At 65.0% G+C, this 97,770-nt stretch carries 94 protein-coding genes, 1 tRNA gene and 1 pseudogene; 39 read left to right on the top strand and 57 right to left on the bottom strand.

The window, feature by feature from the left end; all coding sequences use genetic code 11:
* Positions 1–146: 146 nt before the first annotated feature.
* A complete protein-coding gene (locus tag KHO41_RS25980) occupies positions 147–1,577 on the bottom strand; it encodes a DUF1254 domain-containing protein (RefSeq protein ID WP_211956124.1) in 1,431 nt (476 codons plus the stop codon).
* Positions 1,578–1,640: 63 nt separating this feature from the next.
* Positions 1,641–2,117 carry a 2,4'-dihydroxyacetophenone dioxygenase family protein gene (locus tag KHO41_RS25975; protein ID WP_211956123.1) on the bottom strand — a complete coding sequence of 159 codons (477 nt, stop codon included), beginning with the start codon at positions 2,115–2,117 and terminating at the stop codon, positions 1,641–1,643.
* A gap of 165 nt (positions 2,118–2,282) precedes the next feature.
* Here KHO41_RS25975 and KHO41_RS25970 point away from each other — a divergent pair, with 165 nt between their 5' ends.
* Positions 2,283–3,317 (top strand): AraC family transcriptional regulator, encoded by a 1,035-nt coding sequence (locus tag KHO41_RS25970; protein ID WP_211956122.1) that lies wholly within the window; start codon positions 2,283–2,285, stop codon positions 3,315–3,317.
* 36 nt (positions 3,318–3,353) lie between these two features.
* Here KHO41_RS25970 and KHO41_RS25965 read toward each other — a convergent pair whose 3' ends face one another.
* Together KHO41_RS25965 and KHO41_RS25960 are read right to left on the bottom strand one after the other, a co-directional pair.
* A complete protein-coding gene (locus tag KHO41_RS25965) occupies positions 3,354–4,952 on the bottom strand; it encodes a Na+/H+ antiporter (RefSeq protein ID WP_211956121.1) in 1,599 nt (532 codons plus the stop codon).
* A gap of 213 nt (positions 4,953–5,165) precedes the next feature.
* Positions 5,166–5,930, bottom strand: a complete 765-nt coding sequence (locus KHO41_RS25960; protein ID WP_211956120.1) for an SDR family oxidoreductase — start codon at positions 5,928–5,930, stop codon at positions 5,166–5,168.
* Positions 5,931–6,067: 137 nt separating this feature from the next.
* On the opposite strand from KHO41_RS25960, the gene KHO41_RS25955 reads away from it, so the two are divergent.
* Entirely contained in the window at positions 6,068–7,090 is a 1,023-nt protein-coding gene (locus tag KHO41_RS25955; RefSeq protein ID WP_211956119.1) for a LysR family transcriptional regulator, read from the top strand.
* On the opposite strand, the gene KHO41_RS25950 is transcribed toward KHO41_RS25955, so the two are convergent.
* Together KHO41_RS25950 and KHO41_RS25945 are read right to left on the bottom strand one after the other, a co-directional pair.
* Positions 6,996–7,439: a cupin domain-containing protein gene (locus KHO41_RS25950; RefSeq protein WP_211956118.1), complete on the bottom strand. Its 444-nt coding sequence runs from the start codon at positions 7,437–7,439 to the stop codon at positions 6,996–6,998. The two genes, KHO41_RS25955 and KHO41_RS25950, sit on opposite strands and share 95 nt — an antisense overlap.
* A gap of 180 nt (positions 7,440–7,619) precedes the next feature.
* Positions 7,620–8,837 (bottom strand): YadA family autotransporter adhesin, encoded by a 1,218-nt coding sequence (locus KHO41_RS25945; protein ID WP_211956117.1) that lies wholly within the window; start codon positions 8,835–8,837, stop codon positions 7,620–7,622.
* Positions 8,838–9,231: 394 nt separating this feature from the next.
* Between KHO41_RS25945 and KHO41_RS25940 the strand changes: the two genes are divergently transcribed.
* A complete protein-coding gene (locus tag KHO41_RS25940) occupies positions 9,232–10,713 on the top strand; it encodes an insecticidal delta-endotoxin Cry8Ea1 family protein (protein ID WP_211956116.1) in 1,482 nt (493 codons plus the stop codon).
* An 87-nt stretch (positions 10,714–10,800) separates the two neighbouring features.
* Here KHO41_RS25940 and KHO41_RS25935 read toward each other — a convergent pair whose 3' ends face one another.
* From KHO41_RS25935 to KHO41_RS25870, 14 genes are all read right to left on the bottom strand, one after another.
* On the bottom strand, positions 10,801–12,462 hold the full coding sequence (locus KHO41_RS25935; RefSeq protein WP_211956115.1) for a cation acetate symporter: 1,662 nt from the start codon (positions 12,460–12,462) through the stop codon (positions 10,801–10,803).
* Positions 12,459–12,764: a DUF485 domain-containing protein gene (locus KHO41_RS25930; protein ID WP_140949314.1), complete on the bottom strand. Its 306-nt coding sequence runs from the start codon at positions 12,762–12,764 to the stop codon at positions 12,459–12,461. Before KHO41_RS25930 ends, KHO41_RS25935 begins: the two co-directional genes overlap by 4 nt.
* 248 nt (positions 12,765–13,012) lie before the next feature.
* On the bottom strand, positions 13,013–13,996 hold the full coding sequence (locus KHO41_RS25925; RefSeq protein WP_244874026.1) for a Bug family tripartite tricarboxylate transporter substrate binding protein: 984 nt from the start codon (positions 13,994–13,996) through the stop codon (positions 13,013–13,015).
* A gap of 898 nt (positions 13,997–14,894) precedes the next feature.
* Positions 14,895–15,701, bottom strand: a complete 807-nt coding sequence (locus tag KHO41_RS25920; RefSeq protein WP_211956114.1) for a TetR/AcrR family transcriptional regulator — start codon at positions 15,699–15,701, stop codon at positions 14,895–14,897.
* 85 nt (positions 15,702–15,786) lie between these two features.
* On the bottom strand, positions 15,787–17,046 hold the full coding sequence (locus KHO41_RS25915) for an MFS transporter (protein WP_211956113.1): 1,260 nt from the start codon (positions 17,044–17,046) through the stop codon (positions 15,787–15,789).
* A gap of 64 nt (positions 17,047–17,110) precedes the next feature.
* Positions 17,111–17,866 carry a maleate cis-trans isomerase family protein gene (locus KHO41_RS25910; protein WP_211956112.1) on the bottom strand — a complete coding sequence of 252 codons (756 nt, stop codon included), beginning with the start codon at positions 17,864–17,866 and terminating at the stop codon, positions 17,111–17,113.
* 28 nt (positions 17,867–17,894) lie between these two features.
* Positions 17,895–18,341, bottom strand: coding sequence for an acyl-CoA thioesterase (locus tag KHO41_RS25905; RefSeq protein WP_211956111.1), 447 nt, complete (start codon positions 18,339–18,341; stop codon positions 17,895–17,897).
* On the bottom strand, positions 18,338–19,498 hold the full coding sequence (locus KHO41_RS25900; RefSeq protein ID WP_211956110.1) for an FAD-dependent monooxygenase: 1,161 nt from the start codon (positions 19,496–19,498) through the stop codon (positions 18,338–18,340). Before KHO41_RS25900 ends, KHO41_RS25905 begins: the two co-directional genes overlap by 4 nt.
* Complete coding sequence (locus KHO41_RS25895) at positions 19,495–20,364, bottom strand: VOC family protein (protein WP_211956109.1); 870 nt, start codon at positions 20,362–20,364, stop codon at positions 19,495–19,497. The genes KHO41_RS25900 and KHO41_RS25895 overlap by 4 nt, the downstream gene beginning before the upstream one ends.
* Positions 20,365–20,389: 25 nt before the next feature.
* Positions 20,390–22,096: an AMP-binding protein gene (locus KHO41_RS25890; protein WP_211956108.1), complete on the bottom strand. Its 1,707-nt coding sequence runs from the start codon at positions 22,094–22,096 to the stop codon at positions 20,390–20,392.
* A gap of 41 nt (positions 22,097–22,137) precedes the next feature.
* Entirely contained in the window at positions 22,138–23,325 is a 1,188-nt protein-coding gene (locus KHO41_RS25885) for an alpha/beta hydrolase (protein WP_211956130.1), read from the bottom strand.
* A 971-nt stretch (positions 23,326–24,296) separates the two neighbouring features.
* Positions 24,297–25,268: a Bug family tripartite tricarboxylate transporter substrate binding protein gene (locus KHO41_RS25880; RefSeq protein ID WP_211956107.1), complete on the bottom strand. Its 972-nt coding sequence runs from the start codon at positions 25,266–25,268 to the stop codon at positions 24,297–24,299.
* 28 nt (positions 25,269–25,296) lie between these two features.
* Positions 25,297–26,469: a CaiB/BaiF CoA transferase family protein gene (locus KHO41_RS25875; RefSeq protein WP_211956106.1), complete on the bottom strand. Its 1,173-nt coding sequence runs from the start codon at positions 26,467–26,469 to the stop codon at positions 25,297–25,299.
* A 19-nt stretch (positions 26,470–26,488) separates the two neighbouring features.
* Positions 26,489–27,295, bottom strand: coding sequence for a citryl-CoA lyase (locus KHO41_RS25870; RefSeq protein ID WP_211956105.1), 807 nt, complete (start codon positions 27,293–27,295; stop codon positions 26,489–26,491).
* Between the two features lie 151 nt (positions 27,296–27,446).
* Between KHO41_RS25870 and KHO41_RS25865 the strand changes: the two genes are divergently transcribed.
* On the top strand, positions 27,447–28,340 hold the full coding sequence (locus tag KHO41_RS25865) for a LysR substrate-binding domain-containing protein (RefSeq protein WP_211956104.1): 894 nt from the start codon (positions 27,447–27,449) through the stop codon (positions 28,338–28,340).
* Between the two features lie 274 nt (positions 28,341–28,614).
* Positions 28,615–30,198 carry a hypothetical protein gene (locus KHO41_RS25860; protein ID WP_211956103.1) on the top strand — a complete coding sequence of 528 codons (1,584 nt, stop codon included), beginning with the start codon at positions 28,615–28,617 and terminating at the stop codon, positions 30,196–30,198.
* A 100-nt stretch (positions 30,199–30,298) separates the two neighbouring features.
* Here the strand turns inward: KHO41_RS25860 and KHO41_RS25855 are convergent, their stop codons facing one another.
* The 4 genes from KHO41_RS25855 to KHO41_RS25840 form a co-directional block, all read right to left on the bottom strand.
* Complete coding sequence (locus KHO41_RS25855) at positions 30,299–30,796, bottom strand: DUF3368 domain-containing protein (protein ID WP_211956102.1); 498 nt, start codon at positions 30,794–30,796, stop codon at positions 30,299–30,301.
* Positions 30,793–31,125: a UPF0175 family protein gene (locus KHO41_RS25850; RefSeq protein WP_211956101.1), complete on the bottom strand. Its 333-nt coding sequence runs from the start codon at positions 31,123–31,125 to the stop codon at positions 30,793–30,795. Before KHO41_RS25850 ends, KHO41_RS25855 begins: the two co-directional genes overlap by 4 nt.
* 188 nt (positions 31,126–31,313) lie before the next feature.
* Positions 31,314–31,856: a single-stranded DNA-binding protein gene (locus tag KHO41_RS25845; RefSeq protein ID WP_211956100.1), complete on the bottom strand. Its 543-nt coding sequence runs from the start codon at positions 31,854–31,856 to the stop codon at positions 31,314–31,316.
* Between the two features lie 226 nt (positions 31,857–32,082).
* Complete coding sequence (locus KHO41_RS25840; RefSeq protein WP_211956129.1) at positions 32,083–33,333, bottom strand: MFS transporter; 1,251 nt, start codon at positions 33,331–33,333, stop codon at positions 32,083–32,085.
* Between the two features lie 344 nt (positions 33,334–33,677).
* On the opposite strand from KHO41_RS25840, the gene uvrA reads away from it, so the two are divergent.
* Entirely contained in the window at positions 33,678–36,542 is a 2,865-nt protein-coding gene (gene uvrA / locus KHO41_RS25835; protein WP_211956099.1) for an excinuclease ABC subunit UvrA, read from the top strand.
* Between the two features lie 107 nt (positions 36,543–36,649).
* Entirely contained in the window at positions 36,650–37,135 is a 486-nt protein-coding gene (locus KHO41_RS25830) for an adenosine-specific kinase (protein WP_211956098.1), read from the top strand.
* Positions 37,136–37,139: 4 nt separating this feature from the next.
* On the opposite strand, the gene KHO41_RS25825 is transcribed toward KHO41_RS25830, so the two are convergent.
* The 3 genes from KHO41_RS25825 to KHO41_RS25815 all read right to left on the bottom strand — a co-directional run bounded on the left by KHO41_RS25825 (position 37,140) and on the right by KHO41_RS25815 (position 40,198).
* Positions 37,140–38,831 carry a Na/Pi cotransporter family protein gene (locus KHO41_RS25825; protein WP_211956097.1) on the bottom strand — a complete coding sequence of 564 codons (1,692 nt, stop codon included), beginning with the start codon at positions 38,829–38,831 and terminating at the stop codon, positions 37,140–37,142.
* Positions 38,832–38,970: 139 nt separating this feature from the next.
* Positions 38,971–39,582, bottom strand: coding sequence for a LysE family translocator (locus KHO41_RS25820; RefSeq protein WP_211956096.1), 612 nt, complete (start codon positions 39,580–39,582; stop codon positions 38,971–38,973).
* 43 nt (positions 39,583–39,625) lie between these two features.
* Entirely contained in the window at positions 39,626–40,198 is a 573-nt protein-coding gene (locus tag KHO41_RS25815; RefSeq protein WP_041679800.1) for an adenine phosphoribosyltransferase, read from the bottom strand.
* Between the two features lie 164 nt (positions 40,199–40,362).
* Between KHO41_RS25815 and KHO41_RS25810 the strand changes: the two genes are divergently transcribed.
* Positions 40,363–40,941, top strand: a complete 579-nt coding sequence (locus KHO41_RS25810; protein ID WP_211956095.1) for a DJ-1/PfpI family protein — start codon at positions 40,363–40,365, stop codon at positions 40,939–40,941.
* Between the two features lie 57 nt (positions 40,942–40,998).
* The gene (locus KHO41_RS25805; protein WP_211956094.1) at positions 40,999–41,382 is read left to right on the top strand and encodes a ribbon-helix-helix domain-containing protein; all 384 of its coding nucleotides are present in this window, start codon (positions 40,999–41,001) and stop codon (positions 41,380–41,382) included.
* Between the two features lie 21 nt (positions 41,383–41,403).
* Here KHO41_RS25805 and KHO41_RS25800 read toward each other — a convergent pair whose 3' ends face one another.
* Positions 41,404–43,383 carry a monovalent cation:proton antiporter family protein gene (locus KHO41_RS25800; RefSeq protein ID WP_211956128.1) on the bottom strand — a complete coding sequence of 660 codons (1,980 nt, stop codon included), beginning with the start codon at positions 43,381–43,383 and terminating at the stop codon, positions 41,404–41,406.
* A 133-nt stretch (positions 43,384–43,516) separates the two neighbouring features.
* On the opposite strand from KHO41_RS25800, the gene KHO41_RS25795 reads away from it, so the two are divergent.
* The 11 genes from KHO41_RS25795 to KHO41_RS25745 all read left to right on the top strand — a co-directional run bounded on the left by KHO41_RS25795 (position 43,517) and on the right by KHO41_RS25745 (position 52,890).
* Entirely contained in the window at positions 43,517–44,500 is a 984-nt protein-coding gene (locus KHO41_RS25795) for a KpsF/GutQ family sugar-phosphate isomerase (RefSeq protein WP_211956093.1), read from the top strand.
* A gap of 25 nt (positions 44,501–44,525) precedes the next feature.
* Entirely contained in the window at positions 44,526–45,152 is a 627-nt protein-coding gene (gene lptC, locus KHO41_RS25790) for an LPS export ABC transporter periplasmic protein LptC (protein WP_211956092.1), read from the top strand.
* Positions 45,153–45,237: 85 nt separating this feature from the next.
* Positions 45,238–45,879, top strand: a complete 642-nt coding sequence (lptA, locus tag KHO41_RS25785; RefSeq protein WP_211956091.1) for a lipopolysaccharide transport periplasmic protein LptA — start codon at positions 45,238–45,240, stop codon at positions 45,877–45,879.
* 28 nt (positions 45,880–45,907) lie between these two features.
* The gene (lptB, locus tag KHO41_RS25780) at positions 45,908–46,708 is read left to right on the top strand and encodes an LPS export ABC transporter ATP-binding protein (RefSeq protein WP_211956090.1); all 801 of its coding nucleotides are present in this window, start codon (positions 45,908–45,910) and stop codon (positions 46,706–46,708) included.
* Positions 46,709–46,808: 100 nt separating this feature from the next.
* Positions 46,809–48,290, top strand: coding sequence for an RNA polymerase factor sigma-54 (locus KHO41_RS25775; RefSeq protein WP_211956089.1), 1,482 nt, complete (start codon positions 46,809–46,811; stop codon positions 48,288–48,290).
* A 49-nt stretch (positions 48,291–48,339) separates the two neighbouring features.
* A complete protein-coding gene (gene hpf, locus KHO41_RS25770) occupies positions 48,340–48,693 on the top strand; it encodes a ribosome hibernation-promoting factor, HPF/YfiA family (RefSeq protein ID WP_211956088.1) in 354 nt (117 codons plus the stop codon).
* Between the two features lie 379 nt (positions 48,694–49,072).
* Complete coding sequence (gene ptsN / locus KHO41_RS25765) at positions 49,073–49,528, top strand: PTS IIA-like nitrogen regulatory protein PtsN (protein WP_011296543.1); 456 nt, start codon at positions 49,073–49,075, stop codon at positions 49,526–49,528.
* A 75-nt stretch (positions 49,529–49,603) separates the two neighbouring features.
* Complete coding sequence (hprK, locus tag KHO41_RS25760) at positions 49,604–50,575, top strand: HPr(Ser) kinase/phosphatase (protein WP_011296542.1); 972 nt, start codon at positions 49,604–49,606, stop codon at positions 50,573–50,575.
* A 176-nt stretch (positions 50,576–50,751) separates the two neighbouring features.
* Entirely contained in the window at positions 50,752–51,123 is a 372-nt protein-coding gene (locus tag KHO41_RS25755) for a PsiF family protein (protein WP_211956087.1), read from the top strand.
* 106 nt (positions 51,124–51,229) lie between these two features.
* Positions 51,230–52,114 carry an RNase adapter RapZ gene (gene rapZ, locus KHO41_RS25750; RefSeq protein WP_011296540.1) on the top strand — a complete coding sequence of 295 codons (885 nt, stop codon included), beginning with the start codon at positions 51,230–51,232 and terminating at the stop codon, positions 52,112–52,114.
* Positions 52,115–52,227: 113 nt separating this feature from the next.
* The gene (locus KHO41_RS25745; RefSeq protein ID WP_211956086.1) at positions 52,228–52,890 is read left to right on the top strand and encodes an LON peptidase substrate-binding domain-containing protein; all 663 of its coding nucleotides are present in this window, start codon (positions 52,228–52,230) and stop codon (positions 52,888–52,890) included.
* A gap of 22 nt (positions 52,891–52,912) precedes the next feature.
* On the opposite strand, the gene mutY is transcribed toward KHO41_RS25745, so the two are convergent.
* The 3 genes from mutY to mutM form a co-directional block, all read right to left on the bottom strand.
* Positions 52,913–54,094: an A/G-specific adenine glycosylase gene (gene mutY, locus KHO41_RS25740; protein ID WP_211956085.1), complete on the bottom strand. Its 1,182-nt coding sequence runs from the start codon at positions 54,092–54,094 to the stop codon at positions 52,913–52,915.
* Between the two features lie 111 nt (positions 54,095–54,205).
* Complete coding sequence (locus KHO41_RS25735) at positions 54,206–56,161, bottom strand: dynamin family protein (RefSeq protein ID WP_211956084.1); 1,956 nt, start codon at positions 56,159–56,161, stop codon at positions 54,206–54,208.
* Between the two features lie 221 nt (positions 56,162–56,382).
* Positions 56,383–57,237, bottom strand: a complete 855-nt coding sequence (gene mutM, locus KHO41_RS25730; protein WP_211956083.1) for a bifunctional DNA-formamidopyrimidine glycosylase/DNA-(apurinic or apyrimidinic site) lyase — start codon at positions 57,235–57,237, stop codon at positions 56,383–56,385.
* A 139-nt stretch (positions 57,238–57,376) separates the two neighbouring features.
* On the opposite strand from mutM, the gene KHO41_RS25725 reads away from it, so the two are divergent.
* The 7 genes from KHO41_RS25725 (at position 57,377) to pth (ending at position 63,477) form a co-directional block, all read left to right on the top strand.
* A complete protein-coding gene (locus tag KHO41_RS25725; protein WP_211956082.1) occupies positions 57,377–59,227 on the top strand; it encodes a tetratricopeptide repeat protein in 1,851 nt (616 codons plus the stop codon).
* Positions 59,228–59,310: 83 nt separating this feature from the next.
* On the top strand, positions 59,311–59,925 hold the full coding sequence (gene lolB, locus KHO41_RS25720) for a lipoprotein insertase outer membrane protein LolB (protein WP_211956081.1): 615 nt from the start codon (positions 59,311–59,313) through the stop codon (positions 59,923–59,925).
* Positions 59,922–60,812 (top strand): 4-(cytidine 5'-diphospho)-2-C-methyl-D-erythritol kinase, encoded by an 891-nt coding sequence (gene ispE / locus KHO41_RS25715; RefSeq protein WP_376989158.1) that lies wholly within the window; start codon positions 59,922–59,924, stop codon positions 60,810–60,812. Before lolB ends, ispE begins: the two co-directional genes overlap by 4 nt.
* 58 nt (positions 60,813–60,870) lie before the next feature.
* A tRNA-Gln gene (locus KHO41_RS25710) sits at positions 60,871–60,947 on the top strand.
* 94 nt (positions 60,948–61,041) lie between these two features.
* On the top strand, positions 61,042–61,995 hold the full coding sequence (locus KHO41_RS25705; protein WP_211947089.1) for a ribose-phosphate pyrophosphokinase: 954 nt from the start codon (positions 61,042–61,044) through the stop codon (positions 61,993–61,995).
* Between the two features lie 133 nt (positions 61,996–62,128).
* Entirely contained in the window at positions 62,129–62,740 is a 612-nt protein-coding gene (locus KHO41_RS25700) for a 50S ribosomal protein L25/general stress protein Ctc (RefSeq protein WP_211956080.1), read from the top strand.
* Positions 62,741–62,877: 137 nt separating this feature from the next.
* Positions 62,878–63,477, top strand: coding sequence for an aminoacyl-tRNA hydrolase (gene pth, locus KHO41_RS25695; RefSeq protein WP_211956079.1), 600 nt, complete (start codon positions 62,878–62,880; stop codon positions 63,475–63,477).
* A 103-nt stretch (positions 63,478–63,580) separates the two neighbouring features.
* On the opposite strand, the gene KHO41_RS25690 is transcribed toward pth, so the two are convergent.
* The 5 genes from KHO41_RS25690 to KHO41_RS25670 all read right to left on the bottom strand — a co-directional run bounded on the left by KHO41_RS25690 (position 63,581) and on the right by KHO41_RS25670 (position 68,221).
* Positions 63,581–63,841 (bottom strand): YfhL family 4Fe-4S dicluster ferredoxin, encoded by a 261-nt coding sequence (locus KHO41_RS25690; protein ID WP_011296529.1) that lies wholly within the window; start codon positions 63,839–63,841, stop codon positions 63,581–63,583.
* 69 nt (positions 63,842–63,910) lie between these two features.
* Positions 63,911–64,396: a pantetheine-phosphate adenylyltransferase gene (gene coaD / locus KHO41_RS25685; RefSeq protein WP_011296528.1), complete on the bottom strand. Its 486-nt coding sequence runs from the start codon at positions 64,394–64,396 to the stop codon at positions 63,911–63,913.
* A 175-nt stretch (positions 64,397–64,571) separates the two neighbouring features.
* Positions 64,572–65,216, bottom strand: a complete 645-nt coding sequence (rsmD, locus tag KHO41_RS25680) for a 16S rRNA (guanine(966)-N(2))-methyltransferase RsmD (RefSeq protein ID WP_211956078.1) — start codon at positions 65,214–65,216, stop codon at positions 64,572–64,574.
* An 85-nt stretch (positions 65,217–65,301) separates the two neighbouring features.
* Positions 65,302–66,657, bottom strand: a complete 1,356-nt coding sequence (locus KHO41_RS25675; RefSeq protein ID WP_211956126.1) for a M16 family metallopeptidase — start codon at positions 66,655–66,657, stop codon at positions 65,302–65,304.
* 43 nt (positions 66,658–66,700) lie between these two features.
* The gene (locus KHO41_RS25670) at positions 66,701–68,221 is read right to left on the bottom strand and encodes a M16 family metallopeptidase (RefSeq protein ID WP_211956077.1); all 1,521 of its coding nucleotides are present in this window, start codon (positions 68,219–68,221) and stop codon (positions 66,701–66,703) included.
* A 193-nt stretch (positions 68,222–68,414) separates the two neighbouring features.
* Between KHO41_RS25670 and ftsY the strand changes: the two genes are divergently transcribed.
* Positions 68,415–69,590, top strand: a complete 1,176-nt coding sequence (gene ftsY, locus KHO41_RS25665; protein WP_211956076.1) for a signal recognition particle-docking protein FtsY — start codon at positions 68,415–68,417, stop codon at positions 69,588–69,590.
* Positions 69,591–69,655: 65 nt separating this feature from the next.
* On the opposite strand, the gene maiA is transcribed toward ftsY, so the two are convergent.
* Both maiA and KHO41_RS25655 read right to left on the bottom strand, forming a co-directional pair.
* Positions 69,656–70,303: a maleylacetoacetate isomerase gene (gene maiA, locus KHO41_RS25660; RefSeq protein WP_211956075.1), complete on the bottom strand. Its 648-nt coding sequence runs from the start codon at positions 70,301–70,303 to the stop codon at positions 69,656–69,658.
* Positions 70,304–70,307: 4 nt separating this feature from the next.
* Positions 70,308–71,009, bottom strand: a complete 702-nt coding sequence (locus KHO41_RS25655; protein WP_011296522.1) for a fumarylacetoacetate hydrolase family protein — start codon at positions 71,007–71,009, stop codon at positions 70,308–70,310.
* Positions 71,010–71,226: 217 nt separating this feature from the next.
* On the opposite strand from KHO41_RS25655, the gene KHO41_RS25650 reads away from it, so the two are divergent.
* From KHO41_RS25650 to ybiB, 5 genes are all read left to right on the top strand, one after another.
* Positions 71,227–71,877, top strand: a complete 651-nt coding sequence (locus KHO41_RS25650) for an ANTAR domain-containing response regulator (protein WP_211956074.1) — start codon at positions 71,227–71,229, stop codon at positions 71,875–71,877.
* A gap of 321 nt (positions 71,878–72,198) precedes the next feature.
* Positions 72,199–73,512 (top strand): CmpA/NrtA family ABC transporter substrate-binding protein, encoded by a 1,314-nt coding sequence (locus KHO41_RS25645; RefSeq protein WP_211956073.1) that lies wholly within the window; start codon positions 72,199–72,201, stop codon positions 73,510–73,512.
* Between the two features lie 52 nt (positions 73,513–73,564).
* Complete coding sequence (ntrB, locus tag KHO41_RS25640) at positions 73,565–74,467, top strand: nitrate ABC transporter permease (RefSeq protein WP_211956072.1); 903 nt, start codon at positions 73,565–73,567, stop codon at positions 74,465–74,467.
* A gap of 33 nt (positions 74,468–74,500) precedes the next feature.
* Positions 74,501–75,304 (top strand): ABC transporter ATP-binding protein, encoded by an 804-nt coding sequence (locus tag KHO41_RS25635; RefSeq protein WP_211956071.1) that lies wholly within the window; start codon positions 74,501–74,503, stop codon positions 75,302–75,304.
* Positions 75,305–75,389: 85 nt separating this feature from the next.
* Entirely contained in the window at positions 75,390–76,400 is a 1,011-nt protein-coding gene (ybiB, locus tag KHO41_RS25630; RefSeq protein WP_211956070.1) for a DNA-binding protein YbiB, read from the top strand.
* A 22-nt stretch (positions 76,401–76,422) separates the two neighbouring features.
* Here ybiB and KHO41_RS25625 read toward each other — a convergent pair whose 3' ends face one another.
* Positions 76,423–77,298 (bottom strand): pirin family protein, encoded by an 876-nt coding sequence (locus KHO41_RS25625; protein WP_211956069.1) that lies wholly within the window; start codon positions 77,296–77,298, stop codon positions 76,423–76,425.
* 346 nt (positions 77,299–77,644) lie between these two features.
* Between KHO41_RS25625 and rpoH the strand changes: the two genes are divergently transcribed.
* The gene (gene rpoH, locus KHO41_RS25620; protein WP_376989151.1) at positions 77,645–78,574 is read left to right on the top strand and encodes an RNA polymerase sigma factor RpoH; all 930 of its coding nucleotides are present in this window, start codon (positions 77,645–77,647) and stop codon (positions 78,572–78,574) included.
* 75 nt (positions 78,575–78,649) lie between these two features.
* Here the strand turns inward: rpoH and KHO41_RS25615 are convergent, their stop codons facing one another.
* The 5 genes from KHO41_RS25615 to KHO41_RS25595 form a co-directional block, all read right to left on the bottom strand.
* Positions 78,650–79,270 carry an SCO family protein gene (locus tag KHO41_RS25615; protein WP_211956067.1) on the bottom strand — a complete coding sequence of 207 codons (621 nt, stop codon included), beginning with the start codon at positions 79,268–79,270 and terminating at the stop codon, positions 78,650–78,652.
* Between the two features lie 136 nt (positions 79,271–79,406).
* The gene (gene cyoE, locus KHO41_RS25610; RefSeq protein WP_211956066.1) at positions 79,407–80,342 is read right to left on the bottom strand and encodes a heme o synthase; all 936 of its coding nucleotides are present in this window, start codon (positions 80,340–80,342) and stop codon (positions 79,407–79,409) included.
* Positions 80,339–81,442 (bottom strand): COX15/CtaA family protein, encoded by a 1,104-nt coding sequence (locus tag KHO41_RS25605; RefSeq protein ID WP_211956065.1) that lies wholly within the window; start codon positions 81,440–81,442, stop codon positions 80,339–80,341. Before KHO41_RS25605 ends, cyoE begins: the two co-directional genes overlap by 4 nt.
* Positions 81,443–81,454: 12 nt before the next feature.
* Positions 81,455–82,111, bottom strand: a complete 657-nt coding sequence (locus KHO41_RS25600; RefSeq protein WP_211956064.1) for an SCO family protein — start codon at positions 82,109–82,111, stop codon at positions 81,455–81,457.
* A 72-nt stretch (positions 82,112–82,183) separates the two neighbouring features.
* Positions 82,184–82,939, bottom strand: a complete 756-nt coding sequence (locus KHO41_RS25595) for an SURF1 family protein (protein ID WP_211956063.1) — start codon at positions 82,937–82,939, stop codon at positions 82,184–82,186.
* A 120-nt stretch (positions 82,940–83,059) separates the two neighbouring features.
* On the opposite strand from KHO41_RS25595, the gene KHO41_RS25590 reads away from it, so the two are divergent.
* Complete coding sequence (locus KHO41_RS25590; RefSeq protein WP_011296509.1) at positions 83,060–83,269, top strand: twin transmembrane helix small protein; 210 nt, start codon at positions 83,060–83,062, stop codon at positions 83,267–83,269.
* 118 nt (positions 83,270–83,387) lie between these two features.
* Here the strand turns inward: KHO41_RS25590 and KHO41_RS25585 are convergent, their stop codons facing one another.
* From KHO41_RS25585 to KHO41_RS25550, 8 genes are all read right to left on the bottom strand, one after another.
* Positions 83,388–84,248 (bottom strand): cytochrome c oxidase subunit 3, encoded by an 861-nt coding sequence (locus tag KHO41_RS25585; protein ID WP_211956062.1) that lies wholly within the window; start codon positions 84,246–84,248, stop codon positions 83,388–83,390.
* A 112-nt stretch (positions 84,249–84,360) separates the two neighbouring features.
* Positions 84,361–84,585, bottom strand: coding sequence for a DUF2970 domain-containing protein (locus KHO41_RS25580; RefSeq protein WP_011296507.1), 225 nt, complete (start codon positions 84,583–84,585; stop codon positions 84,361–84,363).
* Positions 84,586–84,617: 32 nt separating this feature from the next.
* Positions 84,618–85,232, bottom strand: a complete 615-nt coding sequence (locus KHO41_RS25575) for a cytochrome c oxidase assembly protein (protein WP_211956061.1) — start codon at positions 85,230–85,232, stop codon at positions 84,618–84,620.
* A 17-nt stretch (positions 85,233–85,249) separates the two neighbouring features.
* A complete protein-coding gene (locus KHO41_RS25570) occupies positions 85,250–85,381 on the bottom strand; it encodes a cytochrome oxidase small assembly protein (RefSeq protein WP_211956060.1) in 132 nt (43 codons plus the stop codon).
* A gap of 62 nt (positions 85,382–85,443) precedes the next feature.
* Positions 85,444–87,063, bottom strand: a complete 1,620-nt coding sequence (gene ctaD / locus KHO41_RS25565; protein ID WP_211956059.1) for a cytochrome c oxidase subunit I — start codon at positions 87,061–87,063, stop codon at positions 85,444–85,446.
* A gap of 38 nt (positions 87,064–87,101) precedes the next feature.
* Positions 87,102–88,367, bottom strand: a complete 1,266-nt coding sequence (coxB, locus tag KHO41_RS25560) for a cytochrome c oxidase subunit II (protein WP_211956058.1) — start codon at positions 88,365–88,367, stop codon at positions 87,102–87,104.
* A 58-nt stretch (positions 88,368–88,425) separates the two neighbouring features.
* Entirely contained in the window at positions 88,426–88,935 is a 510-nt protein-coding gene (locus KHO41_RS25555) for a DUF2244 domain-containing protein (protein ID WP_211956125.1), read from the bottom strand.
* Between the two features lie 292 nt (positions 88,936–89,227).
* Positions 89,228–90,235: a methyltransferase domain-containing protein gene (locus tag KHO41_RS25550; protein WP_211956057.1), complete on the bottom strand. Its 1,008-nt coding sequence runs from the start codon at positions 90,233–90,235 to the stop codon at positions 89,228–89,230.
* Positions 90,236–90,316: 81 nt separating this feature from the next.
* On the opposite strand from KHO41_RS25550, the gene KHO41_RS25545 reads away from it, so the two are divergent.
* The gene (locus KHO41_RS25545) at positions 90,317–90,985 is read left to right on the top strand and encodes a ComF family protein (RefSeq protein ID WP_211956056.1); all 669 of its coding nucleotides are present in this window, start codon (positions 90,317–90,319) and stop codon (positions 90,983–90,985) included.
* Positions 90,986–91,089: 104 nt separating this feature from the next.
* The gene (trmL, locus tag KHO41_RS25540; RefSeq protein WP_211956055.1) at positions 91,090–91,560 is read left to right on the top strand and encodes a tRNA (uridine(34)/cytosine(34)/5-carboxymethylaminomethyluridine(34)-2'-O)-methyltransferase TrmL; all 471 of its coding nucleotides are present in this window, start codon (positions 91,090–91,092) and stop codon (positions 91,558–91,560) included.
* Positions 91,561–91,569: 9 nt separating this feature from the next.
* Here trmL and KHO41_RS25535 read toward each other — a convergent pair whose 3' ends face one another.
* From KHO41_RS25535 to KHO41_RS25515, 5 genes are all read right to left on the bottom strand, one after another.
* On the bottom strand, positions 91,570–92,547 hold the full coding sequence (locus KHO41_RS25535; protein ID WP_211956054.1) for a Bug family tripartite tricarboxylate transporter substrate binding protein: 978 nt from the start codon (positions 92,545–92,547) through the stop codon (positions 91,570–91,572).
* A gap of 31 nt (positions 92,548–92,578) precedes the next feature.
* Positions 92,579–93,595 carry an NAD(P)H-dependent glycerol-3-phosphate dehydrogenase gene (locus KHO41_RS25530; protein WP_211956053.1) on the bottom strand — a complete coding sequence of 339 codons (1,017 nt, stop codon included), beginning with the start codon at positions 93,593–93,595 and terminating at the stop codon, positions 92,579–92,581.
* A gap of 110 nt (positions 93,596–93,705) precedes the next feature.
* Complete coding sequence (secB, locus tag KHO41_RS25525; protein ID WP_211956052.1) at positions 93,706–94,224, bottom strand: protein-export chaperone SecB; 519 nt, start codon at positions 94,222–94,224, stop codon at positions 93,706–93,708.
* Between the two features lie 131 nt (positions 94,225–94,355).
* A complete protein-coding gene (gene grxC, locus KHO41_RS25520) occupies positions 94,356–94,613 on the bottom strand; it encodes a glutaredoxin 3 (RefSeq protein WP_211956051.1) in 258 nt (85 codons plus the stop codon).
* Between the two features lie 89 nt (positions 94,614–94,702).
* Positions 94,703–95,116: a rhodanese-like domain-containing protein gene (locus KHO41_RS25515; protein WP_211956050.1), complete on the bottom strand. Its 414-nt coding sequence runs from the start codon at positions 95,114–95,116 to the stop codon at positions 94,703–94,705.
* 176 nt (positions 95,117–95,292) lie between these two features.
* On the opposite strand from KHO41_RS25515, the gene gpmA reads away from it, so the two are divergent.
* On the top strand, positions 95,293–96,039 hold the full coding sequence (gene gpmA, locus KHO41_RS25510; protein ID WP_211956049.1) for a 2,3-diphosphoglycerate-dependent phosphoglycerate mutase: 747 nt from the start codon (positions 95,293–95,295) through the stop codon (positions 96,037–96,039).
* A 172-nt stretch (positions 96,040–96,211) separates the two neighbouring features.
* Positions 96,212–97,770 (top strand): annotated as a pseudogene (locus KHO41_RS25505) (S41 family peptidase); the annotation flags it as partial.

The raw sequence follows: 97,770 nt of genomic DNA, 5'->3' as shown, positions 1-97,770 counted from the left end.
GTGGAATTGATGGCCAGCGGCAACGACGCGCTTTTTGGTTACTTTTTGTCGCTCGGACAAAAAGTGACTCGCCGGCTACGCCGGCGAAACAGCGGCGCCTGCCAAGCACGACACCCTCCCCAATCCGCGCAATCCCCCTCCAAACCTCACATCCCCCCCTCCACCCGCCTGACCACCGGCGGCTTCCACGTACCGTCCAGCGCCTCAGGCTTTGGCAGGTACAACCGCAGATTCATCGTGAAGTTGCCCGCCGCCGGCGCCGGCAACCAGTTGGACCCTCCCCCCTTCGGCGGTTCGCGCTGGATCACCAGATCCAGCGATCCATCGGCGTTGTACTTGAGCGGATCCCGATCGCCAATGGCAAACCGGTTGATCGGATTAGCCGTAAAGAACTGGCGATCGTTGTACATCGTCAGCGACCAGAAGGCACTGGCAGGCGGCAGACGTTCCTTGTCGAAGTGAATCACGTACTTCGCGCCACTGTCGAAGGGCTTGCCGTCGACGTCCGTCATCGCAATGGGATAGATGGCATCCTCGACTGTGTTCGCCCCAAGCCCTACAAAAGCGATCATCGCTCGCCGGAGGTAGTCGGTACCATAGGTGCCGATTGGATTGCCGATCGTCCGCCAGCCGTTGCTCACGACACCGGCACGCGGCAGCGCTTCGGCAATCTCCTTGCGCGCGGTGGCCGGAGCGCCCCGCAGCGCGGCCTGCACGTCCGGGGCCTGTCGGTTCAGGTTGAAGGCTTGACCCGGCACCAGCCCCACATGGGCGATGCGATCAAGCATGGGATAGTCGTTTGCGTGCGGCGGATTGTTCTTCATCAGCTCGGCGAACATCGCGAAGTAGCTCGCGGCATCCATCTTTGCCACCTGCTCCACCGGCGCGCTCATGTCCTGCTGTGGATTCTTCCTGCCCGCGGGTGGCACGTATCCCGGCTTTCCCCAGGCGCTGAGCGGCGTGGCCCTGAGGCCGGCCTGGAATTTGTGCACGGCTGCATAGTCGGCAACGCCGTTGGTCTGCGTGCGGCCGATCATCCAGCCCACGGCTGTCGGCGAGACATAGGGCGTCACACCAGCCGGGAGCTTGCCGTGCCAGCGCGGGCCGACAATGGCGATCTGCTGCGGACCATTGCCCGTGGTGCGCGTACCGGGAGAGGTAAAGACGTCCGTCCACATGTCGAGCGCCGGCAGCAGATAGTAGCGGCCACCGGAATCCGGCACGGTGATGATCAGAGGTTCGCGGGTGACGTCGAACCAGAGCGCTGAATACAGAGTGTCCGCGTTCGGGCGAACCACCGTGTCGAACTTCTCGTCGGGAAACTCCGCCACATGCGCGAACTGGTTCATCGGCGCGCGGATTCCGCCCTTCGGATCCGACGCATCAACGTTGGTGGACACGCGACGCGTCACCTCCATCAGCACCATCGGATAGGCATAGATATAAGCCTCCGTGGCGATCTTCTGTACGTCGGCGGCGCTGGGCGATGCGGCGCCTGCGCTTGCCTGAACAACAGCCGTGCCCATCAGCGCAGCCAGAATGCGCCGAAGCCCTTGCGTGCGAGCCCATGCAATCATGTCTCCTCCTTTTTCTTTTGTGGCGTTACGAATCATTTCGCTGCAAGGATCGTCTCCCGCAGATCAGCCTTCAAACGTAGACAAGTCCTTGGGCCTGATACCGTTGGCCTTGCAGTAGTCGAGGTAGCGATCCATCGACGTCTTCCAGTTCTCGACCGCGATGATGTTGTCCTTGTCGTCGAGGTACAGCAGTTCACCCGCCACGATGTTGAACGTGATGATGTCGGGGCCTTCGGCATACGCCGCCTGCGGCGTGTGCCGCGTGGAAGCCGTCTCGTAGACGACGCTGCCCGCATGCGCGACCCAATCGTGCTCCTTGTAGCGCCAGCTTCCCTGAACGGTGTAGACGATCACCGTGCCGGTGTGATGATGCCGCGGCATTTCCATGCCGGCGGGCGCCTTCAGCAGCGTAATGGTTTCGCCGCGTACCGGATCGATCTTGAAGTACTTGACCATCACGTCGTTGCTGTACGGCGCAAAAGGCATCCACGGGGTGTCGTTGCCATCGAGGCAACCGGTGTTGATGGATTCGAACAACATGGACTGTCTCCTGTTTATGTCACCGGGTCCGGGACGAATTCGGCCTTGGCTTTGGCAGGTACCCATTCTGGCGAGGCAGCCCACCTCCGGACTTGTCATTTCCAGACAGCGATCTATCATTTTCAGACAATGACTGGTGCCTCGTTCTGGCCGCCTCCCTCGAACATGAAAGCCGCCATCCGCCCCCTGATACCGGCCCGCTATTTCCTGCTGATGGCCGACTACCTGAAGTCCGCCGGCACTTCGCTGCAAGAACTGGCGAGTGCGGCAGGCATTGATCCCGACCGGTTCAGGGAAACGGATTTCGCCCTCACCACACAGCAGATCGATGGCTTGCTGGCAGAAGCGCTGCGCCTGACCGGAAGGACCGACATCGGCTTCGAGTGGGGTCGCCGCCTCAAGCTCAATTCGCACGACATCCTGGGGTATGCCATGCTTTCCTGCCCCACCCTGGACCAGTTGCTGCGGCTGTGTTCGCGCTACTACAAGCTGCTCACGCCGATGTTCAGGATGAGTTATCAGCGCACCGGCGACCACGCTGAAATCATCTACCGGCCGGCGCTGCCGATGGCCAGTGAAACGCTGAACCTGCTTCAGGAGGCGATTGCCGTTTCGACGCATCTGCAATGCAAGTCCCTGTTGCAGAACCCCTCATCGGTCTACGACATCTACCTGTCGATGGAGCCGCCACCGCATGCGGCACGCTATCGCGAACTGGCCCCCGTGCGCGTGCATTTCGCCGCATCGCCGCTGCCGGAAATCCGCATGGTGGCTGACACGTGGAGCCTGGACGCGGCCCTGCCGATGGCCGACGTGCATGCGGTCCGCATGGCCGAGGAGCGATGCCGCGCACTGCTGCAGCGGCACAGCGAGCAGGGAAACTGGGCCCAGTGGGTGGTCATGATGCTGAACGAAGCGGAGGACAGCCAGCCTACGCTGGAGGAACTTGCCGGCCTGCTCGGCATTTCGGCGCGTACGCTGGACCGTTACCTGAAGAAGGAGGACAGCAGCTTCCGCGACCTCGCCATTGCGGTGCGAAACCGGCGCGCGCGGAGCCTTCTGCTGGAAGGAGAGCTGCCGGTTTCGCAGATCGCATATCGCCTCGGCTTCACCGATGTCGCGAATTTCAGCCGGGCCTTCCGCCGGGCCAATGGCGTCAGTCCTTCCGATTTCCGCGGTAGTGGCGAAGCGGGCCGGTAACGGGAGCGGGTGTGGGGCAGCTGTGGGCCGGGCGCGTCAATCCGCCCCCACGCCCGCACTCCCATGCAACGCCGCGATCTCCTGCAGATCCAGATCGTATTCAAGATGACGCAGCAGTTCGTCATGAAGCTGCCCCGCACGATGCATCCGCAGCAACTCCACCCGCGCCGCAGCAAGGCCCGCCAGGATCACGCCATAGTGGGAAGTGCGCTCTTCGTCGGGAATGATGTTGTCCTTGAACCGCTCGGTAATCTGCGCGCGGTAATTGACCTGTTCCCATAGCCGCGGATGCCGCAGCGCCCCGTCGGCGTCGAACACGAGCGGGCGGATCGCATCGCGCTGCACTGCTTCGAGACTGGCCCATGCCTGTGCCTCGGTCAGCTTGTGGCCCGAGGCATCTTCGATGCGGCGGATATCGAGCAGCCGGATCAGCGGACCAATGGTCGTGCCCTGCAACAGCACGGTCACGAGGATGACCGCGAACGATGCGACGAGGATCAGGTCGCGGCCCGGCATCTGCTCCGGAAGCGCCAGCGCAATGGCGAGCGTCACGACGCCGCGCATCCCGGCCCAGCTGACGATGGTTGCCGAGCGCCAGTCCGCCCTTGCCTGCTGCGGCCGCACCACGCGCTGCCACGCCGACTTCAGCGCTTCCGACCCGAACACCCATGCAAAGCGCGAGAGCACGACCGCGATGATCACCATGCCGACCGGCAGGGCCAGCGACGCCATGACATCCGCGGTTCCACTGTGCCGCGCAATCACGCCGCGCAGCGATAGCCCGATCAGGATGAACACCAGCGCCTCGAGCAGGAACACCATGACCTGCCAGAATGCCGTGCCACGGATTCGTGTCGACGCCGAGAACACCTGGTGCTGGTGCCAGCCAAGGATCATGCCGGTCGTCACCGTGGCGATAACGCCGGAGACTTCCAGCCATTCGCCGACGATGTAGCTGACCCAGGACGATAGTATGGCTGCGGTGATCAGCAGATATTCGTCGGACAGCCGCCGCAGCACGCGCACCAGCGCAAAGCCGATGGCGATCCCCACGGCAACCCCGCCCAGTGCGAGCACGAAGAAATCCACGGTCGCATGTTCGAGGCTGAACGCACCGGTCAGCGCGGCCGCGACGGCGAAGCGGTAGAGCACCAGCCCGGTCGCGTCATTGAGCAGGCTTTCGCCCTCCAGCAAGGCCATGAGCCGCCGCGGCAACGCGACCCGCTCGAGCACGGCCTTGGCCGCAACGGCGTCGGGCGGCGACACGATTGCGCCGAGCGCAAAACACGCGGCCCACGGCAGCCCCGGAACCACCATGTGGACGGCCACGCCGACCACCAGCGTCGTGAACAGCACGGCTCCGATCGCCAGCATCAGGATGCCGCTGAGATTGCGCCGGAACTCGTCCCACACCGAAAAGTACGCGCCGTCCGTCAGCAACGGCGGCAGGAAGACCAGCAACACCAGGTCCGGACTGAGCTCGACCGCCGGCAGGCCAGGCACGAATGCCATGGCAATGCCACCGACCAGAAAGGCTGCCGCCGGCGGCAGCCGCAGCTTTGCCGCCAGCAACTCCAGCGCGATGATGGCGATCAGCGACAGCAGTACCAGCTTGAATGCCAGGACAGGCGACATGCACCACCCCTGAAGTTCGGCGTTGCAGCGATTATTACCAGGGGCGATGGGATTCGTCGAGACGGCATCCCGCAGGGCTGTCCTGCGGGCCAGCGTGGGCTATCGGCCTGACGGCTTCAGGCCGTCGTAGATCAGCGCCGAGTTCCACGCCACCTGGCGCTTGCCAGGGCCGCCATGGCAAGCAAGCTGACGAGGGCCCCGGCGTCGGCGTTTTCAGGTGCGCGTGATGGAAGCGCCGCCGTCCACCAGCGACGCGGTGCCGGTCACAAAGGCCGAGTCATCCGACGCCAGATACAGTACCGACCTGGCCAGCTCTTCCGGCGCGGCCACGCGCTTGAGCGCGTGCAGGTTAGTGATGAAGGCCTGCGATTCCGCGGTGTCGTTCATGCTGCGGTACATATCGGTATCCACCGCTCCCGGCAGGATGGCATTGACCCGCACGCCCTGCGGACCGAACTCCGCGGCCAGCGCCTGCGTCAGGCCGACCAGCCCCGACTTGCTCGCCGCATAGGCCGCCACGCCGGGGAAAGCGAACGTGTAGCCGACGAACGTGGAGGTAAAGATCACCGATCCGCCGCCGTTCTTCTGCATCTGCGCGATCTGGTGCTTGGCGCCGAGAAAGGCGCCGGTCAGGTTGATGGCAAGCGTGTCGCTCCAGCCATCAGCCGAGACGCCCGTGCTGGGACCGCCCTCGCCCAGCGTTCCGGCATTGTTGAACGCGATGTCCAGGCGCCCGTAACGCTCTACTGCCAGCTCGACCAGTGCGCGGGCGTAGCGTTCGTCCCGGACATCGCCGGCCAGCGCGACCGCATCGCCACCCGCTTGACGGATCTGCGCCACCAGTTCCTCGAGTTCGGCATTGCGCCTGGCCCCCACCACCACCTTCGCGCCCTCCTGGGCGAACAGCAATGCGGTGGCGCGGCCAATGCCGGCACTGGCACCGGTAACGATGGCAACTTTGTCGGACAGGCGTCCCATGGGCAATCTCCTTGAGGCAAGCAAAACATGGATCGGCGACCTGGATGACCCGGCCGTCGCTTCAAATCAGTATCGGCGGCGCCCGCGGTTCGCACTAGACTGCAAGTCGCGGAACTGCTTTCCGGAGATCCCGAACAATGATCAAGCTAGAAGGAGTCGCCAGCTTCGTTGCGGTGGTGGAAGCCGGCTCGATCAGCGAAGCAGCACGACGGCTGAACCTGTCGAAGTCCGTCGTGAGCGAGCGGCTGGCCGAACTGGAGAAAGCCCTGGGCGCGAACCTGCTGCGGCGTACGACGCGCCGGCTCACGCTGACCGAAGATGGCGCGTCGTTCCTGGAGCGCGCCACCCGTATCCTGGGCGAGGTGAAGGCAGCCAGCACCGACCTGGCCGAGCGGCGGGGGAGCCTGGCCGGGCCCTTGCACGTCTCGGCGCCGGTGACCTTTGGCCGTCTGCACCTCGGCCCGGCGCTCTACCCGTTTCTCGCGCAACATCCGGAACTGGAACTGACGCTGGATCTGGACGATCGCCGCGTTGACGCTGCGGCGGACAGCTATGACGCCGTCGTGCGGCACGGCCCGCTGGAGAATTCGCGGCTGGTGGCATGGCAACTGGCGCCGAGCCGGCGCGTGCTGGTGGCGTCGCCGGGGTATGTGGCGCAGATGGGCATGCCGGCGAACCTTGAAGATCTGCGGCAACACCGGGGCATCTTCTATGTGAACCGCGGCGTGGCGGACTGGCGTCTGCAAGGCAGCCAGGGCAGCGAGATCGTGCGCACGGCGGTTGCGCTGCGCGTCAACAACGGTGACATGATGCGCGACGCCGCCGAAGCGGGGCTAGGCGTCGCGCTGCTGCCGACATTCATCGCGGGGGATTCCATACGGCGCGGCACGCTCACCGCCATCGACATCGGCCTGCATGCGGCGCCCGAGTCCATCTACATTGCGCACCCCGAAGGCCAGCGTGTGTCGGCGCGGCTGCGCGCGTTTGCCGATTGCGTGCGTGCCGCGATCGGCAGTCCGCCGTACTGGGATAGCTGGATTGGCAGTGCCGGTTCAGCGGCGGACCCTATCCGGCAACCGTCACCCCACACTCCTGCGCCACCGCAAGCAGTTTCTCGATATCGGGGGGACCCGGCGGAATCTCCTCATCGATCCGGGTGAAGAGGCGCGATGCCAGCCCACCCTGGCTGGTGACGGAAATCATCTCGCCACCGCCCGCACCGAAGCGGAAGTGATGCACAGTGCCCGCCGGCACATGCACGAACGTGCCGGCCGTGGCCGTGATGACCTGGTCGTCGTAGCTGATATCGATCGTGCCGCGCGTGATGTAGAACGACTCGTCCCAGTCGTGGCTGTGCGGCGGCGGTCCGCTGCCCTCTTCGCCCTGCTGCAGGAACACCTCATACCCCTGTGTGGCGGTATTCGGCGCCAGCACCGTGATCTTTTCGCCCACCACGTTGAGCGCGCGCGCCTGCGCGTCGGGAGTCACTGCGAACGGTTGCGGCTTCATGGTCGGCTCCATCCGGCAACAAAGGCCCCGCAGGGCCTGTGCTGTGTACTGCAGTGACCGCCGGCGCCGTCGGTGCGCCGGGGCCAGTCCGCATTCGTGTGGCATGCCGACGGCGGGACGTTGCTGATCCTCGATCCAAGATAGCAGACGCCCCGCGCGTTGCGCAGACGGCCGGATGGCTTACCAGTGGAATCCTGCAGCCACGCTCGCGCCGTACGTACTGCGCGCGGTGCTGCCGGTCAGCTTGTACACCCAGCGACCACCAGCCGACATCAGCGATGCACCGATCGCCAGACCGCTCTGGCCGCGGTAGGTCGCGCCGCCAAGGGCGATCATGCTCTTCCCCGGGACGGTCGACTGGGGCAGTCCGGCCATGGCCATGGCGGCTGCCGTGCCCGCGTGCGCTTCCCGGCTCAGGGCATCCACGCGCTGGTCGGTGTAGCTGTTGGCCTGGCTGACGGCCCGCCGGCCGGCCTCGCTGGCGTAGTCGCGCAGTTGGCCAAGGTTGACCGCGTCGGTGTCCTGCGTCGCTGCAGCCACGTTAGTGATCTGGCGCTCGGCTCCGGCCGCGCCGACCGACACCGAATTGGCGCGGTCCGCTACCGAGTTGGTGCCGAGCGCCACGCTGCCCTGCGCCGTTGCCTGCGCATTGGCGCCGAGCGCCGCGGAGTCGCTGGCCTTGGCCTGCGCGTTCGCACCGATCGCGACGCTGTTGCTGGCCTGCGCCTGCGCGCCTGCACCCGCCGCCACGCCAAGAGTGCCGGCTGCTACTACCGCGGCATCGCTGCCGTCCTGCTTGCCGTCGGCATGGAAATAGGCGTTCTCCGCAGCGCCGCCACCACCCTGTTGCCCCATGCTGGTAATGCGGCCGTCAAGATTGCTCAGGGCCGAACCGACGTCGTTGAACGTGCCGCCGCCGAGCGTGTACGTTGGCGCGATGACAGAGCCATCGGCGGCAACGCCTGCTCCGCCACCGAGTGCAGCCAGGCCGCCCTTGAACTGACCGACGTTGACGGCGTCCTGGTCGGCGATGCCTGCACCAAGCATGCTCACTCTCGTGCCCTGCATGTTCACGCCTTCAAAGAACGTTGCAGTCTTCCAGACATCGAGGTAACCACCAATCGATAGGGAATCCACGCCGACATTGCTTTGCTTGTTCAGGTACATGACGATGTTCGCGCCTGGGTTGCCTGCACCAGACGGACCGGGGCCTGCCTCAGGAACAATGCAGTCGTTGCCCCCTGCGGCATCGATCGACGTAAGCCCCGGCTCAAGGGTTGAGCAGACCGTGCCGCCCTTAGAATACTGATCATTGCTGATCACCACGACGGCGTTCGCTTCCCCCATGCCGAATGCGAGCGTCGATACGGCAACCAGTCCTTTCGAAACCTGGGACAAGCCACTGGTCAAAATGCTTCCAACACGACAGCTCCCGCTCTTATGGTTTGCCATAAAGATATCTCCCTCAAGAAATTCCCATTAGTCCTGTGATTCGTTGCTTGTCGCTCTGCACAGTGGCAAGAAGGATCAGCGCGCTGTGGAAAGCGATGGGAATTATTCGTTTTCATCTAAGGGCATAGATGCATCATTCCCTGAATACACTCGAGGAATCTTCCAAATATCAATAGGCAACTTCTGTATGACACCGGACTCTCCACGCAAAACAGCATTCATTGCGCCAGATCACTAGTTGGCACCATCGGCTTTAGTAGCGTCCGAAATTCGTATAACCGCGAGCCCGTTTCACTGAGAACGATGTCTTGTACTCGCGGACATGAATGGAGATTTCCGAATGCTGACCCGACGCGATTTACTCAGATCCATCCCTTCCGCCGCCCTGATGGCAATGGGCCCCACCTTCCCGGCGCACGCAGATGGCACGCTCGGGAAACTGCCCATTACCGATCCGATGGAAGACCTGAAGACCATCCTCGAAGTCGTGCTTGCGGAGATCCCTGTTGTCGGCGGCGCCATGTCCGCGCTGGTCGGATTGCTCTGGCCGGTGGAACCCGCGGATGTCTGGGAGGACATCCGGAAGAAGGTGGAAGCCCTGATCGACCAGAAGATCAATGACGCGGTCTACAGCTTGCTGAAGAGCAAGCTCGATGGCGTCGGCAATACGCTGAAGCTGTACCTGAACGCCGTCGCCACCGGCGACGTCTCGAACATGCGCATGCAGTTCATCGCGACCAACACGCAGATGACGCAAGCGGCATCGGAATTCCGCAACCCGGACTTCCAATGGGTACTGGCTCCGTTGTTCGCGATCTTTTCCCAGCTGCACGCCGTGCTGCTTCGCGATTGCGTGCTGCATGGCAGGGACTGGGGATGGAACACGGCCACCTACGAGAGCTATGTCAGGCTCGCCGGCGATACGATCAACGAGTACCACGCCTATCTGGACGCCGTCGTCAGGAAGGAGCAGGAGCGCCTCACACCCGCCGCGCCCACGAGCCCCGGCAAGCACTACACCGCCATCTACAACTACTGGCAATCCTTCGCGCAGAAGAAGCAGGTCCTGTTCGGCGACTACATGCTGCTGCTGATCGCCCTGGACCCGATCAGGAGCCCCGGCCCGGTGAAGACTATCCCGTTTCCCGACGTGTTCAGCGCTGCATACGGCACGGCTGACAACTGGGATGCCACGTGTCGCGGCTGGGCCGGCGCCGTATCGACACCATTCAGCCTGCCCGCCGCGAACATCTCGGAAATTTATGTCGAGCTGTTCAACTTCACGCCCCGAATCGTTGACGTCACCTATCCGGCCGGCACCGGGCCAAAGGTCTGGGGCGGCAACAGGCAAGACCGCACCGGCATCATCGCGGACCGCGTGGGCGGCGTGGAGCAATACACGGTCAGCATTCCGCAACCGACCGACGGCAAGACCTTCAACATCGCGGGCGCATCGATCCGCGCGGGCAGCATTCCGACTGCGGTTTCGCTGATCATGGACGACGGCAAGTCGATTGCGCTCTGGGACCGCCGCGATCTCGGCGGCCAGCAGTTCCAAGTGTCGGTGCCCGGCAGAAAGCTCACGACGCTCAACATGTGGTCCCGCAGCCGGTTCTATGACAACGATCTGGGCTGCATCATCTTCGGCTTCAGCCGCGACCCGAGCGATATTCCGCCTGCCGTCAGGGAGGCGCTCTACGTCACCGCGATCCAGCCGCCCAGTGTCGGTCCGCGGTTCCTGCCATCCGCCGTGTCACGCGATGTGCAGTACAAGCGCGATCGCTTCTGGCAGCAAGTGCGGAGCGCCAAGCCAGCACAATAACGACACGGCCGGCGTACCAGCGACCGCTCCAACAAAAACGCCCGGCTCGCTGAGCCGGGCGTTTTCGTTGGCATCGTGATTCCGCTGTTAGTGGCTTGCCCCCTGCACGGCGCCAATGCCGGTCTCCGACCGTAGCTCCTGTGCCTCGAAACCAGCCATGTCGATACGTGCGCGTGCGGACTTGTCGGTCAGCGAGAAGATCCAGATACCGACGAAACCGATCGTCATCGAGAACAGCGCCGGCGAGGTGTACGGGAACGGCGCATCCTTGAAGTGGAACACGTCGACCCACACCGCTTGCGACAGCACCGTGAGCACCACCGCCGACAGCAGGCCAAGGAAGCCGCCGATGGTTGCGCCGCGCGTGGTGCAGCCCTTCCACAGCACCGACATGAACAGCACCGGGAAGTTGGCCGACGCTGCCACAGCAAACGCCAGCGACACCATGAACGCGATGTTCTGCTTCTCGAACACGATGCCGAGCACCACCGCAACGATGCCGAGGATGATGGTCGTGATGCGCGACACACGCAGTTCAAGCGAGCTGCTCGCCTTGCCATGCTTGAACACCGTGGCATAGAGGTCATGCGAGACCGCCGATGCGCCGGCAAGCGTCAGGCCAGCCACGACAGCCAGGATCGTCGCGAACGCCACGGCCGAGATAAAGCCGAGGAACACGTTGCCGCCCACCGCGCTGGCCAGGTGCACCGCCGCCATGTTGACGCCGCCGAGCAGCTTGCCGCTGCCGTCCTGGAAGCTCGGGTTGGTGCCGACGAGCACGATGGCGCCAAAGCCGATGATGAAGGTCAGGATGTAGAAGTAGCCGATCCACGTGGTCGCCCAGAACACCGACTTGCGCGCTTCCTTGGCGTTGGGCACGGTGAAGAAACGCATCAGGATGTGCGGCAGGCCCGCCGTGCCGAACATCAGCGCGATACCGAACGAGATTGCCGAGATCGGGTCCTTGATGAAGTTGCCCGGGCTCATGATCGATTCCTTCTTGGCGTGGACCTCGACCGCCTTGGCGAACAGCGCCTCGGGGCTGAAGTGGTATTGCGCCAGCACCATGAAGGCCATGAACGTCGCGCCGCCGAGCAGCAGGCAGGCCTTGATGATCTGCACCCACGTGGTGGCCGTCATGCCGCCGAACAGCACGTACACCATCATCAGCGCGCCGACGATCACCACGGCGACCCAGTACTCCAGGCCGAACAGCAGCTTGATGAGCTGGCCCGCGCCGACCATCTGCGCGATCAGGTAGAACGCCACCACCACGAGCGTGCCCGATGCGGCGAATGCGCGGATCGGTCCCTGCTTGAAGCGGTACGCCGCGACGTCGGCGAACGTGAAGCGGCCCAGGTTGCGCAGGCGCTCGGCCATCAGGAACGTGATGACGGGCCAGCCGACCAGGAAGCCGATCGAGTAGATCAGGCCGTCATAGCCGTTGGCATAGACGGCCGCCGAGATGCCGAGAAACGAAGCCGCAGACATGAAGTCGCCAGCAATCGCCAGACCGTTCTGGAAGCCGGTAATGCCGCCACCGCCTGTATAGAAGGTCGCTGCGGACGTGGTCCGCTTTGCGGCCCACTTGGTGATGAACAGCGTGCCGATCACGAACACCACGAACATGCCGATGGCGGTCCAGTTGGTCGGCTGCCGGACGGCCTGCCCGAGGTCTCCGCCCGCGGCCAGCGCGGCGGTGGAAAGCAGCAGCGCGCTGCCGGCAATGAAGGCGTGGTTCGCTTTCATGCGACCTCCCGCTTGATCTGTTCGGTGAGTTCGTCATACGCGCGATTGGCGTGACGCACATAAAAGCCGGTGATGGCCACGGTAAAGAGAATCACGAACAGGCCGATCGGCATGCCCCACGTCATGACGCCCGCGCCGACCTTGGCGGCAAGGACTTCCTTGTCGAAGGCGATCAGCAGGACGTATCCGTAATAGATCACGAGCATCACCGCGGTCAGCGTCCATCCAAGGCGCGAGCGCTTGTGCACGAGCTCGCGGTACCGCGGGTTCGCTTTCAGTCTTGCGACCAGTTCTTCATTCATTTGTGTCTCCTGCCAATCGTGCTACGGGATTGCCGATCGCTGGTGGTCTCAGCTCCGGACCTTGCACATAAGGTAAAGCCCGCCCCTTACCTGCTTCTTACACGGGGCCCCGGAAGACACCGGGGAAAACACGTAGATGGTCGACGCGGAGGACGAAAGCGCCACCGGCCGCTGCATGGAAGCAGCGGCGGCGGCACTCGGCATTGGCGTCAGAAACGCTGTTCAGGATGGTGCGATGTGACGCGCGCTCATTCAGGCTTGACGCCTGCGTCGGCGATAACTTTTTCCCAGCGTGCCTTCTCCGCTTCGACGAACCGCGCGCCATCCACGCGCGACATCGGCATCGGATACGTACCCAGGTCCTTCAGGCGATCGACGAAGGGCTGCTGCGTAAGGCTCTGGTTGACTGCCGCGTTGATGCGATCCAGCACGGGCACTGGCGTGCCCTTCGGGGCGAAGATCGTGAACCAGCCTTTGGCGACGAGACCCGGCGCGATGTCTTTGGCGAGCGGTATGCCTTCGAGACCAGGCAATGGCACATCCGACGTCACGGCGAGCGCCCGCAGCCTGCCGCTGCGCACGAGCGGCACCAGCGGCGCGATGCCATCGACGTAGACGGGGACGTCGCCCTTCACCACGGCCTGGATAGCCTGCGTCGTGCCGCTGAAGCTGACCTGTCGGAATTTGATCTGCTGCGACTGGCCCATCATCTCGGCCGTCAGGTGCGGGACCGAACCGCGCGTGGGGCTGCCGATCACGACATCGTCGGGGCGTGCCTTGCCGTCCTTCAGCACATCGGACAGGTCCTTGTAGGAGGTCGCCGGGCCGGCGACGAACATCATTGGCGTGTAGGCCACGGTGGCGGCCACGGCGGCATCGCGCTGGATGTCGAACTTTGCTTCCTTGTACATCACCGGCGTCGTCACGGCCGCCGCCGCGTGGAACAGCACCAGCGTGTAGCCGTCAGCCGGCGCCTGCTTCAGCGCGCTCATGGCCACGATGCCGTTGCCGCCCGGCTTGTTCTCGACGATCACCTGCTGCTTCCATGCGCTTGTCAGGCGTTCCGCCATCTGGCGGGCAATGATGTCGGGCGCGCTGCCCGCGATGGAAGGGACAAGGATGCGGACCATCTTGTCCGGGTAGACCTGTGCGCTCGCTGGCTGCGCTAAGAGCATGCCGGTGAACGCGGCAATGGAGGTAATGGTGGCAATGGCGGTAAGGGGGCGCTTCATGTTGTCTCCGACGTCTTGTGCACCGGCAATATGAGGGTTGCTGGCGCTTTATTTGATATACGCTCAAATAAACATTTTAGGTTTATTGATTTAGTATCAAATAAGTGGATACCACTAGCGTCGGGGGCGTGCTTGTCGTGCTTGGCATGCGCTGCTGTTTCGCCGGCGTAGCCGGCGAGTCACTTTTGTCCGAGCGACAAAAGTAACCAAAAACGCGTTTTGGTTGCCCCAAAGGGGCGAATTTTTATCGTAGTGTGCTGAGGGTGTTGTACGGGTATGGGCTTCAGAGTCCGTCACGCTGCCTGCCGCGTGGGGCACCACCGTGGTCAGAATTCCAGCGCTGATTGAACGAACTCTGCAAGCGTCTGTGGCCCCTGCTGCGAGCGATATCGTGTGATCGCCTTCGGCTGCGCTACGCGCAGAGCCCTAGTCTGAGCACACAGGCCCAGGGCATACCACGCCTCGGGGACGATGCCCGCGCATGGTGTGCCGAAGTAGAGAAAGGACCTTGGACGAACCTGGGCGCCAGCGACGTTGATGATCTCGCATCCAGTCCATGACGTGCGCGCAGCGCAGCCGAAGGCGTCCCACCACTGACCGTGTTGGAACGCTGTACCCGAGTCCGTCTTGGGGATCGTCCAAAAGCCGTGCCGCGCCAGGCACAGGTTCTGACTCACATGGCGTAGCAGGTTGGAACGGCCGACCACCATCGCAGGCGTCCAAAGCCGTTCGAACCACTGCCGCCGTGGAATTGATGGCCAGCGGCAACGACGCGCTTTTCTGCCTACTCTTTTGTCGCTCGGACAAAAGAGTAGGTCGCCGGCTACGCCGGCGAAACAGCGGCGCCAGCCAAGAGCGATAACCCGGCAATTCTGCGGAAAACCCAAAAAATACCGGACTATGCCACGCGCGCACTCTTCTTTTTGACAGGCTTGGCATTGCGCGGCCACGCGTCAATGCCATCGAGCGTAATACGCAGCCCCTCTTCAAACGCCGTATCAGACGACAGCTTGGAAAACGCCTTGCTGACAAAGCGTGCCCCGGGATACTGCTCGGCCGACACGCCGTCGAGCTTGTTCTGAATAAAGGCCTGGTGATAAGCCGGCAACTGCCGTGACGCTTCGGCCATGCTGGCCGAAACCAGGTACTGCGCAAGGAAGTGGTACGCCAGCGCAACCTGCTCCGCGGAAAAACCGCCCTGCATGATCGCCGACGTCATGCGGTTGAAGAACTCCAGGCCGTAGTCGGTTTCGCCGGGCTGCACATCCTGGAACAGCCGGTACCGGTTGTGCGACGCCACGTAGTTGCTGACGCCGGGATTCTCGATCGCCACCTGGAAGCTGAGCCGCGCAATGCGCTCGACATCGGCACGCCAGTCTCCGGTCAGCGGCGGGATGCGCAGCGTGCGCTGGCGATAGTAGTCATTGAGCACGCCGGTGACGAGCTGGTCGCGGCCGCCAAGGTAATAGTGGATCAACCCCGGCGCCACGCCGAAATCCTTGGCGAGCTGCACCATGGAAATCTGGTCCAGAGGCATGGTCTTGGTCAGCTCGATCGCATGCTGCAGGATGGTCGTGCGGCTGAGCATCGGCTCGGCGCCGATCGGCGATTCCGTCTTGGGCGGGCGTCCGCGCCGGCGCGGCGTGGGACTCGGCGATGGCTGTGCGGCGGCCTTGGCTGCGGGCGATTTTCGTGCGGCAGGCATGATCAGGAGGCGAAGCGGACCGGCTCGGAATTGGTGGTGTGCCAATTCTATCCGGCTTCGCCTGTTCTGCCACGTTCAGGCGCTCCTACGCGGATGCGGCCGCCGCGACGGAGGGATGCCGGTGACCCATCCGGTATCGGCCGAGGGACAGCACCAGTCCCGCGGCAACCAGCAACATGCACGGCAAGACCAGCAGCGGCACGTCATAGCTGCCGTGACGGTCGAACCATGCGCCCAGCCCGATCGGTCCGATCACCGCGCCCAGGCCATAGCCCGAAAATGCAATGCCGAACAACGAGCCGAACGACGCGAGCCCGAAGTACGAGCGCACGAGATAGGAAATCAGATCGCCCTCCGCGCCGATCGTCAGCCCGATCAGCGTCGTCGCCACCAGCAGCGTCGCGTAGTCGTGCGAGCCACGCAGCAGGTACACGCCGATGGCGCCGCCGACAAAGAACACGCCCGCCACCAGCGGTGCATGGATACGGTCGATCAGCACGCCGGTCAGCAAGCGCCCGATCAGCAGCCCGACACCCACCATCGACGCGCTGCGCGCTGCCATCGCCGCGTCGAAGCCGCGATCCGCGAACAGCGACGGCAGGTGCGGTCCAAGCGACAACGTTGCCGCCGAGCTCAGCACGAAGACCAGCCAGATCGTCCACAACCGGTAGCTGCGCAACGCAGCCGCCAGTGGCAACCCCTCCGGCGTGGCCAATGCCGCATGCCCTGCCCGGCTGCTGCGCGAATAGCGCTCATGCAGCAGGCTGCACGCCAACAGCGACAGCACCACCGAGCCCGCGCCAAGGCCAACATAGGCGCTGCGCCAGCCAAACGTGGTCACGAGGTATTGCGCCGTGATCGGCAGGATCACCGTGCCCGCGCCAAGGCCGCACATGGCGATCCCGAGTGCGAGCCCGAGGCGCCGGTCGAACCATTGCGGCAACACGGCAAGATAGCCGAGCACCGATGTGGCCGCTCCCGAAACCCCGACCACGACGGACAACGCCACCCACGCCAGCATGCTGCCGTCCTGCAGCGCCATGGCGGCCGTCGCGAGGCCGAACACGACAGCCGAACACACAATCACGCGCCGGATGCCGAAGCGGTCCATCATCGCGCCCACAATCGGACTGACGATCGCCAGGCCAAACATCGACGCCGCATAGGACAGCGAAGCCTGCGACCGCCCCCAGCCGAACTCGGCGGCAAGCGGCCGGACGAAGACGCCTGCCGTGGCGTTGAACAGCGGCGCATAGCCGGCGAGCATGCCGAGTGCTGCACCAAGAATCACACCGATATAGATGCGGACGGACACGCGCGGCTGCGCGTCGGGGGCGGTTTGCATGGGATGGTCTCCTGATTGTCGGCACCGCCTTCTGTGGGCGGTTGCCGGATGGGAACTGCGGCAGTCAGCGCAGCCCGGCCTGGCTGCCGAGGTAAGCGCCCGCGCCAGGTGCGGTGGCGGCAAGGCCAAGCCTGCGCAGCATCTGCCGCGCCGTGCACACGGCCGTGGAAGTCACGGGAATGCCCAGTGCCAGCTGCGCGGTTTCGATGGCGGCCAGCGACGGCATCTGCACGCAGGCCGACAGCACCACGGTATCGACGCCTTTGACGTCGAGACGCTTCACGTCTTCCAGCAGTTGCAGCGGATCGCGCTCGCCAACTTCCAGGTTGTCCAGAATCGAGAAGTTGATCACGTCCCTGACCTCGATGCCTTCATGTTCGATGTACTCGACTACCGTCTTCGTCAACGCATCGCTGTACGGCGCCATCAGCGAAATGCGGCGCGCGCCGAAGTCCTTCAGTTCTTCGACGAGCGCGCCTGCCGACGTCATGATCTGCGGGCGATACGGCGCGTCGGCAATCGCGCTGCCGAGTTCGTCGATCACTTGCCGGTGGTAGCCCTTGCCCATGCACATGGTGGCGACCAGGCATGCCGTGCTCATGACATCGACGCGTGCGTCGGCCAGTTCCAGCGCACAACGGCCCATGTCACGGTTCATTCGCTCCAGCTCTTCGGCCACCACGCGATGCATGCGCACACGGCTGGCGTGAAAGCTGAACTGTTCGGGCAGCGCCTGCATGCGCGCGGCGAAGATGGCGGGAACCTCACGCTCCATCGTGATGTTGGAGCTCGGGACAATTTGTCCGATTCGATACTTCATGTTTGGCAATTCCGGGAACGTTCAGAGACTAGAGGGCAGGCGCGAGAAAGCGCCTCAGCACATCGCGCAGTGAATCAGGGATCGGCGCGCCTTCACGGCGGTCCAGATGCACGCAGATCGGCGAGAACATCGCGTCGAACACCGGCGAGCCGTCGGGGCGGCGCGCCACGCAGCGGATGTCGAACGAGCGCGTGCGGATGGCCTCGACGGTGCAGGTGATGTCGATCACGTCATCAGGCCAGAGCGTGCCGATGAACTCGAAGCGCATCGCCTTGCACGGTGTGTCGACACCGTGCATCGCACCAAGCCTGCCCCCGCCCGCCATATGCGCGGTGAAGAGGCCCACCGCGCCCAGAAGGTAATCGGTGAAGCGGCCCGTGTAGACCACGCCAGCAGGATCGCAGTCGCCCCAGCGCACGCACCGCCTGACGACGAACGGGCTTTCGCTGAGCATGTACTCGGTGGCGTGGATCATGGCAGGCCCACGGCAGCGCCGCCGTTCACGCCACCCGCGGCAAGCTCGGCCATCAGCGCCGGAAACTGCGCGCGCAGGCGGTCGGCATCGACACGGCCCGTTCGCGTCATGAAGCGGTACACGAACTCGTGCGGCGTCGGCAGCTCCATCCATTCGCGGATGTTCTCGTACCATGTGTACGACGCCTCCGACGCACTGATCAGCTTCGCCTTTTCTGGCTTGCGCACGGCGTCGTACTGCCGCAGCGCGGCGGGTACGTCTGCCGGATGCGCGACGATCGCGTCGGCCAGTGCCATCGCGTCCTCCATGGCAATGCGCGTGCCCGAGCCGATCGAGAAGTGCGCACTCGTCAGTGCATCGCCGATCAGCACCTGCCGTCCGACATGCCAGTTGGCATTGAGGATGACCGGGAATTGCCGCCACACCGAGTTGTTCGACACCAGCCCGTAGCCATCAAGCTCCGGCGCGAACACGCGCTCGAACAGCGCCTGCCGCGCTTCCGCGCTCATGTCCTCCATGCCGAAGTCCAGCCATGTCTGGTGGTCGCATTCGGCGACAAACGTGCTCATCGAATCGGAGTACGGGTAATAGTGGGCGACAAAGTAGCCGCCCTCGTACTTGCGGAACACCAGCGCAGGACTCGGGAATGGCTTCTCCACGCCGAACCACGCGAAATGATTGCTCAGCAGGCGACGGGTGGTGCCGAAGCCCGCTTCGTTCGCCGCGCGCAACTGGGAGTTGATGCCGTCGGCGCCGACGATCAGGTCGGCATCGATCGTGTCGAAGTCGGCGATGCGCTTGTTGTACGTCACGCGCACGCCGAACTCCAGCGCACGCTGCTGCAGCACGGACAGCAAGCTGATGCGCGGGATGGCGCCACCGCCGGCTCCCGGCTTCTTCATGATGATCGGATGCTCGTGGCACACGATCGAATGCTGGTCGTTGAAGCGCATGACCTGCGCGAGCCGATCCACGACCGTTGGCGACGCCGAGCGCAGGTTCGCCATGCCGGTGTCGGCCAGCACCACGCCGAAGCCGAACGTGGCGTCCTCGGGGTTTTGCTCGAAGACGTCGATATCGACATCCACCATGCGCTCTTTCAGCAGGATCGACAGGAACAGCCCGGACGGCCCGCCGCCGATGATGGTCACCTTCATTGCGCGGCTCCCGGAGCGATCACCAGCGCGTCCATGTCGAACTGGCGGATCTGGCCTGCGAGGCCGCCGGTCAGTGCGCCGTACCACACCGCGGGCTTGAAGCCGAGTTCCTTGCGGCGGAACGTCAGCGTCGGGTTGCCATCGATGCGCACATAGCCGTTGCCAAGCGCGGTAGTCCGGTATCCGTCGGTCTTGCGCGCCACATCGATCAGCGGCGCGAACTCGGGAACGTCGAGCACGTAGACCGATGCCTTGTCGCTGTCGCCCGTAGTGCCCTCGATGTGCCCTGCCTTGCGCTGCCACACCGGCTCGATCGACGCGAATGCCGCGCCATCGTCGCGTGCGCGCTCGAGTTCGATCGCCGAGTCGATGGTGAGCGCGGCATCGCGCTTGTCCGCATCGCTGAATGGTCGCACCTGCCAGGTGATCTCGATCGGGTAGCCGTTCGGGTCGTTGAAGTAGATCGACTCGATCACTTCGTGGCGGATCTGGTAGCGCAGCGGAATGCCCACGGCTTCCACGCGCTGGCGCCATTGCAGCAGTTCCGCCTCGTCGCGCACGCGCCATGCCGTGTGCGTCGCGCGGTCCTGGTAGTGCTCGCGCACGGTCAGCCAGTCGGGGCGCTCGGTGCCGATGTAGTAGAAGAACGCGATGGTGCTGCCGCTGCCGCTGTCGAAGAAGAAGTGCAGGAAATCGGCGTGATTGTCGGGACCCCAGCCCTTGGCCGAGATCGCGTGGACCAGCGGCAGGCCAAGCAGGTCGCGGTAGAAGTGCACGGTCTCGGCCAGCTTCCAGGTGGGCCGCGCGGTGTGATGGACGCCGTGCAGGGCTACTGCGGGAATGGCGGCTTGCGTGGATTCGGTCATGTCTCTTCCTTTCTTGCTTGCTGTGTCACTGGCTTTGCTGCGCGGCTTCCTTCGCCGTCTCTGCCTGCAGCAGTTGCACGATGCGGTCGCGCAGCAGCACCTTACTGAGCTTTCCTGATGCGGTCAGCGGGAATTCGGGAATGATCTCCAGTCGCTCCGGCCACTTGAACTTGGCCAGACCGGCTTCCTGGAGGAACTGCGTCAGAGCCGGCAGCGTCAGTCCGGCGGCCGCCGCGATAGGTTTCAGCAGGACGAAGGCGCAGACACGCTCGCCATAGACCTTGTCCGGCATGCCGACCACTGCCGAGGCGAGAACGGCAGGATGCTCGTTGATGACGTTCTCGAGTTCCTCGGCATTGATCTTTTCGCCGCCGCGGTCGACCACGTCCTTGATGCGGCCGCGGAAGAAGAAGTAGCGCTTGCCATCGACGACGCTCCACGACATCAGATCGCCCGAGCGGTAGAAGCCGTCGGCCGTAAAGCGCGTCGCGTCTTCCTTCTCGGACTTGTAGTAGCCGCGAATCGTGTACGGACCACGGAACAGCGCCTCGCCGACCTCGCCTTCCGGCACCTCCTCCTCGGTGCCTGGATAGACGATGCGGACTTCATCCGCGGCCGAGACGGGGCGCCCGATCGACTGATCGCGGATGTCTTGTGGATCATCGGGCCGCGTGAACATGATCACGCCTTCGGTCATCCCGAAAATATGCTGCGTGGGCGACCCCGTCAGGCGCGTGAGGTTGGTGGCGTTCTTCGGCGCAATGAAGTTGCGGCGCGCCTTGTCGGCGGGTGTCGACTGCAGCAGCACGGGGGCGATGCGGTTCAGGATCGGCCCCGCTACGCCGAACCATGTGGGCTCGTAGTCGCGGACGAGCGCCTGCAGCGTGTCTTCGGAGATATCCGGCGCGACAGTCACGGCGGCGCCGCTCAGCATCAGCGGCCCGAAGAAACAACCCATGTTGAGGTTGTGCATGTACGGCGTGGGGAAGAACAGCACGTCGTCCTCGGTGTAGCCATTCCAGTCGGCCACCGCACGCATGTTGTACAGGTACTCGTTCTGGAAGCGCGGGATGATCTTGGGCACGCCCGTCGTGCCGCCGGACAACTGGAACACCGCAGCCTGGAACGGCTCATGCGTGACGTCAGAGAGGATCTTCTGCGCGCGCCCGAGCGGCATGTCGCGGATCAGGTCGGCGAGCAGCACGGCGCTGCCGCGGCGCGTACCACGCGCCTGCAGGATGAATGCAAGGCTCGGCACCTCGTCCTGCATTTCTTCGGCAAACGCGACGTCATCGAACTTCGGGTCATCGCCCTGCACAAGATGCAGCCGCGCTTCGCACAACTTGCCCAGATAGCTGATTTCGAGCTTGCGGAACGCCTGCAGCGAACACAGCGGAATGATGCCGGCCTTCAGGCAGCCGAAGAACGCCAGCAGCAGCTCGTTGCAGTTGCCGCACTGGAACACCGCGCGGTCGAGCGGCTTGAGGCCAAGCTCGAGCAGCGCCGCGCCGAGCCGGTCGGTCTGCTCATCGAGCATCTGGTAGGTAAAGTCGCCTTCCGGCCCGACCAGCGCGAGCCGGTCCTTGTTCTCGCGGAACGACTGCCGGAACGCACCTGCCAGCGTTTCGCCGGTCAGGTAGCCGTCCGCAACGTACTGTCGCAGGCGGTCTTCATCGGGATAGCGGACGCCGTCCAGCAGCACTGACGGGCGCACGTGGGTGGGTTGCAGCATTGTCTACCTCTGTCGTTATGTTTTTTCCGGGGATTGCCCGCTCAGGCCATCGTCTCGCGCAGCCACGCGACGATATGGCGGCCGGCAACTTGCTGTCCCGGTTCTTCCTCACGGCTGAGGGCCATGCCGTGGTGATTGCCGCGCACGCGGATGTGGCGCTTATTGGACGCGGGGATCTGCTCGTAGATCTCTCTGATGTCGGCCGGAAACGTGCACTGGTCGCCTGTGTATTCGATCAGCAGCGTCGGCTGGTGCAAGGCGTGGAGCGTCTTGTCCAGTGCCGCGTTGGAAGACAGCCCGGACCACGTCGACAGCCACGACTCCGGCGTCACCGTGCGGCCGAAGCCGACGCTGCCCCAGTTCGACGTGAACGGGTCCTTGCCCCACAGCGATCCGGTCTTGCGGTCCGAAGGGTCCAGCGTGATGTCCCACGAACGCAGGTCGGCGTCGGTGCGCCAGACCTGGAAGATCGGCGCATGCGCGGCGGTGCGGCGGTCGGCATCGCTGACGGTACCCGCCTTGCACCTTGCCCTAGCCTCATGCTTCGCACGCAGCATCGCTTTGGCAGTTGTATCGATCCGGGCCACACGCGCGGCCTGCGCTTCGCGGTAGCGGGCGATGAAGTCGGGGGCGTAGCGGCCCTTGCCGGTTTCTGCATCGAAGCCATTGGCGCTGGAGAACGGATCGAGCGATGGGTCGGTCTGCATCGGATCATCTTCGTCGATGACCGAGGGGTCGATCCCGCTCATCAGCAGCTTGCCTTGTCCCGGATGCGGCGACACGAGGATGAAGCCGTCGACCTCTGGCATATGCAGCTCACCAAGATTCGTCGGCCGGCCGCCGGGCGTGCGGGCAATGCGCATCTCGCGCGGCGTCAATGCTTGCTGGTTGTAGAACGTGTAGAGGCCGGCGCCACCGGAGTTGCCGAGCATCACGATCTTCTCGTAGCCGAGATCGCGCAGATGCGACATGCCGGCGGCGACGTCGAACAGCGCAATCTCATGCTCGAGGCGCAGGTCATTGCCGATCGAACGCGGGCCCTGTACCCAGCAGGCACAGCCTGCATCGAGCACGAACGGCACGAGGTAATGCGTGATCGCCATCTCGCGCGGATGCATGAGGGAGACGACCGTCTTCTCCTTGCCGGTCATCGTGAACAGAAAGCCAAGCGTGCGTTGGCCGTCGGCGGTGCCCAGCGCGTAGGGGACCATCTGGTAGGGGCGATCCATCAGGCGGGCGTCCCATGAGGCGCCTCGCATGCCTGCGGTGATGGGGGGCTTTTCTTGATCGGTCACGGTGTCTCCTGGGGTTCGTTTTAAATGGGACCGTGTCAATAATTTAGGGGGTATTTGAGATACTGTCAAATAAATGTGGGATAGGGCTTGGGGTGGGTTGTCGGGCTTGGCATGCGCCGCTGTTTCGCCGGCGTAGCCGACGGGGGTTTTGTGGTTGGGATTGGGGGTGTCGCTCTTCGCTGGCGCGGCTGTTTCGCCGGCGTAGCCGGCGAGTCACTTTTTGTCCGAGCGACAAAAAGTAACCAAAAAGCGCGTCGTTGCCGCTGGCCATCAATTCCACGGCGGCAGTGGTTCGAACGGCTTTGGACGCCTGCGATGGTGGTCGGCCGTTCGACCCTGCTACGCCATGTGAGTCAGAACCTGTGCCTGGCGCGGTACGGCGTTTGGACGATCCCCAAGACGGACTCGGGTACAGCGTTCCAATCAGATCAGTGGTGGGACGCCTTCGGCTGCGCTGCGCGCGCGTCGTCGTCTGGAGGCAAGCGCATCAACGTCGCTGACGTCCGAGGTTCGTTTTTTTGCTCTACGCGCATGCATGCGCGGGCGTCTTCACCGAGGCGTGGTTTGCCCTGGGCCTGTGTGCTCAGACTAGGGCCCTGCGCGCAGCGCAGCCGAAGGCGATCACACGATATCGCTCGCAGCAGGGTCCACAGACGCTTGCAGGGCTCGTTCAATCAGCGCTGTAATTCTGACCACGGTCGTGCCCCACGCGGCAGGCAGCGGAAATCCACTCTGAAGCCCATACCCGTACAACACCCCTGGCACACTACGATAAAAATTCGCCCCTTTGGGGCAACCAAAACGCGTTTTTGGTTACTTTTGTCGCTCGGACAAAAGTGACTCGCCGGCTACGCCGGCGAAACAGCAGCGCCTGCCAAGAGCGATAACCCTCCCCCACCCCTACATCAATCCACCTGCGCATTCGACTGCTTCACCACCGCAGTCCACTTCTGCATCTCGCCATTCACGAACGCCGGCAACTGCGACGTCTCCACGGCAGCGGCCTCAAGCCCCTGCGCGGCAAGCTGCTTCTGTACGGCCGGATCCTGCAATACCGCCTGCATGGTCTGCACCAGCCGGGTCCGGGCGGGCGCATCAAGACCGGCAGGGCCTGCAAGCATGAACCATGCGGTCAAATCAAACCCCGGATAGCCCGACTCTGCGACGGTCGGCACGTCCGGCGCCGCCACTGAACGGCGCTGGCTGCTGGCCGCGAGTGCGCGCAGCTTGTGACCCTTCAGATAGGGCAGCACCGCAACCGGGTGATAGAACATGAAGTCGACCTGCCCACCCAGCACCGCAGTCAACGCCTGGCCGCCCTCCTTGAACGGCACGTGCGTCATGCTGACGCCGGCCATCGACTTGAGCAGTTCGCCGGCCAGGTGGCCCGACGTGCCATTGCCGGCCGAGCCGAACGACAGCTTGTCCGGATGCGCCTTGGCGTACGCGATCAGCTCGGCCAGCGTCTTGTATGGCGCATCGTTTCGCACCACGAGCAACGTCGGCGTGTAGCCCGGGATGCCGAGATACGAAAAGTCCTTGGCCGGGTCATAAGACAGCTTGCGGTAGAGCGCCTTGTTGATGGCGAGCGTGCCGACGGTGCCCATCGTCAGCGTGTAGCCGTCCGCCTTCGACTTGGCGACGTAGTCGGTGCCGATCGCGCCGCCGGCGCCTGCGCGGTTCTCGACGACGATCGGCTGGCCAAGCCTCTTGCTCATGGCTTCGCCGATGATGCGCGCGGTAAGGTCCGTGGACGTGCCCCCGCCGAACGGCACGACGAGCCGCACCGGCCTGGACGGATAATCGTCGGCACGAACGGTGCCTGCCGTGATGGAAAGGACTGCCAGGGCGGTCACGGCCGCCAGCATTGATTTCATGTCTCCTCCTTTGCGGATGATCAGATGATCAAGCTCCGGTCTGAGCCGGGCTTTCCGTTTGCGCCAGCCTGGCGCGGACTTCATTGCGTACCTGCGCGTCATGCTCGCCCAGCAGCGGCGGCGCGACGACATCGAGCGCGCGCTCGCCGTCGAACGACACCGGACTGCGCACGGTCTTGAACTCGCCGAGCGTAGGGTGCTGCGCAGTGACCAGCAGTTGCAGGTGCTGCGCCTGCGGATCTTCCAGCGCCTCGCTCGTGTCGTACATCGGCGCATGCGGCACGTCTTCCGCTTCGAGCCGCTCGCACCATTGCGCGCGCGGCCGCTGGCGGAACAACTCGCCGAGCAGGTCGATCAGCGTTTCCTGGTTGTCGATGCGCGTCTCGCGCGTGGCAAAGCGTGCATCCTTGAACAGGTCCGGCCGTTCGATGGCGTTGGCCAGCCCCTGCCAGAATTTCTCTGGCGACGACATATGCAGGGCAATCCATTTGCCATCGGCGCATTCCAGTACGTACGACTGCGAAACGCTCGGGCGGCTGTATGGGCCCATGACTTCGCCGGCCGAATAGTAATGCGTGAAGGCGTCGAGATTGAAGTGGCTCATCGCCTCGAGCATCGACACCTCGACCTTGCGGCCCACGCCGGTGCGGTTGCGCTCATGCAGCGCACCGAGGATGCCGTATGCTGCGTAGAAGCCTGTCATGGAATCGGCAATCGCGGGGCCCACCACACGCGGATTGGCCGGATTGACGAGCAGGTTCAGGAAACCACTGGCCGCCTGCGCCACGGTGTCGTAGCTCGGGCGTGAAGCCGCCGGTCCGGTGGCACCGAAGCCGCTGATGGCACAGTAGATCAGGCGCGGATTGATCTCGCGCAGCCGCGCTTCGCCAGCGCCCATGCGTTCCGCGGCACCGGGGCGGAAGTTCTGGATATAGACGTCGGCCTCGCGCACGAGCTCATCGAACACGGCCAGGTCGTCGGCATGCTTCGTATTGAGCGTGATGCTGCGCTTGTTGCGGTTGTAGGTCTGGAAGTGCGGACTATACAGGCCGCCCTTGAACGCGCGAAACGGGTCACCGGTCCCCGGTTGCTCGATCTTGATGACGTCGGCGCCGAGGTCGCCCAGCAGCATGCCCGCTGCCGGCCCCGTGATGAAGGTGCCTTGTTCGAGCACCTTTACGCCTTGCAGGACTTTGATCATGGCAGGCTCCTGCGGCGCATCAGGCCTTGGGGTCGAAGCCCGCGGGGACTTCGCCGGTGTAGGTGACCTCGCGCGTCGCCTGGTACGACAGCGCGAAGCCGATCGACTGGCGCAGTTCCTCGCTCAGGTGCGCGATCAGACCGCCGGTACGCGCCAGGATCGGCACGCCCTTGAGCGCATTGAGCGGGAAGCCGACGCCAAGCAGCACGGCGGGGATCGCCGCCGAGACATTGAGGCTCAGGTTCTTGCCGACGATGCCGGGAATCACGGCTTCCACCGCATCGGCAATCTCGATATAGGTCGTATCGGCGCCCGCTTCGCGCGCCACGCTGAACAGCGCCGCCACGCGCGGATCGCGCGCCTTGTGCAGCGGATGGCCATAGCCGGGAATCGGGCGGCGCGCCTCGCGCCAGGCGGTGACCACAGCTCTGGCTGCCTGCTCGATGGTCTCGTCACCCACCATGCGTTCGCGTACCTCGCTCAGCATCACGCCCGCAGTCTCCGATGCCCCGAGGATCACCGACCCGCAACCAAGGATGCCCGCCGCGACCGCGCCCTGCAGCGCGTCCGGTGCAGCGGCCAGCGTCATGCGGCTGGCCTGCACGCTGGGCACGAGCCCGTGCTCCGCAATGGCCACGAGCGTAGCGTCCACCACCTTCGTCGCGGCGGCGTCGGGGCGCTTGCCCGTGACGAGGAAATAGAAATACTCGGTAAAGCTGAGCTTGCCGATCAGGTCCTGGCACAGGTCCGCGCCGCGGACCACGATGGTTTCGGTGTTGGACGTGCTGATGCCCGTGTGGGGAATGGTTTCCTTGCCGATCTTCATGGCGATGCCTGTCTCCTTGGTTTATGGAACAAGTCTAGGGTCGCCGGACTACAGATGGTGATGATGAATTTCGCTTCAAACGATCGATGGCATCTATGTATGATGCGGACATCCCCCGATCTCCCCGGCGACTGCGCGGGGTCTGCGCCCCATGGAACTCCGACACCTCCGCTACTTCGAAGCGCTGGCCGAGACACTGAACTTCACGCGCGCGGCCGAGCGCGTGCATGTTACGCAATCGACGCTTTCCCACCAGATCCGCCAGCTCGAGGAAGAACTCGGCCACCCGCTGTTCGATCGCATCGGCAAACGCGTTTCGATGACGGAGGCTGGCGAAACGCTGCTGCTCCACATTGCGCCAGCGCTGAGGCAGGTGGACCGCGCCATCCACGCCGTGCGCGATGAGCAGGATCTGCTGGTCGGCGAAGTGCGCGTCGGTGCGACGCAGAGCTTCAACATCCAGCTCATCCCCCAGTGCGTGGCGTCGTTCCTTGGCCGTTACCCTTCGGTCCGCGTCATCGTCGAAGAGCTCGGCGCAGCCGACATCACGGCGCGCGTCGCCGATGGCACGCTGGATCTCGGCGTGTCATACCGGCCCACGCAGACCGACGCGCTGTTCTTCGAGCCGCTCTACAACGAAGAACTGAAGCTGGTGGTCAACGACCGCCACCCGATGGCGGGCCGCCGCCGCGCACGCATGATCGAGCTGCACGGACTGCGCATGGTGCTGCTGCCGCCGTACCTGGCCACGCGCCAGTTGCTGGATGAATGCTTCCGCGCTGCGGGCGCGGAGCCGCAAGTCATCGCCGAACTCAATTCGATTGCCCCGATGCTGGAGCTCGTGCGGCGTACCGATATTGCCGCAGTGATCGGTGAAAGCGCCGAGACTTGCGACGCGGGCCTGCGTTTCATCCCGCTGGAAAGTCCCACGCCACAACGCACGCCCGGCCTGCTCTGGAAGCGCGGCGCGCCGCGCGCGGTACCCGTGCGGTTCTTTGCAACGACGGTGCGGCGGATGGTGGAAGGGCTGGGGCAGAAGGGCTGAAGCGAGCCCCTCCCGGCCTCCGTCGTTGCGGTGAGCAAAGGTTTACGCCTCCCCTGCTTAAGAAGGGTTTCGCCCGCGCTTGTTCTGCGCGCTGCGCGAATAGCAGCATTACACCGTTGTATCGGCGCAAATGTATCGGATGTCTATCACCAAAATTGGTGACGACCTGCATTTCGAAAATTTGTAGTATCGCCCCCGCTTCCATCACGGATTGATATGTTCCGGCCGAAGCATCAGTACACAGCGTTCCTACAACGGGGGGAAGAAAATAATCATGAAGACCAAACTGCTTGTGTCCGCGCTTGCCGCGGCTGCACTGAGCGCCTGCGGCGGCGGCTCCGACTCTCAGTCATCCACGCCTGCGCCCGCGACTCCCACCACCAAGATCGCAGGCACGGCAGCAGTGGGCGCAGCGCTCGCCAACGCCACCGTCCAGGCCAAGTGCGCCTCGGGCAGCGGCACCGCCACCACGGCTGCCGACGGTACGTTCGCGATCGACATCCCGAACGCGAAGCGCCCGTGCGTACTGAGCGTCTCCACGCCTGACGGCACCACCCTCCATTCGGTAGTCGAAGCCGGCTCCGGCAACACCGCAACGGCCAACATCACGCCGCTGACCGAGCTGATCACCGCCTCGATCGCCGGCAAGAGCACCGAAGAATTCTTTGCCAGCTTCGACGAGCAGGCCCAGGCGAAGCTGACCACCGACGGCGTCTCCACGGCACTCGACAACGTCAAGCTGATCCTGACCGGCACGATCGACCTGGGCGGCATCGACCCGCTCAAGGACACCCTGGTTGCCGCGCACGGCAATACGCCGGGCAACGCGCTTGACCAGAAGCTCGACACCCTTGGCGAAACGCTGAAGGCATCGCAAACCTCCATCGCCGATCTGTCGAGCGCGGTGGCGTCCAACACTGGCTCGGCCAGCGGCGTGCAGACCATCCTGCAACCCGCTTCGGCAACGTGTGCGTCGTTCCGTAGCGGCAAGGTCCAGAAGGTCGATCTCACCGGCAATACCGTCCAGCGTTTCACGGTCGATGCGGTCAAGCTGACGCGCACAAATTATTCCACGAGCGCAGTCGAGCAATTCCAGGCGAACGACAGCCAGGCCTGCCGCTTCGGCAATGACAACGCGCGGATGCTGGTCTCGAAGTCGGGCATTGCACTCGAGCGCCGTGCCGGTGCGTCGAGCCTCGTGATCCCCGACCAGACCATCCCCCTGAGCGAACTCGCAGGCGACTGGAACGCACTCGCTTTCGAACGCGACGACACTAGCTCGCCCTACGGCACGGGCCTGGTCAAGTTCAGCATGGACAGCACGGGCAAGTTCACCAGCGGCGCGGATTGCAGCCTGAGCAGCTGCGACCAGTGGCCGGCTGCCGAACTGCCTTCGGCAGCGACGAATGCCGACGGTGGCTTCAATATCACCGACCCGTCGGGAACGGCCCGCGCATTCGCCTTCAAGGGCGTCGATGGCCAACTGGCGATCGTCATCGTGCACGGCGCCGGCTTCATGCTCGCGACGCGGCCGAAGGCCTTCGCGCTTCCGGCTGTCGGGTCCGTCAGCAGCTATTGGGATGCCACGCTGAACGCGAGCGGCGTGACCGATATCGTGGACGGCTCGCACACCGTGACGGCAGTCGATACGGCGGCGAACACCTATACGCGCCAGAACGCCGCAGGCCGCATCGATACGTGGCAGAACAGCGTGCCTTCTGTAGGCCTGCGTTATCGCGCACCGTCAACGGGCATCAACGAAGCGGTGTCGATGAACCTGGCCAACTCCGGCATCAGCGTGGCCATCAGCGTCAACCCGAGCAATGTGTTCTACAACATTTCGGTGGGTCGGCCGTAAGCTGGAAGTTCGGTAGTTTTGCAAGCCCCCTGCGAGATCGCGGGGGGCTTTTGTCTTTTTTGCCTTTTGCGCGGAGGGGATAGCTGAACAAAATGGCTCGTCAGCCTCCCTCCCTCGCGAGCCTCAAGGTTTCGTCGATCAGCGCCTCTGAAATGCGGTAGCCGTTCAACTGCATCTGATCAAGCGCCGGAGCGATGCGAACGATCTTGCCGATGCGCTTGGCTTGCAGCAGTACGCCCAACACGCCGAACAACGGCAACCCCTGGCGCATTGCGGCCTGGCGACCACGGCGTTCGTCCATCAGCACGCCGCACCCCAACGCATGAGCCAGGCTCAGCGCCTGCGCTTCACCGTCATCGAGATAGCTCGCGGCAGCGGTGTAGATGGCATCGTCGCGGCTGGGATGTACTTTCGCATGGGCGTGCACAAACGCAACGATCTCGGCAGCGCCCCGACGTGAGCGATCGGCCGTCGTTTCGTCTAGTACCACCTGCGGAACATGAACCACGTCAAATACCGCGGCCAGCAACGCCAAATGGCCACAACCGGCTAAAGCGATCAACGGCCCGGAATCTGAGACAACGACGGGCCGGCTCATTGGGCTCCATCGAAGGCGGCGAGCTCCTGCGCCAACTCAGAGCGATCGTAATCCACGACTGGGATTCCCTGCTCGCTCAGGTGGGCCAGGAATTGCGGCAGGCTCATCCGCGCCAGCTTGGCCGCGCGCGCGGAGGTGAGTTCTCCGCTCTTGTACAGGCTGACGGCCAGGGCCGTGTGGACGCCCATATGAAGCAGGTCATCGGTAAAGGGGACGCTGACGAACAGCGGTTGGCCGTGCCGCGTAACGAGCGAAAGCCGCCCTTCTTCAGCCTCTCGACTGAGGTCGCCGGAGCGTTCGCGAAGTTCGCGGATGGTGAAGGTGTGCATGGCAGCCACTCCAATTGATCCCCAATATTGGGGCACAACTGGCGTTAGCGTCAAGGGAGCCGGTGCGCGGCGCCGATTCATACGACCCGCCGGCAAATTGTCGGGAAGAGTGCGCCCCTGCGAGGCGCACAAAAAGAAAAACCCCGCACCAGGCGGGGTCCTTCCCTGCAGATATCCGTCCGACAACTTCAGAACGGAATATCGTCATCCATATCCTCAAACCCGTTCGACGGCGCCTGCTGTTGACGGCGTGCACCACCTTGCTGGCCGCCACCACCGCCACCACCTTGGCCACGGCCACCGCCATAACCGCCACCCGACGATTCGCGGTTGTAGCCACCACCACCGCCGCCGCCACCGCCGTAGCCGCCTTCATCACCGCCACCGCCGGCGCCTTGGCGTGCACCCAGCATCTGCATCTGGTCCGCGACGATTTCGGTGCTGTACTTGTCCTGGCCGCTCTGATCCTGCCACTTGCGGGTGCGGATCTTACCTTCGATATAGACCGACGAGCCCTTGCGCAGGTACTGGGCGGCAATTTCGGCCAGCTTGCCAAACATGGCGACGCGATGCCACTCGGTGGCTTCCTTCATCTCGCCGGACTGCTTGTCCTTGTAGCGGTCGGTGGTCGCCAGGCGCAGGTTGGTCACGGCGTCGCCGCTGGGCATGTAGCGGGTTTCCGGGTCCGCGCCCAGATTGCCGACGAGAATGACTTTGTTGATGGATGCCATGTGAATGTTCTCCAAAAGCCACGCGCTGCACTGAAAAGCGTGGCATTGCTCAGTAAGTAGGTAGTTTGAACCAGATTGCTGCAGGTGCGGCTACCGCATGGGGCGACGACTGCAAAAGCGACAACGTAAACGAATAACGCGCCCCCGGCAGACAAGTCGGGAAGCGCGGTCATGCTAGGGCATATTCGGCCGGGAACTGTTGCGAAGTGATGCGGGTGGCACCGCGTCAGGCCGTGGCCTGTGCACTGGATTGCCCCCTGGCCGGCGGCGGTTTCATGCTCCAGGCGATTATAAGCCAGACCAGAAGTACCACCGCGCATCCGACAAATACGGCGCTCCTGCCTTCGTGCTTGAGCAGCCAGCCGCCCACCACGCCACCAAGGAACAGGCCCATCGCCTGCGTGGTGTTGTACACGCCGAGCGCCGCGCCGCGCGAAGCGGCAGCGTAGCGCGAGACCAGCGAAGGCTGCATGGCCTCCAGCACGTTGAAGGCCACGAAGAAAAGCAGAAGCACGCCAACGATGGGCCACAGCCCGTGCACGGCGGCAAACAGCAGCTGCACAGCCGTCATCAGGCCCACGGCACCGAGCAGCACGGGGCGCACACGGCCATAGCGTTCCGCGGCCATCATCGGCCCGAGCATCAGTACGAACGACACCAGCACCACCGGCAGGTAGACCTTCCAGTGCTGGTCCAGCGGCATGCCAGCGTCGGACAGCATGGCCGGCACCACCATGAACATGGCGACCTGCGAGGCGTGCAGCGCGAGCACGCCGACATTCAGGCGGATCAGGTCGGGATTGAGCAGCACCTGGCGGAATGGCAGCCGCACCGGATGCGGCGGCGGCGGGCTAGGCACCACGAACAGCGTCACGCCGATTGCCACCAGGCCCAGTACCGACATCAGCGCGAAGATGCCCGGCATGCCGATCGCATGCAGCAGCGGCGAGGCAATCACCAGCGACAGCGCGAAAGTCAGGCCGATGCTGCCGCCGACCATGGCCATGGCCTTGGTGCGATGGCGCTCGCGCGTGAGATCTGCGATGCACGCGGTGATGGCAGCGGAGATCGCGCCGGTGCCCTGCAACGCGCGGCCCACGGTGATGCCCACCAGCGTATCGGAGAACGCGGCCACCAGGCCGCCGGCTACGAACAGCAGCAGGCCGGCCACCATGACCGGCTTGCGGCCAATGCGGTCCGACAGCCACCCGAGCGGGATGTGCAGGAAAGCCTGCATCAGGCCGTAGATGCCCATGGCCAGGCCGACGCGCTGGGCGTCATGGCCGTCTGGCAGCGCGCGCGCGTACTCGGCGAAGACTGGCAGGATCAGGAACAAGCCCAGCATGCGCAGCGCAAAAATGCTGGCCAGCGAGAGGCTCGCTCGCAACTCGGTGCGCGTCATGCGCTCGCGTTGCGGCACGGTCTTGGATTCGCCGGCAACGGCTGCATCTGGGGAAGAAGACGGGATCGGCGACATGGCGATCGTGGAATGGGTCAGGCGGGCTGCCGGCGCAGACGGCAATGGCTGTTTCGATCGGCATCCGGGGCGGAAGTTGCCATCCCGGGCGACCAGGCAAGCGCGGCAATCGGCCCTTTGGCCCGGTTTGCTTCAGTGCGCGCCTAGCGCAGGCAACCCGGGAAACCGAAGTTCGGTATATTAACAGGTTTGCTTCTTCGCGCTTTCCGGGTCACCTGGCCCGGCCTTGCGGTTTCAGGGATGGCGCATGAAGCACTGCATTTCAGTTTGGGATTTCCGTTAGACCGACCTGTCCATGCGCCTCGCGCCGACCGGCGGCCTGTCCGGCGACGACTTTTCGGCATATGGAAGAAATCAAGATCCGTGGGGCGCGCACCCACAACCTGAAGAACATCAATCTCGACCTGCCGCGCAACCGGCTGATCGTGATCACGGGCCTGTCGGGCTCGGGCAAGTCGTCGCTGGCGTTCGATACCCTCTATGCGGAAGGCCAGCGCCGGTACGTTGAGTCGCTGTCGGCCTACGCGCGCCAGTTCCTGCAACTGATGGAAAAGCCGGACGTGGACCTGATCGAGGGCCTCTCGCCGGCCATCTCGATCGAGCAGAAGGCCACCAGCCACAACCCGCGCTCGACCGTCGGCACGGTGACCGAGATCCACGACTACCTGCGCCTGCTGTACGCGCGCGCCGGCACGCCCTACTGCCCCGACCACAACCTGCCGCTGCAGGCGCAGAGCGTCTCGCAAATGGTGGACGCCGCGCTGGCACTGCCCGAAGACACCAAGCTGATGATCCTGGCGCCGGTGGTGGCCGACCGCAAGGGCGAGCACTCCGACCTGTTCGACACCATGCAGGCGCAGGGCTTCGTGCGATTCCGCATCCGCTCGGGTGGCGGCACCGCGCATGAAGCCGAGGCGAAAGTCTATGAAGTCGATGCGCTGCCCAAGCTGAAGAAGACGGAAAAGCACACCATCGAAGTCGTGGTCGACCGCGTCAAGGTACGCGCGGACATCAAGCAGCGCCTGGCCGAATCGTTCGAGACCGCGCTGCGCCTGGCCGACGGCCGCGCCGTCGCGCTGGAACTCGACAGCGGCAAGGAGCACATGTTCAGCTCGCGCTTCGCGTGCCCGATCTGCTCGTACTCGCTGCAGGAACTCGAGCCGCGCCTGTTCTCGTTCAACAACCCGATGGGCGCCTGCCCGAGCTGCGACGGCCTGGGCCAGATCACGTTCTTCGACCCGAAACGCGTAGTGGCCTTCCCGAACCTGTCGCTGGCCTCCGGCGCGATCAAGGGCTGGGACCGGCGCAACCAGTTCTACTTCCAGATGCTGCAGAGCCTGGCAGCCTTCTACGATTTCGACACCGACACCGCGTTCGAAGACCTGCCGGCCAACGTGCAGCAAGTGGTGCTGCACGGCTCGGGCGAAGTCGAGATTCCGTTCACCTATATGAACGAACGCGGCCGCACCACGGTGCGCGAGCACGTGTTCGAAGGGATCATCCCGAACCTCGAACGCCGCTACCGCGAGACCGATTCCGTGGCCGTGCGCGAGGAACTCGCCAAGTACCAGAACAACCAGCCCTGCCCCGCCTGCCAGGGCACGCGCCTGCGCACCGAGGCACGCCACGTCAAGATCGGCGAAGACGACCAGGCTCGTGCGATCTTCGAGATCAACGGCTGGCCACTGCGCGACACGCTGACGTATTTTCTGACGCTCGACATGCACGGCGCCAAGCGCGAGATCGGCGACAAGATCATCAAGGAAATCACCGCGCGGCTGAACTTCCTGAACAATGTCGGGCTCGATTACCTGTCGCTCGAACGCAGCGCCGATACGCTGTCGGGCGGCGAGGCGCAGCGCATCCGGCTGGCCTCGCAGATCGGTTCGGGCCTGACGGGCGTGATGTACGTGCTCGACGAGCCGTCGATCGGCCTGCACCAGCGCGACAACGATCGCCTGATCGGCACGCTCAAGCACCTGCGCGACATCGGCAACTCGGTGCTGGTCGTCGAGCATGACGAAGACATGATCCGCGCGAGCGACTACGTGGTCGACATCGGCCCGGGCGCCGGTGTGCACGGCGGCATGATCGTGGCGGAAGGCACGCCGCGCCAGATCGAAGACTCGCCGGCGTCGCTGACGGGGCAGTACCTCTCCGGCCAGCGTCGCATCGAAGTGCCGGGCAAGCGCGCCGCGCCGGACGATGAGCGCTTGCTGCGCATCGTCAATGCAAGCGGCAACAACCTGCGCAACGTCACGGCGGAGGTCCCGGTCGGGCTGCTGACCTGCATCACCGGCGTATCGGGCTCGGGCAAGTCCACGCTGATCAACGACACGCTCTACCACGCGGTGGCGCGTCACTTGTACGGCTCCACGCCGGAGCCGGCCGCGCACGACCGCATCGAGGGGCTCGAGCATTTCGACAAGGTCATCAACGTCGACCAGAGCCCGATCGGCCGCACGCCGCGCTCGAACCCCGCCACGTACACGGGCCTGTTCACGCCGATCCGCGAGCTGTTCGCGGGCGTGCCGTCGGCCAAGGAACGCGGCTACGATCCGGGCCGCTTCTCGTTCAACGTCAAGGGCGGGCGCTGCGAGTCCTGCCAGGGCGACGGCGTGCTCAAGGTCGAGATGCACTTCCTGCCCGACGTCTACGTGCCTTGCGACGTCTGCCACGGCAAGCGCTACAACCGCGAGACGCTCGAAGTCCTGTACAAGGGCAAGAACATCTCCGAAGTGCTGGACCTGACCGTCGAGCAGTCGCATGAGTTCTTCAGCGCGGTGCCGGTGGTGCGCCGCAAGCTGCAGACGCTGCTCGATGTGGGCCTCGGTTATATCCGCCTTGGCCAGTCGGCGACCACGCTGTCGGGCGGCGAGGCACAGCGCGTGAAGCTGTCGCTCGAACTGTCGAAGCGCGACACCGGCCGCACGCTCTACATCCTCGACGAACCGACTACGGGCCTGCACTTCCACGACATCGAGCTGCTGCTCAAGGTCATCCACAAGCTGCGCGACCAGGGCAATACGGTGGTAATCATCGAGCACAACCTTGATGTGATCAAGACAGCGGACTGGCTGATCGACATGGGGCCGGAGGGCGGTGCTGGCGGCGGTCAGGTGATTGCCCGCGGGACGCCCGAGGACGTGGCGAAGAGTAAGGCAAGCTTTACGGGCAAGTATCTCGCGCCGCTGCTCAAGCGCGGCTGAGCGCCAGCAGCCCGAACGGCGCCGGCTTGCATTCGGTGCCGCACGGCCTACCATGAACGGCGAGGACGGCCACCGCGGCCGTCGCCGCCCACACATGGAGGCCCGCCATGGAACTCCTGTCGGTACCGGTCACCAAGCCGGAAGCGACCAACTTCATCTTCGGCCAGTCGCACTTCATCAAGACCGTGGAGGACCTGCATGAGGCGCTGGTGGGCACCGTGCCCGGCATCCGCTTCGGGCTGGCGTTCTGCGAAGCGTCGGGCAAGCGATTGGTCCGCTGGTCAGGCACCGACGAAGCACTGATCGACCTGGCCTGCGAGAATGCCCGCGCGGTCGGCGCGGGGCACTCCTTCTTCATTTTCCTTGGTGACGGATTCTTTCCCGTCAATGTGCTTGGCGCAGTGCGTGCCGTGCCCGAGGTCTGCCGGATCTACTGCGCCACGGCCAACCCGACCGAGGTCATCGTCGCGCAGACCGATGGCGGCCGCGGCGTGATGGGTGTCGTGGATGGCGCGTCGCCGCTCGGCATCGAGACCGATGCGGATGTCAGCGAACGACGCGAGTTGCTGAGGAAGTTCGGCTACAAAATGTAGTCGCTCACTGCCGTGCGGCGGTACTGAGCTGCCGCACCGGCGGCGTGCCGGAGGCATCGTCTTCCTTCATGCGGCTGCGGTTCAGCACGCCCGCCTGTTCGAGCACCGGGTAAGCCGTCGCGCAAAACAGCGAGTTCAGACGCTTCAGTTCGCTGATCACGTCGAGGTGCAGCGAACTGGTTTCGATGCTTTCGGCAGTCTGCACGGCGACGCGCTGCAGGTGCGTGCGCGCGTATTTCTGCTCGAGCTCGCGGAAGTTCGCCTTCTCGGCCATCAGCGTCTGTGCGCTCTTCAGGTCGCCGTTGAGGAACACCGACAGGCCGAGCCGCAGGTTCGACACAAGCCGTGCGTGCATCTCGGCAATCTCCTGCATGCCCGCTTCCGAGAACATCAGGTTGTGGGCGATCTTCTTTTCCTTGGCATCGACCAGCACGCGTTCGATGATGTCGCCCGCATGTTCGAGATTGATGGTCAGCGAGATGATTTCGGTCCAGCGCTGGCCGTCACGTTCGTCGAGCGCTTCCAGGCTGATTCGGGTCAGGTAGAGCTTGATCGCGGTATAGAGATCGTCGACCTCGTTGTCGATGCGGCAGGTGGCGGCTGCGAGCTTGGCATCGTTGGTGCGCAGCACGCGCAGCAGGTTGTCGAGCATCTGTTCGACGCGATCGCCGATGCGCAGCACTTCGCGCGCGGCGTTAGCCAATGCGAGCGTGGGCGTGGGCAGCGCTGCCGGATCCAGGTGGCGCGGCGTGACCTGGCTTTCGCCGGTGTTGCGCCCGGGCAGCACCGCCTCGCAAAGACGCGCGAGCGGCGCGGTGGCGCCGAGCAGCAGCACCGCCAGCGCGACATTGAACAGCAGGTGGAAATTGACGATCAGGCGCTGTGGATCGTGGTCGATCAGCGCGAGCAGGTTCTCCGCCTCGCCCAGGAACGGCAACGCCACCACGCAGCCCAGCAGCCGCGACAGCAGGTTGCCGAGCGTCACGCGCTTGCCAGGCTGGTTGTTGCCCGAGGTGGTCAGCAGCGCCGAAATGCCCGAACCGAGGTTGGCGCCGAGCACGAGCGCCAGCGCTACATGGATCGACACCACGCCGGCCGAGGCCAGCGCGCCGCAGAACAGCACCACGGCCAGGCTCGAATAGCAGAGGATGGTCAGGAACGCGCCGATCAGCATGTCCAGCGCCGCGTCGCCGGTCAGCGTGCTGAACAGCACCTTGACGCCTGCGGCCTGCACCACGGGACGCGTGGCGATCGAAATCAGCTCGAGCGCCAGCGTGATCAGGCCGAGCCCGATCAGCACACGGCCGACGTGGCCGGGCTTGCTGCCTTTCCAGCTCAGGTGGAGGATCACGCCGACAAAGATCAGCAGCGGCGACAGCCACGACAGGTCCAGCGAAAAGACCTGCACCATGACCGCGGTGCCCACGTTGGCGCCGAGCATGATGGCCAGCGCCGGCGCTACGGCGATCAGGCCCTGGCCGACGAAGGAGCTGACGATGACTGCGGTGGCGTTGCTGCTCTGGACGAGCCCTGTGACGCCGAGCCCGGCGAGGAAGGCGGTGAACCGGTTGGCGACGCTGGTCGAGAGTACGTGCCGGAGATTGGCACCGTAGACGCGCAGGATGCCGACCTTGACGATGTTCGTGCCCCAGACAAGCAGGGCCACGCCGGAAAGAAGATGCAGAAGTACGCCCATTGCGCGTCCCTGTGTGACCGGTGACGGACACAGCTCGGAGGCTCCGCCCGGTCATCATGTTGTTGTCAATGGGTCATTATGCGCCCGACATGTAACCGGGGCAACGCTACGGGGCGCGGGCAGCACGCCCGCGATGCGCTCAGGGAAGCGCCACCTTGATGCCGAGGCCGACAAAGATCGCGCCGGCCGCACGGTCAAGCCAGCGCCCCGTGGCGGGCCGCTGGCGCAGCCATGCGCCGAGCCAGCCCGCGCACAGGCCGAACAGCGAGAACACCACTGCCGTTTGCAGCATGAACACCAGCCCCAGCAGCACGAACTGCAAGGCCGGGTGCGTGGCATCGGCATGCACGAACTGCGGCAGGAACACGAGGAAGAACAGCGTGACCTTCGGGTTCATCATGTTGCCGAGCACGCTCTGCCGGAACACCTTGCCGAGTGGCACCGCGGCCACGTCGGCACCCTGCGCGAGCCCGCCCTTCGCCCGCAGCGCCTGGATGCCGATCCAGATCAGGTAAGCCGCACCGGCGTACTTGATCAGCTGGAACGCCAGCGGCGACGAGCGCAGCACTGCCGCGAGACCGACCGCGGCGATCATCGTATGGAACAGGCAGCCGACCGCAAACCCGAGCGCTGCGACCACGCCTGCACGGCGCCCCTGTGCCATGCCGCGCGCCAGCACCTGCAGGTTGTCCGGTCCGGGGGCCAGGGTGATGGCGATCGACGTTACAAGGAACAGCAGCAGGTCGGGCATGAAGATCTCCGTCGGAAAGGATCAGGCAGCGCGCGCGGAACGCTCAATGGCCGTCGAACCGGCACACCGTGAACAGCGGCAGACCCGCATTCTGCAGCAGCTTCGAGCCGCCGAGTTCGGGCAGGTCGACGATCGCCGCGCCTTCCACCACGGTGGCGCCCAGGCGCTCGAGCAGCTTGCGACCGGCCATCATGGTGCCGCCGGTGGCGATCAGGTCGTCGATCAGCAGCACTCGATCGCCGGGCTTGCATGCGTCGGCGTGGATCTCGACCGTGGCGCTGCCGTATTCGAGCTCGTATTCCTCGGCAACGGTCTGGAACGGCAGCTTGCCCTTCTTGCGGATCGGCACGAAGCCCAGGTTCAGTTCGTACGCGACGATCGCGCCGAGGATGAAGCCGCGCGCGTCGATGCCCGCGACCAGGTCGAGCTGCGCGTCCATGTAGCGGTGCACGAAGACGTCGATCAGCACGCGCAGGGTCTTGGGGTTCTGCAGCAGCGGCGTGATGTCGCGGAACTGCACGCCGGGCATGGGCCAGTCCGGCACGGTTCGGATGCGGTCGCGCAGGTAGCCGGTGACGTCGCCGAGATCGGGGGACTGGATGAGGGAATCTGCCATGGAAATCGTGAAATGAAGGTTGCGCCACGCGCGCCGGCACATCGCATTGGCTGCGGTAACGGGCTACCACCCGGGCCGCGCGGGCCGCACGCAAAATGGCCCTGCCGGTGCCGCGCCTGGCCCGACGGGCCGGCCGGGCACCCGTAACCATACAGGAGACCGCGATGGCAAAGAAGATTCTGATGCTGGTAGGCGACTTCGCCGAAGACTACGAAACCATGGTTCCGTTCCAGGCGCTGCAGATGGTGGGCCACACCGTGCATGCGGTATGCCCGGAAAAGAAGGCGGGCGAAAGCTGCGCCACTGCCATCCACGACTTCGAAGGCGATCAGACCTATACCGAAAAGCGCGGCCACAATTTCACGCTCAATGCCACGTTCGCCGAGGTTGATCCGGCCGCCTACGACGCCTTGGTCATCCCTGGCGGTCGCGCCCCGGAATATCTGCGCCTGAATGCCCGCGTGCTGGAGATCGTGCAGCACTTTGCCAGCACCAACAAACCGATCGCAGCGGTCTGCCACGGTGCCCAGCTGCTGGCCGCGGCGGGCGTGCTCGAAGGGCGGACCTGTTCGGCCTACCCCGCCTGCGCACCGGAAGTGAAGCTGGCCGGCGGCAAATACGCCGATATCCCGGTCGACCAGGCCCACACCGACGGCAATCTCGTGACGGCGCCGGCGTGGCCCGCTCATCCTGCATGGCTTGCCCAGTTCCTTGCCGTGCTGGGGACGCGGATCGTACATTAGAGGCTTCCGAACGCGGCGCGGCCGGTCCTGGCAGGCGCCGCCAGCACGGGGGTTCCCATGTGTGAGATCTTCATCCGCGCCAATCCGCAGTCCTACGAATGCCAGGCGCGGTCGCTGCGGCTGCATGGCGTTGCCACCAGCATCCGCCTTGAAAACCTGTTTTGGGAAGTACTCGAAGAACTGGCCCAGCGCGACGGCATGACCGTCAACCAGCTCATCACACGACTCCATGACGAGCTCACTGCACATCGCGGCGACGAGGCGGTAGCCGGCAATTTCTCGTCATTCCTGCGTGTGTGCTGCCTGCGCTACCTGATGCTGCAAGGCAAGGGCCGAATTCCTGCGGACACCGGCGTACCGATCCGCTCGCTCGACGCCCATGCGGTGCTGGACAATCTGCCCGCGTCCTGGGCGGAAGCGCCGGCCGGAGCGGCGCACTAGTCGCCCATAGCGCCTTCGTCTTCAGTCAGTCAGGATCCGCGTCTCCGCCGCTTCCAATGCCTCCGGCGTGCCACGCAGCACGATGATGTCGCCAACTTCGAGGATGGTGTCGGGCTCCGGATCGAAGGCACGGATGCCGCGGCGGCGTACGGCCGTGACCTCGGCGCCGATCCGCTCGAGCCCTAGCGCGCCCAAGCGCCGCCCGACCGCCGTCGCGGCCGGCGCAAGCGATACCGAATGCAGCCGCACGGTATCGCGCTCGACCATGTCCTCCTCGTCGTCGCGGCCGTGGAAGTAGCCGCGCAGCAGGCTGTAGCGCGCATCGCGCGCTTCCTGGACGCCCCGCAGCACGTGACGCATCGGCACGCCCAGCAGCACCAGCGCGTGCGAAGCCAGCATCAGGCTGCCCTCGATGATCTCCGGTACGACTTCGGTGGCACCGGCCTTCTGCAGCGTGTCCAGCTCCGAATCGTCGACGGTGCGCACGATCACAGGCAATGCGGGGGCCAGTTCCTGCACGTGGTGCAGTACCTTGAGCGCGGACGGTGTGTTCGCATAGGTGACGATGACGGCGGCGGCGCGGTGGATACCGGCGGCAATCAGCGCCTCGCGCCGCCCCGCGTCGCCGTAGACCACCGTGTCGCCCGCCGCTGCAGCATCGCGCACGCGGTCCGGGTCAAGGTCGAGCGCCACGTAGGTGATGCCCTCGCGCTCGAGCATATGCGCCAGGTTCTGGCCGCTGCGCCCGTAGCCGCAGATGATCGCGTGCTTCTCGGTCTGCAGGCTTTGCGCGGCGATGCGGGTCATGTTCAGCGACTGCATCAGCCATTCATTGGCAGCAAAACGCAGCACGATGGCATCGCTGTACTGGATCAGGAACGGCGCGGCCAGCATCGAAAGCAGCATCGACGCCAGGATTACCTGGATCAGCACCGGGTCCACGAGGTTGAGGCCGTCGATCTGGTTGAGCAGCACGAAGCCGAATTCGCCGGCCTGCGCGAGCCCGAGGCCCGTGCGGATGGCCACGCCCTGGCGCGAGCCGAACAGGCGCGCCAGCACGGAGATCAGCAGCAGCTTGAACAGGATCGGCACCGCCAGCAGCACCAGCACCAGCCAGATGTGCTCGATCACCACCTGGATGTTGAGCAGCATGCCGATGGTGACGAAGAACAGCCCCAGCAGTACGTCGCGGAAGGGCTTGATGTCCTCTTCCACCTGGTGCCGGTACGGCGTTTCGGAGATCAGCATGCCGGCCATGAACGCGCCCAGCGCCATCGACAGGCCCAGCCGCTCCGTCAGCGCGGCCATGCCGAGCGTGACCAGCAGCAGGTTCAGCATGAACAGTTCCTGCGACCGGCGCGCCGCCACCACGTGAAACCAGCGGCTCATCAGGCGCTGGCCGAGGAAGAAGATCACACCGAGCGCCACGGCGATCTTGGCCGTGGCCATGCCGAGTGCCACCATCAGGTCACCCGGGTCGCGCGACAGCGCCGGGATCACGATCAGCAGCGGCACCACGGCCAGGTCCTGGAACAGCAGCACGCTGATGATGTTGCGGCCGTGCTCGCTCTCCAGCTCCACACGCTCGGACAGCATCTTCGAGACGATGGCCGTCGACGACATGGCCAATGCCCCGCCGAGCGCCACGGAAGCCTGCCAGGACAACGGAAACAGCCAGTTGAACAGCCAGCTCGCCGGCACCACGGCCAGCATCGACAGCACCACCTGCGAGCCGCCCAGCCCGAACACGAGCCGCTTCATCGCGCGCAGCTTGCTCAGGTTGAACTCCAGGCCGATCGAAAACATCAGGAAGACCACGCCAAACTCGGCCAGGTATTTGGTCTGGGCCGAGTCGCTGGCCAGGCCCAGCGCATGCGGGCCGATCAGGATGCCGACCGCCAGGTAGCCGAGCATGGGCGGCAGCTGGAGCATGCGGAACGCGACCACGCCGAATACGGCGGCAGCCAGCAGCACCAGGGTCAGTTCCAGCGGAGAATGCATCAGGCGGCTCAGGATGAACCGGCAGGGCTGGCCGGCTGCGCCCGGCACGGGGCCCTGCCGGCGGAACACGGCAAGCGCGGCGCTCGCCGGGACGGCCCGGGCGTCGCCGCATTCGTTGGTATACTTCGACGCCATGATAGCCAATTTCGATGCGGATCGAGCACTCCGGCTCGCCCAAAGTACCCTCCAGATTGAAGCCGAAGCGGTCGCCGCACTTTCGGGGCGCCTGACTGCGGACTTCTCACATGCCGTGCAGCTCGTCCTGGAGTGCACGGGACGCGTCGTGGTGTCGGGCATCGGCAAGTCGGGCCATATCGGCCGCAAGGTTGCGGCGACGCTGGCCTCGACCGGCACGCCGGCCTTCTTTGTCCATCCGGCCGAAGCCAGCCACGGCGACCTCGGCATGGTCACGCGCGACGATGTACTGATCGCGTTCTCCAATTCCGGCGAAACCGGCGAGCTGCTGTCGATCATCCCAATCGTCAAGCGCATCGGCGCGCGGCTGATCTCGGTTACCGGCAACCCGGAATCGAACCTGGCCAAGCTCGCCGACGCCCATCTCGATGCCGGCGTGGAAAAGGAAGCCTGCCCGCTGAACCTGGCGCCGACGGCCAGCACCACTGCGGCGCTCGCGCTCGGCGATGCGCTGGCGGTCGCGGTGCTCGATGCGCGCGGCTTCGGCGAGGAAGACTTCGCCCGCTCGCATCCGGGCGGCGCGCTCGGCCGCAAGCTGCTGACCCACGTGCGCGACGTGATGCGCAGCGGCAATGCCGTGCCGCAAGTCCGCGAAAACACGCCGCTGGCCCAGGCGCTGATGGAAATCACGCGCAAGGGCATGGCCATGACCGCCGTGGTCGACCCGGACGGCAAGGCTATCGGCGTATTCACCGACGGGGACCTGCGCCGCCTGCTGGAAACCCCGCGCGACTGGAAAACCGTGCCGATCGGCGACGTCATGCACCACAACCCGCACGTGGTGCACGAAGACCAGCTCGCCGTCGAAGCCGTGCAGGTCATGGAAGCCAACCGCATCAACCAGTTGCTGGTGGTCGACCATGACGGGCGCCTGGTAGGCGCGCTGCATATCCACGACCTGACCCGCGCCAAGGTCATCTGAACCCCGGCGCGCACGCAAAGAGACCATGCAGGCCCTCCTGTCCTCCCTCACCGGGATCGTCTTGCGGCTGCTGCCATTGCTGCTGATGGCAGTGGTGGCAGGCAGCACGTTCTGGCTGGTGCAGATCAATTCGCAGCAGCAAGGCACCAGTGCGCCCGTCGTCCGCAAGCACGAGGCCGACTACTACATGGAGCGGTTCTCGGCCACCGAGCTGGCGCAGGATGGCAGCACCAAGGTGCGGTTCACCGGCGACAAGATGATCCACTTCGACGACGACCAGACCTACGAAGTGACCCGCCCCGCCATGCGCGCCTACGCGCCCGACCGGCCGCCGGTGACCGTGCGCTCCGACATCGGCCGCATGAACGCCGAGGGCTCGGTCATCGACTTGTACGGCAATGGCTTCGTCGAACGCCAGCAGGGTGCGGACCCGGCCAAGGACCCCCTGCTGACGGCGGCGTCCAGCTACTTCCAGGTGCTGCTCAACGATGACATCGTCAAGACCGACAAGGCCGTGAAGCTCACGCGCGGCCCGTCGGTCATGACCGCCAACGGCCTGATCTTCAACAACGTTACCCGCGAAGTACAATTGCTGGGTAACGTACGCGGCACCATCATTACCGGTGCGCCTGCCCGGACTCCGGGATCCTGACAACAACAGCCGCCCGCGCGCGACGGGGCGGCACCGCGGACCCGAGCTTCGCGCGAACTTCCGCCTTCCTGCGACCCTTGCCAACATGATTGCTTCCCTGTCGACCTTGTCCCGCCGGCGCGCCGCCCCGGTGCTGCTGGCCGCAGCCGCCGCGCTTGCTGTGCTGGCGCTGCCGGCCGCCCATGCCGAACGCGCGGACCGGGACAAGCCACTGGTCCTGGAAGCCGATAACGCCAGCTACGACGACGTCAAGCAGATCTACACGCTGACCGGCAATGTGGTCCTGACCAAGGGCACCATGGTGCTGAAGTCCGACGCCGCCGAGATCCGTACCGACCCCGAGGGCTACCAGTACGCGGTGGCCACGGCCAAGGCCGGCAAGCAGGCGTATATCCGCCAGAAGCGTGACGGCGTCGACGAATACATGGACGGCTGGGGCGACCGCATCGAGTACGACGGCAAGCAGGAGCTGTCCAAGCTGATCGGCCACGCACGCATGGCGCGCCTGCAGGGTGCCAAGCTCGTCGACGAGATCCGCGGCGCGGTGCTGACCTACGACAGCCGCAATGAGTTCTACACAGCTGCCGGCGGTGGCGACAACACCTCGACCGGCAACCCGTCTGGACGCGTGCGCGCGGTACTCTCGCCGCGGCAGGAAGCGAGTGGTGCGGCCGCTGCCCCGCCGCTCGACCTGAAGCCGGCGCCCGCGCCGTCCAGCAAGCCCTGAATCCCGCGCGCGAGCGCACGACCCCAACATGACCGATACCGCAACACTCGCCCCCACGCCCGCTTCCGCCGCCAGCGACGTCCGTGTCGACAGCAGCACGATGGTCGTGCGCCATCTTAAGAAGCGCTACGGGACGCGCACGGTGGTCAAGGACGTGTCGCTCGACGTGAAAAGCGGCGAGGTCGTCGGCCTGCTAGGTCCGAACGGCGCCGGCAAGACCACGTCGTTCTACATGATCGTGGGCCTGGTAGCATTGGACGAGGGCGATATCGTGCTCGACGGCCAGCACATCAGCGGCCTGGCCATCCACGAACGCGCGCGCATGGGGCTGTCCTATCTGCCGCAGGAAGCGTCGGTGTTCCGCAAGCTGAACGTCGAAGAGAACATCCGCGCGGTGCTGGAGCTCCAGGTCGTGAATGGCAAGCCGCTGCCCAAGGCCGAGATCGATGCGCGGCTCGATACGCTGCTGGACGACTTGCAGATCGCCCACCTGCGCAACAACCCGGCGCTGTCGCTGTCTGGCGGCGAACGCCGCCGCGTGGAAATTGCGCGCGCGCTGGCTTCGTCGCCGCGCTTCATCCTGCTGGATGAACCGTTCGCCGGCGTGGATCCGATCGCGGTCGGTGAAATCCAGCGCATCGTCAGCTTCCTGAAGGCACGCAATATCGGCGTGCTTATCACCGACCACAACGTGCGCGAGACCCTCGGCATCTGCGACCACGCGTACATCATCAGCGAAGGCACCGTGCTCGCGTCGGGCCAGCCTGAAGACATCATCGCGAACGAATCGGTGCGGCGCGTCTACCTGGGTGAGAATTTCCGCATGTGAAGCCGGGGCGGCATGTTGCCCCCGGAAAGAGACGATCAAGCGACATCAGCGATAGCAATTTCCGTTCCAACATCGGAAAGATGCGCATAAAATAGGTCGCATGAAACCGTCGCTCCAGCTCCGCCTTTCGCAACATCTGGCACTCACGCCGCAACTGCAGCAGTCGATCCGATTGCTGCAACTTTCCACGCTGGAACTGCAACAGGAAGTCGAGCAGGCCCTCACGGAAAACCCGCTGCTGGAGCGCGAAAACGACTGGATCGAAAGCCCGCTGCGCGTAGCCGCGGATGGCTCGGTCAACCTGCAAAGTGCCCCGGCCCCCGCTCCTGCCGAACCGCAGGGCAATGGCGAAGCGAATGCCGACAGCGCAGGCGGCAGCGATGACGAGAACTACAGCGACAGCGGCGGCGACGACTACGGCAGCGACTGGAGCCTCGACGATTTCGCACGGCGCCCCCAGGGCGAGGACGACGAAAAGACGCCCATGCAGCTGCGCGATGCCGAGCCCACGCTGCGCGAACATCTGATGGAACAGCTCACGCCGCTGAAGATCTCGGTGCGCGACAAGGGGCTGGCGATTTTCCTGATCGAATCGCTCGATGACGACGGCTACCTGAGCACGTCGCTCGACGAGATCTGCTCGGAGCTGCCCGAGGAACTCGAATTCGAAGTCGACGAAGTCCAGGCGATGCTCACGCTGCTGCAGAGCTTCGACCCGCCGGGCGTGGGCGCGCGCAACGCAGCCGAATGCCTGAGCCTGCAATTGCGCCGGCTGCAGCACCCGCAGCGCGAACTGGCGCTGTCGATCGTCCAGCATCATCTTGAATTGCTTGCGGTGCGCGACTACACGCGCCTGAAAAAAGCGCTGCAGGTAGACGAAGCGGCGCTCAAGGCTGCGCATGAACTGATCCGTTCGCTCGCGCCGTACCCGGGCCATGCGTACAGCCGGCCTGAAGCGGATTTCGTCGTGCCCGACGTGTTCGTGCGCAAGAGCAGTGGCGGCTGGATCGCACAGCTGAATCCGGACGTGATGCCACGCCTGCGCATCAACGACATGTACGCGCAGATCCTGCGCGGCGCGAAGGGGGAATCCGGCGCTGCCGGGCTGCAGCAAAAGCTGCAGGAGGCACGCTGGCTGATCAAGAATATTCAGCAAAGGTTCGACACAATCCTGCGAGTTTCGCAGGCAATTGTCGAACGTCAGAAGAACTTTTTCACGCATGGCGAAATCGCGATGCGCCCCTTGGTTTTGCGGGAGATTGCCGATACACTGGGATTACACGAGTCAACCATATCCCGGGTGACGACCAATAAATACATGGCAACGCCGATGGGTACTTTCGAACTGAAGTACTTCTTCGGTAGCCACGTGTCCACCGAAACCGGTGGCGCGGCTTCATCAACGGCGATCCGCGCCTTGATCAAGCAACTTATAGGAGCCGAAGACCCGAGGAGTCCTCTTTCCGACAGCCGAATTGCCGAATTGCTGGGTGAACAAGGCTTCGTTGTCGCGCGCCGTACCGTCGCCAAGTATCGCGAAGCCCTGAAGATCCCCGCTGTCAATCTCCGCAAGACTTTGTAGCCGAGTTGCACCGCCTGCCTGGTGCAGCTCTTTCAGAAGGAGAAGCGCTATGAACTTCAAGATCAGTGGACACCACCTGGACATCACGCCTGCGTTGCGTGAGTACGTGGAAACGAAGCTGGAGCGTATCGTCAGGCATTTCGATCAAGTCATTGGCGTTAGCGTGCTACTTTCAGTCGATAACCATAAGGAAAAGGACAGGCGGCAGTACGCGGAAATCAATCTGCACCTCCGGGGCAAGGACATCTTTGTTGAAGCCCATCACGAAGACCTGTATGCGGCCATCGACGCACTTGTCGACAAGCTGGACCGCCAGGTGCTTCGCTACAAGGATCGCGTGCAAGGCCACGACCGCGAAGCGGTCAAGTACCAGATGGCCGAAGCGCAACTACAGCAGCAATGATCATGCCTGCCAGTCGTGAGGCTGGCCGCTGAAAAGGACTGATAAAAGCAAGCCGCGCCATGTAGCGCGGCTTTTTTGCGCCTGTTGCCCGCCAACTACGGCTGCCCGTGGCACAGATGTTCGCAACTGGCGCGTGGCGGTGTATGCTCTCTGAGACATGGCTGGTAGCGACTCCGGTGCGCTGGCCCTATCCCGGTGCGGCGGCACCAGCACGGGGGAGTAACGTACAGGACCCTGCGCTGCATTGCACAAGTCAAGGGAGTCGCTGCTCTATAATGGCCAAACGCCTGGCAAACCATGGTATCGCCATAAGCCGGCCCGCAGCCTTGCATGGCCGAGCAGTCCGAACTGCCTGCTAACTGAAATCCTCGCATCGCCCATGAATCGTTTGGCCAAACTGCTGCCACCCGGCAACATCAACCTCGACGTCAGCGTCACCAGCAAGAAGCGTGTCTTCGAGCAAGCCGGGCTCCTCTTCGAGAACAACCATGGCGTGGCGCGGGCGACCGTGACCGACAACCTGTTTGCGCGCGAGTCGCTCGGTTCGACCGGCCTCGGCGCCGGCGTGGCCATTCCGCATGGGCGCATCAAGGGACTGAAGCAGCCGCTCGCGGCGTTCATGCGGCTGGCCGAGCCGATCCCGTTCGAATCGCCCGACGGCAAGCCTGTCTCGCTGCTGATCTTCCTGCTGGTGCCGGAACAGGCCACGCAGCAGCATCTCGAGATCCTCTCGGAAATCGCACAGCTGCTGTCCGATCGCGACATGCGTGAAGGCCTCGCAACGCTGGCCACACCCGAAGAAGTGCATCAGCTCCTGACACAGTGGCATCCCTGACCCTTCCCCTGGGCTGGCAACAGACCGGACGACCGTAAAGCCCGGCACAGCCCCCCGCCCCGAAAGTCATACCGCATGGAACTCACCGGCGTCACCTCGCAGTCGATCTTCGACGACAACGCAGCCGACATCAAACTCTCGTGGGTGGCTGGCCTGGAAGGGGCCGACCGCGCCTTCGACGTGGAGTTTGCCCGCGAGGCCACCTCGGCCGCGGACCTCGTCGGCCACCTGAACCTGATCCACCCGAACCGGATCCAGGTCCTCGGCAAACCCGAAATCACGTACTACCAGCGCCTGGATGACGAAACGCGCAAGCGCCAGATGGGCGAGCTGATTCTGCTGGAGCCGCCCTTCCTAGTCGTGGCCGACGGCATGGAGCCGCCACCCGACCTGGAACTGCGCTGCACGCGTTCGTCCACGCCACTGTTCACCACGCCGGTGTCTTCCGCTGCGGTGATCGACCACCTGCGGCTGTACCTGTCGCGCATTTCGGCACCGCGCGTGACCATGCACGGCGTGTTCCTCGACATCCTCGGCATGGGCGTGCTGATCATGGGCGAGTCGGGTCTGGGCAAGAGCGAACTGGGCCTGGAACTGATTTCGCGGGGCCACGGACTGGTGGCCGATGATGCGGTGGATTTCGTGCGCCTTGGCCCCGATTTCATCGAAGGACGCTGCCCGCCGCTGCTGCAGAACCTGCTGGAAGTGCGCGGCCTGGGCCTGCTCGACATCAAGACCATCTTCGGTGAGACCGCCGTGCGGCGGAAGATGAAGATGAAGCTGGTCGTGCAGCTGGTGCGCCGCAATGACGGCGAGTTCGAACGCCTGCCGCTCGATTCGCAGTACCTCGACGTCCTGGGCTTGCCGATCCATATGGTCAAGATCCAGGTGGCGGCTGGCCGAAACCTCGCCGTGCTGGTCGAGGCCGCCGTGCGCAATACGATCCTGCGCCTGCGTGGCATCGACACGTTGCGCGACTTCATGGACCGCCAGCGCGCTGCCATGCAGGCCGACGCAGTCTCGCGCGGCCAGGGCCGTCTGCTCTGACCAGACATCGCGACTCGCTTTCAATTGCTTACATCGGCGTTGACAAATTGGTCAACGCGCTGGGGACGTGCTTCGTTTTGTGCTGTAATGGGCATCGAGCCCAGTCTGGAGCCGCTGCGCCAGCCGTCGGCCGGCAAAAGGTGGCCATGAAATTTTCCACAGCCAGGAGAGCAAGCATGAAAAAACTGATCGCGATGTGTGTGCTGGTGACGCCGCTGCTGGCCACTGGCGCAATGGCACAACCCGCACCACAAACCACACCTGCAACGCCCGCCATGCCGGCTGCACCGGGCCCGGGAGACAAGGCTGTCCCGGCATCTGCCGCCAAGGCGCCCACCGCGCAGCAGCAGAAGATGAAGGATTGCAACGCGCAGGCTGGCGACAAGAAAGGCGACGATCGCAAGGCCTTCATGAAGCAATGCCTCTCGGCCAAGGGTGTGCAACCGACCAAGAGCCAGCAGGAAAAGATGTCGGCCTGCAGCAAGGAAGGCAAGGGCAAGAAGGGCGACGAGTACAAGGCGTACATGAAGGAATGCCTGTCGAAGTAAGCCTCAGCCTCCGCTGATGAAATGGCGAACCGTGCGGTTCGCCATTTTTGTTTGCATCAGGCGCTGTCATGACGAGGCCATTGCCGGATGCTATGCTTCCGATGATATGCGCATCATTCTCATCACCGGCATCTCCGGCTCCGGCAAATCCGTCGCACTGAACGTGCTTGAAGATGCAGGCTTTTACTGCGTCGATAACCTGCCCGCTCAATTCATTCCCGACCTGGCTCGCTACCTCGCCAGCGAGGGTTACACGCATCTGGGCGTGGCCACCGACATCCGCAGCCGCGAATCGCTGGAACACCTGCCCGATACGGTCCGCGAACTGGCCGAAACGCACCAGGTCGAGGTCCTGTTCCTGACGGCCAGCACCGACGCACTGGTGCAGCGCTACTCGGAAACGCGGCGCCGGCACCCGCTGTCGATCCTGACCGACGGCGTGCCTGGCTCTGACGGCGAACCGGCGTTCAACGACCGGGCCCTGATGGAAGCGATCGAGATGGAGCGCGAACTGCTGAGCCCGCTGGCCGAGTCTGCGCACCGCATTGATACCAGCAACGTGCGCACCAATACGCTGCGAAGCTGGATCAAGGAGCTGATCCGCGAAGACAGCGAACGCCTGACGCTGCTGTTCGAATCGTTCGGCTTCAAGCACGGCGTACCGAGCGATGCCGATCTCGTCTTCGACGTGCGCTCGCTGCCCAACCCTTATTACGACCTCGCACTGCGCCCGCTGACCGGCCGCGACGGCCCCGTGATCGATTTCCTGCAGGCGCAGCCGATGGTGCTCGCCATGGCCGAAGACATCCGCGCCTATGTGGAAAAGTGGCTGCCGAGTTTCATTGCGGACAATCGCAGCTACCTGACCGTGGCGATCGGCTGCACCGGCGGACAGCACCGTTCGGTCTATATTGCGGAAAGGCTTGCCAACTATTTCCGGGCCCATGGTAATGTGCTGGTGAGACACCGCGAGCTCGCGCCGGCGACGTAGTCCGCTGCGCAGTCCGCCGGTGCCGCCAGGCATCTCTGACCCTGGCAGCCATGGCGGCCGCCGTATGCGATCTGGCGGCCGTTCCCTCGATTTAGCGGAATGGCAGCCATCGCATGTCCTCGACAGATCTTCTCCGTCACACCGCTCCCGCCGACGCAACGCCGCTGACGCTGGACGATCTCCCCATCTTCCCCCTGCACACGGTGCTGTTTCCGGACGGCCGCCTGCCGCTGCGCGTGTTCGAGAAACGCTATGTCGACATGGTGCGCAACTGCCTGCGCGATGCAGCGCCGTTCGGCGTGTGCCTGATCGCCAGCGGCGAGGAAGTGGCGCGCACAGGCCAGCAGACCGTGCCCGAATCGATCGGCTGCCTTGCCGAGATTGTCGACTGCAATATGGAGCAGCTTGGCGTGCTGCTGATCGAAACACGCGGACGCCAGCGTTTCCGTGTGATTGAACACCGCACGCGCGACGACGGGCTGATCGTCGCCAGCGCTGAACTGCTACCCGCCGACATCATCGACTGCAAGCTCGAACTGCTAGGCGAATGCCTGTCGGTGCTGCGACGGATCGTCACGCGGCTGCATGCCGAGCAACCCGACCGCATGCCGTTTGCCGAGCCCTATCTGTGGGACGACCCGAGCTGGGTCACCAACCGCCTGTGCGAACTGCTGCCCGTGCCGATGAAGGCCAAGCAGATGCTGATGGCATTGCCCGACGCGGGCATGCGCATCGAGATCGTGCACCGCTACATGCGGCAGCACCACATGGTGTAGGCGCTCTCGCCGCCTCGGAAGTTCAGAACAGCCCGCCGCGGGCCTGCGTCTCGAGCAGTTTGCGCACCGGCGCGGGCGTCCCGAGCGCGTCAAGATCATCGAGCGAGATCCAGCGCTGCGCCGGTCCGTCGTCCGGCTCGCGCAGCGACAGACCCTTCATGTCCACGCGGATCGCGCGGATCAGCAACCGGAAATGCGTGAAGACGTGGACCAGTTCGCCGGTCATGTCCGCACGCGACGGTTCGCCGAACGCGCGCGCGTAACCCAGCGCATCCTGCTCGGCGAGTTCCGCGTCGAACGGCACCGTGGCGACGGGCATCTCGGGCAGGCTCCACAGGCCGCCCCAGACGCCGCTGTCAGGCCGAAGCTGCAGCAGCACGTCGCGCCCGTGGCGCACCATGACCATTACGGTGCTGCGCTCAGGCACTGCCGCGCGCGGCTTGGGCGTGGGCAGCGTCGCGGTCAGGCCGTCGCGCCGCGCCACGCAATCCGCCGACAACGGACAGGCCGCGGCATCGGCCAGACAGGCCGGCTTGCCGCGCGAGCAGACGGTCGCGCCAAGGTCCATCAGGCCCTGCGTGTAGGCCACCATGTCCTCGGCCTGGTGCGGGCCCGGTGCGGGCAAAGCGGCGTCAGCCAACTCCCACATGCGGTTCTCGATCGCACGTTCGCCGGGATGGCCATGGATGCCGAAGAAACGCGCGAATACGCGCTTGACGTTGCCGTCGAGGATCGGCGAGCGCACGCCTGCACTGAACGCCGCAACAGCCGCCGCTGTCGATCGTCCAATGCCGGGCAGCGTGGCCAATACTGCGGGATCAGTCGGAAAGCGCCCGCCATGCTCGCTGACGACCTGCATCGCACAGCGGTGCAAATTCCGCGCGCGCGAGTAGTAGCCAAGGCCGGCCCACAGCGCCATCACCTGGTCGGCGGGCGCGGCGGCCAGCGCCTGCACCGTCGGCAATTGCGTGATGAAGCGCTGGAAATAGTCGATGACCGCGCTTACCTGGGTCTGCTGCAGCATGATCTCCGACAGCCAGATCCGGTACGGGTCGCGCGTGTTCTGCCAAGGCAGGTCATGCCGGCCGTGCACGCGCTGCCATTCGACCACGCGCGCGCCGAAATCGGCAGGAACGTGGATGGCGGACGGCATGGCAACGGCTTTGGTAGCGGGCGGGACAGCGGGGGCGGACTTGCGGGGCATCGGAGACGTTCAGGCGCTTGGGCTGCACGGCAGGCAAACAAGGCGCGGGCCGCACAAAAGAAAAGGCGCCGCACAGAGGCGGCGCCACATGATATACCGGACAGCCAGCGATCAGGCCACGGCGAGCTGCGTGGCCTCCGTCCCGGCGCCGTCCGGGCGGACGATGCGCTGTGCATACGTTTCGATTCGCCCGCTACGCTCATCGAGGCCGTTGAGCACCTCTTCCATATCGGCGATACGGCTTTCGAGCGTGTCGGTGGCCTCGTGGATGCGTTCGATCGAATCCACGCGGCGGCGCAGCTGCTTCTGGTGCTCGCGCACCTGTGCCTCCAGCGGCGTCATCACGGATTTGAGCCAGACTTCGATGTCGCGGTTCAGGTCGCGGAAATTCTCGAGCACGCGGCTAGCCATCGTATCGAACGCACCCTGCACCAGATGCGGCCGCGAACGCGTGAGCATGCTGACCGTGCCGAAGTGCGTCTGCACAAGCTGCAGGATCTCCTTCAGCTCGGCGACATAGCGCGTGGTCACGAACTGCATCGGCGCCGGCAGCGTGAAGCCATGCTCGGCATTGAAGCGCCGGTACATGCTTTCGATCAGCTGGTGCAACTGGCTGATCTTGTTGTCGGCGTCGGTAATCAGCGTGGTGAGCTGGCCGAACAGCGCATCCATGTCCTCGCGCAGGCCACGCGAAAAGAAGCGTTCCTTCATCTGCTCGCGCGAGTTGCGCATGGTGCTGCGCACGTCGCGCAGCTGCAGGCTCTTGATAATGTCGGCGCTGTGGCGACCGAATACGAGGCGCAATGCCTGGAACTTGCTGATGCTTTGCTCGAACTCTTCCTTCTCGCTCTGCACGCGCATCAGCATGTGCTTGACCATCGCATGGTTCTTGCCGCGCAGCCCGCGCAGTTCGAACAACTGTTCGACGATATCGCGACGGCGGCTCTGCAGCAGCTGCTGCGCGCCGCGCGCCATGTCCTGCACGGAACGGTGAACCTGGTCGGCGACGATCTCGCGCCGGCGCGGGATCAGCTGGTCCGACAGCACATGCTCGAAATTCGGCAGGCCGCTGCGCACGAGCAGTGTTTCGTCATGCGTGACCTTGGCGACCAGCCCCTTCTGCGCGGACACCGGGTAGACGCGGCTCTGTTCGATGCCGAGCACCTGCGCGGTCGAGGTGATCTGGCCCGAAATCTCCTTCGCAATCTCGGCCTGCGACTTGAGCGGATCCCACAGGCCGTCGATCTTGTTAAGGACGGCCAGGCAGCCACGGCGATGGCCGGCACCCACATGTCCGCGCCAGAGTTCGAGGTCGCTCTTGGTCACGCCGGCGTCCGCGGCCAGCACGAACACCACCACATGGGCGTCCGGGATCAGGCGCAGGGTCAGTTCGGGTTCGGTACCGATCGCGTTGAGTCCCGGCGTGTCGAGGATCACAAGACCCTGGCGCAAGAGCGGGTGCGGGAAATTGATGACCGCATGGCGCCAGCGCGAGATCTCGACCATGCCTTCGGCATCGACCGCATAGGCGGCATCGGGATCTTCCTCGTGATAGAGGCCCAGCGTTTCGGCCTGGGCCGGCGTCACGCGGATGGTCTCTACCACATGCTGGAAGGCTTCGAGCATGCCCTCGGGCGACGACGGGTCCAGCGGCACCGAGTGCCAGTGCGACGCGGACGTGCCGGCTTCGAGGAAGTCCGCGGTCGAGGCTTCCTGCAGCCGGGTTTCGATCGGCAGCAGGCGGATGCTCGGCGGCTCGTGCTCGTCGTAGCGCAGCTCGGTCGGGCACATCGTCGTGCGCCCCGCCGACGACGGGAGGATGCGGCGACCGTAGTCGGCGAAGAAGATCGCGTTGATCAGTTCGCTCTTGCCGCGCGAAAACTCGGCGATGAAAGCGACCTTGAGCCGGTCGCTGCGCAGCACGCTCTGGATGCGCTGCACGCGTTCGTCGGCCGTCGCATCGTAGAGGTCGTGCTGCTGCAGCCACGACTGGAATTCGGCCAGCGACTGGAGTACCCCGGTTCTCCAGGCCCCGTATTGTTCAAATTGGTGGGTGAGCGTTGTCATGGCGGCGGTTCGGCTGGGTTCGTGTCCGGCAAACTGGCGCAAGTGCCGATTCTGGACTTCGGCGTGTTTTTGTAACTTTTTATGACTGCGCACAAGATACAGGTTTCCGGGGTGCTTTTGTGGCGCTTTTGTGGAATTTGCGCCCCTTGGCGGCCGAGTGTTGCGCCGAGCCATCGACATGGCGCCGAGGCAAGCTCGGGGCCTCGCCAATACGCCGCGCTTCAGTGCTGGCAGTGCGTGCAGTAGAAGGTCGAGCGCTGGCCCTGGACGATCTGCCGCACCGGCGTGCCGCAAACCTTGCAGGGCTCTCCGGCACGGTCGTAGACGAAGCACTCGAGCTGGAAATAGCCGCTGGCGCCGTCACTGCCAACGAAGTCGCGCAGCGTGCTGCCGCCCCGCTCGATGGCCTGCGCCAGGGTTTCGCGCACTGCCTGCGCCAGCCGCTCGCAGCGCGCCAGGCTCAGCCGGCCGGCCGGCGTGGTCGGGCGGATGCCGGCGCGGAACAGGCTTTCGGAGGCGTAGATGTTGCCGACGCCAACGACGATATTGCCGGCCAGCAGCACGGTCTTGATCGCCGCGGAACGGCCGCGCGTATGGCGATGCAGCCAGCCGCCGTCGAAATGCGAATCGAACGGCTCAATGCCGAGGCCGCGCAGCAGTGGGTGGCCGGGCAGCATCGCTTCGCTGAGCGGACTCCACAGCACGGCGCCGAAGCGGCGCGGATCGCGAAAGCGCAGCACGATGCGGCTGCCGCCGGCGTCGTCCAGCACAAGGTCCAGGTGATCATGGGCGCCGGCCGGCGGCGCTTCGGGCAGTACGCGCAGCGTTCCGGTCATGCCGAGGTGGACCAGCAGCCAGCCGGCGTCGCCGGTGGCTTCATCGACGCACTCGAGCAGCAGGTATTTGCCGCGCCGCTCGATCCGCCGGACCAGGCGGCCGGCCAGGCGGGCCTCCAGGTCGTCCTCGACCGGCCAGCGCAGGCCGCGGTGGCGCACCGTCACGTCGGCAATACGCCGCCCCACAACATGCGGCAGCAGGCCGCGCCGGGTCACTTCGACCTCCGGCAATTCAGGCATCGAACCTCTCCGTTGGTTACCGCTCCAATTTCCTGCCGGGACCGTGCCAGACTGGCCGCGCCGGCAAGCAGCGCATTGTAGCGGCACGCTACAATGCCCCTATCATTCGAACGCCTGCGAGCGCCGGAGCAATCATCACATGTCGGACTTTTTTCCGGATCCTGTTGCCAGACCCGCCGCGAAGGCCCTCACTGTCCGCTCAGGCAAGTCCGCGGCGCCAGTGTCCCGCACCGGGCGCCACATCCGATCCCTGACCGCGGCCGCCTGCCTGGCGCTTGCCGCGGCCAGTGCTGTCCATGCCGCGCCCGCCCAGCCCGACACCGCGCCTGCCGGCGTGACCCTGCCCAGCGTCCCGCTGACCGGCGACATCATGTACCGCGTCATGGCGGCCGAGATCTCGCTGCAACGCGGGCTGGTCGGACCGGCCTACCGCACCTACACCGAACTGGCCCGCACCACGCGCGACCCGCGCTTTGCGCAGCGTGCGACGGAGATTGCCTTCAATGCGCGCATTCCGCAGCAGGCGCTCGACGCCGCGCGGCTGTGGGCCGATATCTCGCCGGCTTCGCCGGCGGCACGGCAGGTCCTCTCGACGCTGCTCGTGCTCAACGGCCGCTGGAGCGAAGCCCGGCCGCTGCTGTCGCAGCAATTGGCGAGCGTACCCGCCAACCACCGGGGCGAGAGCATCCTCCAGCTTCAGCAGCAAATGTCGCGCACGAGCGACCCGGCCGGCGCGGCCACCCTGTTGCAGGAGCTGACCCGCGACGACACGCGCCTGCCCGAGACGCACCTTGCCATCGCCCGCGCGCAGGAAATCGCCGGCAACACGCCTGGCGCACTGTCGGCGCTCGACGAAGCGCTGCGCCTGCGTCCCGACTTCGAACCGGCTGCGCTGATGGCGGCGGAGCTGCGGGCCGAAGACCAGCCCGACAAGGCGATCGCCGGCCTGCGCCGGTTCCTGGACAAGTCGCCGCGTTCCGTCAACGGACATATCACGCTCGCGCGCCTGTACCTGATGCGCAATGACATGCCCGCGGCGCGCCAGGAATTCGAAACGCTGCGCAAGGTGGCGCCGGCCGACCCGCGCGTACCGCTCGCGCTCGGGCTGACCAGCCTGCAGGCCAAGGAGTACGGCGAGGCCGAACAGTACCTGAAGGAATACCTGCAGCTCGCCGAAAAGGTGCCGACCGCGAACCCGGATATCGCCTTCCAGTACCTCGCGCAGATTGCCGAGGAGCGCAAGGACTACGCCGGCGCGATCCAGTGGCTCGAGCGCATCGAGGACAGCCGCCTGGCACCGGCCGCGGCGGCCAAGCGCGCACAGTTGCTCGCGCGCATGGGCAAGCTCGACGACGCCCAGGCCATCTTCGGCGACATGCTCAGCGATGCCGAGGACATCCCTGACCCGGCCCAGCGTACGCAGCGCATGACCGCCATCCGCCAGGCCGAGATCGCCACGCTGATGGAGACCAAGGCCTACGACCGCGCGCGCAAGGCGCTCGACGAACGCGTGTCGGCCGAGCCGGACAATGCCGACTGGATCTACGAACTCGCCATGCTCGACGAGCGGCAGAAGCGCTACGACAGCATGGAGCAAGGCCTGCGCCGCGTGATTGCGCTGCAGCCCGAGCAGAAGCAGGGGTACAACGCGCTTGGCTACTCGCTGGCCGATCGCAATGTCCGCCTGCCCGAAGCACGCAAGCTGCTCGAACGTGCTTCGGAACTGGGGCCGGATGATCCTTACATCATGGATAGCCTGGCCTGGGTGAAATACCGCATGGGCGAACTGCAGCCAGCGGCTGACCTGCTCAAGAATGCCTACGCCAAGGCCCCCGAAGCCGAGATCGGCGCGCACCTCGGCGAGGTGCTGTGGCAGCTCGGCGAGCGCGAAGAAGCGCGCAAGACCTGGACGGAAGCCGCCAAGATCGAGCCGGACAACGAAATCCTCATCGACACGCTGCGCCGCTACAACGTCCTGCTGTCCAAGTAAGCCCGGGCCCGTTCCGGTGAACGGGCCCCCGCATCCGTAACGAGCCGCCCCGCGCGGGCGGCGCGCTTTCCTGAATGCCGACCATGAACCGATCCCGCCGCCTGGCCCTGCTTTGCCTCGGCGCGCCCCTGCTGCTGGCGGCCTGCGCCAGCATTGCGCCCTCGCGCGGCTTCGATGCCGGCGAAGGCTCCGCCAGCCAGCACTACACCGGCCGCTTCTCGGCCAACTATGTCCGCTACGGGCGCGACGAAGGTGTGCAAGGCAGCTTCCGCTGGGAAGAACAGGGCCGCAACGTACGCCTCGACCTGCTGTCGCCGCTGGGCCAGACACTGGCCGTGGTCACGGCCACGCCATCGGGCGCGACACTGGATCTGCCCAACAAGCCGCCGCGCAATGCGCCCGAAGTCGACAGCCTGCTTGAGGAAGCGCTCGGCTTCGCGCTGCCCGTGGCCGGCATGCGCGACTGGCTGCACGGGCGGCCCGCGCCGGGCCGCCCGGCCAAATCCACGCGTGATGCCGAGGGTCGTCTTTCCACGCTGGCACAGGACGGCTGGAGCGTGCGCTATGTGGCCTGGCAGGAAGTACCATCAGGTACGCAAGCGCCTGCCCCGCGGCCGCGCCGCATCGATCTGGAACGCGACGGCGGCCCCACGCCGCTGGCCGTGAAGCTCGTGATCGATCCGGAGGACGCACCTTGACCGCAGCATTGATCGCAGCCCCCACCCTGCCGCCGCCGGAACTGCGCGACTGCCCGGCGCCAGCCAAGCTCAACCTGTTCCTGCACGTCACGGGCCGGCGCCCGGACGGCTACCACACGCTGCAGACGGTATTCCAGCTGGTCGACTGGTGCGACACGCTGCATTTCCGGCGCCGCGACGACGGCGTCGTGACGCGCACCACCGACATCCCGGGCGTGCCGGCAGAGACCGACCTGGTCGTGCGTGCCGCGCGCGCGTTGCAGCAGGCCACGGGCACGCGCTTCGGCGCCGACATCGCGATCGACAAGATCCTGCCGATGGGCGGTGGCATCGGCGGCGGCTCGTCCGACGCGGCCACGACGCTGCTCGCGCTGAACCACCTGTGGGGCCTGGGCCTGCCGCGCGCCGAACTCATGCGGATCGGGCTGGCGCTGGGCGCCGACGTGCCCGTGTTCGTATTCGGCGAGAACGCGTTCGCGGAAGGCGTGGGCGAGGAACTGACCCCCGTGGAACTGCCGGACAGCTGGTTCGTGATCGTCCATCCGAAACAGCATGTGCCGACAGCAGAAATTTTTTCGGACGAGTGCTTGACAAGGGACACACCCCTCTCCATAATTGCGGTCTTCGCTGCTTGCACAAACAAATTCTCTTTCGGTCGCAACGACCTGGAAGCGATAGCAACAGCGAAGTTCGGCGAAGTTGCCCGAGCCCTTGAATGGCTGAAGCAGTTTAATCAGCATGCAAGGATGACCGGTTCCGGAGCCTGTGTGTTTGCACGTTTTCCCGACGAGCAAACAGCGCAGAAGGTTCTGAAGCGGTTGCCTCCCGAGTGGGATGGCAGGTGTGTGCGCAGTCTGGCATGTCATCCGCTCGCAGCATTCGCGTAGCAAGTTATCGTTCGGCGCGGTATGGCAGTAGGTACCACGAAGAACGGCAAGGTTGTGTAGGGGAGTCGCCAAGTTGGTCAAGGCACCGGATTTTGATTCCGGCATTCGAAGGTTCGAATCCTTCTTCCCCTGCCATTACATTCCTATAGTGTCGTTACGACGCTCAGTATCAGTCACCGGTTTTTGCCGGTGACACCAAGCTCCCCCAGCAGCAAGACAGGTGCCCCGAATGAGCAGCGAAGGCTTGATGGTATTTACCGGCAACGCCAACCCCAAACTCGCGGAGGCTGTCGTACAGCACCTCGGCATTCCGCTGGGTAAGGCACTCGTAGGCCGTTTCTCCGACGGCGAAGTTCAGGTTGACATCCAGGAAAACGTTCGCGGCAAGCACGTCATCGTGCTGCAGTCCACCTGCGCGCCGACCAACGACAACCTGATGGAACTGATGGTGATGGTCGACGCGCTCAAGCGCGCCTCGGCACGCAGCATCACCGCCGCCATGCCCTACTTCGGCTATGCCCGCCAGGACCGCCGCCCGCGTTCGGCGCGCGTGGCGATCTCGGCCAAGGTCGTGGCCAACATGCTGGAAGTCGCTGGTGTCGAGCGCGTGCTGACGATGGACCTGCACGCTGACCAGATCCAGGGCTTCTTCGATATCCCCGTCGACAACATCTACGCATCCCCAGTACTGCTGGGCGACCTGCGCGAGAAGAACTACGGCGACCTGCTGGTCGTGTCGCCGGACGTCGGCGGCGTGGTCCGTGCCCGTGCGCTGGCCAAGGAACTGAACTGCGACCTGGCGATCATCGACAAGCGTCGTCCGAAGGCCAACGTGGCCGAAGTGATGAACATCATCGGTGAAGTCGATGGCCGCAACTGCGTGATCATGGACGACATGATCGACACCGGCGGCACGCTGTGCAAGGCGGCCCAGGTGCTGAAGGAACGCGGCGCGCAAAAGGTCTTCGCCTACTGCACGCACCCGGTGCTGTCCGGCGGCGCGGCTGCCCGCATCGCGGACTCGGCGCTCGACGAAGTGGTGGTGTGCGACACCATCCCGCTGTCGGAAGAAGCAGCCAAGTGCGGCAAGATCCGCCAGCTGTCGACCGCCCCGCTGCTGGCCGAAACGTTCACGCGTATCGTCAAGGGCGACTCGATCATGTCGCTGTTTGCGGGTTCCTGATAGAATTTAAAGCTTTGCTGCGCTGATGGCGGGTGTTTCCCGCAATCAGCGTGATGTGACCGGCGCACCAATTTCGCGTGCGCCACAACAAGGCTGTCTGGTCGCGGACGGCCTTCTTTACTTTGGAGTCATCATGAAAGTAGTCGCTTTCGAGCGTAGCGTACAGGGAACGGGTGCGAGCCGCCGCCTGCGCAATTCGGGCAAGACCCCCGGCATCATCTATGGCGGCGCCGCCGATCCGAAGATGATCGAACTGGATCACAACGCGCTGTGGCACGCCCTGAAGAAGGAAGCCTTCCACTCGTCGATCCTGGACCTGGAAGTCGCCGGCAAGTCGGAAAAGGCCCTGCTGCGTGCATTCCAGATGCACCCGTTCAAGCCGCTGGTCCTGCACGTCGATTTCCAGCGCGTGTCGGCCAACGACAAGATCCACGTCAAGGTGCCCCTGCACTTCATGAACCAGGAATCCGCTCCTGGCGTGAAGCTGGGCCACGGCCTGGTCAACCACATCGTGAACGACCTGGAAGTGTCGTGCCTGCCGGCCGACCTGCCCGAGTTCATCGAAGTGGACGTCGGCACGATGGAAGTGGGCCAGACCCTGCACCTGGCTGACCTGAAGCTGCCGAAGGGCGTGACCGTCGTGATCCACGGCGACGACAACCCGGCCATCGCCAGCATCTCGCTGCCGGCTGGTGCCGCTTCGGCTGCCGAAGGCGAAGGCGAAGGCGAAACGCCGGCTGCCTAAGCTGCCACGCAGCATTAGTATTGCGGCCTGGCCGCAAGACGGAAAAACCGCCGGTCATGCCGGCGGTTTTTTTTGGCGTATGCTTGGCGGCTGCGGAAACGACAGCACTGCTGCCGCCAACCAACCCTGTTCATCGCATGATCAAGCTCATCGTCGGCCTCGGCAATCCCGGTGCGGAATACGAGGCCACCCGCCACAACGCCGGCTTCTGGCTCGTGGACCAGCTTGCCCGCATGGGCGGCACCACGCTGCGCGTGGAAGGCCGTTTCCACGGCCTGGCCGGCCGCGCGCGCCTGTGGGATCAGGACATCTGGCTGCTCAAGCCTTCCACGTTCATGAACCGGTCTGGCCTGGCCGTGGTATCGCTGGCCCGCTTCTACAAGATCCTGCCCGACGAGATCGTCGTCGCGCATGACGAGATGGATCTGCCGCCGGGCGCCGCCAAGCTCAAGCGCGGCGGCGGCGCAGGCGGCCACAATGGCCTGAAGGACATTGCCGCCCATCTGACCACCCAGGAATTCTGGCGTCTGCGTCTCGGCGTGGGCCACCCGCGCAACCTGCCCGGCGGTGCCGGCGCGGGACGCGAGGATGTCGTCAACTTCGTGCTCAAGCCACCGCGCAAGGAGGAGCAGCAGGCAATCGACGAAGCGATCGACCGCAGCATCGATCCGCTCGGCCTGCTGGCCCGCGGCGATACGGAACGCGCCATGGCGCAACTTCACACGGTGGCGCGCTGACCCTGACGCCGCACGGCCGGTGCACGGCCGCCAAAAGCAAAGCCCCCGTTACCTCGCGGTGACGGGGGCTTTGTTCTTGTACCCTGCCGATTGCGCCGGGTGCTCAGGCCGCGTGCTTGGCGGCGGTCAGCAGCCGGTACCGTTGCATCAGGACCTCATGGGTCTCGACGCGGTTCGGGTCCTTGGGAATGCATGCAACCGGGCAAACCTGCTGGCACTGCGGTTCGTCGAAATGCCCAACGCATTCAGTGCACTTGTTGGGGTCGATTTCATAGATCTCGGGCCCCATCGAAATGGCTTCGTTCGGGCACTCGGGTTCACAAACGTCGCAGTTGATGCAGTCGTCGGTGATCAGTAGCGCCATGGTGTTTCCTTCCTGCGGACGCGCCCGCGCCCGAACTGGCCGCGGATCGACGCGTCTGAAACCCGTATTTTATTCCGGTTTGCTGATTTTCTCAGCGAGCCACCGCTCCACCGACGGGAACACGAACTTGCTGACGTCGCCGCCAAGCACGGCTATTTCGCGCACGAAGGTGCCGGAGATGAACTGGTACTGGTCGGACGGCGTCAGGAACATGGTTTCCACGTCCGGCAGCAGGTAGCGGTTCATGCCCGCCATCTGGAACTCGTACTCGAAATCCGACACGGCGCGCAGGCCGCGCACGATCACGCGCGCATTGTTCTTGCGGACGAAATCCTTGAGCAGTCCGGCAAAGCCCTCGACGCGCACGTTGGGGTAGTGGCCCAGCACTTCACGGGCGATGCTGATGCGCTCTTCGAGCGAGAAAAACGGGCGCTTGTTGGGGCTGTGCGCCACGCCAACCACCAGTTCGTCGAAAATGTTCGACGCACGGCGGACCAGATCCTCGTGCCCCCGGGTCATGGGATCAAACGTACCGGGGTAGACCGCGATGGCCATACTTCCTCCTTGATCTGCCCGCTGCCGGTCCTTTTCCGGACCGCCTTGCCTGCCGGCTGCCGACGGGTGGTTGATGCGTCGCGAGCGTTGTAACAGCGGCGTAGTGTAACCCTAAATCCGTGAATTGGAAGGCGTCGATCTGTGCGCCGCACCGTACCGTGTGCGGCTACCGGCGTTACGCAGCGCCCGCCTCGGCGCCGCGGTGCTGCAGAAGATGGAAGTGCACGGCACCGGCCCGCGCCTGGCGGACGATCTCCAGCGACGCCGGCACCGGTGCATCGGCACCAGTCAGGGAACGATCCGTCTCCACGTACACCGCGCCGCCAGGGCGCAGCAGCCGCGCGGCATGCTCGAGCGCCGGCCGCAGCCAGTCTTCGGCGAATGGCGGGTCCAGGAAAATCACGTCGAAGCTGGCATCCGGCATCTGCGCGGCAATCGCGAATGCGTCGCCCTGCACCACCCGCATGTGTGCGGCATCGAGCCGGTACTGGTTGTCGCGCAACTGCTTGGCGACACGCGGGTTGAATTCCACCAGCGTGACGGCTTCGGCACCGCGCGATGCCGCTTCGAAACCGAGTGCGCCCGAACCCGCAAACAGGTCCAGGCATTTCAGCCCGGCCAAGTCCTGGCCCAGCCAGTTGAACAGGGTTTCCCGCACGCGGTCGGGCGTCGGCCGCAAGCCTTGCGCATCGGGCACAGGCAGCAAGGTGCGCTTCCAGCGGCCACCGATAATACGGACCTGGGACGGCGCCTGACGTGGCGCCGGAGAAGACGATCGCCCGCTCGCGGCGGGCGATGGAGATCGGGTACGCGAATTCATGCCGTGATTGTAGAGCCTGTCGGCGCTTCAGCCATCACCGCCAACTGCGCTGCGTGCGGCAGGCCCCACACAAGGCGGCGCATGCTTACTCCGGGCCGCCGACGATCACCGTGGCCATCGCGTTCGGGTGAACGTGGCGCTGGAACGCCGCCTGCACCTGCTGGCGCGTGACCTTGCCGACCTGGCCCGTCCAGGTATCCAGATAGTCCAGCGGCAGCCCGTACCAGCCGATATTGGCCACATTCGTCAGCAGCTTGCGGTTGCTGTCGATGCGCAGCGGGAAACCGTTGACGAGATTGTCCTTGGCCGCCTTGAGCTCGGCCTCGGTCGGGCCTTCGTTGACAAAGCGGGTCAGCACCTGCCGCACCAGCGCCAGCGCCTCGTTGGTTTGTTCCTTCTTGGTCTGCAGGCTGATGCCGAACGGACCCGCCTGCTTGGACGGCGCGAAATAGCTGTCCACACCGTAGGTAAGTCCGCGCTTCTCGCGCACTTCATCGGTCAGGCGCGAGCTGAAGCCGCCGCCGCCCAGCACGTAGTTGCCGACCAGCAGCGCGAAATAATCGGGATCGCCGCGCGCCATCGACGGTTGGCCGGTCACCACCGCGGCCTGCTGGGCCGGATGCGGCACGCGCTGCTCGCTGGCCGGGATCGTCATCTGCACCTGCGGCATGGTCGGCGCCGCACTGCCCGGCGGCAGTCCGTTGGTCAACTTCTCGGCGATCGCCTCGGCCTGCTTGCGGTCGATCGCGCCGATCAGCGTGATCACCGCACGCGACGCACCGTAGTTGTCGCGCCAAAACTTGACGATGTCATCGCGCGAGATCGATTCCACCGACGCCGGCGTGGCCGACACGCCGTACGGATGGCCCGGGTACATCGCCTTGGCCAGCGCCTTGTCGGCGATCACGCCGGGCTTGGCATCGGCTTCACGGATCGCACTGATCAGGCGCTGCTTCTCGCGCCCGACAACTGCATCCGGATAGGTCGGTGCCTGGATCAGCTGCATGGCCAGCGCCACGGACTGGTCGAGTTCCGGCTGCGCGGTCAGCGTGCGCATGCCGATGCCGCCACGGTCGCCCCCGGCCGCGCCGCCGAAGACAGCGCCGGTATCGGCAAAGGCGTCGGCGATCTGCGCCTCGTCGCGGGCCGGCTGGCCGTTGCGCGCGGCAGCGCCCTTGTCGAGCAGCGCCGCCGCGAGCGTGGCGAGTCCGGCCTTGCCGGACGGGTCATAGCGGCTGCCGGCATCGAAATCGACATTGATATCGAGCATCGGGATCGACGGGCTGTGCACGTAGAACACCTGCGCGCCGGTCGATGCAGTCCAGTGTTCGATGGGAATGGCAGCCAGCGCGCATTGCGTCGCCAGCAGCGCCAGTGCGCCCAGGGCTGCACCGGCCAGCCGGCGCAGCGCGCGCGGCGAAAGAATGGTCGTCTCGCTCATCTCACTGATCTCGCTCATTTCCGACAGGGACATGCGTGGCTCCTCAGTGGCGCAGGCCTTCGGGCGCCTTGGCCTTGGGCTTGTTGGGATCGATCGGCTGCGGCAACAGCGTGGCCACGGTCAGGTTGTCGTCGGTGAAATACTTGGCGGCCACGGCCTGGACCTGCGCCGACGTGACCTCCTTGATCTTGTCGAGGATGCGGTCAATATTGCGCCACGAGATATCGGAGATCTCCGCCACGCCGATCTCCATGCCCTGGCCGAACACGGAATCGCGCTTGTAGATCTGGCTGGCCACGACCTGCGCCTTGACGCGCTTGAGCTCTTCGGGCGAAACACCGTTTTTGGCGATACGCTGGATTTCCTCGCGCAGCGCAGCTTCGATCTGGTCGGTGGTATGGCCATCGGCCGGCGTGCCGTCGAGCACGAACAGCGAATTGCCGCGGTTGATGCTGTCGTAGCCGACGTTGACGTCGTCGGCCAGGCGCTGCTCGCGCACCAGTTCGCGCGTCAGGCGCGCGTTGTCGTAACCGTTGAGCACCGCGGCCAGGACTTCGAGCGCATAGGGATCGACGTCCTTCTCCACGTCGCGCAGGCGCGGCACCTTGTAGGCCATCACCATGTACGGGTTCTCGGCCGGGGCCTTGACCCAGACTCGCTTGATGCCCAGTTGCGGCGGGTCGATCTGCTCCTTGCGCAGCGGCAGCGGGCGCGGCTTGAGCTTGCCGTAGTAGCGCTCGGCCAGGGCACGGACTTCGGCCGGATTGACGTCGCCGGTCACGATTACCGTGGCGTTATTCGGCACGTACCAGCTCCGGTACCAGGACTGGACGTCTTCCAGGCGCATATTGACGAGGTCGTCCATCCACCCGATCACCGGATGCCGGTACGGCGCGGCGACATAGACGTTGGCCAGCAACTGCTCGTAGACCGTGCCGCGCGCGGAGTCGTCGGTGCGCAGGCGGCGCTCTTCCATCACCACCTTCATCTCGCGGTCGAACTCGCCCTTGTTGAAGATGAGGTTCGCCATGCGGTCGGCTTCGAGCTCCATCATCTTCGGCAGGTACTGCTTGCCGATCTGCTGGTAATACAGCGTGAAGTCGCGGTTGGTCATGGCGTTCTCGCGGCCGCCCAGCGCGGCGACCTGCTTGGAGAATTCGCCCACGCCGACCTTCGGCGTGCCCTTGAACATCATGTGTTCGAGCATGTGGGCAACACCGGTGGTGCCGCTGACCTCGTCAATGCCGCCGACGCGGTACCAGATCTGGTGCGCCACCGTGGGCGCGCGGTGGTCTTCCTTGACGATCAGGCGCAGTCCGTTGGACAGCTTGTATTCCGTGGTGCCCTGTGCCGTGGCGTCGACCGGGGCGGTCTGCCCGGATGGCATGGGCGAAGCGACGGTGCGAGGCGCCTGCGCGCCGGCAGTCCAGGGCAGCGCGGCCAGCAGCAGGACCGGCAGCGCCCGCCGTGCCAGGCGTTCCAGGCGCGCCCGGCATTCGGCAGGGGCGGGAATGGGTTCAGGGCGGGTACCGCCCGTTCCGGTCACGATAGTGCGATGGTCCATGCAACCCCGTCTGTTAGAATTTTGCCGATCGATTCATGTGCTCATGAATCCGCTGTGTTACGAACTATACGCAATAGCGGCAACGCACCACAACGACAGGCTGACGGTGCGAGCGGATATTGCGTACGGCCCGGATGATTAACGCGCCGCCGGACGGCGGCCGATCCTGACGGGGTATTGACCCCTTTCCCCAATGTTTAGTTTCTGGAAGAAGCGCAAGGCCGAGCCAGCCCCTGCGCCGGCAGAACCGCCCGCCTCGGCCCCCGCTACGGCCCCGATTCCGGCCCCGATTCCGGCCCCTGCCCCGGCTCCTGTGGCCGCCCCTGCTGCCGTCCCCGTCGCCAGTCCCGATCCGTCGCTCGCCGCGGCTCCGGTGCCCCCTGCCGCGCCAGCCTTTCCTGCTGCGGCAGCCACGCCGGCCGCCGCCGCGGAGATGGAGCTGACCCTGGCCCCGGCCCAGACCGCCGAAGCCCGCCGGGGCTGGATGCAGCGCCTGCGCACGGGCCTGTCCAAGACCAGCCGCAATATCAGCACGCTGTTTGTCGGCATGAAGGTCGACGAGGCGCTGTTCGAAGAGCTCGAAACCGCGCTGCTGATGGCCGACGCCGGCGTCGAGGCAACCGAATACCTGCTCGGTGAGCTGCGCAAGCGTGTGCGCAGCGATCGCATCGAATCGGCCGAAGGCGTCAAGGCCGCGCTGCGCGACCTGCTGATCCAGCTGCTGCGGCCGCTGGAAAAGACCATGGAGCTGGGCCGCGAGCAGCCGCTGGTGATGATGATCGCGGGCGTCAACGGCGCCGGCAAGACCACCAGCATCGGCAAGCTGTGCAAGCACTTCCAGCACTACGGCCAGTCCGTGCTGCTGGCCGCCGGCGACACCTTCCGCGCCGCCGCGCGCGAGCAGCTCACCATCTGGGGCGAGCGCAACAACGTCACCGTGGTCGCGCAGGAAAGTGGCGATCCGGCCGCGGTGATCTTCGACGCGGTCAACGCAGCGCGTGCGCGCGGCATCGACATCGTGATGGCCGACACCGCCGGCCGCCTGCCCACGCAGCTCCACCTGATGGAAGAGCTCAAGAAGGTCAAGCGCGTGATCAGCAAGGCCATGCCCACGGCCCCGCACGAGGTGCTGCTGGTGATCGACGCCAATACTGGCCAGAACGCGCTGGCGCAGACGCGCGCGTTCGATGACGCGCTCGGCCTGACCGGCCTGATCGTGACCAAGCTCGACGGCACGGCCAAGGGCGGCATCCTCGCGGCCATCGCGCGCCAGCGGCCGGTGCCGGTTTATTTCATCGGCGTCGGGGAAAAGGTCGAGGATCTGCAGCCGTTCAAGGCAGAGGAGTTTGCCGACGCGCTGCTCGGCTGATGGTATCGCCCGAATAAAAAACGCCCCGGCAAACCCGGGGCGTTTTTTTTGGCTGACGCGGCGAATCACTCCGCGTCAGGCTGATCCTTCGGCTGCGCCTTCTGGAAGGCCGGCAGCTCCATGCACGCTTCGTAGATACGCGCGATGGTCGGATAGCGGCTCACGTCGATATTGAAGCGCTGCGCGTTGAAGACCTGCGGCACCAGGCAGATATCGGCCAGCGTCGGCGTGTCGCCGAAGCAGAAGCGGCCGGCCTTGCCCTGGCGCTCCAGGTTGGCTTCGAACGAGGCGAAGCCCAGTTCGATCCAGTGACGGTACCACCCGTCCTTGGCCTCATCGGCGACGCCCAGCGTGCGCTTGATGTACTTCAGCACGCGCAGGTTGTTCAGCGGATGGATCTCGCAGGCAACCTCGAGCGCGAGGCCGCGCACGTAGGCGCGGTCGAGCGCATTGCCGGGCAGCAGTTTCGGTTCGGGATGGATCTCGTCCAGGTACTCGATCATGGCCACGGACTGCTGCAGCACATTGCCGTCGTCCAGCACCAGCGCCGGCACGAGACCGTCGGGATTCACCGCGCGGAACTCGGGCAGGAGCTGCTGGCCGCCGTCCTTGAGCAGATGCACGGGCACATACTCGTACGGCAGGCCCTTTAGCTCCAGCGCGATACGCACGCGGTAGGACGCCGAGCTGCGGAAATAGCTGTAGAGCTTCATCGGGTCAGACCACCTTGATAGTCAGGTCGCCCACGCCGCCGACGTGGCACTGCATGACGTCGCCCTTGACCACCGGACCCACGCCTTCGGGCGTGCCACTGAAGATCAGGTCGCCGGGCTGCAGCTCGAACAGCTTCGACAGGTACGACACCATCTCCGGCACGGACCAGATCAGGTCGGAGAGGTCGCCGCGCTGCTTCTCGGCGCCGTTGACGGACAGCGTGACTTCGCCCTTTTCCGGATGGCCGATGGCCGACACCGGCACGATCGGGCCGATCGGAGCCGAACGGTCGAATGCCTTGCCGGTCTCCCAGGGGCGACCGGTCTTCTTCGATTCGTTCTGCAGGTCGCGGCGCGTCATGTCGAGGCCCACGGCGTAGCCGAACACGTGGCTGGCTGCCTGCTCGACCGAAATGTCCTTGCCGCCCTTGCCGATCGCCACGACCAGTTCCACTTCATAGTGGACGTTGCTGGTGCCCGGCGGATACGGGAACGTGCCCTCGGTGCCATCCGCCACATAGCTGACCGCGTCCGACGGCTTGCAGAAGAAGAACGGCGGCTCGCGATCGGGGTCCGAGCCCATTTCGCGGGCATGGGCGGCATAGTTGCGGCCGACGCAGTACACGCGGCGCACCGGGAAGCTTGCGTTGCTGCCGCGCACGGGCACGCCAACGGGTGCCGGCGGGGCAAAAACGAATTCGGTCATGCATCTCTCCAGGCTTTTTCTGATATTCCTGCGCACGAGCGACCGGTGTCGCCAGCAGACACCGCCCGGCGCAGCAGGGCAACAGCATACACCTGCCCGCCGGCCTGCGTACGACGGCATACAGTGATTATGGGTAAGCCCCCGGGGTGCGAGCCGGCGTGACGGATTGACCGCCCGGCGCGGATCTTGCATAACACGGGGCAACCCACGACAAGTCATGACCCGCCGCCACCCGCCTCCCTCGTCCAGCCCGAGCCCGCCCCCGCAGGGTGCCGCGCCAGCCAACCGCACGCTGCGCATCCTGCTGGTGCGCGATCCGCACGACGCCGATCCGCTCAATGTGGAAACCATTCGCGCGGGCCTGGTCAGCACCGGATTCACCGACATCCAGATCGTCGATGCCGACCTACGCCTGCCCGATGCCATCTCGGCCAGCCAGCCGGACCTGATCATCATCGCGTCCGAGTCCGCCGCGCGCGATACGGTCGAGCATGTGTGCGTGTCCACGCAGCACGCGCCGCGTCCGATCGTACTGTTCACCGATAACGACGACGCCCAGCGCATCAAGGCCGCGCTGTCGGCTGGTATCACGGCCTATATCGTCGACGGCCTGCGCGCCGAGCGCGTCAAGACCGTGCTGGACGTCGCCTATGCGCGCTTCGAACTCGACCAGCAGTTGCGCGCGGAACTCGATGCCACGCGGCTGAAGCTGGCCGAGCGCAAGGTGGTGGAGCGCGCCAAGGGCCTGCTCATGCAGGCGCGCGGCATTACCGAGGATGAGGCCTACAAGCGCCTGCGCAGCATGGCCATGGAACGCGGCATCAAGCTTGTGGATGCCGCCCAGCGCGTGATCGACGTGATGGGCTGAGCATCCGCAACCGGTGCCCGCGCGGCACGCGACTGGTGCAATGCACAATTCTGGCGCTGCTCATTAACTGCAGCGCGCTCTCCCGGCCCGGCCTGCGAGGCCGGCGGGTATCACTCGTCCGCGAAGTCCCCTTTTCCACCGCTTTGTGTGTTGGCACAGCCATTGCGTTATCGATGCGTCGGCCAACGAGGGCCGATCACAATTACGGCGGGCATGGCCAACGCGGGCCGCGCCACGCCACGGACAACGGCGTCCTGAACCGCACCCGTCTTCTGGCGAAACGGGCTGTGGATCGGGACGCTTTTTTCTTGGAGCCCAGCAATGCCCTCTCGCCTCAGGATTGCCAAACCGCTGCCCGCCGCAGTCGACACCACTCTCGCCTCCGCCGACGCGGCGCCGGCGAGCAGCGGCCGCCGCCGTGCGCTGGCCTCGATCGCCGGGGCCAGCGTGATGACGCTGGTCGATCCGCTGGTGCGTGCCGGGGCGTGGGCGGCGGGGTCGGATGCGCCCGAGAAACCCGAGGTACGCATCGGCTTCATCCCGCTGACCGACTGCGCATCGGTCGTCATGGCAGCCACGCTCGGGCTCGACAAGAAGTACGGCATCAAGATTACGCCGAGCAAGGAAGCATCCTGGGCCGGCGTGCGCGACAAGCTCGTCAATGGCGAACTCGACGCGGCGCATGTGCTGTACGGGCTGATCTATGGTGTGCAGCTCGGCATCGGCGGCCCGAAGAAGGACATGGCCGTGCTGATGAGCCTGAACCACAACGGACAGGCCATCACGCTGTCGTCGAAGCTGGCCGAGAAAGGTGCGAAGGACGGCGCCAGCCTGAAAGCGCTGATGAGCAAGGAAAAGCGCGAATACACCTTCGCGCAGACCTTCCCGACCGGCACGCACGCCATGTGGCTCTACTACTGGCTGGCGGCCAACGGCATCAACCCGATGCAGGATGCCAAGGCGATCACCGTGCCGCCGCCGCAGATGGTCGCCAACATGCGCGTGGGCAATATGGACGGCTTCTGCGTGGGCGAGCCGTGGGGCGCGCGCGCGATTGCCGACAAGATCGGCTTCACGGTGGAAACGACGCAGGCGATCTGGAAGGATCATCCCGAGAAGACGCTCGGCACCACCGCCGAATTCGTGCAGAAGTACCCGAACACCGCGCGCGCCATGGTGGCCGCGGTGCTGGAGGCATCGAAGTTCATCGACGCCTCGGCGTCGAACCGCCGCAAGACGGCCGAGACCATCGCCGCCAAGTCCTACGTCAACACCGACATGGACATCATCCTGGACCGCATGCTGGGCCGCTACAGCAATGGCCTGGGCAAGACGTGGGATGACCCGGACTCGATGAAGTTCTACCAGGACGGTTCGGCGAACTTCCCGTTCCTGTCGGACGGCATGTGGTTCCTGACGCAGCACAAGCGCTGGGGCCTGCTCAAGGAGCATCCCGACTATCTGGCGGTGGCAAGGCAGGTCAACCGCATCGACATCTACAAGCAGGCCGCTACGGCGGCACAGGTGCCGCTGCCCAAGAGCGACATCCGCACCGCGAAGCTGATCGACGGTGTGGTGTGGGATGCCAACAAGGACCCAAAGGCCTACGCCGACGGCTTCAAGATCAAGGCCTGATACGCAAGTTGCCGCCATTGTTTCGGATTGCCCCTGACCCAAGGAGCCAGACGTGAATGCCATCGCCAGACCCGCGCCGGAAGGCGCCACCGGCCTGAAGGCCGACCCCGATGCCGGCGAACGCGCGCGGCGACGTACGCTGGAGATCGAAGCTCAGGCTCGCCGTGCCGAACGGCGCGAGGCGCTGCGCGCAGTCGTGCTGAAAGGCGTGCCGCCGCTGCTGGGCTTCGCGTTGTTCGTGCTGGCTTGGCACGGCATCGCCACAATGATCCCGGCTATTCCCACGCCCGGCGCCACCTGGAACGCCGCCGTGCCGCTCTTCGCCGATCCGTTCTACCGCAATGGCCCCAATGACCAGGGCGTAGGCTGGAACGTGCTGGCATCGCTTGCCCGCGTCGGCGCTGGCTTCGGGCTTGCGGCGCTGATCGGCATCCCGGCGGGCTTCATCCTCGGACGCTTCGCCTTCCTGAACGCGATGGCGTCGCCCGTGATCAGCCTGCTGCGGCCGGTTTCGCCGCTGGCATGGCTGCCGATCGGGCTGCTGCTGTTCAAGGCTGCGAACCCCGCCGCGATCTGGGCCATCTTCATCTGCTCGATCTGGCCGATGGTGATCAACACCGCGGTCGGCGTCACGCGTGTGCCGCAGGACTACCTGAACGTGGCGCGCGTGCTCGACTTGTCGGAATGGAAGGTGTTCACGCGCGTGCTGTTCCCCGCCGTGCTGCCGTACATGCTGACCGGCGTGCGGCTGTCGATCGGCACGGCATGGCTGGTGATCGTGGCCGCGGAGATGCTGACTGGCGGCACCGGCATCGGCTTCTGGCTGTGGGACGAATGGAACAACCTGAAGGTCGAGCACATCGTCATCGCCATCTTCGTGATCGGCATCATCGGCCTGCTGCTGGAACATGCGCTGCTGGCGCTGGCTCGGCGCTTCAGCTACGGCAACAACTGACTGCCCCGCGCGCAAACCCAACCGGACATCGCCATGGAAAAGTTCGTCAGCATCGAAAACGTCGGGCAGACATTCAAGACGCGCAAGGGGCCGTTCGTGGCGCTGCGCGACGTCAACCTGCAGATCGCACAGGGAGAGTTCATCACGCTGATCGGCCATTCGGGCTGCGGCAAGTCCACGCTGCTGAATCTGATCGCGGGGCTGGCCACGCCGACCACCGGGGCGCTGATCTGCGCAGGCCGGGAAATCGCCGGCCCGGGTCCCGAGCGCGCCGTGGTGTTCCAGAACCACTCGCTGCTTCCGTGGATGACCTGCTTCGACAACGTCCATCTGGGCGTGGAGCGCGTCTTTGGTGGCAGCGAGAGCAAGGCGCAACTGAAGGCACGCACGCATGACACGCTGGCGCTGGTGGGCCTGACCCACGCGGAAGGCAAGTATCCGCACGAGATCTCGGGCGGCATGAAGCAGCGCGTCGGCATTGCGCGCGCGCTCGCCATGGCGCCCAAGGTGCTGCTGATGGATGAACCGTTCGGCGCGCTCGACGCGCTCACGCGCGCGCACCTGCAGGATGCGCTGCTGAAGATCGTCGAACAGACCCGCAGCACCGTAGTCATGGTCACGCATGACGTGGACGAGGCCGTGCTGCTGGCCGACCGCATCGTGATGATGACCAACGGCCCGGCGGCGACGATCGGCGAGATCCTCAGCGTCGGCCTGCCGCGACCACGCGACCGCGTGGCGCTCGCCGAGGACAAGGACTACCACGCGTGCCGCACGGCGGTGCTCGACTTCCTCTACCGCAAGCAGCGCAACCCGGCGCTGCAGGAAGCGGCCTGAACGGCCACCGGACGCCCGCCCGCCATGGGCGTGGCGGCGGTGCTCCGCTATCATGAAGCGGAACCCATCCCCACATAACACGCCCATGACCACTTCCTCTGCCACTCCCGCCGCGGATGCCTTCCCCGCAGCCCGCTACATCAAGGAAATCGGCCGCGGCGTGAACGGCGCCCGCGCGCTGCCGCGCGAAGACGCGCAGGCCTTGTTCGACGCCATGCTGGGCGGCCGCGTGTCGGACTTGGAACTGGGCGCGGTGCTGATGGCGTATCGCATCAAGGGCGAGGCTCCGCACGAACTGGCCGGCATGCTGGAGGCCGCGCACACGCACTGCCGTCCGCTGGCCGCGCCGGGAGATCGCCAGGTCGTGGTCATCCCGAGCTACAACGGCGCGCGCAAGCAGCCCAACCTGGTGCCGCTGCTGGCGCTGCTGCTCGCGCGCGAGAATGTGCCGGTGCTGGTGCACGGTTCGCGCACATTCCAGGGCCGCGTGACGAGCATGGCCCTGTTTGAGGCGCTCGGCGTGCCGCTCTGTGCATCCACCGACGAAGCCGCCGCGCGCCTGCGCGACGGCGATGGCGCCAACGGGCCGCTGGCCGTGGTGCCCGTGGACGTGCTGTCGCCGGGCCTGTCGCAGTTGCTGGACCGGCGCAATGTCATCGGCCTGCGCAATTCCTCGCACACGGTGGCCAAGATGCTGCAGCCGGTCGGTTCGCATTCCCCGGCCGAGGCGTTGCGCCTGTACAGCTATACGCACCCCGAGTATCGCGAGACGCTGACCGACTACTTCTCGCACGAGCCCGCCAATGTGCTACTGGCGCGCGGTACCGAAGGCGAGGTGGTGGCCGATGCACGCCGCGGCAGCCGCATCGACTGGTTGCATGACGGGCACCAGCAGACGCTTGTCGATCCGACCAGCGGCTCGATCGCCGACGTGCCGGAACTGCCGCAAGGCAGCGATGTGGCCGATACGGCCGCGTGGACGCGCAAGGTGCTGGACGGCACCGTGCCCGTGCCGGCGCCGATCGCCACCCAGGTGCGCGCCATTCAGGAATGCCTGCAGCAAGGCACGCGCGTCGCCTGGGCAAACCCGCTCTGAGCGGCGCCAGTCCGTCCGCTGCTCAGGATTTGCGCTGGGGCAGCGGGATGCGCTCCGTTTCGCCGGGGACGTGCGGAAACTGGTCGTCCTCCCAGCGCTGCGAAGCGGCTTCGATAGCCTCTTTGCTGCTGGCCACGAAGTTCCAGAAGATGAATCGGCGGCCGTCTGTAGGATCGCCGCCGAGCAGCATCACGCGCGATGGCGCGGTGGCCGTCAGCGTGACTGATTGACCCGGCGTCAGCACCACCAGGTGCTCGGAGGGCAAGGCTTCTCCGTCGAGCGCGATGCTGCCGTCGACCGGATAGACGCCCCGCTCCGCATGCTCGGCCGGAATCTCCAGGATCGCGCCAGCGTCCATCTCGATCGCCACGTACAGCGTGCGGCTGAACACCGTGACGGGCGAAGTCTTGCCAAAGGCATCTCCGGCGATCACCGTCATGCGCACGCCAGGCTGTTCGATCTTCGGCAGCGTGGCGCCCGGATGATGGAAGAACGAAGGCTCGACGGTTTCGTGATCCTTAGGCAGCGCCACCCAGGTCTGGATGCCATGGAGCCGCGCGCCGGCTTCGCGCACGGCGTCGGGCGAGCGCTCGGAGTGGACGATGCCATTGCCGGCCGTCATCCAGTTCACGTCGCCAGGCCGGATCACCTGCTCGCTGCCGAGGCTGTCGCGGTGCATGATCTCGCCTTCGAACAGATAGGTCACCGTGGCCAGTCCGATATGCGGATGCGGGCGCACATCGGCGCCTTTCCCTGGAGGCATCGCCACGGGTCCCATGTGATCAAAGAAGATAAACGGGCCGACGGTCTGGGTCGCGGCTGCAGGCAGCAGGCGACGCACGGTGAAGTCGCCCAGGTCCCGCACGTGGGGCTTGAGCAAGTGTTCGATGGCAGACATGGGTTCTCCGGTTTCGTGAGGCGCGCTTTTGTTGGCCTTGGCGTGCGTGCGCCAGCACTGTCAGTGTAGCGGGTGGTGCAATACAGTATCCCGCCACGCGGTGCGAACCGAGGCGTGGCGGGACCCTCTAATTGAAGATATCCAGGCCGCCGATATGCAGCGTAAGTGCCTTAGCGGGACCAAACGCTATTCGAATATAGATGATGATCATCAGGAACTATCGACGGCTTAGGGACTCCAATTAGCACTCACCCGGCTTGAGTGCTAAGATGTGTTGCAATGCCGTGCCCTCCCATCCGGAGTGGCGCGCCGGCAACCGAACGCCGGATGCGAAAGGAGCTACTGAGTGAACGCAGTCTTGTCTGCCGACAAAACCCTGATGAACAGCCGTCTGCCGACGGCGCCCAAGCAGGCCGGAAGCTTTGCATTGACCTTCCCGGCCACTGTGGGCAACCTGGAAAGCTATATCCAGGCCGTACATCGCATTCCGATGCTGACCGCAGAGGAAGAGCAACGCCTCGCGCGCGAATTGCGCGACAACGAATCCGTCGATGCCGCACGCCAGCTGGTGATGTCTCACCTGCGCCTGGTGGTGTCGATTGCGCGCCAGTACCTCGGGTACGGCCTGCCGCACGCCGACCTGATCCAGGAAGGCAATATCGGGCTGATGAAGGCCGTCAAGCGCTTCGACCCGAATCAGGGCGTGCGCCTGGTGTCGTATGCGATGCATTGGATCAAGGCCGAGATCCACGAATACGTGCTGAAGAACTGGCGCATGGTCAAGGTGGCGACCACCAAGGCCCAGCGCAAGCTGTTCTTCAACCTGCGCAGCCACAAGCAGGGTTCCCATACCTTCACGCCGGAGCAGATCGAAGCCGTTGCGCGCGATCTCAACGTCAAGCCTGAAGAGGTGATGGAGATGGAAACCCGCATGTCGGGTGGCGATCTCGCGCTGGAAGGCCAGGTCGATGACGGCGAGGAAGAATTCGCGCCGATCGCTTACCTGGCGGACAACCACAACGAGCCGACGCGCGTACTGGAAGCCAAGCGCCAGGACCGCATGCAGGTCGAGGGGCTGGAAGAGGCGCTGGCGCGGCTGGATGAGCGCAGCCGCCGGATTATCGAGGCACGCTGGCTGAACGTTGAGGACGACGGCTCGGGTGGTGCGACGCTGCACGAGCTGGCCGATGAATTTGGTGTCTCGGCTGAACGCATTCGCCAGATCGAGGTGGCGGCGATGAAGAAGATGAAGGGGGCGTTGCAGGCGTTTGCCTGATCGCCCGGCGCTAACGAGGCGCCATGTAAAAGGCCGGTCCACTGGACCGGCCTTTTTTCATTGCCGTGCCGTCTCTCAGGACAGCAACTGCTTGATATCGTGGGCGATGGGCTCCGGTCCCTGGCCGTGACGAATGAACAGCCGCAGGCGCCCTTCCGTGTCGAACACATAGCTGCCAGCCGAGTGATCCATGGTGTAGTTGTTCGGCGACGTGCCCGGCACCTTGGCGTAGTAGACCTTGAAGTCCTTCGCCACCTTCTGCAACGCAGCCTCATCCGCCGGCCGCATGCCCAGGAAACGCGGATCAAACGCCGGCACGTACTGCGCCAGCAGCGCCTGGGTATCCCGCTCCGGATCCACCGTCACAAACAACACCTGCACCTTGTCCGCATCCGGCCCAAGCTGCTCCATCACCGCCTTCAACTCCGCCATGGTGGTCGGGCAGACATCGGGGCAATGGGTGTACCCGAAGAACATCACCACGACCTTGCCCTTGAAGTCCGAAATCGTCCGGACCTTGCCGTTGTGGTCGGTCAGCGAGAAATCCTTGCCGAAATCTGCCCCGCCGCTGATGTCGACGTTACGGAAAGAAGCCTTCTGCTGGCCACAGGCGGCGAGCGCGAGTGCAAGGAACGCTAGCGCGGCAAAGCGGCGGAATGAGGCGAAGAGCCCGTGGGGCTGGCTTGGCTTGGTCATGGGAAATCGGAAGTCGATGGACGCCGGCAAATCCGCGGCGCCGCGATGGCGAGGGCAGCACACAGTATCGCCCATTCGTGCCCTGCCGCACGGCGACCGCGACAAGATGCCGCAGGCCGCGAAGCTCCCAGATCGCTCAGATCTGGGGCACGAACTTGAAGTAGTGATCGATCAGCAGCGCCGCGAACAGCAGCGACAAGTAGAGGATCGAGAAGCGGAAGGCGCGTTGGGCCAGCTGGTCCGAGTAGTTGCGGTACATCGTCCACGAATACTTCAGGAACCAGGCGCCCAGCACCAGTGCGCTGGCGAGGTAGATGTAGCCGCTCATGCCGTAGACGAACGGCAGCAGCGTCGCGGCGATCATCACCAGCGTGTACAGCAGGATGTTGAGCAGCGTGTACTTTTCGCCGTGCGTGATCGGCAGCATCGGCAGGCCGGACTTGGCGTAGTCGGCGCGGCGGTACAGCGCGAGCGCCCAGAAATGCGGAGGAGTCCAGGTGAAGATGATCAGCACCAGGAACCACGCTTCGGCGGGCACGTCGTTGGCGACAGCCGCCCAGCCCAGCGCCGGCGGCATGGCGCCCGACAGGCCGCCGATGACAATATTCTGCGGCGTGGCCGGCTTGAGCAGGATGGTGTAGACGACCGCATAGCCGAGGAACGTGGCGAAGGTCAGCCACATCGTCAGGTCATTGGCGAATACGTGCAGCAGCCACATGCCGGCGCCGCCAAGGACGGCCGAGAAGATCAGCGTCTGCGTGGTGGTGATCTCGCCGGTGGCGGACGGCCGCCATGCGGTGCGGCGCATCAGCGCGTCGATCTTCTGCTCCACCAGGCAATTGATCGCGAACGCGGCCCCGGCCAGCAGCCAGATGCCGGCGCCGCCGCCGATCAGTACGCGCCACGGCACCATGCCCGGCGTGGCCAGGAACATGCCGATGATGGCGCAGAACACCGCGAGCTGCGTCACTCGCGGCTTGGTCAGGGCGGCATACTGGCGGGCCAGGTGACGGACCCGGCCCACGGGATGGGATTGCGTTGCGGTTACCACGGGAGGGAGTTTGTCTTTCATGTGGCGCGAGCGGCAGTCGGCACGCTGGAGGCAGCGCCGGCGGGTCGGGTCGCGAGCCCTATATTGTAGTTGAGACGCACCAACAGCAGCAGGAGCACCGCCGCGCCGCCGTTGTGGGCGACTGCGGCGACCAGCGGCCAGTCCAGCACGATGTTCGACAGCCCGGTCGCGAGCTGCAGCGCAAGCGCAGCCAGCAGCCAGCGTGATGCGCTGCCCAGCCCTTCGAGCCGGCGCGCACGCAGGCCGAACCACGTGAGGTAGCCCAGCACCACCACGGCAAAGCAGCGGTGCACCCAGTGGATCGCCACCAGCGCCGCATGCGGGATGTAGTCGCCATCAGCCGTCATGCCGAGCTGGCGCCACAGCGTGAAGCCGTGCACGAAGTCCATCTCGGGGACGACCTGGCCGTTGCACAGCGGGAAGTCCGTGCAGGCCATCACCGCGTAGTTGGTGCTGACCCAGCCACCCAGGAATATCTGGATCACCAGCAGCAGCAGCGCCACGCGCGCGGGCCAGCGCAGCGCGCCAGCCTCGGGTGCGACAAGATGCCGCGGATCATTTCGCGAGCCTAGCCAGATCAGCGCCGCGAGCAGGCTCATGCCGAGCAGCAGGTGCGTGACGACGATGATCGGCTGCAGCTTCATCGTCACCGTGAATGCGCCGAACGCGCCCTGCACGCACACGAGCAGCAGCACGCCGGTGGCGAACCATGGCGATTGCTTCAACTCCTTGCGCTTGACCCACGCCAGCACCATCAGCGTGATGATCAGCACGCCCACGGCCATGGCGAAATAGCGGTGGATCATCTCGATCCAGGCCTTGGCGAGCGTCACAGGGCCGCTGGGCAACGCGGTTTCGGCCGCGCGGATTGGCTCCACGGCCGAATGTGGGTTGGAATGGCCATAGCAGCCCGGCCAGTCGGGGCAGCCGAGGCCCGAATCAGTCAGCCGCGTGAAGCTGCCGAACATGATGAGATCCAGCGTCAGGAACGCGGTGATCCAGACCAGCTTGCGGTACTTGTTGCGGTCGCCGCGGACCAGCACGTACGAGATCGGGAACAGCGCGATCAGGACGCCGATGATGGCGAGTTGGAGCAGCATGCGCGTCGTTCCTCAGCCGATCCGGGAAACCCGGAGCAGCTTCTTGAGGTCGCCGCTCATCTTCTTGGGATCGGGGTCTTTCGGGAAACGCATCATCAGGTTGCCGAGCGGATCGACCAGGAAGATGGTGTCTTCGATGCGGCTGCCCTCGGCCGCCGGCAGCCATTGGCGCGCGACGTCGGGCGGGATGCGCAGGAAACGCACGCCGGCATAGGGCTCGTTGTAGGCCGCGCTCAGGCGCTCATCGACCGCGCCCTCGTCCGTGATCAGCCAGACCGGCACGATACGCTCGCGGTCCTGGCCCTGGCCCGCGCGGATCTGGCGGATGGTGAACAGCTTCTTCGCGCAGGCTTCGTCGCAGGCCGACGGATCGGCCGTCACCAGCAGCCACTTGCCGCGGAAGCTTTCGAGCGGAACCGCCTCAGCGCGCTCGTTGGCGACGCGCACAGGAGGCATCGGGCGCTGCGGATCGATCAGCGCGCCGTAGTTGGTGGCGCCGCCCGTCGGCTTGAAAACGTAATAGGTCAGGTAGGACGCGATCACCGGCGATGCGCACACCAGCAACAGCAGCAGCATCTGAAGGCGGCCGCGGCGCGTGCGCGCGTCGATGCGCGAGTCCGGCGGAGATGCCGTGCCGGCGGGGGCCGGGGCGGAGTCTTGGTGTGGCATGTGTACGTCTGTCGTTCGTTTGTCGTGGCGCCCGCACAATGGCGTGCGCCGATGTTCATGGCCGGCTGGCCGTTACGGTTGTCCTGCTCCGGCAAGCCGGCGCGCACGGCGCCAGCCCAGCACGATCACCAGCACCAGCGTAAGCGCGGCAAGGCCGAACCACTGGAAGGCGTAGCCATAGTGCCGGTCGGCACCCAGGTCGGCCGGTGCCCAGTCGCGCGCGAGGCCATCGCCGGTGTCGGTGCGCTGCTCGATCACGAGCGGCTGCAGCGCCACGTCGCGTTCGGCCGCGTACGCTGCCAGGTCTACGTTCTGGCGAATCTGCTTCCCCGCTTCCGCACTGGCGGACTGGCCGAGGCTATAGACCTTGGGCACCGCGGCAAGTGCCGTGCCTTCGATCGTCACTTCGCCGGCCGGCGTCGGAAACGGCGCGATGCGCGTGCGGTCCTGGGCATCGCGCGGCAGCCAGCCTCGCAGTACGAGCACGCTGCGAGCGGCTCTGCCATCACCCCGGATCACCAGCGGCGTCAGCACCAGGAAGCCGGCGCGGCTGTCGGTGCCATTGCCGTGGGGGCGATTATCCAACAAGACGGTGCGGTCCGCTTCGAAACGGCCAGTCACGCGCACGGTCCGGTCGGTGAGATTGTCCTGTACGGGCGCCGTAGTCAGCGTCACCGGCGCCTGTGCGGCGAGCGCCTGCAGCCGTTCGGCACGCGCGACTTTCTCGTGCGCGCGGTTGAGCTGCCAGTTGCCGAGCGCGCAGGTCACCGCAATCACCACGGCGGCCGCAACGGTCGGCACGGGGCTCAGGGCACGCCAGAGCTTCATCGGGCGACTCCAACCGGCCCATACGGGGTGATGCCGGCGATGCGATAATGACTCTTTCCGCTCACGAGCCCGCGGCACGCCTTGCACGTAGTGCACGTATTGCGGCCAGCCTGCCTCACCATGCGCTTTGTCATCATCGTCGCCTTCCTCCTCATCATCGGCAGCCTGGCCTCGGCCCTGTTCTTCATGATGCGCGACCGCGGCAGGACGCCGAACATGATGCGTTCGCTGATGTTCCGCGTCGGCTTCTCAGTGGCGCTGTTCCTGTTCATCCTGTTCTCGCACTGGATGGGCTGGATCCACAGCACCGGCATCCGCATGAATCCGTAGGCTCCGGAAACCCCAAAAAACAAGCGCCGCAGGCTGGTTCCCCTCCTGCGGCGCTTCTGTTTTGTGGTTCCACGGCGAAAGGCGCTGAGGCCTTCCACCGGGTACGACAAGTTGCTGCTTACAGCCAGTACACCACGATGTAGAGGAACAGCCACACCACGTCAACGAAGTGCCAGTACCAGGCGGCGCCTTCGAACGCGAAGTGATGCTCGGGCGTGAAATGGCCCTTGAGCACGCGGATCAGCACCACGGTCAGCATGATCGCGCCCATGGTCACGTGGAAGCCGTGGAAGCCGGTCAGCAGGAAGAACGTGGAACCGTAGACGCCCGAGGTGAGCTTCAGGTTCAGTTCCGAGTAGGCGTGCATGTACTCATAAGCCTGGAAGCACATGAAGATCGCGCCCAGCAGGACGGTCAGCACCAGCCCCTGGATCAGCTGGCTGCGCTTGCCGGCCAGCAGCGCGTGGTGCGCCCAGGTCAGCGTCACGCCCGACATCAGCAGCAGTGCCGTGTTGATGGTCGGAATCGGCCACGGGCCCATGGTCTGGAAGTTCTCGACCACGCCGGCCGGGCCGGTATTGGGCCATACGGCGGCAAAGTCGGGCCACAGGATCTTGTTGTCGAGGTCGCCCAGCCACGGCATGGCGATGGTGCGGGCATAGAACAGCGCGCCGAAGAACGCGGCGAAGAACATCACTTCGGAGAAGATGAACCAGCCCATCGACCAGCGGAACGACAGGTCGATGTTCTTGCCGTACATGCCCCCTTCGGATTCGCCGATGGCATCGCTGAACCAGCTCTTGAGCACGAACAGGAACCACAGCAGGCCGAAGCCGCACAGGTACGGCGCCCAGTGCACGCCGTTCACCCAGCCGGCTGCGCCGGCGCCGGTCATCAGCAGGCCGAAGCTTGCCGTGATCGGGTGGCGCGACGGTCCCGGTACGAAGTAGTACGGAGCGTTTGCGCGATTCGCACTCATTCTTTTATCTCCAGCTCAGAGTCTTGGTTCAATCGTTATCGGCACATCCGGCGGCCTTGCCTCCCAGGCCGCCGCTGGCACTGCTTTTCTGTCTACCCTACTTCCTGCCCTGCTACGCCGCGGCCGAACTGACCACGACGCGTACGATCGTAATGAGGATCGCGATGAATACCGCCGCCGCGATCACCCCGGCAATGACCACATGCACGGGGTTCAGCTTCGCCATGTCGCTCTCGTGTGCCGCGCCCTTGCGCAGGCCGATGAACGACCACAGCACCGCACGCATGGTCTGCCCGAAAGACATCTTGCGTTTGACCGCGTCCTTCAGTTCATCCACCGCCGTCTCCTCTGTCCTGCTCTCAACCTGCCTCAACCACCGTTGCCGGGCCGGCTGTCCAGCTCGCCCTGCGGTGCCTGCGCCACCGGCGCACCCACTTCGAAGAAGGTGTACGACAGCGTGATGTTCTTCACATCCTTCGGCAGCTTCGGATCGATCACGAACACCACCGGCATCTCGCGCGCTTCCTTGGCCTTGAGCGTCTGCTGCTTGAAGCAGAAGCACTCGAGCTTCTTGAAGTACTCGGTCGCCTGCTTGGGCGCGTAGCTTGGGATCGCCTGCGCGGAAATGTCGCGCGGCTGCCCGTTGGCCACTTCGTAGACGATCGTCGCCATCTCGCCGGGATGCACTTCCATGCTGTTCTTCACCGGACGGAACGCGAACGGGCCGCGCGCGTTCGAATCGAACTCCACCGTGACGGTGCGGCTCGTGTCGACCTGCGTATTCTTGAGCGAGCCGCCGTACAGCTCGCGCGTGGTCACCACGTTCAGCCCGGTGAGATCGCAGATCTTCTTGTACAGCGGCACCAGCGCGTAGCCGAACCCGAACATCACGCCGACGATCACGACCAGCCGCAGCATCATGCCGCGGTTGAACCGCTTGTCGGCTTCGTGATTCTGATTCTGCCCCTGCTGATCGACGCTCATCCCGCTACCCCGCAGCTTCAGCCAAGGAAAACCATCTTGGCGAAGAACCCCAGAAAGAAAACCACCACGATCGACAACAGGATCAGTCCCAGTCGCCGGTTGGCGGCTTTCTGGTCTGCTTGCGATGGATTTTTTTGTGGAGCCTGCATCTTGTGTTACCTGCCGGCACGGAAGGCGGCTGGCGCCCTCCGTGCCTGATTGCGTTCAGTGCTTAGCGAACTTGCGGCGGCACTTCAAAGGTGTGGAACGGCGCCGGCGACGGCACGGTCCACTCCAGGCCCTCGGCACCATCCCAGGGCTTGTCCGCGGCCTTCTCGCCGCCACGGTAGGACGGCAGCACCACGAAGAAGAAGAAATACACCTGCATCAGGCCGAAGCCCAGTGCCCCGATCGACGCGATCGCGTTGAAGTCCGCGAACTGGGTCGGATAGTCGGCATAGCGACGCGGCATGCCGGCCAGACCCAGGAAGTGCATCGGGAAGAAGGTGACGTTGAAGAAGATGATCGAGCCCCAGAAGTGGATCTGGCCGCGGGTTTCGTTGTACATGAAACCGCTCCACTTCGGACCCCAGTAGTAGAAGCCCGCGAACAGCGCGAACAGCGAGCCGGCCACCAGCACATAGTGGAAGTGCGCCACGATGAAGTAGGTGTCCTGCAGCTGGATGTCGATCGGGGCCACCGCCGGCATCAGGCCGGTAAAGCCGCCGATGGTGAACACGAAGATGAAGCCGATCGAGAACAGCATCGGGGTCTCGAAGGTCATCGAGCCGCGCCACATCGTCGCGATCCAGTTGAAGATCTTCACAGCCGTCGGCACCGCGATCAGCATCGTCGCGTACATGAAGAACAGCTGGCCCGTCACCGGCATGCCGGTCGTGAACATGTGGTGCGCCCACACGATGAACGACAGGATGGCGATCGAAGCGGTCGCGTACACCATCGAGCTGTAGCCGAACAGGCGCTTGCGCGCGAACGCCGGCACCACGTGCGAGATGATCCCGAAGGCCGGCAGGATCATGATGTACACCTCGGGGTGGCCGAAGAACCAGAAGATGTGCTGGTACATCACCGGGTCACCACCACCAGCGGCCGAGAAGAAGCTCGTGCCGAAGTGGCGGTCGGTCAGCACCATGGTGATGGCACCGGCCAGCACGGGCATCACGGCGATCAGCAGGTACGCGGTGATCAGCCACGTCCAGCAGAACATCGGCATCCGCATCAGCGTCATGCCAGGCGCGCGCATGTTGAGGATGGTCACGATGATGTTGATCGAGCCCATGATCGACGACGCGCCCATGATGTGCATGGCGAAGATGGCCATGTCCATGCCCGGGCCCATCTGCACCGACAGCGGCGCGTACAGCGTCCAGCCGGCGGCGGTGGCACCGCCCGGGGCGAAGAACGAGCCGGCCAGCAGCAGCGCAGCCGGCGGCATCAGCCAGAAGCTGAAGTTGTTCATGCGCGCGAACGCCATGTCGGACGCGCCGATCTGCAGCGGGATCATCCAGTTCGCGAAGCCCACGAAGGCCGGCATGATCGCACCGAACACCATGATCAGGCCATGCATGGTGGTGAACTGGTTGAACAGCTCGGGGCGGAAGAACTGCAGGCCCGGCTCGAACAGCTCCAGGCGGATCAGCAGTGCCAGCAAGCCGCCCGACAACAGCATGATGAACGCGAACAGCAGGTACAGCGTGCCGATGTCCTTGTGGTTGGTGGCGAACAACCAGCGGCGCCAGCCATGCGGGTGATCATGCGCGTGGTCGTCGTGACCGTGACCGTGCGCGTGATCGTGCGGATGGCCGATTGCGTCGGGGGTAGCAGTACTCATCGCAAATGCTCCTCTAATCCTGTCCTGTCTTCAGCCGGTCAGCCTGCGGTGCGGTCGCCCGCGATGCTGGCCTGCTTGCTGCCCTGGTCTTTGGCGGGCTTCGCGTCCGCCTTCGGTGCGTCGCCGCCTGCAGCGCCGCCGCCCTCGGGGAACTTGCCGGCGCGGGCATTCACGAAATCGCTGGGCTGGATCACTTCGCCGGTCTTGTTGCTCCAGCTGTTGCGCACATAGGTCATCGCTGCAGCCAGCTCCGTATCGGACAGCTGCTTCCACGACGGCATGGCGTTCTTGCCTTCCAGCATGATGTGCATCTGGCCGGCCTTCGGGCCATTCACGATCTTCGAGCCGTCCAGCGCCGGGAACGCGCCGCCGCCCTTGCCGTTCGGCTGGTGGCAGACCGCGCAGTTGGCGGCGTAGACCTTCTCGCCGCGCACCTTCATTTCGTCGAGCGTCCAGGTCTTGTTCGGATCATCGGCCTTGGCGGCCATTTCCTTCTTCTTGCCGTCGACCCACTTGGTGTAGTCAGCGTCGGACACCACGCGCACGACGATCGGCATGAACGCGTGTTCCTTGCCGCAGAGCTCGGCGCACTGGCCGCGGTACACGCCGACCTTCTCGGCCTTGAACCACGTGTCGCGCACGAAGCCGGGGATCGCATCCTGCTTGACGCCGAAGGCCGGGATCATCCACGCGTGGATCACGTCATTGGCGGTCGTGACGATGCGCACCTTCTTGTTGACCGGCACCACGAGCTCGTTGTCGACTTCCATCAGGTAGGTGTTCGACTTCGGCGCTTCGTTGTTGATCTGCTCGCGCGGCGTGGTCAGCGTGGACACGAAGGAGATCCCTTCGCCCTCGCCCTTCAGGTAGTCGTAGCCCCACTTCCACTGGTAGCCGGTGGCCTTGATGGTGACGTCGGAGTTGGTGGTGTCCTTCATGGCCACCACGGTCTTGGTGGCGGGCAGCGCCATGGCGATCACGATCAGGAACGGGACGATGGTCCAGATCATTTCGACCGTGATGCTTTCGTGGAAGGAGGCGGGCTTGGCACCCTTGGACTTGCGGTGCGTGAACACGGAATAGAACATCACGCCGAACACCGCGACGAAGATCACGGTGCACATGATCAGCATCATCCAGTTCAGCCAGTGAATCTGCTCGGCGATCTTGGTGACCGGCTCGGTCAGGTTCAGCTGACGCACGGCGGGACCGCCGGGCATGTCACTGACCGCCAGGGCCGCCTGGCTGGCAAGCAGGGATGCGCTCGCCAGACAAACTGCGGATGCCTTCTTCCACATTTTCATTTGTTATCTACCCAATTTACAGATCCAAATCTGTCCCCGCCTCCGCCCCCGCCACCTCTCAGAGGCGGCGCAGGGCCGCTGCGAGCTCCTGGGCGAACTTGCGCCGCTTGTGCGGGTCCAGATAGCACCCCACCTGCACAACGCGCTTGCCCGAGCGCAAGGTCACCAGCGCGCGGGACGATTCCCCCAGTTCGACCCGCACCCACTGCGGGTTGAATTCATGGCGCGTCAACCGCTGCGCACTGGCTGTCTCCACGACCAGCACGCCATCGTTGATGCTGACACGCTCATAGTCCGTCGCATGACGTGCATACACAAGCAGAGCAATCCCCAGTCCGAGCAGGTCCAGGCCGGCAAATGGCAGCACGAGCCAGGACCCTTGCACCGCGAAAAACAACGCGATAGCAAGCGAGACAGTGAAGATCGAGAGGTAAAACCAGCCGACCTGGCGTGGAGAGAGCGAGCAATTCCGCTTCATCAGCCAGTCGTGGGGCGCGGGGGGAGGTCCGTCGAGATTTCCGCCGGAGTCACCACTTGCCGTCTGGAATGCGATACCCAAGTCTTGCATCGCCAACCACTCTGCATCGGATGCACACCCGGGACGATTGCGCCCTGAGTGCACCGTGCGAGTGCAACTCCAGGACGTTCTTGTGCCAGGGGACCACTGCGACAAACTGGCGCATTATAGGGCGCTTCGCATACACGGACAAGGCCGCACATTGACCAAAGCGCTTGCGCGACGTAGGGATTTATGCTTAACGCGCATTAACGAAATCGCCCGCAAAACCAGTGCAGACATGGCCTGGCGGGCGATCCGCACATGTTTTTCGTTACACGGAAGTCATTACAGTCGTAACTGCTCAGCGGCGCGGCCGGGCCCGGCCGATCTTGTCAACCGGCACCACCGCGCGGCCCAGTTCGTCGACCTGCTGCGAACCACGCGGAGGCAGCTTCCAGGCGTGGCCGTAGACGATTTCGAAGGTCAGCGGAATCACGCCATCGGCATTGCGCAGGCGCTCAAGCGCCGCGCAGACCGCCTGATGCCAGCGCCGGCCATGCAGGCCGGCACGCCGCAGGGCCGCATGCGCGCGCAGTCCGCCGAAGGCCTGCACCTCGCGCAGCAGCGTCTCGGGCGATTCATAGGTCACGGTCAGCGTTTCCATGTCCATGACCGGCGTGGACCAGCCGCCATGGACCAGCATATCGCCGATATCGTGCATGTCGACAAAGCGCAACGTGTGGGTGGCCGTATCGACCTCCTCGAACGCGGCGCGCAGTTCGCGCAGCGTATCGGGGCCGAACAGCGAGAACATCACGAGGCCATCGTCGCGCGTCACGCGGTGCCATTCCGGGAACACGCGGTGCGGCTCCGGATGCCAGTGCAGGGCCAGGTTGGACCACAGCAGATCGAAGCTGCCGGGCGCAAAAGGCAGTGTGGCAAGATCGCCCTGGACCAGGTCGAACAGCGGCCGCTTGCCGAGCAGGCGGCCGACCCAGCCGGGCCGCCGCTGCGGATCGCGCTGCCCCGCCTCGGCCAGCATCGCGCCGGAAATATCGAGGCCGGCGATCTGTGCGTCGGGGAAGCGCGCGCGCAAGCCCGCCAGGCCCTGGCCGTGCCCGCAGCCGATATCGAGCGCGCGCTGTGGCGTCAGCCGGACCACCTCCATGCGCTCCTGCATGCGGCGGCCGATCTCGCCGAGCAGGAAATCGAGCTGGCCGAACGCGGCGCTGCGCCGGTCGAAAGCGATCCGGGTCAGCCGCGTGGGCGGCACGAAGGCATCGGGAGAATCGGCGGCATGCAGGGACACGGGAAAACCAGGCAACAGGAAAATGGGGACACAGAGGCCGCGGCGACACACGCGGCGCATGGCAGCCGCGCGCGTTGGCGGGCGGCCGGACGGCAAGTATACGCGCGCACCGCGAAAGCCGCCGGACAGCTCCGGGGGCTGGTGCGCGCGTTGCTGCCCTGTTCGTGCGCGCTCTGCGGGACGGTGCAGGATGAAGTGGTGTGCCGCGACTGCGTTGCCGAACTGCTCTACCCGGTGTCGCGCTGCCCGGTTTGCGCGATGGGGCGGGCACCGGGCGAGCCGTGCCGGGCATGCGCGCAGCATCGGCCCGATTTCGACCAGGCCTTCACGCTCGGCGACTACGGCATTCCGCAGGACTCGCTGGTGCTGGCGCTCAAGTATGGCAAGGTGCTGTCCCTGGCCGGGTGGCTCGCTGCCGCGCTCGCAAGCCGGGTACGGGCCGCCGGCGCGCCGATGCCGGACCTGATCGCGCCCATCCCGCTGTCGCCGCAACGCCTGGCCGAACGCGGCTTCAACCAGGCCTGGGAGATCGCTCGTCCGCTCGCGCGCCATCTGGGCGTGGCGAGCGATCCTGTGCTGCTAGAGCGTCCGCGCGATATCGCCACCCAGCACTTGCTGGACCTGGCCCAGCGGCAGATGAATGTGCGCGGCGCATTCCGCATGGGCCGCCCACGACCGCTCGCGGGCATGCACGTGGGCCTTGTCGATGATGTGATGACCACAGGCGCCACGCTGGACGAAGCCGCGCGCACGCTGAAGGCACAGGGCGCGGCACGGGTCAGTGTGATCGTCGCGCTGCGTACGCCATAAGACGCCAATGGCCGGCGGATGACAGCGCCGCCCGCGCGCGGTAAGCTGCGCACCGTTTTTGATGCCGGGGCCATGGCGCCCTGCCCTGCCAAGGAAACCGCCCCATGTTCCACGTCGTCCTGGTCGAACCGGAAATCCCGCCCAACACCGGCAATGTGATCCGCCTGTGCGCGAACACCGGCGCGCAATTGCATCTGGTCAAGCCCTTGGGATTTCCGCTGGAGGATGCCCGCATGCGGCGCGCGGGACTCGACTATCACGAATACGCGACCATGCGCGTGCACGAGAACTGGGACGCGCTGATGGCCAGCGAGCAGCCCGACCCGGCGCGCATGTTCGCACTGACGACGCATGGCTCGACGCCGTTCGGGGAGGTCAGCTTCCGGCCCGGCGACTGGTTCGTGTTCGGCTCCGAAACGCGCGGACTCGCGCCCGAGCGGCGCGAATCGTTTCCGCCCTCGCAGCGCATTCGCCTGCCGATGCGGCCCAACAACCGCAGCCTGAACCTGTCGAATACTGTGGCCGTGGTCGTGTTCGAGGCCTGGCGCCAGAACGGCTTTGCCGGTGGCGCCTGAGCGCCAGCGCTATTCGGGCTGCACGCCCGCGGCGCGGATCACCTTGTCCCAGCGCACCTTTTCGCTCGCCATGGTCTGGCGCAGCGATGCCGGCGCCGTGCCAGCCGGCACGAAATACTGCGCGCGCATTTTCTCGCGCACGTCGGCGCTGCCGATGATGGCCACCAGCTCACGGTAAAGCCGGTCGATGATCGCGGGCGGCGTGCCCGCCGGCGCCAGCACCGCCTGCCACGAAATCGCTTCGAATCCGGGATAGCCCGATTCGGCGACGGTCGGTACCGAGGGCAGCACCGCCGTGCGTCCCGTCGTGGTCACCGCGAGGATGCGCAGCTTGCCTGCATTGACGAGCGGCATCGCAATCGCGGGCACCATGAAGCCGGCCTGGATCTGTCCGCCGACCATGGCGGTAGTAACCTGCGGGAAGCCCGGATACGGCACGTGCTGCAGGTCGATGCCGGCCATGGCCTTGAGCTGCTCCATCGCCAGATGCGCGGCACTCCCGTTGCCGACTGAGCCGTAATTCAGCGCTCCGGACTTCGTCTTCGCCAGCGCCACGAACTCGTGCAGGTTATGCACGGGCAGCCTTGCATCGACGACCAGCACGTTAGGTGATGTCGCGACCAACGTAACCGGCGCCAGCTGACGGAACGGATCGTAGTTCAGGTTTCGCGACAGCGAGGGCGCAGTCACCAGCGGGCCGTTGATCGTGAACAGCAGCGTGTAGCCGTCGGGCGCGGCCTTGGCCACCATGCCCGTGCCGATATTGCCGCCGGCGCCCGGCCGGTTTTCCACGACCACGGGCTGGCCCAGCGTCGCCGCAAGCTTTTCGGTAAGCAGGCGCGCGATCAGGTCGGGCGACGATCCCGCCGGAAACGGCACCACCATGCGCAGCGGCCGCGACGGCCAGTTGTCGGGCTTGTCGGCCCAGGACGGGGACACTGCGCAAGCGCAGGCGAGCGCGATCAGCGCGTGGCGACGGGATGTCATGCGTAAGGAATCGGGGAGAACTGTACGGAGGCTATTCGTCGCGTGCGTCGCGTTGCAGAAGCTGCGCCACGGCATCGGCGGCGCTCAGGCCTTCGAACAGCACCGCGCACACGGCGCGCGTGATCGGCATCTCGATCTTGCAGGCCTCGGCGAGCGCGGCCACGGCCTGCGCGCAACGCACGCCTTCGGCGACATGCCCAAGGCTTGCCAGTATCTGCTCGAGGCTTTGGCCAGCCGCGAGCTGTTGTCCGACCTTGCGGTTGCGCGACAGGTCGCCGGTGGCCGTCAGGATCAGATCGCCTACGCCGGCAAGGCCCATGAAGGTCTCTGCACGTCCACCAAGCGCGAGCCCCAGACGCGTCATTTCAGCCAGGCCCCGCGTCACCAGCGCGGCGCGCGCGTTGAGCCCCAACCCTAAGCCATCGCTCGCGCCAGTGGCAATCGCCAGCACGTTCTTCACCGCGCCGCCGACCTCGACGCCGGTCAGGTCGTCGCTGCCGTAGATGCGCATGGCGTGATGGTGGAATGCCGCCTGCGCGCAATCAGCCAGCGTTGGCACGCTGCCCGCGACTGTCAGCGCGCACGGCAAGCCCAGCGCCACCTCGCGCGCAAAGCTCGGGCCGGTCAGCACACCATAGTCGAATCCGCTGGTACGACCCGCGGCGTCAAGCTCTTCGCGCACCATCTGGTGCGGCAGCGCGTGCGTGCCGGCCTCGAAGCCCTTGCACAGCCACAGCATGCGCACGTGGCCGTCGCCGCGCGCGGCGAGCCGGCGCGTCATTTCGCGCAGGCCCGACACGGGCGTGGCCACGATCACGAGGCCATCAGGATCGCCGGCGGCATGACCGACCGCCTGCTCGAAGTCCGCTTCCACGCGCAGCCGCGGCGACAGCTGTACGCCCGGCAGATAGGCCTCGTTGCTGCCAGTCGCCGCGATCGCGGCAAGCTGGGCGGGATCGCGTCCCCACAGCACCACGTCATGGTTGGCGGCGGCATGGCTCGCGAGTGCGGTGCCCCAGGCACCCGCACCGAGGAAGGTCAGTTTCATGGCGGCTCGAACGGTGGATCGGCGCAATCGATGGTAGCCCTGTGCGCGGGCCCCGGAAAGGCAAAACGGGGCCGCAGCCCCGTTTCGTCAGGCAGTGCGGGACTGCCGGATCAGTGGCGAGCCTGGCTGCCGTCAGGCATCACGATGCCGCTGTTGGCGCCGCCGGCGGCCTGGGCTTCTTCCATGGCGGCCTGCAGGCGCTGCTCGTACAGGGCCTGGAAGTTGATTTCCGACAGGTGGATGGCCTGGAAGCCCGCACGCGTGATGATGTCGGCGATATTGCCGCGCAGGTACGGATACAGGATGGTCGGGCAGGCAATGCCCAGCAGCGGGTCGAGCTGCTCGACCGGCACGTTGCGGATGTCGAAGATGCCGGCCTGGTGCGCTTCCACGAGGAAAGCGACCTTTTCCTGGACCTTGGTCGTCACGGTACCGGTCACCACCACTTCGAAGATGCCTTCCTGCAGCTGCGAAGCGGCCACGTTGACCTGCACTTCGACCGACGGGGCTTCCGATTCCAGGAAGATGCCCGGCGAATTGGGCTGCTCGAGCGACATGTCCTTGAGGTACACGCGCTGGATGTTGAAGAAGGGTTGGTCTTCCTGCTGGGTGTTTTGCTGGTCGCTCATGAAAGGCTTCCGGGATGGGCGTTGGACGCGGCGGCCGGTTGCGGCACGAGCCTGCGCCCGGTTGGAAAACGCATATGGTACATGACGCGGGTGGCATTATCACCCGCGCAGGGGCCGCGGCTTGCGCTGGCTCAGGCGGCCAGCAGCGGCGTCAGGCCGCCCTGGCGATCCAGCGCGGAGAGATCGTCGAAACCGCCAACGTGGGTGTCGTCGATATAGATCTGGGGCACGGTGCGGCGACCGGTGCGCGACATCATTTCCTCGCGCTTGCCGGGTTCGCGGTCGATCAGGACCTTCTCGATCGTCTCGACGCCCTTGGACTTGAGCAAGCGCTCAGCCATCACGCAATAAGGGCACACCTGCGTGCTGTACATGACGACGCGGGCCATGCAGTTCTCCTTCGATACTCAAACGCCGCCGGCACCGCGCGAGCGGGATCCGGCGTATGGGACGGACAGGCCGGCCAGTCTGGCGCGGCTTACTTGATGACCGGAAGCCCGGCCTGCTGCCAGGCGGCGAGACCGCCTTCGAGCACATAGGTCTCACTGTACCCGGCTTCCTTGAGCGCTGCCTGAGCCTTGCCGAGGCCCTGGCCGGTCTGGGATACCACGATGATGGGGACAGCCTTGTCCTTTGCAAGACCGGCCGCGCGCGTGGCCAGGTCGGACAGCGGGGCGCTCTTGGCCTGCGGCAGGTGACCCTTGGCATACTCGGCGGCTTCGCGAATGTCCACGACCACCGCGCCGCGCTTGTTGATCAGCTGCGTGGCGGCGACCGTATTGACGGCCTTTCCACCCGTGCCGCGGGCGATCGTGGGCCAGGCCAGCAGGCCGCCCGAGACCACGGCGAGGGCGATCAGGGCGAGGTTGTTATAGTCGGCGAAGAAATTCACGTTGGCATTCCGTTGGGTTGGGTCGGCGGCATTATAAAATACGCGGTTTGGCGTCCGGGCCTCCGCCGCCAGGCCACAGCGGCCATTGTCGCCTCTTTGTCGTGTCACGAACACATGGCGACACCAATGCGGCGGCCCCGGCGCACGCAGGTTATTCACTCTCTGGAAGCAGCAGCATGTACAAGCTAGTCCTCATCCGCCACGGCGAATCGACGTGGAACCTCGAAAACCGCTTCACCGGCTGGGTCGACGTCGACCTGACCGACACTGGCGCCGCGCAAGCCCGCCTGGCCGGCAAACTGCTCAAGGACGCCGGCTTCGCCTTCGACGTGGCCTACACGTCCGTGCTCAAGCGCGCGATCCGCACGCTGTGGCACGTGCAGGACGAAATGGACCAGATGTGGATCCCGGTGCGCAACGAATGGCGCCTGAACGAACGCCACTACGGCGCGCTGGCCGGCCTGAACAAGGCCGAAACCGCCGCCAAGTTCGGCGACGAGCAGGTGCTCGTGTGGCGCCGCAGCTACGACACGCCGCCGCCGGCGCTGGAACCGACCGATCCGCGTGCCTCTTACGAGGATCCGCGCTACGCCAATGTGCCGCACGAGCAGATCCCGCTGACCGAGTGCCTGAAGGACACCGTGGCCCGCGTGCTGCCGCTGTGGAACGAATCCATCGCTCCGGACATCCAATCCGGCAAGCGCGTGGTCATTGCCGCTCACGGCAACAGCATCCGCGCCCTGGTTAAGTACCTGGATCAGATTTCGGATGACGATATCGTCGGCCTCAACATCCCCAACGGCACCCCGCTCGTCTACGAGCTGGATGCCAACCTGCGCCCCCTGCGCCACTACTACCTGGGCGACCAGGAAGCCATCGCCGCCTCGCTGGCGGCCGTGGCCAGCCAGGGCAAGGCCCGCTGAAGGCCCGCCGGGCGGCATGCACCAGCCAAGGTGCGGCCGCCCACCGACAGCCGGTACGTGACAGGCCTTTTTCTCCACACCGTTTTATACTGTCGGACAAACCGCCCCGCGCCCGGCGCAGGGGCGGCTGCAGCCGGCATAATCCCCATACGTACACGTTCAGGCAGCCCTCATGCGTAAGACGCTCAAGAACATCAGCCTCGTTTCGGTCGGACTTGTCGCCGGCGTGCTGGCCACGCTGCAGATTTCAGCCACCGCGCAGAACTCCGCCGGCCCCCTGCCGCTCGACCAGTTACGGCTGATGGCCGACATCTTCGGGCAGATCAAGCGCGAATATGTGGAACCGGTCGATGACAAGAAGCTGCTGACCGAAGCCATCAAGGGCATGGTCGCCAGCCTCGACCCGCATTCGGCCTACCTGGACGAGAAGGACTTCAAGGAACTGCAGGAAGGCACGCGCGGCCGCTTCGCTGGCCTGGGCATCGAGATCTCGCAGGAAGAAGGCCTGGTCAAGGTCATCAACCCGATCGAAGATACGCCTGCATTCCGCGCCGGCATCCAGCCCGGCGACCTGATCACCCGTATCGACGACAAGCCCGTGCGCGGCCTGCCGCTGGAACAGGCGGTCAAGCGCATGCGCGGCGAGCCGGGCACCAAGGTCACGCTGACCATCTATCGCAAGAGCGAAGAGCGCACTTTCCCGATTTCCATCACCCGTGCCGAAATCCGCGTCCAGTCGGTCAAGACCAAGATGCTGGACAACAACACCATCGGCTGGGTGCGCCTGACGAGCTTCCAGGAGCGCACGGTCGCGGACCTGGGCCGCCGGCTCAACGAGATGGCCCAGAAGAACCCGGGCCTGAAGGGCATCGTCCTGGACCTGCGCAACAATGGCGGCGGCGTGCTGCAAGGCGCGGTTGGCGTGGCGGCGGCGTTCCTGCCGGACGACTCGACGGTGGTGTCCACCAACGGCCAGGTACCCGACGCCAAGCGCGTGTACAAGGCGACGTTCAACAACTACCGCCTGTCGTCGCTCGAGGACGATCCGCTCAAGGACCTGCCGGCGCTGTACAAGAAGATCCCGATGGTCGTGCTGACCAACGCCTATTCGGCCTCGGCGTCCGAGATCGTGGCCGGCGCGCTGCAGGACCACCACCGCGCGCTGATCATGGGCAAGACCACGTTCGGCAAGGGTTCGGTGCAGACGGTGCGGCCGCTGACCAATGACACGGGCATCAAGCTGACCATCGCGTACTACTACACGCCGACGGGCAAGTCGATCCAGGCCAAGGGTATCCGTCCGGACATTCCGGTCGACCAGAATCCCGAAGGCGATCCGGACGACGCGCTGATCACGCGCGAGATCGATACCGAGCGCCACCTGCACAACAAGCAGGAGTCGGAAGAGCCGGAAATGAACGAGCGTGAACAGCGCCGCGTGGAAGAACTGCGCCGCCTGGAAGAGGAAAACGCGAAGAAGACGCCGGAAGAGCGCGAGAAGGATCGCCGCAAGAAGCCGATCGAGTTCGGTTCCGCCGACGACTTCATGCTGCAGCAGGCCATCGCCCAGCTCGACGGCCAGCCGGTCAAGCGTTCCAAGTCGAAGCTCGAAACCAACCCGCCTGCCGACAAGCCCGCCAAGGCCGCGCCTGCGTAGAAGGGCGCCAGCGCCCCGGCGGCCAAGCCCGCCGCGCCGGCGCCCGGCAAGCAGCCGCCGGCCAGTGCGCCGAT

Source organism: Cupriavidus numazuensis, assembly GCF_905397435.1.
GTDB classification, from domain to species: Bacteria; Pseudomonadota; Gammaproteobacteria; order Burkholderiales; family Burkholderiaceae; genus Cupriavidus; species Cupriavidus numazuensis.
This window is presented reverse-complemented; position numbering and strand designations above follow the sequence as displayed.

What these genes read in the sequence shown, in the direction of transcription:
- KHO41_RS25700 (WP_211956080.1), top strand. Translation starts at nt 62,129, where the DNA reads ATGAAAGTAGTCGCTTTCGAGCGTAGCGTACAGGGAACGGGTGCGAGC.
- KHO41_RS25635 (WP_211956071.1), top strand. Translation starts at nt 74,501, where the DNA reads ATGGAAAAGTTCGTCAGCATCGAAAACGTCGGGCAGACATTCAAGACG.
- KHO41_RS25885 (WP_211956130.1), bottom strand. Translation starts at nt 23,325, where the DNA reads ATGGATCGCCCCTACCAGATGGTCCCCTACGCGCTGGGCACCGCCGAC.
- KHO41_RS25705 (WP_211947089.1), top strand. Translation starts at nt 61,042, where the DNA reads ATGAGCAGCGAAGGCTTGATGGTATTTACCGGCAACGCCAACCCCAAA.
- gpmA (WP_211956049.1), top strand. Translation starts at nt 95,293, where the DNA reads ATGTACAAGCTAGTCCTCATCCGCCACGGCGAATCGACGTGGAACCTC.
- lptA (WP_211956091.1), top strand. Translation starts at nt 45,238, where the DNA reads ATGATTGCTTCCCTGTCGACCTTGTCCCGCCGGCGCGCCGCCCCGGTG.
- KHO41_RS25960 (WP_211956120.1), bottom strand. Translation starts at nt 5,930, where the DNA reads ATGGGACGCCTGTCCGACAAAGTTGCCATCGTTACCGGTGCCAGTGCC.
- KHO41_RS25940 (WP_211956116.1), top strand. Translation starts at nt 9,232, where the DNA reads ATGCTGACCCGACGCGATTTACTCAGATCCATCCCTTCCGCCGCCCTG.
- KHO41_RS25830 (WP_211956098.1), top strand. Translation starts at nt 36,650, where the DNA reads ATGGAACTCCTGTCGGTACCGGTCACCAAGCCGGAAGCGACCAACTTC.
- KHO41_RS25675 (WP_211956126.1), bottom strand. Translation starts at nt 66,657, where the DNA reads ATGAGCGAGACGACCATTCTTTCGCCGCGCGCGCTGCGCCGGCTGGCC.
- lptC (WP_211956092.1), top strand. Translation starts at nt 44,526, where the DNA reads ATGCAGGCCCTCCTGTCCTCCCTCACCGGGATCGTCTTGCGGCTGCTG.
- KHO41_RS25745 (WP_211956086.1), top strand. Translation starts at nt 52,228, where the DNA reads ATGTCCTCGACAGATCTTCTCCGTCACACCGCTCCCGCCGACGCAACG.
- KHO41_RS25820 (WP_211956096.1), bottom strand. Translation starts at nt 39,582, where the DNA reads ATGCCCGACCTGCTGCTGTTCCTTGTAACGTCGATCGCCATCACCCTG.
- KHO41_RS25590 (WP_011296509.1), top strand. Translation starts at nt 83,060, where the DNA reads ATGCGCTTTGTCATCATCGTCGCCTTCCTCCTCATCATCGGCAGCCTG.
- KHO41_RS25970 (WP_211956122.1), top strand. Translation starts at nt 2,283, where the DNA reads ATGAAAGCCGCCATCCGCCCCCTGATACCGGCCCGCTATTTCCTGCTG.
- KHO41_RS25895 (WP_211956109.1), bottom strand. Translation starts at nt 20,364, where the DNA reads ATGACCGAATCCACGCAAGCCGCCATTCCCGCAGTAGCCCTGCACGGC.
- KHO41_RS25650 (WP_211956074.1), top strand. Translation starts at nt 71,227, where the DNA reads ATGACCCGCCGCCACCCGCCTCCCTCGTCCAGCCCGAGCCCGCCCCCG.
- KHO41_RS25915 (WP_211956113.1), bottom strand. Translation starts at nt 17,046, where the DNA reads ATGCAAACCGCCCCCGACGCGCAGCCGCGCGTGTCCGTCCGCATCTAT.
- KHO41_RS25600 (WP_211956064.1), bottom strand. Translation starts at nt 82,111, where the DNA reads ATGCCACACCAAGACTCCGCCCCGGCCCCCGCCGGCACGGCATCTCCG.
- trmL (WP_211956055.1), top strand. Translation starts at nt 91,090, where the DNA reads ATGTTCCACGTCGTCCTGGTCGAACCGGAAATCCCGCCCAACACCGGC.
- KHO41_RS25845 (WP_211956100.1), bottom strand. Translation starts at nt 31,856, where the DNA reads ATGGCATCCATCAACAAAGTCATTCTCGTCGGCAATCTGGGCGCGGAC.
- KHO41_RS25890 (WP_211956108.1), bottom strand. Translation starts at nt 22,096, where the DNA reads ATGCTGCAACCCACCCACGTGCGCCCGTCAGTGCTGCTGGACGGCGTC.
- hprK (WP_011296542.1), top strand. Translation starts at nt 49,604, where the DNA reads ATGGAACTCACCGGCGTCACCTCGCAGTCGATCTTCGACGACAACGCA.
- KHO41_RS25550 (WP_211956057.1), bottom strand. Translation starts at nt 90,235, where the DNA reads ATGCGCCGCGTGTGTCGCCGCGGCCTCTGTGTCCCCATTTTCCTGTTG.
- KHO41_RS25810 (WP_211956095.1), top strand. Translation starts at nt 40,363, where the DNA reads ATGGCAAAGAAGATTCTGATGCTGGTAGGCGACTTCGCCGAAGACTAC.
- KHO41_RS25815 (WP_041679800.1), bottom strand. Translation starts at nt 40,198, where the DNA reads ATGGCAGATTCCCTCATCCAGTCCCCCGATCTCGGCGACGTCACCGGC.
- KHO41_RS25925 (WP_244874026.1), bottom strand. Translation starts at nt 13,996, where the DNA reads ATGAAGCGCCCCCTTACCGCCATTGCCACCATTACCTCCATTGCCGCG.
- secB (WP_211956052.1), bottom strand. Translation starts at nt 94,224, where the DNA reads ATGAGCGACCAGCAAAACACCCAGCAGGAAGACCAACCCTTCTTCAAC.
- pth (WP_211956079.1), top strand. Translation starts at nt 62,878, where the DNA reads ATGATCAAGCTCATCGTCGGCCTCGGCAATCCCGGTGCGGAATACGAG.
- ftsY (WP_211956076.1), top strand. Translation starts at nt 68,415, where the DNA reads ATGTTTAGTTTCTGGAAGAAGCGCAAGGCCGAGCCAGCCCCTGCGCCG.
- KHO41_RS25655 (WP_011296522.1), bottom strand. Translation starts at nt 71,009, where the DNA reads ATGACCGAATTCGTTTTTGCCCCGCCGGCACCCGTTGGCGTGCCCGTG.
- KHO41_RS25775 (WP_211956089.1), top strand. Translation starts at nt 46,809, where the DNA reads ATGAAACCGTCGCTCCAGCTCCGCCTTTCGCAACATCTGGCACTCACG.
- grxC (WP_211956051.1), bottom strand. Translation starts at nt 94,613, where the DNA reads ATGGCCCGCGTCGTCATGTACAGCACGCAGGTGTGCCCTTATTGCGTG.
- KHO41_RS25870 (WP_211956105.1), bottom strand. Translation starts at nt 27,295, where the DNA reads ATGAAGATCGGCAAGGAAACCATTCCCCACACGGGCATCAGCACGTCC.
- KHO41_RS25615 (WP_211956067.1), bottom strand. Translation starts at nt 79,270, where the DNA reads ATGACCAAGCCAAGCCAGCCCCACGGGCTCTTCGCCTCATTCCGCCGC.
- rapZ (WP_011296540.1), top strand. Translation starts at nt 51,230, where the DNA reads ATGCGCATCATTCTCATCACCGGCATCTCCGGCTCCGGCAAATCCGTC.
- KHO41_RS25825 (WP_211956097.1), bottom strand. Translation starts at nt 38,831, where the DNA reads ATGGGCGTACTTCTGCATCTTCTTTCCGGCGTGGCCCTGCTTGTCTGG.
- KHO41_RS25530 (WP_211956053.1), bottom strand. Translation starts at nt 93,595, where the DNA reads ATGAAACTGACCTTCCTCGGTGCGGGTGCCTGGGGCACCGCACTCGCG.
- KHO41_RS25575 (WP_211956061.1), bottom strand. Translation starts at nt 85,232, where the DNA reads ATGAGCGTCGATCAGCAGGGGCAGAATCAGAATCACGAAGCCGACAAG.
- uvrA (WP_211956099.1), top strand. Translation starts at nt 33,678, where the DNA reads ATGGAAGAAATCAAGATCCGTGGGGCGCGCACCCACAACCTGAAGAAC.
- KHO41_RS25555 (WP_211956125.1), bottom strand. Translation starts at nt 88,935, where the DNA reads ATGCAAGACTTGGGTATCGCATTCCAGACGGCAAGTGGTGACTCCGGC.
- mutY (WP_211956085.1), bottom strand. Translation starts at nt 54,094, where the DNA reads ATGCCCCGCAAGTCCGCCCCCGCTGTCCCGCCCGCTACCAAAGCCGTT.
- KHO41_RS25570 (WP_211956060.1), bottom strand. Translation starts at nt 85,381, where the DNA reads ATGCAGGCTCCACAAAAAAATCCATCGCAAGCAGACCAGAAAGCCGCC.
- KHO41_RS25840 (WP_211956129.1), bottom strand. Translation starts at nt 33,333, where the DNA reads ATGTCGCCGATCCCGTCTTCTTCCCCAGATGCAGCCGTTGCCGGCGAA.
- KHO41_RS25865 (WP_211956104.1), top strand. Translation starts at nt 27,447, where the DNA reads ATGGAACTCCGACACCTCCGCTACTTCGAAGCGCTGGCCGAGACACTG.
- ptsN (WP_011296543.1), top strand. Translation starts at nt 49,073, where the DNA reads ATGAATCGTTTGGCCAAACTGCTGCCACCCGGCAACATCAACCTCGAC.
- ctaD (WP_211956059.1), bottom strand. Translation starts at nt 87,063, where the DNA reads ATGAGTACTGCTACCCCCGACGCAATCGGCCATCCGCACGATCACGCG.
- KHO41_RS25905 (WP_211956111.1), bottom strand. Translation starts at nt 18,341, where the DNA reads ATGATCCACGCCACCGAGTACATGCTCAGCGAAAGCCCGTTCGTCGTC.
- KHO41_RS25855 (WP_211956102.1), bottom strand. Translation starts at nt 30,796, where the DNA reads ATGAGCCGGCCCGTCGTTGTCTCAGATTCCGGGCCGTTGATCGCTTTA.
- KHO41_RS25900 (WP_211956110.1), bottom strand. Translation starts at nt 19,498, where the DNA reads ATGAAGGTGACCATCATCGGCGGCGGGCCGTCCGGGCTGTTCCTGTCG.
- lptB (WP_211956090.1), top strand. Translation starts at nt 45,908, where the DNA reads ATGACCGATACCGCAACACTCGCCCCCACGCCCGCTTCCGCCGCCAGC.
- KHO41_RS25795 (WP_211956093.1), top strand. Translation starts at nt 43,517, where the DNA reads ATGATAGCCAATTTCGATGCGGATCGAGCACTCCGGCTCGCCCAAAGT.
- KHO41_RS25975 (WP_211956123.1), bottom strand. Translation starts at nt 2,117, where the DNA reads ATGTTGTTCGAATCCATCAACACCGGTTGCCTCGATGGCAACGACACC.
- coxB (WP_211956058.1), bottom strand. Translation starts at nt 88,367, where the DNA reads ATGAAAATGTGGAAGAAGGCATCCGCAGTTTGTCTGGCGAGCGCATCC.
- hpf (WP_211956088.1), top strand. Translation starts at nt 48,340, where the DNA reads ATGAACTTCAAGATCAGTGGACACCACCTGGACATCACGCCTGCGTTG.
- rsmD (WP_211956078.1), bottom strand. Translation starts at nt 65,216, where the DNA reads ATGAATTCGCGTACCCGATCTCCATCGCCCGCCGCGAGCGGGCGATCG.
- ybiB (WP_211956070.1), top strand. Translation starts at nt 75,390, where the DNA reads ATGACCACTTCCTCTGCCACTCCCGCCGCGGATGCCTTCCCCGCAGCC.
- KHO41_RS25955 (WP_211956119.1), top strand. Translation starts at nt 6,068, where the DNA reads ATGATCAAGCTAGAAGGAGTCGCCAGCTTCGTTGCGGTGGTGGAAGCC.
- KHO41_RS25585 (WP_211956062.1), bottom strand. Translation starts at nt 84,248, where the DNA reads ATGAGTGCGAATCGCGCAAACGCTCCGTACTACTTCGTACCGGGACCG.
- KHO41_RS25850 (WP_211956101.1), bottom strand. Translation starts at nt 31,125, where the DNA reads ATGCACACCTTCACCATCCGCGAACTTCGCGAACGCTCCGGCGACCTC.
- coaD (WP_011296528.1), bottom strand. Translation starts at nt 64,396, where the DNA reads ATGGCCATCGCGGTCTACCCCGGTACGTTTGATCCCATGACCCGGGGG.
- KHO41_RS25920 (WP_211956114.1), bottom strand. Translation starts at nt 15,701, where the DNA reads ATGCCTGCCGCACGAAAATCGCCCGCAGCCAAGGCCGCCGCACAGCCA.
- KHO41_RS25595 (WP_211956063.1), bottom strand. Translation starts at nt 82,939, where the DNA reads ATGAAGCTCTGGCGTGCCCTGAGCCCCGTGCCGACCGTTGCGGCCGCC.
- KHO41_RS25805 (WP_211956094.1), top strand. Translation starts at nt 40,999, where the DNA reads ATGTGTGAGATCTTCATCCGCGCCAATCCGCAGTCCTACGAATGCCAG.
- KHO41_RS25535 (WP_211956054.1), bottom strand. Translation starts at nt 92,547, where the DNA reads ATGACATCCCGTCGCCACGCGCTGATCGCGCTCGCCTGCGCTTGCGCA.
- KHO41_RS25860 (WP_211956103.1), top strand. Translation starts at nt 28,615, where the DNA reads ATGAAGACCAAACTGCTTGTGTCCGCGCTTGCCGCGGCTGCACTGAGC.
- KHO41_RS25950 (WP_211956118.1), bottom strand. Translation starts at nt 7,439, where the DNA reads ATGAAGCCGCAACCGTTCGCAGTGACTCCCGACGCGCAGGCGCGCGCG.
- KHO41_RS25880 (WP_211956107.1), bottom strand. Translation starts at nt 25,268, where the DNA reads ATGAAATCAATGCTGGCGGCCGTGACCGCCCTGGCAGTCCTTTCCATC.
- lolB (WP_211956081.1), top strand. Translation starts at nt 59,311, where the DNA reads ATGAACCGATCCCGCCGCCTGGCCCTGCTTTGCCTCGGCGCGCCCCTG.
- KHO41_RS25625 (WP_211956069.1), bottom strand. Translation starts at nt 77,298, where the DNA reads ATGTCTGCCATCGAACACTTGCTCAAGCCCCACGTGCGGGACCTGGGC.
- KHO41_RS25800 (WP_211956128.1), bottom strand. Translation starts at nt 43,383, where the DNA reads ATGCATTCTCCGCTGGAACTGACCCTGGTGCTGCTGGCTGCCGCCGTA.
- KHO41_RS25735 (WP_211956084.1), bottom strand. Translation starts at nt 56,161, where the DNA reads ATGACAACGCTCACCCACCAATTTGAACAATACGGGGCCTGGAGAACC.
- mutM (WP_211956083.1), bottom strand. Translation starts at nt 57,237, where the DNA reads ATGCCTGAATTGCCGGAGGTCGAAGTGACCCGGCGCGGCCTGCTGCCG.
- KHO41_RS25965 (WP_211956121.1), bottom strand. Translation starts at nt 4,952, where the DNA reads ATGTCGCCTGTCCTGGCATTCAAGCTGGTACTGCTGTCGCTGATCGCC.
- maiA (WP_211956075.1), bottom strand. Translation starts at nt 70,303, where the DNA reads ATGAAGCTCTACAGCTATTTCCGCAGCTCGGCGTCCTACCGCGTGCGT.
- KHO41_RS25875 (WP_211956106.1), bottom strand. Translation starts at nt 26,469, where the DNA reads ATGATCAAAGTCCTGCAAGGCGTAAAGGTGCTCGAACAAGGCACCTTC.
- KHO41_RS25690 (WP_011296529.1), bottom strand. Translation starts at nt 63,841, where the DNA reads ATGGCGCTACTGATCACCGACGACTGCATCAACTGCGACGTTTGTGAA.
- KHO41_RS25930 (WP_140949314.1), bottom strand. Translation starts at nt 12,764, where the DNA reads ATGAATGAAGAACTGGTCGCAAGACTGAAAGCGAACCCGCGGTACCGC.
- cyoE (WP_211956066.1), bottom strand. Translation starts at nt 80,342, where the DNA reads ATGAAAGACAAACTCCCTCCCGTGGTAACCGCAACGCAATCCCATCCC.
- KHO41_RS25910 (WP_211956112.1), bottom strand. Translation starts at nt 17,866, where the DNA reads ATGAAGTATCGAATCGGACAAATTGTCCCGAGCTCCAACATCACGATG.
- KHO41_RS25980 (WP_211956124.1), bottom strand. Translation starts at nt 1,577, where the DNA reads ATGATTGCATGGGCTCGCACGCAAGGGCTTCGGCGCATTCTGGCTGCG.
- KHO41_RS25670 (WP_211956077.1), bottom strand. Translation starts at nt 68,221, where the DNA reads ATGGACCATCGCACTATCGTGACCGGAACGGGCGGTACCCGCCCTGAA.
- KHO41_RS25725 (WP_211956082.1), top strand. Translation starts at nt 57,377, where the DNA reads ATGTCGGACTTTTTTCCGGATCCTGTTGCCAGACCCGCCGCGAAGGCC.
- KHO41_RS25935 (WP_211956115.1), bottom strand. Translation starts at nt 12,462, where the DNA reads ATGAAAGCGAACCACGCCTTCATTGCCGGCAGCGCGCTGCTGCTTTCC.
- KHO41_RS25755 (WP_211956087.1), top strand. Translation starts at nt 50,752, where the DNA reads ATGAAAAAACTGATCGCGATGTGTGTGCTGGTGACGCCGCTGCTGGCC.
- KHO41_RS25605 (WP_211956065.1), bottom strand. Translation starts at nt 81,442, where the DNA reads ATGCTGCTCCAACTCGCCATCATCGGCGTCCTGATCGCGCTGTTCCCG.
- KHO41_RS25645 (WP_211956073.1), top strand. Translation starts at nt 72,199, where the DNA reads ATGCCCTCTCGCCTCAGGATTGCCAAACCGCTGCCCGCCGCAGTCGAC.